This window comes from Photorhabdus sp. RM322S (genome assembly GCF_042879395.1).
GTDB lineage: Bacteria > Pseudomonadota > Gammaproteobacteria > Enterobacterales > Enterobacteriaceae > Photorhabdus > Photorhabdus khanii.
In genome coordinates, this window is the sequence record NZ_JBHFKW010000006.1 from 1 (window position 1) to 115,343 (window position 115,343).

Annotated in this window: 82 protein-coding genes, 1 tRNA gene and 7 pseudogenes (1 of these 90 running past the window's edge); 54 read left to right on the top strand and 36 right to left on the bottom strand. The window is 44.6% G+C overall.

The features are described 5' to 3' along the window. The 3 genes from ACGF63_RS05460 to ACGF63_RS05470 form a co-directional block, all read left to right on the top strand. Nucleotides 1-1,349, top strand: a 1,349-nt coding sequence (locus tag ACGF63_RS05460; RefSeq protein ID WP_387629348.1) for a transposase, incomplete at its 5' end; no start/stop codon positions are given. 86 nt (nt 1,350-1,435) lie between these two features. Further along, the gene (locus ACGF63_RS05465; RefSeq protein WP_036846579.1) at nt 1,436-1,726 is read left to right on the top strand and encodes a type II toxin-antitoxin system RelE/ParE family toxin; all 291 of its coding nucleotides are present in this window, start codon (nt 1,436-1,438) and stop codon (nt 1,724-1,726) included. An 11-nt stretch (nt 1,727-1,737) separates the two neighbouring features. Further along, a complete protein-coding gene (locus tag ACGF63_RS05470) occupies nt 1,738-2,055 on the top strand; it encodes a HigA family addiction module antitoxin (RefSeq protein WP_036846231.1) in 318 nt (105 codons plus the stop codon). Nucleotides 2,056-2,358: 303 nt separating this feature from the next. On the opposite strand, the gene gltS is transcribed toward ACGF63_RS05470, so the two are convergent. After that, entirely contained in the window at nt 2,359-3,567 is a 1,209-nt protein-coding gene (gltS, locus tag ACGF63_RS05475; RefSeq protein ID WP_387629353.1) for a sodium/glutamate symporter, read from the bottom strand. Nucleotides 3,568-3,813: 246 nt separating this feature from the next. Here gltS and ACGF63_RS05480 point away from each other — a divergent pair. After that, nucleotides 3,814-3,946: pseudogene (locus ACGF63_RS05480) on the top strand (solute carrier family 23 protein); the annotation flags it as partial. A 46-nt stretch (nt 3,947-3,992) separates the two neighbouring features. Here ACGF63_RS05480 and ACGF63_RS05485 read toward each other — a convergent pair. After that, complete coding sequence (locus tag ACGF63_RS05485) at nt 3,993-5,534, bottom strand: 4-hydroxyphenylacetate 3-hydroxylase family protein (RefSeq protein ID WP_239002497.1); 1,542 nt, start codon at nt 5,532-5,534, stop codon at nt 3,993-3,995. Nucleotides 5,535-6,108: 574 nt separating this feature from the next. On the opposite strand from ACGF63_RS05485, the gene ACGF63_RS05490 reads away from it, so the two are divergent. Beyond that, nucleotides 6,109-7,815 (top strand): AsmA family protein, encoded by a 1,707-nt coding sequence (locus ACGF63_RS05490; protein WP_239002476.1) that lies wholly within the window; start codon nt 6,109-6,111, stop codon nt 7,813-7,815. 205 nt (nt 7,816-8,020) lie between these two features. Here ACGF63_RS05490 and ACGF63_RS05495 read toward each other — a convergent pair whose 3' ends face one another. The 4 genes from ACGF63_RS05495 to yihX form a co-directional block, all read right to left on the bottom strand. Beyond that, nucleotides 8,021-8,257 (bottom strand): type II toxin-antitoxin system RelB/DinJ family antitoxin, encoded by a 237-nt coding sequence (locus tag ACGF63_RS05495; protein WP_012776380.1) that lies wholly within the window; start codon nt 8,255-8,257, stop codon nt 8,021-8,023. Nucleotides 8,258-8,343: 86 nt separating this feature from the next. Further along, nucleotides 8,344-9,261: a fatty acid biosynthesis protein FabY gene (gene fabY, locus ACGF63_RS05500; protein WP_036846238.1), complete on the bottom strand. Its 918-nt coding sequence runs from the start codon at nt 9,259-9,261 to the stop codon at nt 8,344-8,346. A gap of 72 nt (nt 9,262-9,333) precedes the next feature. After that, nucleotides 9,334-9,771, bottom strand: coding sequence for a D-aminoacyl-tRNA deacylase (gene dtd, locus ACGF63_RS05505; RefSeq protein WP_387629357.1), 438 nt, complete (start codon nt 9,769-9,771; stop codon nt 9,334-9,336). Nucleotides 9,772-9,818: 47 nt separating this feature from the next. Beyond that, nucleotides 9,819-10,436, bottom strand: coding sequence for a glucose-1-phosphatase (gene yihX, locus ACGF63_RS05510; protein WP_387629360.1), 618 nt, complete (start codon nt 10,434-10,436; stop codon nt 9,819-9,821). 155 nt (nt 10,437-10,591) lie between these two features. Between yihX and ACGF63_RS05515 the strand changes: the two genes are divergently transcribed. Continuing rightward, on the top strand, nt 10,592-12,046 hold the full coding sequence (locus tag ACGF63_RS05515; protein WP_152963271.1) for a carbon starvation protein A: 1,455 nt from the start codon (nt 10,592-10,594) through the stop codon (nt 12,044-12,046). Nucleotides 12,047-12,514: 468 nt separating this feature from the next. Here the strand turns inward: ACGF63_RS05515 and ACGF63_RS05520 are convergent, their stop codons facing one another. Further along, a complete protein-coding gene (locus tag ACGF63_RS05520; RefSeq protein WP_269149774.1) occupies nt 12,515-12,640 on the bottom strand; it encodes a hypothetical protein in 126 nt (41 codons plus the stop codon). Nucleotides 12,641-12,814: 174 nt separating this feature from the next. On the opposite strand from ACGF63_RS05520, the gene ACGF63_RS05525 reads away from it, so the two are divergent. Next, entirely contained in the window at nt 12,815-12,967 is a 153-nt protein-coding gene (locus ACGF63_RS05525; protein ID WP_387629549.1) for a DUF5993 family protein, read from the top strand. A gap of 14 nt (nt 12,968-12,981) precedes the next feature. Beyond that, complete coding sequence (locus ACGF63_RS05530) at nt 12,982-13,551, top strand: disulfide bond formation protein B (protein WP_132355491.1); 570 nt, start codon at nt 12,982-12,984, stop codon at nt 13,549-13,551. A 55-nt stretch (nt 13,552-13,606) separates the two neighbouring features. Here the strand turns inward: ACGF63_RS05530 and typA are convergent, their stop codons facing one another. After that, entirely contained in the window at nt 13,607-15,445 is a 1,839-nt protein-coding gene (typA, locus tag ACGF63_RS05535) for a ribosome-dependent GTPase TypA (RefSeq protein ID WP_036846254.1), read from the bottom strand. 426 nt (nt 15,446-15,871) lie between these two features. Here typA and glnA point away from each other — a divergent pair, with 426 nt between their 5' ends. The 3 genes from glnA to glnG all read left to right on the top strand — a co-directional run bounded on the left by glnA (nt 15,872) and on the right by glnG (nt 19,900). Further along, on the top strand, nt 15,872-17,281 hold the full coding sequence (gene glnA, locus ACGF63_RS05540) for a glutamate--ammonia ligase (protein WP_387629364.1): 1,410 nt from the start codon (nt 15,872-15,874) through the stop codon (nt 17,279-17,281). 135 nt (nt 17,282-17,416) lie between these two features. Further along, entirely contained in the window at nt 17,417-18,466 is a 1,050-nt protein-coding gene (gene glnL, locus ACGF63_RS05545) for a nitrogen regulation protein NR(II) (protein ID WP_036846259.1), read from the top strand. A 9-nt stretch (nt 18,467-18,475) separates the two neighbouring features. Then, nucleotides 18,476-19,900 (top strand): nitrogen regulation protein NR(I), encoded by a 1,425-nt coding sequence (gene glnG / locus ACGF63_RS05550; RefSeq protein WP_387629367.1) that lies wholly within the window; start codon nt 18,476-18,478, stop codon nt 19,898-19,900. A gap of 227 nt (nt 19,901-20,127) precedes the next feature. Here the strand turns inward: glnG and ACGF63_RS05555 are convergent, their stop codons facing one another. From ACGF63_RS05555 to ada, 3 genes are read right to left on the bottom strand one after another with little or no spacing between them, the layout of a single operon-like run. Further along, on the bottom strand, nt 20,128-21,372 hold the full coding sequence (locus ACGF63_RS05555) for a cytochrome P450 (protein WP_387629370.1): 1,245 nt from the start codon (nt 21,370-21,372) through the stop codon (nt 20,128-20,130). Nucleotides 21,373-21,417: 45 nt separating this feature from the next. Continuing rightward, nucleotides 21,418-22,320: a DNA-3-methyladenine glycosylase family protein gene (locus ACGF63_RS05560; protein WP_387629372.1), complete on the bottom strand. Its 903-nt coding sequence runs from the start codon at nt 22,318-22,320 to the stop codon at nt 21,418-21,420. A 17-nt stretch (nt 22,321-22,337) separates the two neighbouring features. Further along, nucleotides 22,338-23,420 (bottom strand): bifunctional DNA-binding transcriptional regulator/O6-methylguanine-DNA methyltransferase Ada, encoded by a 1,083-nt coding sequence (ada, locus tag ACGF63_RS05565; protein ID WP_387629375.1) that lies wholly within the window; start codon nt 23,418-23,420, stop codon nt 22,338-22,340. A gap of 152 nt (nt 23,421-23,572) precedes the next feature. Between ada and ACGF63_RS05570 the strand changes: the two genes are divergently transcribed. The 9 genes from ACGF63_RS05570 (at nt 23,573) to ACGF63_RS05610 (ending at nt 34,850) form a co-directional block, all read left to right on the top strand. Next, a complete protein-coding gene (locus tag ACGF63_RS05570) occupies nt 23,573-24,505 on the top strand; it encodes an alpha/beta hydrolase family protein (protein ID WP_387629377.1) in 933 nt (310 codons plus the stop codon). A 664-nt stretch (nt 24,506-25,169) separates the two neighbouring features. Continuing rightward, nucleotides 25,170-25,475: a hypothetical protein gene (locus tag ACGF63_RS05575; protein WP_036846393.1), complete on the top strand. Its 306-nt coding sequence runs from the start codon at nt 25,170-25,172 to the stop codon at nt 25,473-25,475. A 696-nt stretch (nt 25,476-26,171) separates the two neighbouring features. Beyond that, nucleotides 26,172-26,462, top strand: a complete 291-nt coding sequence (locus ACGF63_RS05580) for a hypothetical protein (protein ID WP_387629380.1) — start codon at nt 26,172-26,174, stop codon at nt 26,460-26,462. A 583-nt stretch (nt 26,463-27,045) separates the two neighbouring features. Further along, complete coding sequence (locus ACGF63_RS05585; protein WP_132353624.1) at nt 27,046-28,146, top strand: amidinotransferase; 1,101 nt, start codon at nt 27,046-27,048, stop codon at nt 28,144-28,146. Nucleotides 28,147-28,153: 7 nt separating this feature from the next. Further along, entirely contained in the window at nt 28,154-29,113 is a 960-nt protein-coding gene (locus ACGF63_RS05590; protein WP_387629383.1) for a fatty acid desaturase family protein, read from the top strand. A 62-nt stretch (nt 29,114-29,175) separates the two neighbouring features. Next, the gene (locus ACGF63_RS05595) at nt 29,176-30,042 is read left to right on the top strand and encodes a hypothetical protein (RefSeq protein ID WP_387629386.1); all 867 of its coding nucleotides are present in this window, start codon (nt 29,176-29,178) and stop codon (nt 30,040-30,042) included. 332 nt (nt 30,043-30,374) lie between these two features. Next, nucleotides 30,375-31,256 (top strand): DMT family transporter, encoded by an 882-nt coding sequence (locus ACGF63_RS05600; protein WP_132353626.1) that lies wholly within the window; start codon nt 30,375-30,377, stop codon nt 31,254-31,256. Nucleotides 31,257-31,513: 257 nt separating this feature from the next. Continuing rightward, nucleotides 31,514-33,109 (top strand): serine hydrolase domain-containing protein, encoded by a 1,596-nt coding sequence (locus tag ACGF63_RS05605; RefSeq protein WP_387629389.1) that lies wholly within the window; start codon nt 31,514-31,516, stop codon nt 33,107-33,109. Between the two features lie 142 nt (nt 33,110-33,251). Further along, entirely contained in the window at nt 33,252-34,850 is a 1,599-nt protein-coding gene (locus tag ACGF63_RS05610) for a serine hydrolase domain-containing protein (RefSeq protein ID WP_387629392.1), read from the top strand. Nucleotides 34,851-35,001: 151 nt separating this feature from the next. On the opposite strand, the gene ACGF63_RS05615 is transcribed toward ACGF63_RS05610, so the two are convergent. The 4 genes from ACGF63_RS05615 to ACGF63_RS05630 form a co-directional block, all read right to left on the bottom strand. Continuing rightward, nucleotides 35,002-36,018: a hypothetical protein gene (locus ACGF63_RS05615; RefSeq protein WP_387629394.1), complete on the bottom strand. Its 1,017-nt coding sequence runs from the start codon at nt 36,016-36,018 to the stop codon at nt 35,002-35,004. A gap of 630 nt (nt 36,019-36,648) precedes the next feature. Further along, nucleotides 36,649-37,839, bottom strand: coding sequence for a mannonate dehydratase (gene uxuA, locus ACGF63_RS05620; protein WP_036846380.1), 1,191 nt, complete (start codon nt 37,837-37,839; stop codon nt 36,649-36,651). An 88-nt stretch (nt 37,840-37,927) separates the two neighbouring features. Then, nucleotides 37,928-38,686, bottom strand: coding sequence for an FCD domain-containing protein (locus ACGF63_RS05625; RefSeq protein ID WP_387629552.1), 759 nt, complete (start codon nt 38,684-38,686; stop codon nt 37,928-37,930). A 119-nt stretch (nt 38,687-38,805) separates the two neighbouring features. Beyond that, nucleotides 38,806-39,786 (bottom strand): TRAP transporter substrate-binding protein, encoded by a 981-nt coding sequence (locus tag ACGF63_RS05630; RefSeq protein WP_387629396.1) that lies wholly within the window; start codon nt 39,784-39,786, stop codon nt 38,806-38,808. Nucleotides 39,787-40,085: 299 nt separating this feature from the next. Between ACGF63_RS05630 and ACGF63_RS05635 the strand changes: the two genes are divergently transcribed. Genes ACGF63_RS05635 through ACGF63_RS05670 form a run of 8 tightly spaced genes read left to right on the top strand, consistent with a single transcriptional unit; the run spans nt 40,086 to nt 48,465 of the window. Next, nucleotides 40,086-40,592, top strand: a complete 507-nt coding sequence (locus ACGF63_RS05635; protein WP_132353642.1) for a TRAP transporter small permease — start codon at nt 40,086-40,088, stop codon at nt 40,590-40,592. A gap of 27 nt (nt 40,593-40,619) precedes the next feature. Continuing rightward, complete coding sequence (locus ACGF63_RS05640; RefSeq protein WP_387629400.1) at nt 40,620-41,921, top strand: TRAP transporter large permease; 1,302 nt, start codon at nt 40,620-40,622, stop codon at nt 41,919-41,921. Between the two features lie 37 nt (nt 41,922-41,958). Next, entirely contained in the window at nt 41,959-43,416 is a 1,458-nt protein-coding gene (locus tag ACGF63_RS05645; protein WP_387629402.1) for a fructuronate reductase, read from the top strand. Between the two features lie 20 nt (nt 43,417-43,436). Then, complete coding sequence (uxaC, locus tag ACGF63_RS05650) at nt 43,437-44,861, top strand: glucuronate isomerase (RefSeq protein ID WP_387629405.1); 1,425 nt, start codon at nt 43,437-43,439, stop codon at nt 44,859-44,861. Then, the gene (locus ACGF63_RS05655) at nt 44,858-45,802 is read left to right on the top strand and encodes a sugar kinase (protein WP_152963237.1); all 945 of its coding nucleotides are present in this window, start codon (nt 44,858-44,860) and stop codon (nt 45,800-45,802) included. Before uxaC ends, ACGF63_RS05655 begins: the two co-directional genes overlap by 4 nt. 17 nt (nt 45,803-45,819) lie before the next feature. After that, nucleotides 45,820-46,449 (top strand): bifunctional 4-hydroxy-2-oxoglutarate aldolase/2-dehydro-3-deoxy-phosphogluconate aldolase, encoded by a 630-nt coding sequence (locus tag ACGF63_RS05660; RefSeq protein WP_387629408.1) that lies wholly within the window; start codon nt 45,820-45,822, stop codon nt 46,447-46,449. Nucleotides 46,450-46,500: 51 nt separating this feature from the next. Then, a complete protein-coding gene (locus ACGF63_RS05665) occupies nt 46,501-46,986 on the top strand; it encodes a helix-turn-helix domain-containing protein (protein ID WP_387629411.1) in 486 nt (161 codons plus the stop codon). 27 nt (nt 46,987-47,013) lie between these two features. Beyond that, nucleotides 47,014-48,465, top strand: a complete 1,452-nt coding sequence (locus ACGF63_RS05670; RefSeq protein WP_387629412.1) for an AAA family ATPase — start codon at nt 47,014-47,016, stop codon at nt 48,463-48,465. A 428-nt stretch (nt 48,466-48,893) separates the two neighbouring features. On the opposite strand, the gene glpD is transcribed toward ACGF63_RS05670, so the two are convergent. The 6 genes from glpD to gntX all read right to left on the bottom strand — a co-directional run bounded on the left by glpD (nt 48,894) and on the right by gntX (nt 54,031). After that, nucleotides 48,894-50,387, bottom strand: a complete 1,494-nt coding sequence (gene glpD / locus ACGF63_RS05675; RefSeq protein ID WP_152963241.1) for a glycerol-3-phosphate dehydrogenase — start codon at nt 50,385-50,387, stop codon at nt 48,894-48,896. 247 nt (nt 50,388-50,634) lie between these two features. Then, on the bottom strand, nt 50,635-51,393 hold the full coding sequence (locus tag ACGF63_RS05680) for a DeoR/GlpR family transcriptional regulator (RefSeq protein ID WP_162524188.1): 759 nt from the start codon (nt 51,391-51,393) through the stop codon (nt 50,635-50,637). 18 nt (nt 51,394-51,411) lie between these two features. Further along, complete coding sequence (gene glpG, locus ACGF63_RS05685; RefSeq protein WP_387629416.1) at nt 51,412-52,266, bottom strand: rhomboid family intramembrane serine protease GlpG; 855 nt, start codon at nt 52,264-52,266, stop codon at nt 51,412-51,414. Nucleotides 52,267-52,275: 9 nt separating this feature from the next. Next, nucleotides 52,276-52,614 carry a thiosulfate sulfurtransferase GlpE gene (gene glpE, locus ACGF63_RS05690; RefSeq protein ID WP_036846345.1) on the bottom strand — a complete coding sequence of 113 codons (339 nt, stop codon included), beginning with the start codon at nt 52,612-52,614 and terminating at the stop codon, nt 52,276-52,278. A gap of 98 nt (nt 52,615-52,712) precedes the next feature. Next, nucleotides 52,713-53,288 carry a Fe-S biogenesis protein NfuA gene (gene nfuA / locus ACGF63_RS05695; protein ID WP_023044402.1) on the bottom strand — a complete coding sequence of 192 codons (576 nt, stop codon included), beginning with the start codon at nt 53,286-53,288 and terminating at the stop codon, nt 52,713-52,715. A gap of 59 nt (nt 53,289-53,347) precedes the next feature. Further along, a complete protein-coding gene (gntX, locus tag ACGF63_RS05700) occupies nt 53,348-54,031 on the bottom strand; it encodes a DNA utilization protein GntX (protein ID WP_036846342.1) in 684 nt (227 codons plus the stop codon). 39 nt (nt 54,032-54,070) lie between these two features. Here gntX and bioH point away from each other — a divergent pair, with 39 nt between their 5' ends. The 3 genes and pseudogenes from bioH to ACGF63_RS05715 all read left to right on the top strand — a co-directional run bounded on the left by bioH (nt 54,071) and on the right by ACGF63_RS05715 (nt 55,605). After that, nucleotides 54,071-54,847: a pimeloyl-ACP methyl ester esterase BioH gene (gene bioH / locus ACGF63_RS05705; RefSeq protein WP_387629422.1), complete on the top strand. Its 777-nt coding sequence runs from the start codon at nt 54,071-54,073 to the stop codon at nt 54,845-54,847. A gap of 131 nt (nt 54,848-54,978) precedes the next feature. Beyond that, a pseudogene (locus ACGF63_RS05710) lies at nt 54,979-55,310 on the top strand (type II toxin-antitoxin system RelE/ParE family toxin). Beyond that, a complete protein-coding gene (locus ACGF63_RS05715; RefSeq protein ID WP_387629425.1) occupies nt 55,303-55,605 on the top strand; it encodes a helix-turn-helix domain-containing protein in 303 nt (100 codons plus the stop codon). The pseudogene ACGF63_RS05710 and the gene ACGF63_RS05715 overlap by 8 nt, the downstream one beginning before the upstream one ends. 166 nt (nt 55,606-55,771) lie before the next feature. Here ACGF63_RS05715 and ACGF63_RS05720 read toward each other — a convergent pair whose 3' ends face one another. The 5 genes from ACGF63_RS05720 to greB all read right to left on the bottom strand — a co-directional run bounded on the left by ACGF63_RS05720 (nt 55,772) and on the right by greB (nt 61,941). Then, nucleotides 55,772-56,011: a FeoC-like transcriptional regulator gene (locus ACGF63_RS05720; RefSeq protein ID WP_036846329.1), complete on the bottom strand. Its 240-nt coding sequence runs from the start codon at nt 56,009-56,011 to the stop codon at nt 55,772-55,774. Between the two features lie 9 nt (nt 56,012-56,020). Beyond that, on the bottom strand, nt 56,021-58,333 hold the full coding sequence (gene feoB / locus ACGF63_RS05725; protein WP_036846326.1) for a Fe(2+) transporter permease subunit FeoB: 2,313 nt from the start codon (nt 58,331-58,333) through the stop codon (nt 56,021-56,023). Nucleotides 58,334-58,380: 47 nt separating this feature from the next. After that, nucleotides 58,381-58,614 carry a ferrous iron transporter A gene (feoA, locus tag ACGF63_RS05730; RefSeq protein WP_036846324.1) on the bottom strand — a complete coding sequence of 78 codons (234 nt, stop codon included), beginning with the start codon at nt 58,612-58,614 and terminating at the stop codon, nt 58,381-58,383. 269 nt (nt 58,615-58,883) lie between these two features. Further along, nucleotides 58,884-61,208 carry a Tex family protein gene (locus ACGF63_RS05735; RefSeq protein ID WP_387629430.1) on the bottom strand — a complete coding sequence of 775 codons (2,325 nt, stop codon included), beginning with the start codon at nt 61,206-61,208 and terminating at the stop codon, nt 58,884-58,886. A 259-nt stretch (nt 61,209-61,467) separates the two neighbouring features. After that, a complete protein-coding gene (greB, locus tag ACGF63_RS05740) occupies nt 61,468-61,941 on the bottom strand; it encodes a transcription elongation factor GreB (RefSeq protein WP_021323370.1) in 474 nt (157 codons plus the stop codon). 281 nt (nt 61,942-62,222) lie between these two features. Here greB and ACGF63_RS05745 point away from each other — a divergent pair, with 281 nt between their 5' ends. After that, on the top strand, nt 62,223-62,483 hold the full coding sequence (locus tag ACGF63_RS05745; protein WP_036846318.1) for a type II toxin-antitoxin system ParD family antitoxin: 261 nt from the start codon (nt 62,223-62,225) through the stop codon (nt 62,481-62,483). Beyond that, nucleotides 62,483-62,767, top strand: a pseudogene (locus tag ACGF63_RS05750) (type II toxin-antitoxin system RelE/ParE family toxin). Before ACGF63_RS05745 ends, ACGF63_RS05750 begins: the two are co-directional and overlap by 1 nt. Before the next feature lie 175 nt (nt 62,768-62,942). On the opposite strand, the gene ACGF63_RS05755 reads toward ACGF63_RS05750, so the two are convergent. Continuing rightward, entirely contained in the window at nt 62,943-64,178 is a 1,236-nt protein-coding gene (locus ACGF63_RS05755) for an FAD-dependent monooxygenase (RefSeq protein WP_387629434.1), read from the bottom strand. Continuing rightward, nucleotides 64,175-71,395, bottom strand: coding sequence for an amino acid adenylation domain-containing protein (locus tag ACGF63_RS05760; RefSeq protein ID WP_387629437.1), 7,221 nt, complete (start codon nt 71,393-71,395; stop codon nt 64,175-64,177). The genes ACGF63_RS05755 and ACGF63_RS05760 overlap by 4 nt, the downstream gene beginning before the upstream one ends. Before the next feature lie 683 nt (nt 71,396-72,078). On the opposite strand from ACGF63_RS05760, the pseudogene ACGF63_RS05765 reads away from it, so the two are divergent. The 16 genes and pseudogenes from ACGF63_RS05765 to pttC all read left to right on the top strand — a co-directional run. Further along, nucleotides 72,079-72,222: pseudogene (locus ACGF63_RS05765) on the top strand (transcription elongation factor GreB); the annotation flags it as partial. A 145-nt stretch (nt 72,223-72,367) separates the two neighbouring features. Beyond that, nucleotides 72,368-73,087 (top strand): two-component system response regulator OmpR, encoded by a 720-nt coding sequence (ompR, locus tag ACGF63_RS05770; protein ID WP_036846312.1) that lies wholly within the window; start codon nt 72,368-72,370, stop codon nt 73,085-73,087. After that, nucleotides 73,084-74,415, top strand: a complete 1,332-nt coding sequence (gene envZ, locus ACGF63_RS05775) for a two-component system sensor histidine kinase EnvZ (protein ID WP_152963247.1) — start codon at nt 73,084-73,086, stop codon at nt 74,413-74,415. The genes ompR and envZ overlap by 4 nt, the downstream gene beginning before the upstream one ends. A 214-nt stretch (nt 74,416-74,629) precedes the next feature. Further along, nucleotides 74,630-75,670, top strand: coding sequence for a phosphate ABC transporter substrate-binding protein PstS (gene pstS / locus ACGF63_RS05780; RefSeq protein WP_387629441.1), 1,041 nt, complete (start codon nt 74,630-74,632; stop codon nt 75,668-75,670). A 98-nt stretch (nt 75,671-75,768) separates the two neighbouring features. Continuing rightward, nucleotides 75,769-76,725, top strand: a complete 957-nt coding sequence (gene pstC / locus ACGF63_RS05785) for a phosphate ABC transporter permease PstC (RefSeq protein WP_036846305.1) — start codon at nt 75,769-75,771, stop codon at nt 76,723-76,725. A 1-nt stretch (nt 76,726) separates the two neighbouring features. Continuing rightward, the gene (gene pstA / locus ACGF63_RS05790) at nt 76,727-77,611 is read left to right on the top strand and encodes a phosphate ABC transporter permease PstA (RefSeq protein ID WP_152963249.1); all 885 of its coding nucleotides are present in this window, start codon (nt 76,727-76,729) and stop codon (nt 77,609-77,611) included. 32 nt (nt 77,612-77,643) lie between these two features. Then, nucleotides 77,644-78,414 (top strand): phosphate ABC transporter ATP-binding protein PstB, encoded by a 771-nt coding sequence (gene pstB, locus ACGF63_RS05795; protein ID WP_387464088.1) that lies wholly within the window; start codon nt 77,644-77,646, stop codon nt 78,412-78,414. Nucleotides 78,415-78,428: 14 nt separating this feature from the next. Continuing rightward, a complete protein-coding gene (gene phoU / locus ACGF63_RS05800; protein ID WP_152963251.1) occupies nt 78,429-79,148 on the top strand; it encodes a phosphate signaling complex protein PhoU in 720 nt (239 codons plus the stop codon). Nucleotides 79,149-79,300: 152 nt separating this feature from the next. Next, on the top strand, nt 79,301-80,137 hold the full coding sequence (locus tag ACGF63_RS05805; RefSeq protein ID WP_152963252.1) for an ABC transporter substrate-binding protein: 837 nt from the start codon (nt 79,301-79,303) through the stop codon (nt 80,135-80,137). 80 nt (nt 80,138-80,217) lie between these two features. Beyond that, nucleotides 80,218-80,955 (top strand): amino acid ABC transporter permease, encoded by a 738-nt coding sequence (locus ACGF63_RS05810; RefSeq protein WP_152963253.1) that lies wholly within the window; start codon nt 80,218-80,220, stop codon nt 80,953-80,955. 1 nt (nt 80,956) lies between these two features. Next, the gene (locus ACGF63_RS05815; RefSeq protein ID WP_036837563.1) at nt 80,957-81,700 is read left to right on the top strand and encodes an amino acid ABC transporter permease; all 744 of its coding nucleotides are present in this window, start codon (nt 80,957-80,959) and stop codon (nt 81,698-81,700) included. 428 nt (nt 81,701-82,128) lie between these two features. Next, nucleotides 82,129-82,281 (top strand): annotated as a pseudogene (locus tag ACGF63_RS05820) (ISKra4 family transposase); the annotation flags it as partial. 253 nt (nt 82,282-82,534) lie between these two features. Further along, complete coding sequence (gene pttA, locus ACGF63_RS05825) at nt 82,535-82,738, top strand: phototemtide A NRPS accessory protein PttA (RefSeq protein WP_231398182.1); 204 nt, start codon at nt 82,535-82,537, stop codon at nt 82,736-82,738. Between the two features lie 99 nt (nt 82,739-82,837). Further along, nucleotides 82,838-83,622, top strand: a pseudogene (locus tag ACGF63_RS05830) (IS30 family transposase). 78 nt (nt 83,623-83,700) lie between these two features. Beyond that, nucleotides 83,701-94,578, top strand: a complete 10,878-nt coding sequence (gene pttB, locus ACGF63_RS05835) for a phototemtide A non-ribosomal peptide synthetase PttB (protein WP_387629447.1) — start codon at nt 83,701-83,703, stop codon at nt 94,576-94,578. Further along, nucleotides 94,560-101,714, top strand: a complete 7,155-nt coding sequence (gene pttC, locus ACGF63_RS05840; RefSeq protein ID WP_387629450.1) for a phototemtide A non-ribosomal peptide synthetase PttC — start codon at nt 94,560-94,562, stop codon at nt 101,712-101,714. Before pttB ends, pttC begins: the two co-directional genes overlap by 19 nt. A 105-nt stretch (nt 101,715-101,819) precedes the next feature. Here the strand turns inward: pttC and ACGF63_RS05845 are convergent, their stop codons facing one another. After that, a complete protein-coding gene (locus ACGF63_RS05845) occupies nt 101,820-103,283 on the bottom strand; it encodes an ArnT family glycosyltransferase (protein ID WP_387629453.1) in 1,464 nt (487 codons plus the stop codon). 190 nt (nt 103,284-103,473) lie between these two features. On the opposite strand from ACGF63_RS05845, the gene yihI reads away from it, so the two are divergent. The 3 genes from yihI (at nt 103,474) to ltaE (ending at nt 107,034) form a co-directional block, all read left to right on the top strand. Continuing rightward, nucleotides 103,474-103,986: a Der GTPase-activating protein YihI gene (gene yihI, locus ACGF63_RS05850; protein WP_387629456.1), complete on the top strand. Its 513-nt coding sequence runs from the start codon at nt 103,474-103,476 to the stop codon at nt 103,984-103,986. Nucleotides 103,987-104,179: 193 nt separating this feature from the next. Continuing rightward, nucleotides 104,180-105,553 (top strand): oxygen-independent coproporphyrinogen III oxidase, encoded by a 1,374-nt coding sequence (gene hemN, locus ACGF63_RS05855; RefSeq protein WP_152963258.1) that lies wholly within the window; start codon nt 104,180-104,182, stop codon nt 105,551-105,553. 422 nt (nt 105,554-105,975) lie between these two features. After that, nucleotides 105,976-107,034 carry a low-specificity L-threonine aldolase gene (gene ltaE / locus ACGF63_RS05860; protein ID WP_152963259.1) on the top strand — a complete coding sequence of 353 codons (1,059 nt, stop codon included), beginning with the start codon at nt 105,976-105,978 and terminating at the stop codon, nt 107,032-107,034. A 256-nt stretch (nt 107,035-107,290) separates the two neighbouring features. Here ltaE and ACGF63_RS05865 read toward each other — a convergent pair. The 6 genes and pseudogenes from ACGF63_RS05865 to ACGF63_RS05890 form a co-directional block, all read right to left on the bottom strand. Beyond that, nucleotides 107,291-108,057, bottom strand: a protein-coding gene (locus ACGF63_RS05865; protein WP_387629461.1) for an IS5 family transposase whose coding sequence is annotated in 2 segments (ribosomal slippage) — nt 107,291-107,682 and nt 107,682-108,057 — 768 coding nt in all. Because the reading frame shifts where the segments join, the coding sequence is not laid out codon by codon here. A 33-nt stretch (nt 108,058-108,090) separates the two neighbouring features. After that, nucleotides 108,091-108,573 (bottom strand): DEAD/DEAH box helicase, encoded by a 483-nt coding sequence (locus tag ACGF63_RS05870; protein ID WP_387629464.1) that lies wholly within the window; start codon nt 108,571-108,573, stop codon nt 108,091-108,093. Between the two features lie 87 nt (nt 108,574-108,660). Beyond that, entirely contained in the window at nt 108,661-108,846 is a 186-nt protein-coding gene (locus ACGF63_RS05875; protein WP_387629466.1) for a DEAD/DEAH box helicase family protein, read from the bottom strand. A gap of 1,005 nt (nt 108,847-109,851) precedes the next feature. After that, nucleotides 109,852-110,445 (bottom strand): hypothetical protein, encoded by a 594-nt coding sequence (locus tag ACGF63_RS05880; RefSeq protein ID WP_132353610.1) that lies wholly within the window; start codon nt 110,443-110,445, stop codon nt 109,852-109,854. A gap of 411 nt (nt 110,446-110,856) precedes the next feature. After that, a pseudogene (locus ACGF63_RS05885) lies at nt 110,857-110,946 on the bottom strand (hypothetical protein); the annotation flags it as partial. Beyond that, a tRNA-Sec gene (locus ACGF63_RS05890) sits at nt 110,940-111,034 on the bottom strand. The gene ACGF63_RS05890 and the pseudogene ACGF63_RS05885, both read right to left, overlap by 7 nt. A 232-nt stretch (nt 111,035-111,266) precedes the next feature. Here ACGF63_RS05890 and prlC point away from each other — a divergent pair. Continuing rightward, nucleotides 111,267-113,309, top strand: a complete 2,043-nt coding sequence (gene prlC, locus ACGF63_RS05895) for an oligopeptidase A (protein ID WP_387629468.1) — start codon at nt 111,267-111,269, stop codon at nt 113,307-113,309. A 5-nt stretch (nt 113,310-113,314) separates the two neighbouring features. Beyond that, the gene (gene rsmJ, locus ACGF63_RS05900; RefSeq protein WP_162524186.1) at nt 113,315-114,058 is read left to right on the top strand and encodes a 16S rRNA (guanine(1516)-N(2))-methyltransferase RsmJ; all 744 of its coding nucleotides are present in this window, start codon (nt 113,315-113,317) and stop codon (nt 114,056-114,058) included. Nucleotides 114,059-114,093: 35 nt separating this feature from the next. Here rsmJ and gdhA read toward each other — a convergent pair whose 3' ends face one another. Continuing rightward, nucleotides 114,094-115,343 carry the 3' portion of an NADP-specific glutamate dehydrogenase gene (gene gdhA, locus ACGF63_RS05905; RefSeq protein ID WP_036846411.1) on the bottom strand. It continues 94 nt past the right edge of the window, so 1,250 of the gene's 1,344 nt are visible here — the last part of the coding sequence; its start codon lies off the right edge, out of view; the stop codon is at nt 114,094-114,096.

The window sequence follows — 115,343 nt, forward strand, 5'->3', positions numbered from 1 at the left end:
TTCTCGTCAGAAATGGTATTAATATTCAGTATGCTTTCAACTTTTCTATCACCGGGCTCGATGCCCGGCTCAACCGTCGATATCAATCTTTGGTTAAACAACATATGACTCCTGCCGCTTCCCTTGCGCCGGCGATTAAAGATATCGCCAGTGCCCAGAAGACGACCTTTGCCACCACTCAGGCCGTCTGGCGTTTTCTCAACAATGACCGTATTTCATTTAGCCAGCTTAATCAGCCGATGATTGAACTGGCCCGACAGGGCATCGCTCAGAGTTCCCATGCTTATGCGTTGGTGGTTCATGACTGGTCTCGCTTACAGTTTGCCTCACATCTGCATAAAACCCAGCGTCTTCAGATGACCCATGCCCGGGATATCGGTTATGAGCTGCAAACCAGCCTGCTGGTTGATGCCGCTTCCGGTCTGCCAATCGCCCCGGTGGCACAGTCACTGACGGACAATACCGGATGTCACTCGACGCTGGATGAGAACCGGCTTCCCCAGGAAACGCATCTGGATGCGTTGACAGCCAGTATCAACCAGATTGAAGCCCTGGAACTGGGCAAAACATTGATTCATGTGATTGACCGGGAAGGTGATTCGGTGGGCCATCTGCGTCAGCTCAGTGCGCAGGGATTTCGGTGGTTAATCCGGGGAAAAGAGGGCCATCGTGTTGAATACCAGGGCGAAACCCAAAAACTCGGTCAGGTGGCAGAAAACCTGTCTTTTCACGTCACCGGACAGGTGGATTACAAAGGCAGGAAAGCGGGCCTGGCGGTGAGTGAAGCGGGAATAACGATAACGCGAGCGGCCAAACCGAAGCGTATCAATGAAGAAACCGGAAAAAGGCTAAAAGTACAGTCAGGTCCGCCGCTCCCGGTCAGGCTGATAGTTGTCCGGCTGATGGATGAGGAAGGGCAGCGGCTGGGGCAGTGGACCCTGCTGACGAACGTGGGAGAGGAAATGGGTCCTGATGAGGTGGCGCAATGGTATTACTGGCGGTGGAACATCGAATCGTTTTTTAAGCTGATAAAGGGGGCGGGTCATGATGTGGAGTCCTGGTTGCAACGCAGTGCGGGAGCGGTGTTACGGCGGCTTTTAATTGCGAGTATGGCTTGTGTACTGGCGTGGCGCTTACAGCGAGGAAATGATGAAGAGAACATCAGGGCAAGACGATTATTGTGTCGTTTATCGGGACGTCAACAGAAACGGGGGCGACGAGAAAGCGCGCCGGCTATTCTGGCGGGTTTATCACTGCTGCTAAACACGTTACAGTTGTTGTCGGAATACTCGGCAGAGGAACTGACCCGGTTAGCCGCAAGTGTGTTAGGTCAGTTCGACGATGTGTAGATACCTATGCCGCACTGGGCGAGGGTTTACGGCAGGTCTTGCTAAAAATCAATTGTAACATGTATCGATACAGGATACCATTAACCATGATTAAGATGTTCAGGGATCAGTGGTTGGATGATTATTACTTTCGCGGTGAAAAGTCACCCAACATACCCAGCACAATTGAAAGTGCTTTAAAGCGTAAGCTCGATATTATCCATGTCGCTAAAGGCGAGAAGGATTTAAGGGTGCCACCGGGTAACAGATTTGAGCATCTGGAAGGCAATCTAAAAGACTGGTGTTCGATCCGCGTTAACAAGCAATATCGCCTGATATTCCAATGGGATGCAGGCGAGGCTAACGGGATCTATCTGGACCCCCATACATACAGGTAAGAGGTGAAACTATGATTGAAGCACTAAGAATTCCCGCTCATCAACCTACCAGTGTGGGCACTATGCTCAAAGAAGAATTTCTAGAACCCTTGGGTATCACCCAGGGCGAACTGGCAAAAGCTATGGGCGTAGGCCGGAAGACCGTCAATGAGCTGTGCGGTGGTCGGCGTGGAGTGACTGCGGAAACTGCCTTTTTGCTGGCAAAGGTTTTGGGAACCACACCGGAGTTTTGGCTTAACCTCCAGTTCATCAATGACATGTGGCTGGCTCAGCATAATGAGGTTTTGGCTGACAAACTGGAACGCGCGCGGCCCTTGGTGGCCACCTAGTTGCGAATATATTACGTTGTATTGTCGTTTTGACGGTGAAACTATGACGATGCTTGTCTAAGAATAAATAATGATAAATGACGGTTAATGAAAAATTTCTGACGCAGCGGTAACGTTACCAACCGGTGACCTTACCGCAGGATTTCTCCGATGAGGAAAGGGCCAGGGACTGGATCTTATCGAAGGCTGACAAGAAGTAACAAAATTGAATGGTATAGAAGATTTGAATGATGAATTACAGCAGAACACAACGACAATACTGCACCAACTGAATAGCCAGTGCAGTATCTCTCTAATTTGCCCCTACACTGCTGGGAATATTGGCAACAGCAGATAGAGCTTAATCACAATCGCGTTAACGATATCGATAAAGAACGCACCTACCATCGGCACCACCAGAAACGCCACATGAGAGGGTCCGAAACGGTCGGTAATCGCCTGCATGTTTGCAATGGCTGTCGGTGTCGCCCCCAAGCCAAAACCACAATGGCCCGCAGCAAGAACCGCTGCATCGTAGTTTTTCCCCATCACACGATAGGTAACAAAAATTGCGTACAACGCCATGACAACAGCCTGTATCGCAAGAATTGTCAGCATTGGTAATGCCAGAGATGCCATCTGCCACAATTTCAGGCTCATCAACGCCATTGCCAGAAACAACGAAAGACTCACGTTACCCAAGACAGAAACCGCCCGGTCAAATACCCGGTAAAAACCTAACGCCGACAGGCTGTTACTGAGGATAACCCCAATAAATAACACACAAACGAATGTCGGTAATTCAAACCATGTACCTTGCATAAGCTCAGAAACAAAATTACCTGCCATCAGGCAGATAGAGATCAATGCGATAGTTTCCAGCATGACCAATGGTGTAATCATCCGACCGGTATAAGGTTTTTCAAACGCCGTTGGCACTTCGGTATCATCTGCCTTCAGCCCGGGGGTTTTTGTATTCTTCACCAGAAAACGAGCAACTGGACCACCAATCAGACCACCTAGCACCAAACCGAAAGTCGCACAGGCCATTGCCACTTCTGACGCATTTTCAAACCCATAACGTTCAACAAACAGTTTCCCCCAAGCAGCACCGGTCCCATGACCACCAGACAGCGTTATAGAACCTGCCAGTAAACCCATTAATGGATCCAGCCCCAGCAGTTCAGCCAATGCGATACCCACGGTGTTCTGAACCAACAACAGGCCAACAACGACAAAGACAAAAGTGAAAAGTACCTTACCACCCGCTCGCAAACTGGAAAGATTCGCATTCAGGCCAATAGTGGCAAAGAAAGTTAACATCAAAGGGTCTTTAAGGGACAAATCAAAGCTGATTTCCCAACCCGTCGTTTGCTTAAGCATTAAAAGTATAAAAGCAACTAACAGGCCACCCGCAACAGGTTCAGGAATGGTGTATTTTTCAAGAAATGGAACTGATTGTACGAGTTTTCGCCCAATTAATAGTACTAATGCGGACGCAACAAGCGTGCCATAAACATCAAGATGATACATCTATGTACCCCAGCTATATTGTTAAAATTATGTAAATTCTTACGACGTTAGACTCATCCTTTAGAAAACGCCAAAAGCAGGCAACGCTGGATTAGAAAAAAAATCAGCAACAAACACAAGTTAAAACATATAAAAATGTGACCAGATTAAATCACACCTGGTTACAGAATTTTTTCGCAAACGATTGCTTTTGTGTAGTGGATCATTAAAATGCGTTTTTTGTCGGCCCGGAATTTCACATCATGCCCACCACTGCCATAAACTCTGTTTGCTGCCTGTCAGCATTTATTGGCAATGTTTGTCGCGGATCACGCCGGCAATTTTAATCTGCCAAGCGCTGGAGCTGCCTGCTCACGATACACAGCAGATAATCAACTTAATAATCACGCACATAAAATCACAGTTGTGCGTGATTATGGTTTAGCCTAGCGGCTGGAAGGCCAAATAAAATCGTTACCGATCCAACCATCAAGACCGTATTCACTCATACACTGTTCAGCAAATCCCTTACATTGATCCACTAAACCCGACGATTGGGCAGCCAATAACACGTCTATTCTGACAGTTTCATGGTTGCCAGAGTAATTGCGCTCATATAATTCATGCCTGCCAGCGAATTCGGTACCAATTGAGTCCCAAATCAGTTTCATCAGTTTAACCCGTTCAACTGCGCTGTAACCATTGGAGCCTCGCACGTATTTATCAAGATAGGGAGACAGCTCTGGGTTAGAAAAATCGCTGGCATGAGAGTTAACATAAATCAAGGCACTCCCTAAATCCTGTTCAATAATTTCTTTTACCCGCGGATAACCCAGCGTCATAAACCAACGATAAGCCATTCCATATTCATATCGAGGTAATAAGGCATCCTTACCCCAGGACTCCGGAGATTTAATCATTGCATCACTGAGCGCCCAAAACATATTACGCCATGCCAATACTTCACCAACCCGTGTTTGTACGCCACGAAAATCCTTCGTACCCGTGGCTTCAACCCCCTTAATAATTAATCCACAAAGAAAATCAAGTTTAACAGCCAACCGGGTCACACCATGCAGCATAGCCCGATGAAAATAACCAGATTCAGCAAAAAATAACGAGACTTTATCTACATCGCCATAGATAAATACGTTCTCCCAAGGAACCTTCACTTTATCCATAATAATAATCGTATCGTTCTCATCAAATCGGGAAGAGAGCGGATAATCAAAAGGACTGCCTATTTTATCAGCCGCCAGTGCGTAAGAGGGACGACAGATTAATTTCAGTCCTGGCGCATTCATCGGTAAGGTACAGACCAACGCAAATTCCCGCTTCTTTATCGGTAAACCATAATGACCAATAAAGTTGTAGTGGCTAATCGCCGACCCCGTGGCAACAACTTTTGCGCCGCTGACAATTAATCCATCATCGCACTCTTTTTCAACATGAATACAAACATCACCAATTTCATCAGGAGGTAAATGGCGATCTACCGGTGGGTTAATAATTGAGTGATTCCAGTAAAACACGTTTTCCTGTGAGCGGGCGTACCAGTTTTTTGCATTATCAGCAAACTCACCATAAAATTCTGGGTTTACGCCTAGTGAGGTAAGAAACGCCGCCTTATAGTCAGGACTTCTACCCAACCAACCATAATTTATACGAGCCCACGCGGCGATAGCATCACGATCCGCAATTAAATCCTGCTGTGAACGCGGCACACGGAAAAAGGGATGGGTTACACCACAACTCCCCGTATCTGTAGCCGTGGTCAGTACGTCACGATAAACGGGATCATGCAAAGCGTCGTAGAGTTTCGCAACAGCGCGGGCTGGATTTTGAAAAGCAGGATGGCGGGCAACATCGTGGATACGTTCACCATAAGCCCAGACTTCCCGACCATCGTCTAGCCCATCCAGAAATTCCTTTCCAGTCAGTGGGCTGGTCATGCGGATACTGCTTTCATGCGACGATTTTTGTTTCATGCTTTCTGACATAATAGATTCCTTACGTTATTTATTTGCTGGAAGATGGATGAAAGTAAACGATGAAGTCTTATTTCAATCATCAGTAAAACTGAGAAAGGAATAGAAGTGATTACGAAAAAAATCATTATTCCACTTATAACCATCCATTAATACATTAATTCATTCGGATGTTATTAGCTATATTACCATGAGATAAAATATAGACTTAATAATTGCATTAATTACACAAGATAATTATTAACAAATTCATGCAAGAATCGTAACACCTTAATATGAAATAACTTATCATGAAAGACACAAATAAAATCAAGCAAAAATCAATATCTAAAAGTTATTTTAAAACAATAAAACAACACTAATAACTCCTTATTTTTTTATTATCTCATCACATGAAACTATTAGAATTTATAATTAATATAGTTATTTATTGGTATTTTGGTTTTATCGTTCAATTATGCAAGCATTACAAATAATAATTTCTCCTCGCTCATAACTTTTATTCACCATCTCTTGAGTGAACACAAAAATTACGGCATAAAAGGAAGTTATAAGCTGATTAAATTGGAGTCTGATGATGAGATGGTTAGGAAAATTGCTGGTTACTCTGTCATTACTGCTAATACTGACAGTAGTCACTCTTTATGTCGTTATTCAGACAAGCTGGGGCGCTCGCCAATTGAGTCAATGGCTCAGTAATAACAGTGATTATCAGGTTCAGATTGGCAATATCGAACATTACTGGTCACAACCCGGCACCCTGACGTTCACCAATATCGCCCTTAGTAATAAACAACACTCTTTTACCTTAGAGGCTCAAGTTGCGGCATTCGATTTCAACTGGCAGCAACTCACTTCTCCGCATCATTTTCACCGTCTGTTATTGCAACAGGGCCAATTAACAATAAAAGGCGAGCGGCAATCCTTACCTTTTAGCGCCAATATCCTGCAACTCAATCAAATGTCTATTCAGTCAGAAAATGCAGACTGGCAGGTCCAAGGGGAAAATATTACCGGTGGCATCACTCCCTGGAACCCTCAATCAGGTGAATTGGCAGGGAATGGAAAATTTCAGTTCAGTGCCGATCAGCTGAACTTAAATAATATTTCTCTTGAAAAGGTGGTTATGCAAGGGAATAACCAACAGAATACACTGATTATCCGCTCATTTGGTGCAACATTGGCACGCGGTTCGGTATCCGGTAATGGGCAACGTCTACCCGATGGGAGCTGGCAGTGGGATAATTTACTTATCAGTGATATTCGCTGGCAGACTGCAATGACGCTTGAAGAGTTATGGCTGAAAACCAGTAAATTACCCGCAGTGAGCATTAAAGATCTGAGCCTCACTAATGCCAAGCTGGAAGGTAAAGGCTGGTCTGCTAACTATCTGGATGCCTCAGTAAAAAATATCGGTTTGGTTAACGGGAACTGGCAAGGGAAAGAAGGAATTATTGATTTCAACGTAATGGATACTACGCTGAATGATCTTCATGTCACCGACGCTATTGGTCACCTTATTCTTGCCGGAAATGAGCTTAATATTTCCAATCTTACTGCCCGTTGGGAAAAGGGATTATTCCACATCAAAGCTCAATGGAACCACCAAACAAAGCAGTTTAAAATCGCAAATGCAACGGTTGCGGGTTTAACTTATACTTTGCCGCAAAACTGGCATCAGTTACTGAAAGAATCACTGCCTAAATGGATATCCGGCTTTTCCATTAACGGGATGACGATTAATAACAGCCTATTGGTTGATATCAATCCCGATTTTCCATTCCAGCTTACCGCTCTTAATGGTTATGTCGATAACATGGAATTACTGAAAGATGGAAGATGGGGGATTTGGAGCGGATCTTCAAATCTGAGCGCCACCAGCGCAACATTCAACAAAGTTGAATTAAACCGCCCTTACCTTAAATTACACACAGAGGGAAATAAACTCATCCTCGACCAATTAGATGCCTCTGTTGATGATGGGTTACTGAAAGCTAAGGGCACAGTGGATCAACAGACACAGAAGCCATTCACTTTAAATTTTCAGGGAATGGATGCAGATTTAGCTATTTTGCACCAATGGGGCTGGGTGCCATTGAAATTACAGGGCAAAGGCAATTTCACTCTGCGGATACAAGGAGATCTTTCTGCTGACGACGTGAAAAGTTCCATCAGTGGCATACTTGAAGCTATCGATAAACAATCAGGCAAAGAAACTCAGGTAATCGATAAGGGGCAAATATCCATACAAAATTGTGAAACCTGCTCAGTTATCTTATAAATCAATTGGGTATCTGGCTTTCCATGACATTCCAGATACCCAATATAATCCCCTTCAATGAGTGCTCTTTGTATTCACGGGGAAGTGGTTTTCCCGTGACAAGCCGTTCTAATACGATATTAATAACAGAAATAGCTGATTTATCATGCTAAAAGGGTTTTAAATCCTTTTTAAATGCAGATGAATATCGAATTTTTAGCATACTTTATTTAAAAATTTCATCCCAAAATTCATCTACGGTATCTACACTTGTACCACCACCACTTTCCAGCTCACGGATCGCCGCTTGCGTTGTGGCATTAGGAATGTGGCGTTCCTTTGTCGCTCGGGTTAATACCAGGCGGACAAAACTAGACATATCCAAACTGTTATCCTGAGCAGCTCTCGCTACCGCATTTTTTAGTTCTTCAGGAACACGAACTTTTAATATGGCCGTATTCATAGTATCCCCTCTTCTGACTGTTTGCTCCCTTATCGTGGGACTCATGAAAAATACCACCAGTGGCATATTTGATGCCACTGTGAAACCTAAGCTATCGCCGTGTAAGCATTTGGCAGCACCATATAAATGCCAGTAAATACCGCACCTACACCGTGCTCACCACGGACCGTCACCTCCAACTTCACTCTCGCTTTGTAGCCTTGCGCAAGGCGAGCCAAATCGCCGCTCATATTTTTGAGATCCGCAACAGAACTTGGCCTGCCAACGATAGGCTTTTTGTAACGGATATTGGCATCAGCCAGAATAATATCACCCCCCAGTTGGCGTTCTTGCAACAACAGCCAAATCAACCCCCAACCGGTCAACGTTGCCAGTGAGAACAGACTACCTGCAAAGAGAGATTGATGAGGATTTTGATTCCCTGCTTCCGGCATCGTGGTAATAAAACTCTGGCCGGTATATTGAGAGATCCGCACCCCCATTTTCTCACTGAGGGGAATATGCTTGTACCAGGCTTTTTGCAGTTCATTGCACCAATCCGGCCGGTGAAGAATATCATCAAGCGTCGCAACAGGTTTGATCATCAGAAAATGGCGAATGGGTGTTGTTTGCGGGCTGGTAATTGGCCCACGATTTTCGAACCCCAGTTTACTGAAAAAATCTACCGCATGTTCACGGGCGCTGCATACTACCCGTTTCACACCTTCTTGACGGGCAACAGATTCCAGGGCCATTGCGATCAGTTTCCCCAACCCTTTGCCTTGCACATGGGGATGTACTGCCAGAAAGCGGATGGCCCCTTCGCTATCCGCGTTGATATATAAACGCCCTACCGCCACCGGGTTACCTTTCTCATCCACAACCATCTGGTGATGAGCCATGGTGTCATAACCATCTTTCTCAGAGCCTACAGGCTGATGCAATGGCTTACGCAACATTTCCCAACGAAATCGATAATATGCTTCCAGTTCTTGTTCTGTTTCAGGTACTCGCAGATGATACATAGAAACTGCCCCTTTCTTTTAATCATGATGTGTAATCGGGGGTAATTGCGCTTTACTGGCTGCTTTTCGTGGCTACACCTGCAACCAGAAAGTGACTGGTCCATCGTTTGTCAGACTGACTTTCATATCGGCAGCAAACCGCCCGATTTCTGTTTTTACACCACTTTGGCGGCATCGTTCAACAAAATAGCGATATAATTCATCAGCCTTATCCGGATTTGCGCCGCTAGAAAAACCAGGGCGCATTCCCTTTTGAGTATCAGCAGCCAGGGTAAACTGGGAAACAACCAGTAAACTGCCGCCAACTTGTTGGACATTCAGATTCATTTTGCCCTGCTCATCACTGAATATCCGATACCCTATCACTTTCTCACATAATCGTTTTGCCTTTTGTTGATCATCTTCTTTTTCAACGCCCAGCAATACCAGCAGACCGTGACCAATTGCCCCGATCATTTCGTTCTCAACAACAACATTTGCCTGTGTTACTCGCTGGATTAACGCAATCATACTTTTCCTTAGATATGAGCATCCGTGCACTATCCCCCATTATCAGTTCAATTACTCTTCTGTTCAGAAAAACCGATTGTTTTGAAATAGCCTGGGACTGTCTGCCGGTCAATAACATGGACACTATTTATGCCTAACGCACCGGCCGCCTCTACATTTTCCAGCACATCATCAAAAAATACCGCCTGATCCGGTGAGAAACCTTCTGCCTCAAGAACATATTTGAAAATATCAGGTTCAGGTTTGCGCATTGCCAAATCCTGGGACAGATAGAGGTAATCAGCCGATACCGCAATTTCCGGGTAATTATGCGGCCAATAATCCAAGTGCAAACGGTTTGTGTTGGATAACACCACAACCCGATGCCCTGCTTCACGTAATTTATTCATTATTTGAATAACTTCAGGACGAATATTAATAAAAATAGCATGCCATCCGGCAGCAAACTGCTCAAAACTGAGTGAAATATTCATTTCCTGACATAAAGTATCAGCGAACTCCAGATCAGTAATTTGACCACGCTCATGTTTTTCAAACGTTTCTCCCATTGAGAAACTTTTCGTCAACGTCGCAAGAGGTGTGCCGCTCAAATTACTCCAGACAGCTAAAACTCTTTTAAAATCAATATCAATAATCACATTACCCATATCGAAGATATATAGCATGACCACCTCCTGGTTAATTAATAACTTTTTACTTTAATCGTATTTATAATTAGAAAACAGTACGGAAAAGTAAAAAGCGAATTACTTCACGGTATTTTTCTTATGAAACGATAAAGTAGCCTCCAGATCAAAAAAGTAGAGTAAGGTGTTATTTTATGTTGTGGTTCCTCCTTTGTATTGGGCTTCTTCTGGCAGGATATTTCATATACGGCAAGATTGTCGAAAAAATATTCACCATTCGACCAGAAAGAAAAACCCCCGCGCTTTCTATGGCAGATGGTGTCGATTATGTTGCAATGTCCACCCCAAAAGTTTGGCTAATTCAGTTACTTAATATTGCCGGTGTCGGCCCTATTTTCGGCCCGATTCTTGGTGCCCTCTATGGTCCACTGGCCATGCTGTGGATTGTCTTCGGCTGTATCTTTGCCGGCGCAGTACATGATTATTTCTCTGGTATGCTCAGTGTTCGTGCACGGGGAGCATCAGTACCCGTCATCGTCGGTAATGAACTGGGCAAAGCCATGAAACATTTCATGAATATCTTTGCTGTCATTCTGCTGATGCTGGTTGGTGTAGTATTTGTTCTGAGTCCGGCAGGCTTACTGAACAACTTACTAAAAGAGGCTATCGGCTGGGATAGCATTGCTATCTGGGTTGGCGTTATCTTTGCTTACTATATTCTCGCGACACTGGTCCCTATTGATAAAATCATCGGTCGCCTTTACCCACTATTTGGTGCGTTATTGCTGTTTATGTCTGTCGCGCTTATGGTTGGTTTGGCTATGAGCGATAAACCTTTCTACTCACAAGGATTGGATTTCACCACTAACTTTAACCCGAAAGACCTTCCTGTTTGGCCGTTGTTGTTTGTCACGATTGCCTGTGGCGCTATCTCCGGCTTTCACGCTACTCAGTCCCCGCTGATGGCACGTTGTATGCAGAATGAGAAAAATGGCCGCTTTGTTTTCTATGGTGCAATGATTGGTGAAGGTATTATCGCGCTGATCTGGTGTACACTGGGTCTGAGTTTCTATGAAGACACTAACGCATTGCAGGCAGTGATTGATCAGGGTACTGCCTCTCTGGTTGTGCATGAAGTTTCCACTTCTCTGCTAGGTACTGTCGGCGGTATTCTGGCCATCCTTGGTGTGGTGATTCTGCCAATTACTTCCGGCGATACAGCGTTCCGTTCTGCCCGCTTGATTATTGCTGAATTCCTGAATATTCCTCAGCAAGAAATGACCAAACGCCTGTTATTAAGTGTGCCCATGTTTATTGTCGGTTATCTGATCACCAAAACCGATTTCAATATCATCTGGCGTTACTTCGGCTGGGCAAACCAAACTACAGCAATGGTTATGTTGTGGGCTGCCTCTGCCTGGCTGCTGCGCCGCGATAAATTCCACTGGATCACCACCCTGCCGGCCATGTTCATGACAGCGGTGTGCTTCACCTATCTGGCATTCGCTCCTGAAGGTTTTGCCCTGGATTGGAATATCTCTGTCGTTATCGGCCTGGCGGCAATGGTGATTGTAACGATTATCTTCTTTGCAAAAGTCCGCTCTAAATCAGCTTCTGATAATATAGAAGCCGAAGCACTAAATGAGTAAAAACCAAAGAAAACATTAAATATTAATAACAGCCCCTTAGGTAAAATGTCGAGGGGTTTTAATTTCCACTGAGGTTAGGTTCCTTGATAATGTTAAAAACACCACAGTCAGAGCAATTGGTTAAAGAAAGGGGAATTTCCCCAGTCGTAAATAGCTGGGAGAGCTTCTTTATAAGTGATGAACGCCCAACCAATGATTTCTTATCTAAAAGGGCATCCCAACACCAACCAGAACGCGAAACGTTTTAAAGACAAACCTATCAGTAATGATAATAAATGGGAGAATCTTCAAGCAAGGATGCAATTCACCTCCCATAATCATTGCCTGTTTAACGGTTAAATAAAAACAGCTCATTAAAGCAGAAACAGCCCCTTCAAATGAAATTACACTCATTATTCTGGGTGATGGCAAATACAATAAAAATTGACTACAATTATTATTTGCAACACAGTACGAATAGTGGTTGAACTATACACCATTCGAATACCAGAACTTCGCTTTAGCCGCATCCATGTCGGAAAAAGCGATAAATGCAGGTTTACGCATTTTCAAATACAGGTTGTTACAGATATACCAACAGATAGTTGACTTCATTAATGGCACCAATAGTTTTTCTTTATGGTCAACCGGTCTTTGGATGATTGCTCGCTTATTATCGAAGCAAGCAATATCAAGCTTGGTATTATGAATTCCTCCCCTGAAGAAGGCTATCTGCTCAGGTGAAGGTTTTGAATGTTTTTAGCATTAATAGGAGAATGAACCATGTACATGTTTTTACCATTTTTACTCGCATTCTTTGCGGTCATAACCACCCTGGTTGGAAAGAATAAAATTAGCTATACCCTATGGAGCCTTCTTCTGGTGACAACCATAGCTTGGTTTATTCATCATGCGACTGATTCGCTAAATCTATCTTTTTAACAGGAGACAATTTGATGAATCAGGTATTAACAACAAAACAGACGATCAGCTACGGCATGATATTCAACATCATTGGGTTATTTGGTATTAGTGCCGCACTTACCGTTGCCTTCTATTATCAACTAGTCCTTTCTGAATTGCCTTGCCCATTATGTCTGCTACAGCGGACAGGCATGATTATGATAGGATTTGGTTTCCTGTTTAATCTCCGTTTTGGTATAAAAAGCGCACACTATGGCATCGCGCTTATCGGTAGTCTTGTGACCGGAATTATTGCAATCCGACAAGTGTTTTTACATATCACACCTGGCGATATCGGTTATGGCTCTGCACTTTTTGGTATACATTTTTATACTTGGGCTCTCATCTCCTCAGTTATCGCTATCATCGCCATATCAGTCATGCTGATATTGAAAAGTCTGGTAAAAACGACCGAAGAAAAGGAAAGCAAGTCTGTTTTCGGTCAGATTATTATTGGAATATTTGTCGTATTAATTACAGCAAATTTGATCTCTACCATTTTGGAATGTGGCGGCGGGCAATGTGATGACAACCCAACGTTTTATCAATTGCTGGGTAAATAAATCCAAAAAAACTCAGGGCACCATCGGTGCCCTAAGCATTTGCATGGCAGAAAGATTACGCCTCTTTGCTGCGATGCGCACGACGACGGTCGTTTTCTGTCAGATGGCGTTTACGCAGGCGAATTGACACAGGAGTCACTTCTACCAGTTCGTCATCATCAATAAACTCCAGAGCCTGCTCCAGGGTTTTCTTAATATACGGAGACAAGGTTGTCGCTTCGTCAGTACCAGACGCACGGACGTTTGTCAGTTTCTTACCTGTCAGGCAGTTAACTGTCAAGTCATTGGAGCGGGAATGAATGCCGATCACTTGGCCTTCATACACTTCCGCACCATGCCCCAGGAACAACTTACCACGATCCTGCAAGCTATAAAGCGCATAAGCAACCGCTTTACCCTGACCATTGGAAATCATGACACCGTTCTGACGGCGACCGATTTCACCCGCACGAATATCATCATAGTGGCTAAATGTTGCATACAACAGGCCAGTACCAGAGGTCATGGTCAGGAATTCAGTCCGGAAACCAATCAAACCACGGCTTGGAATGATGTAATCAAGGCGCACACGGCCTTTACCGTCGGGCAACATATCGCGCAGATCAGCTTTACGCTCACCCAGTGCCTGCATCACATCACCCTGATGTTGCTCTTCAATATCCAGAGTTACCTGCTCGAATGGCTCTTGTTTGCGGCCATCGATCTCACGGAAGATAACTTTCGGACGAGATACCGCCAACTCAAAACCTTCACGGCGCATGTTCTCAATCAGAACAGATAAGTGCAATTCGCCACGGCCAGAAACACGGAACGCATCTGGATCTTCGGTTTCTTCAACACGCAGCGCGACATTGTGAACCAGCTCTTTCTTCAAACGCTCAAGGATCTGGCGTGAAGTAACATATTTACCTTCACGACCACAGAAAGGAGAAGTGTTAACACAGAAAAACATACTTACCGTCGGCTCATCAACAGCCAATGGCGGCAACGCTTCAACTGAATTGGTATCACACAGGGTATCAGAGATATTCAGCTCGCCTAAACCGGTAATCGCAACGATGTCACCCGCTTCCGCTTGCTCACTCTCAATACGCTCCAGGCCCAAGTGGCCCAGAACTTTACCAATTTTGCCGTTCCGGGTTTTACCTTCGCTATCAACAATCGTCACGTTCTGGTTTGGTTTAACCGTACCGCGCTTGATACGACCAATACCGATAACACCAACATAGTTGTTGTAGTCCAGCTGAGAAATCTGCATCTGGAATGAACCATTAAGGTCAACTTTCGGTGGCTCTACATGATCGACAATCGCCTGATACAACGGAGTCATATCTTCGGCCATATCAGTATGCTCAATACCGGCAATTCCCATCAGTGCAGATGCATAGATAATTGGGAAGTCCAGTTGCTCGTCAGTCGCACCCAGGTTTACAAACAGGTCAAACACCTGATCGACAACCCAATCAGGACGTGCGCCAGGACGGTCAACTTTGTTGATAACCACAATAGGTTTCAAACCATGAGCGAACGCTTTTTGAGTTACAAAACGGGTCTGAGGCATTGGCCCATCCATGGCATCGACCAGCAACAATACGCTGTCAACCATAGACATAACACGTTCTACTTCACCGCCGAAATCAGCATGTCCCGGAGTGTCTACGATATTAATACGGTAGTCATTCCATTTAATGGCGGTATTTTTTGCGAGGATAGTAATTCCACGCTCTTTCTCCAGATCATTGGAGTCCATCACACGTTCTGTCGCTGTCGCACGGTCACCGAAAGTACCGGATTGTTGCAGCAGCTTGTCAACCAGGGTAGTTTTACCATGGTCAACATGCGCGATAATGGCGATATTACGCAATTTTTCGATCACAAACTTTGCCTCAGGCATTTAGAAATAGCGCGCTATTGTACACACATTGGTCGAGGGACTAAACAGGATCACAAGAATCTGTTCTTAACAACTTGATACCAATGGAATTGTGATCCCTTTCACGCCTATAAAAGATGCACTATTGATAAAAATGCACCGACAGGGTGCAGGATAGTAACATAATCGCACTAATACAGTGCAATTTTCCTGAATATTAAAGTATTCCCCTATGGGGATACCCATAACACAGTATATTGCAAGGTGTCAGAAAGTTGGCACGCTTTTCGCAATTGTTTTCCTCATCTAATAAGATTGTTTTTTACAACAACAAGTTTGCAAACGCGTAAATAGCCTTGTTAAGGTAAAACAATGTAACTGTGTTTTCTTTACGTCTTAATCTAAAACCATTTTACCAAGACCGACACAAACCAGGAGAAACCGAGTATGTCCGCTGAACATGTTTTAACCATGATTGAAGAGCATCAGGTGAAGTTTATTGATTTGCGTTTCACTGATACCAAAGGCAAAGAACAACATATGACCATTCCTGCTCATCAGGTTAATGCGGACTTCTTTGAAGATGGCAAAATGTTCGATGGCTCTTCAATTCACGGTTGGAAAGGTATTAACGAATCCGACATGGTGCTGATGCCAGATCCAAGTACAGCGATGCTTGATCCGTTCTTTGATGATGCCACTCTGATACTGCGTTGTGACATTCTGGAACCCGGCACGATGCAAGGCTATGAACGTGATCCACGCTCCATCTGCAAACGCGCTGAAGATTTTTTGCGCTCAAGCGGCATTGCAGATACCGTCCTGTGTGGGCCTGAACCTGAGTTTTTCCTGTTTGACGACATACGCTTCGGCAGTTCTATGTCGGGTTCCTATTACCATATTGATGATATTGAAGCAGCATGGAACTCCGGAACTCGATACGAAGGCGGTAACAAAGGCCACCGACCTGCGGTAAAAGGCGGTTACGCCCCGCTGCCTCCGGTTGATTCTTCTCAGGATTTACGTTCAGCCATGTGCCTGACAATGGAAGCGATGGGACTGGTTGTGGAAGCTCACCATCATGAAGTTGGCACTGCCGGTCAAAATGAAATTGCTACTCGTTTCAACACGATGACCAAAAAGGCTGACGAAACCCAGATTTACAAATACGTCGTACATAATGTGGCGCACAATTTTGGCAAAACCGCCACCTTCATGCCAAAACCACTGGTTGGTGATAATGGCTCCGGCATGCACTGCCATATGTCCCTGTCTAAAAACGGCGCCAACCTGTTTGCCGGTGACAAATACGGTGGTTTGTCCGAACTGGCGTTGTTCTACATCGGCGGTATTATCAAACATGCCCGTGCACTGAACGCATTTACCAACCCGACAACCAACTCTTATAAACGTCTGGTTCCGGGCTACGAAGCACCGGTTATGCTGGCCTACTCTGCCCGTAACCGTTCTGCATCCATCCGTATTCCGGTTGTCGCCAGCACCAAGGCCCGCCGTATTGAAGTACGTTTCCCTGACCCGGCAGCTAACCCTTATTTGGCATTTGCCGCTCAGTTGATGGCTGGCCTTGACGGTATTATCAATAAAATCCATCCGGGTGATGCGATGGATAAAAACCTGTATGACCTACCACCGGAAGAAGCCAAAGAGATCCCAACCGTCGCTTCTTCTCTGGATGAAGCACTGTCAACATTGGATACTGACCGCGAGTTCCTGACCCGTGGTGGCGTATTCACCGATGACGCCATTGATGCTTATATTGAATTGAAAAACAGTGAAATGGAGCGTGTCCGCCTGACACCACATCCACTGGAGTTTGAACTGTATTACAGTGTGTAATTACCAGCGCCGTTCCCGCTGATCATTTTTTGTTGCCGTGAAACCTTTAGCCCATCTTCGGATGGGCCTTTTTCCTATTCCCTGGGTTTTACGCTCGAATATGATACAGTGCACCAAAAAGGTGCGGGAGTGTAAATGAAAACGGAAAACCTACCCGATACCGGGCAAATATTAAACTCACTGATTAACAGCGTACTGGTGCTGGATACCGATCTCGTGATCCGCTATGCCAACCATGCAGCGCTGCAACTATTCGCTCAGAGCGCCCGTAAACTATTAGGTACACCTCTTCCGGTGCTGTTCAGTTACTTTTCACTGGATACAGAGCTGATGCACGCCAGTTTAGTCAGCGGTCAGAGTTTTACTGACAACGAAGTGACGTTAGTGGTTAATAACCGCTCTCATATTATGTCGCTCAGTGCCCAACCCATTTCCGGGCAGTTTATTTTGCTGGAACTGGCACCTATGGATAGTCAACGCCGGTTAAGTCAAGAGCAGGTACAACAAGCCCAGCAGATAGCAGCACGGGAATTGATTCGGGGGCTGGCACATGAAATTAAAAATCCTCTCGGCGGGCTGAGGGGAGCTGCGCAATTACTTTCAAGAGCGCTGCCTGATCCTGCTTTGCAGGAATACACCCAGGTGATTATTGAACAGGCGGACCGGTTGCGTCACCTGGTAGACAGATTACTTGGCCCACAACATCCGGGCGAACAAATTAAACAAAGCATTCATTATGTTGCTGAACGGGTCTATCAATTAGTCTCGCTGGAAATGCCGGATAATGTCACACTGATAAAAGATTACGATCCAAGTCTGCCGGAACTGGCTCACTACCCGGATCAGATTGAGCAGGTGCTGCTGAACATCACCCGTAATGCCTTGCAAGCTCTGGGCACACAGGGTGGCACCATTACCCTGCGTACCCGGACCGCTTTCCAAATCACCCTGCATGGTCAGCGCTATCGTCTGGCTGCCAGAATAGATGTGGAAGACAATGGACCAGGTATCCCGCCACAGATTCAGGACACACTGTTTTACCCGATGGTTAGTGCTCATGAAGGCGGAACGGGTCTTGGCCTATCCATTGCCCGCAATTTGATAGATCAGCACTCTGGTAAAATAGAATTTACCAGTTGGCCGGGGCACACAGAATTTTCTATCTACTTACCGATCAAGAAATAGAGGATAACTATGCAACGAGGAAAAATCTGGATCGTTGATGATGACAGCTCAATCCGCTGGGTACTTGAACGGGCACTGAGTAGCGCGGGGATGGAATGCATCAGTTTCGCAGACGCTGACAGTGTACTGACTGCACTGGTCCAAAACACACCTGATGTCCTGATTTCTGATATCCGCATGCCGGGAATGAACGGATTGAACCTGCTGAATAACATCAAGCAGAATCACCCGTTACTGCCGGTCATTATTATGACGGCCCATTCTGATCTGGATGCCGCAGTTAACGCCTATCAACAAGGTGCTTTTGATTACTTACCAAAACCCTTTGATATTGATGAAGCCGTCGCACTGCTGGAACGGGCGCTTGGTCACTCCCGCGAACAAAATCAACCCACGAAAAACCCACAAGCAGTGACACCGGTTTCCGACATGATCGGCGAAGCGCCTGCTATGCAGGATGTTTACCGCATTATCGGCCGCCTTTCCCGCTCCTCGATCAGTGTGCTGATTAATGGCGAATCCGGTACAGGGAAAGAGCTGGTGGCCCATGCCCTGCACCGCCATAGCCCAAGAGCCAATGAGCCATTTATTGCACTTAATATGGCAGCGATCCCTAAAGATTTGATTGAATCAGAGCTGTTTGGTCATGAGAAAGGGGCTTTTACCGGTGCCAACCAAGTACGTCATGGACGATTTGAGCAGGCCAATCGCGGTTCGCTATTCCTTGATGAAATTGGCGATATGCCATTGGACATTCAGACCCGCCTGTTACGGGTATTAGCTGAAGGCCAGTTTTACCGGGTTGGCGGCTATGCCCCCGTGAAAGTGGATGTGCGGATTATTGCTGCAACTCATCAGGATCTAGAACGTTTGGTAGAAAAAGGCAAATTCCGAGAAGACCTGTATCACCGCCTGAATGTTATTCGTATGCAGTTACCTCCCCTGCGTGACAGAGTGGAAGATATCCCTCGCCTGACCCGCCATTTCCTGCAACAAACTGCCAAAGAGCTGGGCGTAGAAGCAAAAATGCTCCATCCTGACGCAGAAATTGCCTTAATGCGTTTACCCTGGCCGGGCAATGTTCGCCAGTTAGAAAACATCTGTCGTTGGCTGACTGTCATGGCGGCAAGTCAGGAAGTATTGGTACAAGATTTGCCGTCTGAATTATTTGAAACTCATCACCCTGAAACCAGCATGGCAACATTGGCAACAACAATGCCGGAAAACTGGCCGCAGCTACTCGCTCACTGGGCAACAAATGCGTTGGAAAATGGTCAGAAGGATCTGCTATCTGAAGCCTTACCATTGCTGGAACGTACTTTACTTAACTGTGCACTTAAACATACCCAAGGACATAAGCAGGATGCTGCACGGCTGTTGGGTTGGGGACGAAATACTATTACACGGAAGTTAAAAGAGTTAGGGTTGGAGTAAGGAGAAAGTATCTCTTGATGGGCATCCGGATTTTATGGTTAAGACAGGGCTATAATCACCCTGCCTCCATCTTTCTTACCAGTGTTGATATATCCACACCGTCGTTCATTAACGCTTCCAGCTCTGCCACACAGCAATAAGCCGTTCATTCATATCCCTGATCAGGGATCCGTTGACATTAGTCCGGCGATAGAAAAATTGGAGAACTATATCTCAGATAGTAATATCTATCCTTTCAAATAGCCGAAAGACGTTGTCAGTGGCAACACATCCAATGCTCGCAACATCCGGTTATTTTGTTGCCACTGCCCTGGTGCGGCCATGACAAATGGCGGCAAAATACGGAGCATAGCTTCACATGTACTTTCTGCTTGAAATTGAGCCAGTAATTGCCCAATACACTGGTGTATACCAACACCAAATCCCAAATGTCGCTGACCGTCTTTTCTTCCCATAATAAAACGTCCTGCGTCATTGAATTGTTGCTCATCACGATTTGCTGCCCCGAGACAAAGTAATACGCTATCCCCCTCTTTCAGTGTTCTACCGTGGAACGATATAGGCTTAAGAACAGTACGGCGCGCCATTTGTAGAGGTGACTCATAGCGCATGGTTTCCTGAACGGCGAGTCGTATCAATGCCGGATCCTCACGGAGACGTTGTTGAAGGGTTGCATCCATTGCGACCTCCTGAATCAGGTTACCAATAAGCGCCTCGCCCGTTTCACTTCCGCCTATTATGAGCGTGATGCAATCTGTACTGAAGAAGTGCCTCAATGCATCGTGGTCTTGGTGATACCCTAATGAGAGGGCTGTAAAAAACAGCGATTCTCGGCCTGCAAAATGCATGTTCAACAACTGGTTGAAGAGATCATCTAATGTTTTCATTGCTTTCATCATCGATTGCAGGCTTGCAAATGTAATCTCACTGGGGTCCAACAATAGGCGGATACTTTGCTTTTCTTGAGCGATGACTTCCTGCTGTTCACTTGTCAGGTTAAGCCAAAGAGCAAAAGTGCGGGGCCAAATCAGATTGGCTAACTGCGTGATACCGTCAAATTGGTTGTTCCCCTTTAGCGCTTGAACAACCCGTATTATTTCCTCTTGAATCAGTTGCTTTAGTGATTGGTAGCATGTGCCGCTGAACAGTGACTGTAATGCCTTCCTATGCACATGGTGGGCATTTCCCTCCTTGAACAGTAAAGACCTCTGTAATAAGTCTTGTAGTGGTTGGTTTAGCATGATTTGTTGGCGCTGAAGCTCAGTCAGCACATGCTGTAGAATATCAGCGTTACCTAAGCGAGGTTCTTTCATCGCATAGCTGACATCCTGATAACGAGTGAGCACCCAAGTATGTCCAAGCCGCAAGATAGGCTGATGTTGTTGCATATGCTGATAGATTTGATACAAATTCTGAGAAAATGTTGGAGAAGCAGGGTTAAATCGTATCTTGTTTGCAGTTGCAATATTCATAAAAGTGCCTCTCTCTTCTGAGTTGAATGGTTATATCTATCATTATCAATACCCTGCACTTGACTCTTGCCGCCATAAATGTGCGGCTAACAGGGCTTTCCAGGGAGCGAAATTTGCCAGCCATTTTTCTGCTTGTTCCGCGGAAACTTTTTCATTTTGGTTGATTAGCCTCTGGATATTACGTCTTATTGCGACATCACCATGTAATGAACCGTTCAGGTAATTAAATCCCCGCAATAGGGCATAATTAATGGTCCACATACCAATGCCTTTTATCGCCAGCAGATTGTGTGTTAATTGTTGAATATTCTGTTCACTATCAGAGATTTCTAATGTTAATTCGCCAGATTCAATTAATTGACTTAAAAGGAGTAGCGCTTTGGCTTTGCTGACAGAAAACCCACATTGGCGTAATTCATCTTCTGAACGGTTGATTATTTGTCTGGGGGTTGGAAAGCACCATAACCCGGAAGAATGCGGGACCCCTATTGCCTGAATAAATTGCCTGCGAATGGATATAGCAGCACTGACGCTGATCTGCTGACCAATAATAGCCCAGCTTAATGCTTCAAATGGTGTTGCTGACTGATAAATTCTTAAACCTGATTGTCTGGAAATAAGTGAACCAATAATCGGATGTTCTTTATATAAAAGCTCAAATAGATGAACAGGTTGTAAAAGCCCTAACATATGAGAGGCTAAAGCCGGCAGGCGATCATCCGCATTTGCTATTGTGTCACCATCAATATTGAGTTGTATCTGTGCGATTGCCGAATCAATAGCTATGATTAATTCAGCCGGTTTTCCATCCCAGCAGATCCCTTTTCTGACCTGATTCTGTTCGACAATTTCAGCGATATTTTGTTTATCCCTTTGGTGAAAAGCGAAAAAATCGTGGGTATGATAATTATCGGGTAATGTGATTTTTGTTGATAAAATAGTTTTCATTTTAAAAATCTCAAATGTCACAGCAATTGTTTTTTCTCATATGCCAGCAGTACTTTTTTACGTTCAATCCCCCAACGATATCCCGATATTGAACCATCAGTACGTACTACCCTGTGGCATGGAATCGCCACAGCAAGTTTGTTGGCGGCACAAGCATTTGCTACCGCCCGAACAGCTTTAGGATTACCAAGGTAATCAGCTAATTCCTGATAACTTATTGTTTGACCCATTGGGATTTTCTCTAGTGCCAGCCAGACTTGTTTTTGGAATGTACTGCCTTGAATATCCAGGGGCAGGTTAAATCTCGATTTAGGCTGTGCAATAAAGCCGACGACGTAAGCCATCGTTTTTTCAAAATGACTGTCTCCACCAATCAGTTCCGCTGCGGGAAACATATCCTGTAGTTTATGGATAAGCTGTTCCGCATCATCACCCAAGGATATAGCACATATTCCTTTATCGGTCTGCGCAACAAGAATTTCCCCAAGGTGACAGGTGCCGATAGCAAAACGGATAGTATAGCCTTTGCCCCCTTTTTTATATTGAGAAGCGCGCATGCCTAATATATTTTCAGCCTTTTCATAAAAGCGGCTATTAGAGCCATATCCGGCATTGTAGATAGCATGAGTAACAGAATCTTTTGTTGCGATGAGGTTATGGCGCAGCCGTTTTTCTTGGTGTAAGTCGGCATATTGTTTGGGTGTCAGGCCCGTTTGTTTTTTAAAAAGCCGGTGAAAATGAAATTCACTGAGTTCAACCTGAGCAGCCAAGACTTTTAAACTGATAGGTCTATCTGATTCTTCAATTAATCGGCAGGCTTGAGCAACTTTTTGAATATTCTGCTCGTCAAGCGATTCTGAGTTTGGATGACAGCGTTGGCAGGCTCTGAAACCAGCTTGTTCTGCTGCCTGCCATGTGTCCTTGAATAGAATATTTTCAGGTTTGGGAAAACGGGCAGGGCAGGATGGGCGGCAATAGATACCTGTCGTCAATACGCAATAAACAAACGGAATATCGGGTTCAGGGCTTTTATTGAGAATGTCTTGCCAACGGGGATCATCTAATGTTTTCTTTGCCTGAGGGCATTTATCGCTTTTCATTACGTATCTCCAGGAAGTTGGCGTTGTAGTCATTATAGTTAGGAATTAAGGTAAGAAAACTCTGAACCTTGCTTTCAAATTTTAAAAATTTTCCTGACAGGAACAATATCGCCAGTTTGTGGTCTTTAATATGTCAGCTAAAGGAGAGATTAATGAAAGCATATGGTTTTAATTTACGACAGCGAATTCTGGCGTCTGTTCTGGTTTTTTTATGTTGCATAAGTTCTGTTTACTCAGATACGCATAAACAGTTTTTCCGTCATGATGGTAGTGAAATAACTTACTATCTCAAGCAAAGAGGTGGAAAAAACTTATTGGTACTGATACAAGGTTCTGATTGTAACAGTATCGCTAATAATAAATTTGTGAATGAGACATTCAGTGATATTTATCCGGATACTGATGTCTTAACTGTAGAGAAATATGGCATTAATGCCTCTCTCCCCTGGTCTGATGCGGTGGAACGTTCGGATTGTCCTAAGGCTTACATAAGATCAGATACGCCAGAACAGCGGGTAAAAGATTATATTCAGATTATTGGTTATCTAAAGAATCAAGATAAGTATAAGAAGATCATTGTTTTAGGGGGAAGTGAAGGGGCTATAGTCGCCAATTTAATGACATCACAAGTTAATTATATTGATAGAACGATTGCGCTGAATGGGGGTGGTCAGTATTTCGCTGATGATGTTATTCATAGTATGAAGAGTGAGGTCCCACCAGAGCATATCAATGAGGCTATTAAGGGATTTAGAGCGTTTCAGAAAGAAATACGTACCGATCATCATGTTGGTGAGTTGGAAATGAGTAATCATGGCGTTAATTGGTGGAAAGTCTCGCTCGGTATTAATCAATATAAAGTATTAAGTCAGACGAAAAGACCTATTTTGATTATTCAAACACTGAATGATAATTCCGTCAGTGTGAGTGCAGCTATAGAAATGGAAGCGCAATTAAAGAAAAATAATATTACCTTCTATCAATACCCGGGGCTAAGCCATAGATTTAAAGATAGAGAGGATGTTTTGCAAGTTACTCCTATCGTTGAAGACATCAGAAATTGGTTATCCAGGGCTTCTGGATAAGCGTTTGTGATTTAAAGGGTATTAGTCAGGCCGTTTTGTAATAAAGCGTGGTATAATTAATATTGATACCACGTTCTGATAGTATTATCTTGGGATTGTATTCGTTATTAATTCTATATTTATTTTGAGTCCAAAAAACTTATCTTACGACAGATAATTGTATTTAATGCAAAAATTAAATTAGATATAAATAACAAAATGGTCATTGATAGGCTGTAATCAATTTAATAATATAACAATTGCATGATCTTTATTTTATCTTCTTGTTATAATCACAGAGTGAGATGTGATATATAATATTGCCAATAAAACACTATATTATTAATTGCCCGCTTGTAATTCCCATGAAATATAATATTGAAATGTTATGAGCTATTTGTTGTTTGTTAATAAAATATTGATTTTAAATAATTAAATTTATTTTTGTATTTTATTGACAATACATTAATGGCATCTATAGTTATATGTATTAGATAAAGCGTTAATATGGCATCAAAAATGCTGTGTATATTATCTAAATGCTGGATAAATTCCTGATGGGCACTTATTTTCTAGTGGAAATGGTCACAATCTTATATTGCAAAAATGAATAGCTTATTGTCTGTATCCTGAAGTCATATAAGTTATTTATCAATTAGTTACATTAAATTTTGGAGTTTATATCATGATAATTAAGAAAGATATTTTGTTACATGAAGAGCTGCTTGTAGATGATGAACTGAAAGTGGGTAAAGTAGAGAAGGTCTTAGTTGATATTCTGTCACCCAGTTCAGTTATCGTTAGTCTGAATATTTTAGGCGTGGTTGAAGATTTTCATCTATTACTGGTTGATGGTGACAAAGATAAAGAGAAGATTGTGCTGCTCTATCTGTCTCTTTTACGTGTTCTTCATGAAAAATTAGATATAAAAGTAAAAGTCGCAAAAAGTAAGCTGGCGAAGCTGAAATATATAGTAGGTGTAGAGATTTAATAAGTATTTATTAAACCTCTGAATGAGTGCGTGAAATCACAGATTCTGTAGAATAATTTAGTTTGAAATATATAATCAGATAGAGCTGGTTTTATTCAAATTATAAATATGTTTTCTATTAGATGCACTTAGTCAAAGGCAGAATGGTGATATTATCGTTCTGCCTTTTTCTATTGGGATTTATCATTAGGGAATAATATAATAATATTTGGTGGATTCATATAGTCAGTGCAACATAATTCCACGATCAATACACCGATTATAATTTCTATGATTTATTTTTTAACTCTGTGATTGTACCAATAATTTTACCTTTTTAAGGAGGATAATAAATATCCAGGTAGATTATTATAATTTATACATGTAACTGTTAGATGTGGAAAAAGTTAATGATATATCAAGGTTATTGTGTGAAAGATCTGCATTTCTATTTTTTGTGACAATGTAGACGTATTTTTAAATTAAGCTATCACCTTTATTTGACAACGTATGAATGGCATCTATAGTTATATGTGTTAGATAAAGTATTAATGTAGTATTAAAAATGCTAACTACTATATCTGATGCGTAGGTGACCTATTAATGCATACTGATCTTATAGTAGAAGTGTCCTTTATCTTATATTCCACAAGTAAACAGTTTGTTGTTCTGTATCTTGGGTAATATAAATTTATTTATTACATTATGGAGTTTGAAATGAGCGAAATAAGTCTAGTGTTGAGTCAAGTATCATCTGTCGAATTTAATAATCAAAGCAAGCCAAGAGTTGTTGTAACTGTAACCCCACCGGGCCAAACGATGCCCGAGACAAAGTATGGTATATATTGGGAAGACGATAACGATCCTAAAGCCAATGATCATTCGTTAGTAGTTTATAACATATTGTTAGCGGCTATGTCTAATCGGAATCTTAATATATCAGGAAAATATGAGACCTCTACTACTTCAGGACTTGCCGGTATGATAAAAACTTTAACTATAAAATAAGCAATAATTAACTAAAAGCAGGCCAATAATATTATTGGCCTGCCTTCCTCTATTGGAATTGATCATTAGAAAATAAAACAACAATATCTCATAAATAAATTCAACTTTATTTATCCATGGTAATGTTTTATAAGTAAATAATAATGTGACAAACAATAACATGTGCTCTATTTCACAGTGCTTAAATCTAATGCCTTTACAAATTTAAATGTCTATATATTATTGTTGGCAGGTAAATTTATAGCGTCATTTTAGGTTTGTAAAAGCACGGTGGAATTATAATGTTGTTATCGTATATTATTACAGTGATTTAATGTTTCATGATGAAAAAATAAAATTTTTAACTGTGTATTACCGTTTTTAATAAAAACATTATAATTTATTTCTGGGTTTATTAAGCCTGACAAAATCATAGTCATTTAATTTTTCAAACTGTAGGGATGCGTAGAGCCATCATATTAGTCATTACTTCATATTTAAACTGAATTCTTTCTGAGAAGTCACCATTGATGGCGATAGGGTCGCAATTAATACAGTTGTTACAGTTTTAAGGCGACATAGTATTCAAATATCAGGAGACGACATGCTTGATTCAAATTTAATAGATAGTAACAATAAAATTTCTTCCCCAGTTAATTCTTTTAACGAATGGGATCCTCTTGAAGAGGTGATCGTCGGTGTTGTTGATGGTGCCAGATTCCCTTCCTGGCATATGTCTCTGGAGTCTGTACTACCAGAAAATCAAGTTGCTACTTTTCAACGGCATGCTGGCCGGTCATTTCCACAAGAGCAAATTGAAGCGGCTTCCCGGGAATTAGAAGAGTTTGTTCATATTCTTGAAAGCGAAGGGGTAACAGTACGTCGGCCAGAACCTCAGGATCAATCTCTGGTATTTGGTGCACCGGGCTGGAGCAGCACCGGGCTATATTGTGCAATGCCCCGTGATGTACTGTTAGTTATTGGTGATGATATTATTGAATGCCCGCTGGCGTGGCGCTCCCGCTATTTTGAAACGGCGGCCTATAAGACTTTACTTAAAGATTATTTTAAACAGGGCGCGAAATGGAGCTCTGGGCCAAAGCCACAGTTGATCGATGAACAATATAATTTCGAATGGGATCAACCTAATGGCAAGGATCGTGTTCCTCTTGCTGTGACCGAGTTTGAACCGACATTTGATGCTGCGGATTTTATCCGGTGTGGGCGCGATATTATTGCGCAAAAAAGCCATGTCACGAATGAATTTGGTATCGAGTGGCTTCGCCGTCATTTAGGTGATGATTATCGTATTCATGTTTTTGAATTTAATGATGATAGTCCTATGCACATTGATGCCACATTTGTTCCTATGGCGCCAGGGAAACTATTAATTAACCCGAAAAAGGTGTTAAAAGTTCCTGAGCTGTTTAAAGGATGGGATGTGCTGCATGCGCCTGAACCGGTTATTCCTGACAACCATCCTCTGTATATGACCAGTAAATGGATCAACATGAATATTCTGATGCTGGATGAGAAGCGGGTAATTGTTGAAAAGCAGGATGAACCCATGATCGCGGCGATGAAACGTTGGGGCTTTACGCCGATTCCATGTAATTTCAGGAATTTTAACTCCTTCGGTGGCTCCTTCCATTGTGCAACAGTGGATGTAAGGCGACGCGGAAGTTTACAGTCTTATCTTGGCTAGGAGAGTAATGATGGCTATCTGGAAATATTCCTCTTGGGATGCAGTCATGTTTATATTAAGCATTTCGCATACGGTAGCCACGGTTACACTCGTCATGTATTGGGATCATTTCACTATTATGGGGTGGTTAGTCAACATTGTGCTTCTTACCCTGATGACAACTTACAACATAATAGTGATATCGCATTTTTTCACCCATACTCCCTGGTTCGTTTCTCGTGTAATGAATGGGTTTGTGTCGATACTGAATTCAATGAATATTGGGCAGTCTGTACAGTCTTATCACTTGTCCCATGTTCGTAATCACCACAAATATAATAACGATCGGGGAGTAGGTGAAGGCGGACCTTTGGATACCTCTTCTACCTTTATAAATGGCAAAGAAATTGGGGAGCATAGTACTCTTTGGAACTATTCTGTCCTTGGCGCAGCATCTACCTTTTATAGTAGTTTTGTGCGTATGTGCTGGTCTCTATTTATCTGGCACAAACCACTTAGTAAAGCTGATAAAGGGTATGAAAAACTTCTTTCTAATGCCAGAACCAGTAAAATTAAAGAGTTATGGCAATTGAGGTTAGATAGATTGTTTCAGGCGGTGTGGATTATTATCTTATTCACTTTGTCCTGGAAGTGGGCTTTGTTTTGTTATTTACCTTCTCTCTATTTTGCCTTTGTCCTGGTTAATATTCAAAACTACTACGAACATTATGGTGCACAGCCGGAGAACAGATTTGCAAACTCAGTGAGCTATTATGGACGTGTTTATAATTTATTCATGTTTAATGATGGCTATCATCAAGAGCATCATATCTCAGGTGGCACCCATTGGAAGCTGTTACCTGATTTACGCAGGAAATATTCAACCCAACTCTCTGCGCAGAAGAGGATTATTAGTCCCGTACCTGCGATATTAGGTTTTTTACATAGGCGTAGATCTCTGCTGCACAGATTTATAAGGCAAAAATAATCCTGGTTAATCAGGACAGGTTTGATGGATAGCCCGACGAATTTACTATTGGGGAGTCTGTTATGATGCAAGAAAGATCCGGCATTAGAGGAACAAAGCTGGCAGAATCAGAATTTACTGTACACGAAACGTTGAACGATATATCAATGGATGCGGTTGCTGATCTTTTGAATGGTCACCTTGCGGCTTGTCGAGTTCGTCATTTTCTTCCACCAGAACAAAGAAAGAAAATAGTTGAAAATTTTTGGCGTTCTCCAGCTCGCACTCCCCGTTACGGCAAAGGTATTGATGGTGTTGAAGGGTATTTTATTGGGGCATCTCATATTGAAAAAGATACCCGTCAATATATAGAAGAAGCAGAAAATTTCCGTCCGGCAATTGATGAGATGTTTCAGGATACGATCAATCCAATGGATCATTTCATTGAGCAAGTAACTCATTTTAGTGGTAATAACTCACAGGTAATGCGTCCTGCTATGTATCATGGTGTTGCTGCGGGAAATGCAAAAATTGTGTATTGGAATAACTTCGGTGAATTCCTTTTATTACCTCATGATGATCTTGCGCAGTTGAGTGATCCACGCCAGAGTGATTTTGAGATCCAACAAATTAATCGTGTCATGGCGGTAAATTTTTACGCTGACGTTCCTCAAAAGGGCGGGCAATTAAAAGTATGGAACATTCAACCCGATGACCAATCACGTCGTGCCCTTGGTTTAACTTACAGTGGTTTTCCATATCCATCTGAATTATTGGAAGATCATGCAAGTATGGTGATTAATATCGAGGCGGGAGATTTGGTATTGTTGAATGGGAATTTAGTCCATGCGGTATTGAATGGTAATGCTACTTCTTCACCGGAACGACGTTTGCTGGTGACCTGTTTTATGGGATTACAGCAAAATGGTGATCTTATTTGGTGGACATAGGTGTGTTCATGACGTTGAAAATTTTTCATGTCTATTTGACCATAGTGGAATATTCGTCTACATTTAGAAACGACTAATGTAAGTGTTAGAAGATGAAGACAATGCTATTACCCGCATGCACACTGATTTCACCTGCCAGGTTAGTATTAGCCGAAGCATATGTGTGCATGCGTTTTGTTTTCATTTCTCCTCCTGCTCCACCCCCACCCCCGTTATTATCCATAACTGTGTAATATGCCCATCTTTGAGAGAGGGTTTATATTCAAGTGTTGCCAGATTTGGCTGGCTGCGTTGGTTTGAGTACGTTAAATGTCAGACAGGTGTAAATTCCTATGATTTCTAAAGCTCAATGGATCTCTTATAGCTCGACTTTGCTGTTTGTCTTATTGTGGAGCAGTGGTGCGATTTTTTCTCGATGGGGACTTGATCACAGTACCGCATTTGCCATTCTCACGATGCGCTTTGCTATTGCGCTTATTTTTTTGATATTTCTGGGATTATTATTCAAGCGTAATAGCCATTGTTTGCCTGTTCACGGCACACGCAAGCAGATAGCCGGTACCGGTGTTTTATTAATTGGCGGCTATTCTATTTGTTATTTTTTTGCTTTGGATAACGGGATCACGCCTGGGGTTTTGGCGACAGTGATGGGAATTCAACCAATTATCACACTGCTGGTGATCGAACGCCGTTTTTCGATTGTACGTTTAGCGGGTTTATTATTAGCGTTACTGGGCTTGATATTAGTGGTGTATCAAAGCCTGGTGTTGTCTCGGTTTTCCTTTGCAGGTATTACTTTTGCCTTAGCAGCATTGGTTTGTATGAGCTTTGGTGCGATTTTACAGAAACGAATTCATCAAGCGCCTTCAGTGGTTTTACCTCTGCAATATAGTGTTAGCTTACTGCTTTGCTTACTGTTTGTTCCTTTCCAGCCTTTTGAATTTCAACTGGTGCCTGGTTTTATTATTTCATTATTATGGCTTGGGTTAGTGATTTCCGTTGTCGCTCAACTATTACTTTACCGGCTTATTCAGCGTGGTAATTTGGTGAATGTAACAAGTTTGTTTTATCTTGTTCCTGGTGTTACCGCCATAATGGATTATTTATTTTTGGGAAATTCGTTACCGGCTCTAAGTCTGCTGGGTATGGCTGCTATTTTGTCAGGACTTGTATTGGTCTTTCGTACCAAGAAAATATCTCTTTCCACTCAATAAAGCTATGTCGCCGGGTCGCAATTAGCCCGGCAATAGCCTTTTCCTTGATGCCATTATTAGTTCCAAAATAATTGCCAATATGATTTCGCTGATCTGGATGAGTGCCCGCAGTCACTTTGTATTGCTCCTTATATATTAAATGATAATGGCTATCACTTGGATATTGACTATTTCCGTCTTACAGTATTGCTCGCATGCGTAATCTAACAGACTGCATATATATGCTCTGTTTTTATAACCTTGAAATAAGGAAATTAATGATGGAATCGGCTATATCTACAGATAATATTAAATTATTTATCGATGAAATAAATAAATTGGTTGATATTGAAAATAAAAAAAAGGGTGGCGCCCTCGCGGTTGCTATCACCCACGGAAATGAAACAATTTATCAGCGCTATATTGGGCAAGCTAGTTTTGAACATGCAGTAGCTGCACATTCCGGAACTAAATTCTATTTAGCAAGTGCTTCAAAACAATTTACCGCTTTTTGCATTGCGTTGTTGGAAAAAGAAGGAAAGCTCTGTGTCAATGATAAGGTTAGACAATATTTGGATTATTTACCCACAGATTTCTCTGACATTACCATTGCACAGCTTATCCACCATATCAGTGGGTTACGGGATGAGCTTTTGCTTTATAATCTGGCGGGTAAAAATACAAATTTTGACCACAGGAATATTGATTTAGCGAGCAAGCTAATTCAACGGCAACAAGTGCTTAACTTTACTCCGGGGGAATACCATCTGTATTGCAACACGGGCTATAATCTGCTGGGGGAAATAGTCAAAGTGGTTTCAGGTAAATCACTGAGAGAATATGCAGAAGAAAATGTTTTTGCCCCATTAAAGATGAAAGATACCAGTATCTATGATGACGCCTCCGAGATTATCTTTGATCGGGCAATGGGTTATTCCTATAAAAATGAGTCGAATCAGTGGATAAGAGATGACCTCAACGATTCGGTGGCCGGTGCAGGAGCCGTTTATTCTACGGTGAATGATTTATGTCGCTGGATTAGAGCGTTTTATTCGCCATCTATTGTTCAGGATCTACTGCCTCAGTTATCCCGCACGCCACATTTAGCCAATGGCAATATTAGCAATTATGCTTACGGTCTTATTATTAACCAACGTGAAGGACAAAAGATAATACAACATAGTGGTCGCTACGTTGGCTTCAGAGTCAATGTTTACATGTTGCCTGATGCCAAATTGGGTATTGCTATTACTACCGCAACGGATATTGATGTTGTTAAACTGGTTGATCAATGTCTTGATGTATTGTTCAATCCTGACGGTACTAAACCAGAAAAACAGCCTTGCCGGACCAGTAATGTCGATATTACCGGTATTTTTAGAGGAGTGAAACCCTATCCTTATATTATTACCAAAGAAGATTCATATTTATTGGGTGATTTATTGAAAAAAGGTAACCCGATTATTTTTAACCATGATGGTACATTCCAAGAGGAGGGCGGTAAAGACCGATTCAGACCTATCATTAAAAATGATCGCGTGATAGCACTGGAGCAGACTGATGAAGATAGAAATACTTTTTATTTAGATAAGAAGATTGATGAAGGTAGTATCGATATTCGGCGGTTATCAGGGAGTTATTATAGCCATGAAGCAGAGGCGATTCTTACTATCGCAGCTTCTGGCGATGGAATTTATATTGATGGAATTATCTATCCTGAAAAAAAAGAAGTCTTACAGTGGATTTTCGGGAATGTTTATTTCTCTCCCAGCACTGAATTCGTTATTGATTTTGAATTAGACTCTAACACGAATAAACCTCACCTTTTTATCAGTAATTCACGTTGCTGGAAGATAGAATTTGTCCCGGTTTAATTGGCATTGTTGCCAATAAAATAAGAATTGAGAATAGTGTTTTTATGGCAGGATGGTGTGGATTTTATTGGGATCCTAAAGATATTATCTACCAGACTGCATCTGTATACCCTGTTTGTATAACCTTAAAGTAAGGAAATTAATGATGGAATCAAATATACCTACAAATAATATTAAGTTGTTGCTTGAAAAAATAAACGAACTGGTTGATATTGAAAATAAGAAAAATGGTGGGGCCCTTGCTGTTGCTGTCACTCATGGAAATAAAACCATTTATGAGCGCTATATTGGGAAATCCAGCATTGAATATGCAGTTGCTGTACATCCCAGAACTAAATTCTATCTGGCGAGTACTTCAAAACAATTCACAGCTTTTTGTATTGCCTTGTTGGAGAAGGAAGGAAAGCTTGGTGTCAATGATAAAGTAGGACAATATTTGGATTATTTCCCTGCTGGTTTTTCTGATATTACCATTGCGCATCTTATTCATCATACCAGCGGGTTACGGGATGAGTTTTTGCTTTATAGTTTGGCGGGTAAAAACGCAGATTTTGATCACCGTCGTATTGAGTTGGTGAGGAAACTGGCTCAACGGCAACAAGCGCTTAATTTTACTCCAGGGGAATATTTTCTGTATAGTAACACGGGCTATAATTTGCTGGCGGAAATAGTCAGAGTGGTTTCAGGTAAATCGCTGAGAGAATATGCCGAAGAAAATGTTTTCACCCCGTTAAAGATGAAAGATACCTTTTTCTATGATGATGTGACCAAGATTATCTTTGATCGGGCAATGGGCTACGCCTATGACGAGAATTTGAATCGGTGGAAAAGAGATGATCTTAACGATGCCGTGGTCGGGGGGTCAGGGCTTCATTCTACGGTGAATGATTTGTGCCGTTGGATGAGAGCGTTTTATTCGCCATCCATTGTTCAGGATCTATTACCTCAGTTATCCCGGACGCCAGATTTAACCAATGGTAATCGTAGCAACTATGCTTATGGTTTTATTATCAACCAACGTGAGGGGAAAAAGATAATACGACATGGTGGTAGTTATAGTGGCTTCAAATCAGAAGTTTTGATTTTGCCTGATGATAAATTAGGGATTGCTGTGACTTCTGCAACAAATACTGATGCCTTTCAATTTATTCAACAGTGTATTGATGTATTGTTTAATGTCGACGGTACTAAACCAGAAAAACAGACTTGTCGGACCAGTAATGTTGATATTACAGGTATGTTCAAAGGAATAGAACCTTATCCTTATATTATTACCAAAGAAGATTGCTATTTATTAGGTAATTTATTCGAAAAAGGCAACCCGATTATCTTTAATTCTGATGGTACATTCCAAGAAGAGGGAGGACAAATCCGGTTTAGACCTGTCATTGAAGATGACAGTGTTATTGCACTGGAACAGATTAATGAAGATGGCAATGTTTTTTATTTAGATAAGAAGATTGATAAAGGTGGTGTCGATATTAAGCAGTTATTAGGAAACTATTATAGCCATGAAACAGAAGCGACTCTGACTGTCGCAGCTTCTGGTGATGGGATTTATATTGATGGTGTTGTCTATCCTGGAAAAAAAGAAATTTTACGGTGTATTTACGCGAATAGTTATTTCTCACCAAGCACTAAATTTATTATTGATTTTATATTTGATCCTGAAACGAATAAGCCTGATCTCTATATCAGTGATTCACGTTGTTGGAAGGTGAAGTTCGTCTCAGTTTATTGATGTAGTTTCTGATAATGGTTGATGGACTTCAGTGCATTTTCCCTTGGAAAAGGAAAGAAGCAAGGTAATAGTAACTAACCGCCCTTCCTGAAAATGCACTTATTAGTTTAGCCGAATCCATTTGTTATTAATTATCCAAGGTGTTAAGAATTCATTTCTTCAATAAAGCAACTTCATCCGCATTTTTCTGGCACAACAGAGTAAGGTTAGTAATAGAACGGGTAAGATGATCTATAATACTCTCCAGCTTTTTAATATCCATTTCCAGTTGCTTATTTTTTATATCCAATGCACTTATTTTTGTCAATTTAGCATATAATTGCTGACCATTCACCGCCTCCGTACTGTTACTGGAAATATCCCCGGCAGCAACATTCACAATCTTACGTTGATTACCCGGTCTTCCTACAGAAACAACATTCGATTTGCTGGCAACAGAATTTGCACCTAATGCAATGCTCCCACTTGCTGTTACAGAGGTGTTTTGGCCAATCGCAATTCCCTGAGATGCACTAACATTAACTTTTTGCCCCACGATAATAGAAGACGAAGAGTTGGATCTAGAGTCTGATCCTAATACAATACTTCTACTTCCTGTTACAGAGGCGTTTTGACCAATCACAATTGCCTGAAGCCCACTGGCAGAAACCTTTTGCCCCAGAGCAATAGAAGACGAGCCGCTGGATACAGAGCCTTCCCCTAATGCCACACTCGCATTTCCTGTTGCAGAGGCGTTTTGGCTAATTGCTACTGCCTGACTCCCCCTGGCAATGGCTTTTTTCCCCAGAGCAATAGCAGCCGAACCGCTGGATATAGAATCTGATCCCAATGCCACACTCGCATTTCCTGTTGCAGTGGAGTTTTGACTAATTGCTACTGCCTGAACCGCACTAGCAACAACCTTTTGGCCCAGGGCAATAGACGCTGAACCACTGGATACAGAATCAGCGCCAATCGCAATTGGCCATATGATTTTGTCATCCTGATCCTCTTTTCTACCCGCCAGTTGATTTTGCCCAATAGCAATAGCGGCCTCACTAATTGATTTAGAAACTAGTGGTGAAGCACCAATTGCTATAGCGTGTATTGCTGGTGCTTCTGCATTCCCAACAACAACTGAATCTTTACCAACTGTTTGATCAGTTGTATTCATATTCTCTGTAGACATATATACCTCTTAATTTAGAAATTAAATTATTATAACTTATTGCTAGATTAATAATCTCAGTAATATAATTTAGTATTTTTCATTAAAAATAATCAAATAATACATAATAATTTTTTTTCAAATTTTTCATCATGAAATATTAAACAAACTTAACGATAAAATACCACTATATCCTCCCCTCTTTTTATGCGAGCCTAAATTAACACTGCAATCGTTAAGTTGAAACATTATACGAAAAATTAAATTTGTAAACAAATTAAAATTATGTGGCTATGAAATATATTTCGTGGGGTTTATTTAATGTATCAAACAGCTTAATTAACTATGATAACTTGTTGAGCCAGTTAAATGAAAACTAACCGACACTATGTTATTTGTATATATTCCATTACCCTCAAAACAACTATTTATATAATTTACCCAAGTAAATGCAGTTAGTATGGAAAACCGAAACTTATTCTTACTTATTAGAAAACAGAGAACTTGCCAAAATTTTTCTGCCGTTAGAAAATTAATTAAAATAATAAAGTAAAGTTTTATTTAAATATCCTGACAGGTAACATTAATGTGGATAAATATAAAAAGTAACCCTTTATAGGGTTACTCATAAATATATCCAGTAACTTTGGTTTATTGTTTTTTCTCAAAAAATGCGCGTTTTAAACCTAATTCCAGCCCACGAAATTCTGCCAAACCTTTTAATCGGCCAATACAGGAATAACCGGGGTTCGTCTGTTTTTTCAGATCATCAATTATTTGGTGACCGTGATCAGGACGCATTGGGATCAAGCGGTCATCTCCGGCTGCTTTGCGGCGATATTCTTCACGCAGGATTTCCATCACCACACTATACATATCTACATCACCTGCCAGATGAGCGGCTTCATGAAAAGTTTTACTGTTTTCTTCCCGTTGGGTGGAACGCAGGTGAGTAAAATAGATCCGGTTGCCGTAGCGCTGAATCATCTCAACGAGATCATTATCACCACGAACGCCGTAGGAACCGGTACACATCGTGATGCCATTAGCTGGGCTTGGTTCAATGGTTGTCAGCCATGCAATATCTTCAATAGTGGAAATGATACGTGGTAAGCCCAGAATAGGACGAGGTGGATCATCCGGGTGAATTGCCAGACGTAAACTCTGTTCTTCACACACAGGAATAATCTGGTGCAGGAAATAAGCCAGATGCTCACGCAGTTTATCGTGGCTAATATTTTTGTAGAGATCTAATTGTGCCTGAAATGCTTCCAACGTATAGCCTTCTTCGGCGCCCGGTAGACCGGCAATGATATTAGCAGTGAGTTTATCAATATCAGCATCAGACATATTGTCGTAATAGACTTTTGCCTGAGCTTGTTCTTCAATGGTGTAATCGGCTTCTGCGCCAGGGCGTTTGAGGATGTGGATCTCAAATGCGGCAAAGGCAATTTGATCAAAACGCAGGGCTTTAGAGCCATTAGGGAGTAGATACTCAAGGTCAGTACGTGTCCAGTCCAACACTGGCATGAAGTTATAACAAATGGTGTCTATGCCGCATTCAGCCAGATTTTTCAGCGAAGTTTTGTAGTTATCAATCCATTGCTGATAGTGACCTGTCTGAGTTTTAATTTCTTCATGAACAGGCACACTTTCAACAACCGACCAGATAAGCCCTTTATTTTCGATTAGGGTTTTACGGGCCAGGATTTCATCTTTGCTCCAAACTTGCCCGTTAGGAATATGGTGTAATGCGGTGACGATACCCGTTGCACCAGCCTGACAGATATCATCTAAGGAAACAGGGTCATTTGGGCCGAACCAACGCCAGGTTTGTTCCATTATTATTTACCTTTGCATAAATTCAGAATGAAAAACAGCCACCAGAATAACTGGATATAAAAACGTATTTATAAATTATCCTGCTGAATTAATTACGCTTCTTTGCTATTTCAAAGGGATATGAATTAAACAGATAACCATCGAAATAGGGATCATCAATATCAGACAATTCCAGCAAACGTAATTTCACATTCTCCAGGTGTTGCCACATTGCCTGTTTGGCTGCCGCCGGATCTTTCTTGATCATGGCGGCCAAAATGATCTGATGATCATGCAGCCATTCTTTACGGTAATCTTTGTCGGTGATTCGGCTATGGAGTTTTAGCCACATGGGATTATTTTCCCGCCATGCCCAGGATTGTTTAAGTAGTTCAACTAACATGCTGTTATGTGTCGCTTCCGCAATTGCCAAATGGAATTCTCTGTCGCCGGATTCATCTTCACCGGCAGCCAAATCTTCCGACTCTCTTTTCAGTGCCCGGCGCATATTAGCAATATCGTTGGGTGTGACTTGCATTGCGGCAAATTCAGCAATATTACTTTCCAGTAATTGACGAGCCTGTAATAGTTCAAAAGGTCCTGCCGCGTTGACTGAGCATGAAGACGACGACACGTGAGGGAGGTTAATAATATAAACCCCGGAACCTTTGCGAACTTCAATCAGGTTTTCCAGTTCGAGCATGATCAAGGCTTCACGGACAATGGTTCTGGAAACCCCTAATAAATCAGCAAGCTCTCGCTCTGGTGGTAAACGATCCCCGATACGATATTGCTGGTTGGCAATCATCTGCCTTAATGAAACGCCAACTTCTTGGTAAGGGCGTTTTGGCTCAAGTAAATGCTTCATCACATCGCTACCATTACGATAATTATTATTGTATTGCATAGATCATAGTCAAAAACAGGAATTGGTCAACCAAAAACGCCACTTAAGGGTGAAGGCCGTTTGATCTTCACCAGGGATGATTATCTTACTGCGCGAATGCGTTCTACCATACGGTAAAGCATTGGATCAGTTTTCTTGATGTTGTCGTACATAGGTTTGACGGCTTCTTCAAACGATTTTTTATCAACATCAACAAACTTGACCCCAATTTTTTCTGCGTTCTGGCGCTCCTTCGCTTCTGATTTTTCCCATAGCTTCGTCATGTATTCCGAAGAGTTGGCTGCCGCGTCCATGAGGATTTTTTGTTGTGCTGATGACAGTTTATTTAGCGATTTATTAGAAATCACCAAGACATCCGGCACCATAGTGTGCTTATCCAGTGAGAAATACCTTGCAACTTCACTGTGACGGCTCAGGTTGAAAGAGGGAATATTGTTCTCTGCGGCATCCACGACACCCTGTTGCAGAGCGGTATACAGTTCGCCGTAAGCCAGTGGTGTTGGGTTACCGCCCAGGTTTTTCACCATTGAAATGGCAGTTGGGCTAGGTTGTACCCGGATTTTCATGCCTTTTAAATCCGCAGGAGTGCGAATCGGCTTTTTGGCGTAAAAGCTGCGTGCACCGGCTTCATAATAGGTTATACCGACAAACCCGCTGTTTTTGCTGGAAGCGAGGATCTCTTTACCAATCTCACCGTTTTTGATTTTTTCGTAGTGTGCTTTATCACGGAACAGATAAGGTAAATTAAAAGCAGAATAGTCAGGCGTAAACGCTTCCAATTCCGCAGCATTAGATTTGACTAAATCCAGCGCCCCATTTTGCATCAGCTCCATCGATTCCCGCTGGTTGCCCAATTGTGCATCTGGGTAGATCCGAATACGAACATCACCATTTGTTTTTTGGCGAACTTCATCAGCAAACTGAGTCATTGCCTTGTGTACTGCGTGATCGCGGTTATGGTTATGACTGAGTTTTAATGTTGTCACGGCTATGACTTGTGATGCGCCTAAGGCGAACATCGCGCCGATGACAGTAGATAAAACACGCTTAGAATTGTTCATTGTTCGTTCTCCAATTGCTGTAAATAGGTTACGGGCACAACTGAACTGACGGTCAAACCATAAGCACTACTTTGGCTTTCGTCAAAAAGTAAAAACTATTTGGTTGACCAAGATCCCAAAATAACCCGGTTTTTTGGTCAACCAATCAGTTTGTGATCCCGCTCACTGGATGTTTTTTTGACCTGTATCTTATAATCCGGGTGACGTAAAGTTCCCTTTGCTTATTTTGGTCAGGCAGTTTTCTAACATCTGGTCAACCAAACATGGCATCCGGTAAAGGCCAATAAGGATAAAGCCCCATGAAAAACCTTGTGGATTGCATCAATAAAGGTTTGGCATTTTTTACCATCTGCCTTTCCACTTTTTTGGTGTTTTGTGTCACATGGCAGGTGGTTTCCCGCTATGTGCTTGGTACGCCGAGTACGGTAACGGATGAACTTGCCCGTTATCTGTTCATGTGGGTCGCCATGATTGGCGCGGCATATACCACAGGCCAACACCGTCACTTAGCTATCGACCTGTTAATGATGAAACTTAAGGGGACAGGTAAAAATATTGTGGGTTTGGTGATACAGGCGGCGATAGCGTTGTTTGCTGCGGTCGTATTGGTGTATGGCGGATCGGTACTGGCTATCTCAACGCTTGAAACCGGGCAAATCACACCGGCGTTAGGGTTACAAATGGGATATGTCTACTTATGTTTGCCAATCAGTGGAGTGTTGATGATTTTCTATGTGCTGGCAGACATCGTTTCTCTGATTCAGAATTTTTCAGGTAAAGACACTGCGGTTTCTGAAAGTCATTAACATCACCAGACAGAAGAGGATGAGCTTATGGACTGGCAAGTGGTTTTAGCTTTGTTTGGTAGCTTTGCTGTGTTGTTAGCGCTTGGTATACCGGTATCCTTTGCGATCAGTTTGTCGTCATTACTGGCAATTATGATGACGTTGCCAATGGAAGCGGCAATTACTGTTGTCGCTCAACGTATGGCGGTGGGTGTCGATAATTTCTCTTTACTGGCGATCCCGTTTTTTATTCTGGCGGGAAATATTATGAATCAGGGGGGGATCGCTGCCCGGCTGATTAATCTGGCAAAAGTCATTGGTGGCCGTTTGCCTGGCTCTCTGGTTCACGTCAATATTATGGCGAACATGTTTTTCGGGGCGATTTCAGGTTCAGCGGTGGCATCGGCTGCGGCAGTCGGTGGAACGATGGCGCCAATGCAGAAAAAAGAGGGCTATGAGCCGGAATATTCTGCCGCTGTCAACATTGCTTCCTGTCCTGCTGGTTTGTTAATCCCGCCCAGTAATACCTTGATTGTTTATTCACTGGTTTCTGGTGGTACATCGATTGCTGCCCTATTTCTGGCAGGTTATATTCCCGGCATTCTGATGGGGGTATCCCTGATGATGATGGCGGCGATTATTGCCGGACGCCGTAATTATCCGGTATCGCCAAAGCCGACATGGAACGAGTTTTTTACTACCCTGGTTCGCGCCTTGCCTTCCCTGATGCTGGTTGTGGTCATTATGGGCGGTATCATTGCCGGTATCTTTACCGCGACAGAGGCTTCGGCGATTGCGGTGTTGTACAGCTTTGTTTTAGCAATACTGATTTATCGTGAAGTCAGTATCACTAAACTGCCAAAAATCATTCTCGATTCTGCTGTGACCACCTCGATTGTTCTGCTGCTGATTGGTGCATCAATGGGCATGTCATGGGCAATGGCGAATGCTGATTTGCCCTATTTGATCGCTGATGCGCTGATGGAACTTTCTGAAAATCCGCTGGTTATTCTGCTGGTTATTAATCTCATTTTGTTGTTGGTCGGGACCTTCATGGATATGACTCCGGCGATTCTGATTTTTACTCCAATTTTCCTGCCGGTGGCACAGAATATGGGGGTTGACCCGGTACACTTCGGTATCATTATGACTTTCAACCTGGCGATTGGTATCTGCACGCCGCCGGTAGGGAGTGCGCTGTTTGTTGGCTGCTCTATCGGTGAGGTCAGCATTAATAAGGTACTGAAGCCTTTGGTGCCTATGTACTGTGCTTTGATTATCGCTCTGATGCTGGTGACCTTTATGCCACAACTGAGCTTGTGGTTGCCTCAGATGTTACTGAGTTACTGATTATTCAGATAATCTGCGTCGTTAAAGGAATTATTCCATGATCCGTAATATAGCCAACGGTGAAATCAGTTCTGTTGCTTCTTTTCCTGCCTATGATCGCCAGAAACTGGTTACTCGCATTGTTCATCTGGGATGTGGCGCTTTTCACCGGGCGCATCAGGCGGTTTTTACTCATCACATGCTGGAAAAAACCGGCAGTGACTGGGGCATTTGTGAAGTCAGTTTGTTCTCCGGTCAGACACTTATTCAGCAACTTAACGATCAAGATTGCTTGTGTACCATTGCGGAAAAAGGGGCAGAACAAACTGAGCTGAAAATTATCGGCTCGATGATTGATGCTTTACACCCTGAATTTGTTGGTCAGCAAGGTATTCTGGAAACTATGGCACAGCCGCAGGTGGCGATTATCTCGCTGACAATTACCGAGAAAGGCTATTGTACCGATGCCGCCAGTGGCAAATTGGATGTGAATAATGCGCTGACTCAACAGGATTTAGTTAATCCAACAGCGCCAAAATCGGCTATTGGATATATTGTTGAAGCGCTTCGCTTACGCTATGAACGTGGCTTATCGCCGTTGACGGTGATGTCCTGCGATAACGTCAGAGAGAATGGCAAAGTGACCCGTGAAGCGGTGATCGGTTTTGCCCGTTTACGAGATGAAAAACTGGCGCAGTGGATTGAGCGGAATGTAACGTTCCCATGCACTATGGTTGACCGCATTGTTCCAGCGGCTACGCCAGAATCGCTGGAGGAAATAGCTGAACAATTGGGTGTTTATGACCCATGCGCAATTGCCTGTGAGCCTTTCCGCCAGTGGGTGATTGAAGATAATTTTGTGAGTGGCCGCCCAAACTGGGATGTGGCGGGAGCACAATTTGTTGAAGATGTGGCGCCTTTTGAAACCATGAAATTGCGAATGCTTAACGGCAGCCACTCATTTTTGGCTTATCTAGGCTATTTGGCAGGATATGCGCATATTGCTGACGCAATGGTGAATCCCAATTACAGGCAAGCCGTTTTGGATCTGATGCTGAAAGAGCAGGCTCCAACTTTGACGATGCCGGCAGGAACGGATCTTTTCCAATATGCACACCTCCTTATTGAGCGTTTCAGTAACTCCAAACTTAAGCACCAGACCTGGCAGATAGCAATGGATGGCAGCCAGAAATTACCCCAACGTATGCTTGATTCTGTCACTTATCATCTGGCGAATGGCAGCGATTATTGGCATCTGGCCTTGGGCATTGCTGGCTGGATGCGTTATATCAGCGGTAAAGATGAGCAAGGCGAATGGATTGATGTACGTGATCCGTTGGTTGACCAATTTAAATCTATTTATCGGCAACATGGATTATCTGTTGATGCAGTTCCCGCATTGTTGGCTGTTTTTGGCAACCCATTGTTAGCCAACCCGCATTTTGTTCGGGTAGTGAGTAACGCTTACCAACAATTATTAGACTACGGCGCACGTCGCGTTGTGGCGATACGCTGATCTGGGTGCCGGAAAAAGACATGAAAAATTTTATGTGTGAAGATTTTCTGCTGAACAATGAAACAGCCCGTCAGCTATATCATGAACACGCCGCAGCTATGCCGATTTATGACTATCATTGCCATCTTAACCCGCGTGAAATTGCCGAAAATCGCCGGTTTGATAACCTCGGTCAGATTTGGCTGGAAGGGGATCACTATAAATGGCGGGCAATGCGTTCCGCAGGGGTTGATGAATCACTGATTACCGGCAAACAAACCAGTGATTATGAAAAATATCAGGCGTGGGTGAAAACAGTGCCACTGACGTTGGGAAATCCGCTTTATCACTGGACTCATCTGGAGTTACGCCGTCCGTTTGGTATCGCCGGGAAATTATTCGGGCCGGAAACTGCTGATGAAATCTGGTATCAATGCAATGAAAAGCTGGCGACACCGGAATTTTCAACTCGTGGCATTATGCGGCAAATGAATGTGTGTATGGTTGGAACGACGGATGATCCGGTGGATTCTCTGGAATATCACCGTCAAATCGCCGCAGATGACAATTTCGATATCGAAGTATTACCCAGTTGGCGTCCTGACCGTGTATTTAAAATCGAGCTGGCAGGTTTCACGGATTACATCAAACAGCTTGAGGCTGTGGCTGATGTGTCGATTTCTGCTTTTGCTGATGTGCTGGACGCGCTGGAGCGTCGTCTTGATCATTTTGCCGCACATGGCTGCCGGGCTGCTGATCACGGCATAGAGAATCTGCGCTATGCACCGGTTCCTGATGAAGTTGTATTGGATAGGATCCTGCAAAAACGGCTGATAGGCGATATTCTCTCTGAACTCGAAATTGCGCAGTACACAACGGCGGTTCTGGTATGGCTTGGTCGTCAATATGCAGCTCGTGGTTGGGTAATGCAGATGCATATCGGCGCTATTCGTAATAATAATACTCGTATGTTTCGTTTGCTTGGTGTGGATAGTGGCTTTGACTCCATTGGTGATAGCAATATCGCCTGGCCGTTATCCCGCTTGCTGGATAGTATGGATGTGACAGATGAATTGCCGAAAACAATTCTCTACTGCCTAAACCCTCGGGATAACGAAGTGATTGCCACGATGGCAGGCAACTTTCAGGGGGGCGGTATTGCCGGTAAAGTGCAGTTTGGTTCGGGCTGGTGGTTCAATGATCAGAAAGATGGCATGTTGCGCCAGCTTGAACAACTTTCCCAACTTGGGTTGTTGAGTCAGTTTGTTGGTATGTTGACCGATTCCCGTAGCTTTCTTTCATACACACGACATGAATATTTTCGTCGAATTCTGTGTAACTTGTTGGGGCAATGGGCAGAAAACGGAGAAATTCCTAATAACAGAGCAACGTTAGGGCAGATGGTTGAGAATATTTGCTTTAATAATGCCCGCCGTTATTTTGCCTTGCCGGGAGAAAACCAATGAAGCGGATTGCATTTCTTGGTGAATGTATGATTGAGCTTAATGGCGCGCCTTTCGGTACTCTACATCAGACTTTTGGTGGTGATGCGCTGAATAGTGCGGTTTACTTAGCACGGGCAAGCCAGCAAAAGATTGCTGTGAATTTTGTTACTGCGCTGGGAATGGACTCACTCAGCGAAGGTATGATCAAACGTTGGCAAGATGAGGGTATCCATACGCATCTGGTGTTGCGTGATCCGGCTCATCAACCAGGGTTGTATCTGATTCAACTTGATGAGCAGGGAGAACGCACTTTTCTGTACTGGCGTAATGATTCCGCCGCTCGTTATATGGTTCGCCATCCTGATTTCTTTTCTGTTATTCAATCGTTGCAGCAGATGGATGCTATTTATCTCAGTGGCATTAGCCTGGCTATCTTGCCTGCCGATGATCGTGAAATATTACTGAATCAATTGGCTGAACTGGCTGCGCAAGGAAAAACGGTGGTTTTTGACAGTAATTACCGTCCGGCATTATGGGAAAGTGTGGTAGAAACCCAAGCCTGTTATCAGAAATTACTCTCTTTTACCTCATTAGCACTGGTGACAGATGACGATGAAGGCAATTTGTGGGGTGATAAATCAGTGACAGAAATCATGACCCGCCTCAAATGGGCAGGGGTTAAAGAAGCTATTGTTAAAGTGGGTGCAGCCGGTTGTTATTATCAGAATTTGGTGCAGAGTACGCCGATTGAGCAGATCCCAACTGAGCCGGTTGGTAAAGTGGTCGATACCACAGCGGCGGGAGATGCTTTTAACGCCGGGTTTTTGGCCGGCTATTTGACAGATTGCTCAGTACAACAAGCGGTAAAAATGGGGCATGGTCTTGCGGGTATCGTTATTCAGCATAAAGGGGCGATTATTCCAATCAGTGCTACTAAAACGATGATTGACAGCTTCTTTTAAGGGCAGGAGAAAAAGTGATGAAACAAATGATTGAGCAGTTACGCCAATTAAAAATTGTTCCTGTGATTGCTGTTGATCGTGCGGAAGATATTATTCCGCTGGGTAACGCACTGGCTGACAATGGTTTGCCGGTAGCAGAAATTACTTTCCGTTCCGCAGCGGCGGCAGAAGCGATTCGTCTGCTAAAAGAATCTCGGCCGGATATGCTGATTGGCGCAGGAACTGTTCTGAATCGTGAACAAGTGGTTGCTGCCAAAGAGGCAGGGGCGACTTTTATCGTTTCTCCGGGGTTTAATCCAAATACGGTTAAAGCCTGTCAGGAACTGAATATTCCGATTATTCCAGGTGTGAATAACCCAAGTGCTACAGAAGGTGCAATGGAGTTGGGGCTGAAACTGCTGAAATTCTTCCCAGCAGAACCTTCCGGTGGTTTGCCGATGATTAAAGCGATATTAGCACCTTATACTGAACTCCAGATTATGCCTACCGGAGGTATTGGGCTGGAGAATATCCGTGATTATCTTGCAGTACCGCGTATTGTGGCGTGTGGCGGCTCATGGATGGTTAGTAAAGCGCTGGTGGATAGCCAGAATTGGCAAGAAATTGGTCGCTTGACTCGCGAGGCGGTGGATTGGGTTAATGCTTAAGGCATAATCGTCCCTGCGTTTTGAGAAAATATGTAGGCAGGAAATTATTTGATGAGTGTAACTTTACAGGAAATCCTTGATCTTCAAACGTTGGTCGAAACGAGTGAAGTTGAGTTCAAACTAGCCAACGGCAGAGATGGCAAAGGCGAATTGCCCCGTGATTTTTGGCCAAGTTATAGTGTTATGGCGAATAGCGGCGGAGGTTGGGTTATTCTTGGTGTGAAAGAAAAAAAAGGTAAATTCACTCCGGTTGGTGTTGAAAACGTAGAAAAAATAAAATCCGATTTATTTAATACTGTTAACAATCCATCTATGGTCAGTATTAATTTGCTAACCGATAACTGTGTTCAATCTGTAAAATTACAGGGAAAAAATGTTGTTGCTGTTCGTATCCCTGCTGCGCTACGTAAACAAAAACCTGTATTTATAAAAGGGGAGCCTTTAAAAGGCACCTATCAGAGAAGAAATGAGAGTGATCAGCTTTGCGATGCTGAGACAGTGAAACGTTGGTTGGCAGAGCAGGTTGAAGACGAGTGAGATGCTCGTGTTTTGACTGGCTTCGATATGTCTGACCTTAATATGGATAGCCTGAAGACTTTTCGACAACTACTTGCTAGTGCAAAACCTAACCATCCTTACTTGGAACATGAGCTTCCTGAATTTCTGCGTTTAATACGAGCATGGCGTAAAGATCGAGCAACTGGACAAGAAGGTTTAACACTTGCTGGTGTTTTGATGTTTGGCAACTGGGATGCCATTATGGAGGCTGCTCCACATTACTTTGTTGATTATCAGGAAAGACCAGAGGCTAAAACTGAATTACGTTGGATTGATCGTATTTATCCGGATGGTACGTGGTCTGGGAATTTGTTTGATTTCTATCGTAGAGTCTACCGGAAATTAATCACTGATCTTAAAGTTTCTTTCGGGATCAAACATGGTCAGCGTCAAGATGACACACTGGTCCATATTGCGTTACGTGAAGCATTGGTTAATACATTAGTGCATGCAGATTTTACAGGAAGGGTCTCCATACTCGTTGTAAAACGACCTGATATGTTTGGCTTTCGTAATCCTGGATTAATGAGAGTACCGATTGAATTTGCCATTAAAGGTGGAGATAGTGACTGCCGGAACAGAATCATGCATCAAATGTTTTTGCTAATTGGTTTAGGAGAACGGGCGGGGTCTGGGTTACCTAAAATATATAGCGGATGGTCTTCTGCTGATTGGCGTCGGCCTAATTTACATGAGCGTCAGATACCTGAGCAAACCTTGTTGGAGCTACCTACTGCTAGCTTGATCCCTGAAAATATCTTAATGCAGTTGAGACTCAGGTTTGGAAGCGAATTTGAACAATTAGAAAATCTTGATCGAGTGATTTTAGCTACAGTTGCTGTAGAAGGGTGGATTAATCATCAACGGGCTTGTGAGCTAACAACTCTACACTCCCGGGAAGTCACTTTGGCTTTCCCCCGGCTTGAATATAAAGGCTTTTTGGTTGCATCAGGTGAAAAACGTAATAAGTCCTACACATTACCCGGTATGTCGTTACCGAACCCAGAAGAAATTTTTTCATCTGTAATAATAAATAGTGTTAATAATGGATTGGGCTTGCTTCATATGGACTCTAGCTTGCCTCATACAGCTTCAGATGCTCAAATCACTCGGGATGAGTTAGGGCGGCTCACTTCTTCTTCGTTTAGCTTGCCATTTGTTGATCACTTAGAGTACATAAAGTTAGATTTAAGAAAAAAACTGCAAGAAATTGCTAAACCCGCTTATGAGAATCGACGATTAGAACCGGAGCAAATGCAACTGCTCATCACGAAACTTTGCTATTCTCACTATATCTGTATTGATGTGTTGAGTACGTTATTAAATCGTTCAGCGAAAAATCTTAGACAGCGTCATATAAAACCATTGATTGATAAACAATGCTTGATTATGGCATTTCCCCAAACACCGAATCATCCTAATCAGGGGTACACTGCCAGAATGTCATCACAGGGGTAACACCTTTTGCTAAATTAGGTGGCGATTCTTTAAGGTACAGTCCTACCTAAATAATATGGATGGAAATTATGGCAGAAAGGTACGGGAGGATATTTAGTTTCCTGTATGTGGAAAAATAGGTTTATATATGCAATATTTTATTATTATTTTATTTTCATAGGATGAGAAATATATACATCATAAGAAAGAGACTTAAAACCTCCATGATTGTTTGTCTGTAATTACTCTATTAACCACTCAGTTATTTTTTTGAGTGATTAATAAAGTAGATTGAATATTGGTATTTTAATGTTTCTGTTAAATAATAAATTTTTATTAATGACTGGCAGATTCGACTAATAAGTGCCATTTGATTGAGCATAAATAGAGAATAAAAACAGGCGTAGTATATATTTTGCGCCTGAAGTTTACGTCAATTTAATTTTTGTTCACAATGGCTTCGCATTCTCTGTTAGCCATACTGCAATGCGCTGTTTCTGCTCTTCATTCAGCCACATGCCCAATTTGGTACGGCGCCATATCGCATCATCCAGTTCAACAACCCATTCATTGTTAACCAGATAACAAAGTTCAGCTTCATACAGACCTTGGCCGAAGAATTCACCGAGATCCGCCAGATTGTTAGCACCTTGCAGAATCAGTTCGCTGTTACTGCCGTAGGTACGAGCATAACGCACAGCAACACCTTCCGGTAACCAGTTGTAGCGTTTACGCAGTAAGCGGGCGTAACCGTCGCGGTCGCAGCCTTCCAGATTACCACCCGGTAATTGACCATTTTTGCTCCAGGCTTCTCCGGCATTTGGATAGTATTGAATCATTTTCTCCATTGCGTGCTCCGCCAGCTTACGGTAAGTGGTCAATTTACCGCCGAATATAGACAGCAATGGTGCTTTGCCCTGCTCATCATGAATATCGAGTGTGTAGTCACGGGTAATTGCCTGAGGCGAATCAGATTCGTCATCACACAGTGGACGTACACCGGAATAGGTCCAGACGATATCTTCACGGCTAATTTGCTTCTTAAAGTGATTGTTATAGACTTCCAACAGATAGTTTATCTCTTGATCGTCAATCTTCACCTCTTTTGGATCGCCTTTATATTCGACATCGGTTGTACCAATAATGGAGAATTCATCCATCCAGGGAATAACAAATACGATACGATTATCTTCGTTTTGCAGAATATAAGCTTGCGGCTCATCATGCACTCTTGGTACCACAATATGGCTGCCTTTGATCAGACGAATACCATAAGGTGATTTCAGTTTCAGACCATCGTCAAAGAATTCTTTAACCCAAGGACCGGTGGCGTTAACCAGACCTTTTGCACGCCAGGTATGAGTTTTACCTGTCCGCAGATCTTCGGCTTCAACCATCCAGCCATCTTGTTCACGCCATGCACGGGTAACTTTTGTTCGGGTATGCACTTCTCCACCGTGTTTTTTGACTTCTTGAGCGTTAAGGACAACTAAACGGGCGTCATCAACCCAGCAGTCGGAATACTCAAAGCCGCGGACTAATTCTGGTTTCAGTACGGAATTAGCACCGAATTTCAGTCCTTTACTGCTCGGCAGGCTGACACGTTTGCCTAAATTGTCATAAAGGAACAAACCAATGCGGATCATCCATGCCGGGCGCAGGTGTGGCTGGTGCGGCAGACGAAAACGCATCGGGAAAGCGATGTGTGGTGCAAGATTTAATAAAACTTCACGTTCTGCCAGCGCTTCGCTGACCAAACGGAATTCATAATGTTCCAGATAGCGCAAGCCACCGTGGATCAGTTTTGAACTGGCGGATGAAGTGGCTTTGGCTAAGTCTTGTGCTTCCAGCAGCAGAACAGAAAGTCCCCGGCCAGCGGCATCTGCCGCGATACCGGCACCGTTGATCCCACCACCGATCACAATCAAGTCTTTGGTTTCCATGCATCCCCCTTAAAAATGTTCGAAACAGTTCTTTAATGTTCGTTTTCGCTCGTGATTGTAATCGGAAATCCATAAATAGCCAACTATATTACTAAGAAAAAACATATTCGCGTGATATAGATAACAAATATTGTCACACCCATATAATTCACATGGCATTAATAAGGAAGCTAAAAGATGGCATAACTGTGGAGTGGCAAGAAGAGAAGATAGGGGATAGTGCTATCCCCAAATATAGAAAAAACTATTAGCAAAGTTCGAGCTGCACGTTATGTTGCTCAATCACTTTATGGATGCTTGGAGGGGGAAGCTGGTCAGTAAATAGGTAATCAATGAGGTTCATATTACCCAAATTGACCATAGCATTGCGGCCAAATTTAGAATGGTCAGTGACTAACATAACGCAACGGGAGTTTTCGATAATGGCGCGTTTAATACGTACTTCATGGTAATCAAACTCCAGCAGTGAGCCATCCATATCGATACCACTGATGCCAAGAATGCCATAATCGAGCCGAAACTGGGAGATAAAATCCAGTGTGGCTTCACCGATAATCCCCCCATCACGGGTACGAATCTCCCCACCCGCCAGGATTAAACGGAAGTCTTCCTTTGTCATCAATAGGGTTGCTACGTTGAGGTTGTTAGTGACAATCCGCAGATTTTTATGATTTAGCAGTGCGTGAGCGACGGCTTCTGGTGTCGTGCCGATATCAATAAACAGTGTTGCGCCGTCCGGGATATGGCTGGCAACACGTTGGGCAATACGGGCTTTTTCTTCTGACCACATGCTTTTGCGGTCATTATAAGCGGTATTGACTGAACTTGATGGCAATGCGGCACCGCCGTGATGTCGCTGTATTTTGTTTTTGTCTGCCAGGTCGTTCAAATCACGGCGGATAGTCTGGGGGCTGACATTAAAGTGTTCAACCAACTCTTCAGTACTGACATAGCCCTGAAGACGTACCAGCTCAACTATTGCATCATGCCGTTGAGTTTGCTTCACGATAGTCCCCTATTGTTCTTAAGAATGCCGGTTGTGAGTGTTATTTTTGAAGGTATGACGGTTATCCCACAGCGCCATCAGTAAGCCGATAATTAAACCGGAAAAATGGGCCGCGTTGGCAATGGCGAGTCCAAATGTGTCGAAATAGCCAATAATCAGCCAGAGGATCGAAAAAGCCATCAAACCGCGGGGAACGCTAATGCCGCGCTCAGGTGCACGTTCGCCGGTTAACCAGACATAACCAATTAAGGCGTAAACAACACCGGAAAGACCGCCAAAATGAGAGCCACTGAATAATGATTGTCCCCAGCCACTGAAAACAGCGGAAACGATAGTGATAACAAACAGCTTTCCTGTACCAAGGCGCTTTTCTGTTTGTCCGCCAAGATACCACCACCACATGAGATTAAAGATGATATGCAGTAGTGAGAAATGCAGTAAACCGTGAGTAACACAACGCCATAGCTCCAGATGTTGACTGTTGTCTGGCCAGGCTAGCCAGGACATAACCTGATAATCCCCGGTGAATTGCATCCAGAGATAAACGGCGATATTCAGGATCAGAACGGTCATTGTTAACGGGCCAGCCTGACGACTCAAATATTGCCAATTCAGATTGTTATGATATTTCAATGAGTGATTCACATTGCCGGATTGCCAACTGGCCGCCTGATAACGTTCGTTCAGTGGGTCACGGGTAAATTGCTCCAGCTCTTGTTGAACGATGGCGAGTTTAGTGTCATCTTCCAGCCACAGTTCTACGTGCTGCCCATCGTGACTCGGACGCATGGTCAGATGTACTTGATGGGTTGCCATATAATCGATAAAAGCTTGTGCCAGGCGCGGGTTTGAAATAGCGATTACGTGGATCATGAGGTGTTGTTATGCCAGATTATGTAATAAGGAATCAACAGCTTGAGGATAGTCTCTTTGCCAGGCTTCAAAGCCACCATTAATGCTGTAAACCGCTTCAAAACCCATGTTCAGTAAGTACTGAGCGGCGCTCTGGCTGCTGTGACCGTGGTAACACATGACCATGACAGGTTGCTCGAAATGGGTCTGCAACATAAATTCATTTAATGTGTCATTGGTTAAATGAAAGGCCCCGGATGCATGGCCGCCCCGGAAACTTTGTGGATCGCGGATATCCACCATAATGGCGGATTTATCTTGCCAATGTTGATAAGCCTGCTCAGGGCTGATTGTTTGAAAATGTTCCATATATATTCTGACTTGCTCTTAGAATTTAGAGATTATCCCATTAGGTTATTATTGTAGTGACATTTTCCCGACGGTTATCCGAACGGGAAAGTCAGTTGTCAGTAATAAGAGTGTTCACCGCGTTGATGTTCAGTCAAGTCTCTTACACCTTTTAATTCAGGGAACATGTTCAGCAACTCTTTTTCAATCCCTTCTTTCAGGGTGACATCGACCATTGAACAACCATTGCAACCGCCGCCGAACTGAAGGATAGCGAAACCATCATCAGTGATTTCCATCAGGCTGACACGGCCACCGTGACCCGCTAATTGTGGGTTAATTTGTGACTGTAAGACATATTCCACCCGTTCGATCAGTGGAGAATCATCAGAAACTTTGCGCATTTTGGCGTTAGGGGCTTTTAGTGTTAGCTGAGAGCCTAACTGATCAGTGACAAAATCGATTTCTGCTTCTTCAAGGAACGGCGCGCTCAGCTCGTCAACGTAAGCTGACAGTTTCTCAAATTTCAGCTCAGTATCCGTTGCTTCAACAGCGTCAGGTGGGCAGTAAGACACACCGCATTCTGCGGTAGGTGTACCCGGATTGATGACAAATACGCGGATTTGAGTACCAGGTTCTTGGTTTGCCAGTAATTTGGCGAAATGGGCTTGCGCTGCTTCAGTAATATTAATCATATCATTTGCTCAATAGTTGACTGCTATAGTTGGTTATAATACGCCCATTCTCATCTTGACTACAAGGTTCGGCAAATCGCCCAGACCTGCACTGAGCGGGCGCCAGCACGAATTAACAAACGGGAAATTTCGGTCATCGTCGCACCGGTAGTAATCACATCATCAAGTATGGCGATGTGTTGTCCTATGACGGGGCCACAGAGCCGGAACGCTTTCCTGAGATTGGTTTTACGACGTACCGCTGATAAATTTCTTTGCGGTAGTGTAGCACGCGTCCGTTGCAGAATGCTTTGCTGATAATCGCATTGTAGCCATTCTGATAGTTGCTTTGCGATTAATACACCTTGATCAAATCCCCGTTTCCAGCGCCTGTGCCGATGCAGTGGCACACTGAGCAGAATGTTGGGTTTATACCATCGCCCAGCACGATAGCCTTGTTGCCAGTGCAGCAGAAACAGACGCGCCAGAACGGATGCGAGTTGTGGCGTGCTGTGATATTTATAGCGGCGAATCAGGCCGCTCAATGGTGGGCGATAATCGGTAATCGCGATCATATGTTCCCATAGCGGGGGGTTCTTGATACAGCGCCCACAAGGCAGTGAGGTTAATTCTGAGGGCAGTGCACAACGAGGGCACATATTTGTCAGACGTTTCAGCCGCTTGTTGCAAAAGCTGCATATTCCATGATGTGGAAACCACAGAGGCTGATGGCATAGCCAACAGTACCCAACCATTGTTAGCATAGGTTTCTTCCTTGATGGTAAATAAAGTTGAGAATAACAATGGCTGATCTGTTTTGGCAGACTTCTGCGGGGGATTCGCGTGATCTTGTGTTGCTGCACGGATGGGGGTTGAATGCGGAAGTTTGGCGTTCCATTGAAATGCGATGCGCTCCGCATTTTCGTTTACATCTGGTGGATTTACCGGGTTACGGCCGCAGTCAGAAATACGGCGCGATGAGCCTTGATGATATGGCGGATGAAGTCTGGCGGTATGCGCCTGAAAATGCGTTGTGGCTGGGTTGGTCGTTGGGTGGGCTGGTTGCCAGCCGGATTGCGCTTAACCATCAGGATAAGGTTGCCGGATTAATTACTGTGGCGTCTTCACCACATTTCAGTGCAGAAGGTGATTGGCCGGGGATCAAACCTGAGGTTTTGAGCGGTTTCGAACATCAGCTTAGTGAAGATTTCCAGCGCACAGTGGAGCGTTTCCTTGCTTTGCAGACATTGGGTACAGCCAGCGCCCGTCAGGACGCGCGGTTACTGAAATCCGTTGTATTGGCGCAGCCGATGCCTTCTGTTGAAGTGCTTAATGTTGGTTTGGAGATTTTGCGGACTGAAGATTTAAGAGAACCTTTGGCTGAACTTTCCATACCGTTTCTGCGTATTTATGGCTATCTGGATGGTTTGGTGCCAAGAAAAGTTATCAGTATTCTTGATGAGAAATGGCCGCGTTCAGTTTCAGCTATGATGCGTCATGCCGCCCATGCGCCTTTTATTTCTCATCCTGATGCATTTGTTGATTTATTGACTGATTTTGTTAGTAGAGAAGCGTTTTGAGGTTGATAATATAACGAACTTATTATTGGCGTGGTTTGGAATAGTCAAGCGTTCGCCGCATGAATGCGGCGGTTCGATGACTTTTGGTGTGCATGCTAAAATAATCTATATAGGTTAAATGGATTAGTTTTATGTTTTCAGCAAACATTATAAGAGCGGCATTCAAGAGCTTTCTAAGTTACCTGTTGGTCTCAAAGTTTCAATGATTGAAGCCATTGAAGAATTAGAAGCTGCTGGAACAGACTTAAAAGAGCCTAAAGTCAGAGATATTGGAAATGGGCTTAAAGAGTTAAGAGTGAATGCATCTGAGGGTATCGCGAGGGGGTTTTTCTTTTTTGCCGTTGGACAACAGTTTTATGTTGTTCATATACTGCAAAAGAAAACCCAAAAAACGCCGAAGAAATCGCTTGATCTGGCAAACCAACGAATGAAAGAGATTAAACGGAGTCTTAACAATGTCTGATAATGATTATGATATTATCCCATTTTCTGAAGCTAAAGCGCTTCTCTTAGAAGATACCGCGACTCTGGAAGCATATAACGATATTCAGATCCGCAAAACATTGATGAAACAGCTTAAGGATGCACGTAAAGCGTTGCGTCTTACTCAGCAAGATGTTGCTCAGAAAATTGGCACTCAAAAGCAAAACATCAGCCGTATGGAAAATGGCAAGAGTGTGCCAAATCTGGATACTTTAAGTCGCTATGCTGCCGCGCTTGGCGGAGCATTTGTTTTCCAAATGCCTGTAAATCAATAGAGTGTGTGTTTGAACTAAGAATTTTTATTTTTAAATGAGTAATGGTAGGGTCCACCTGTGATTTATAACCCTTTGGGCCAACAAGGTTGTTGATAAACCCCACTTTAAAAAAGTAGGGTTTATCTCAGACTCATCAATATATGATGAGCTGTTCTATAAGTATGATTCAGTATTTCCCTGTGATCCGATAAACCGCCGTATCACATTTCTGTGTTTCAGGGCATTGTTTGCAACTGCCACTCAGGCAGGCAGTTGCATCAACCTTTTCCAGTTTGCCCATCACTGTAAGTTGTTCAAGCATAGCGGCAATCATCTGTACGGACGCACGAAGCTGGCGGCTCAACAACCTGGCATCTGCCCGTCCATTCAGAGCGACTGTATCCCTTACTTTTAACAGGCTAATCATTCTTAACTCCTAGTGACAGCTTCCACTGGAGCAGTGGCAACTATTTCCAGTGTTGCTGCTCAGTTTCATCGTCACGCGGCTGCGTGTGCGCCGCAGGAAGGAAAACACCAGTGCGTTAAAGAGGGTTACTGCCAGAATGATGATCAGGCTGCTTTGTGGATGCTGTGAGAAAGTCACCATCTGATAGAACAAGGCTGAGATTGAGTAAGCCACATTCAGCCCCCATAGAATGGAGAATGTCATCCAACCGCGGCTTGTTTCACGGGCGATAGCGCCCATCACAGAAACACAGGGTACATACAACAGGACAAAGATTAGATAGCTGTAAGCTGAAATAGCGGAGCCAAATTTTGTACTCATTATTCCCATAGAACCGCTATCCATCTCTCCGTCGCCTTTACTGGCTTCGATTGGGTTGGAAAGCACACTCAAAGTGAAGGTGTCTTTCAGGCTCCCCCAGGTTTCACCAACAGCCTCTTTCAGTTCACCAAGCAGGTTGAACCCCTCTGCGTCAAATGGCTCATTTGTAATGCTTTCTGCGGTGTACAAGGTATTTAGTGTTCCGACAACCACTTCTTTTGCCATCGCTCCAGTTATCAGTCCCACGGCTGCCTGCCAGTTATCTGCGTGAACGCCAATTGGTTGTAACAGTGGTGTAATAACTTTGCTGACCGAAGCCAGTGCTGATTCGTTGATGCTATCCACGGCTTTACCGGAGAAGGAAAAGCTATTGAGCGCACCAATAAACATACTGGCGATAACGATAACTTTACCTGCACGGATAACAAAACCTTTCAGGCGTTGCCATGTTTGCAACAGCAGGGTTTTCAGATGTGGAATATGGTAAACCGGCAGCTCCATAACAAATGGCGAGGCTTCACCACGCATAATGGTGTATTTCAGCATCAGGCCAGTCAAAATCGCGACTACAATGCCCAATATATAAAGAGAGAAAACAACGGTTGCCCCGTTTTTGCCGAAGAATGCAGCGGCAAAAACGGCAAAGATTGCCAGCCGTGCACCACAAGACATAAATGGTGCCATCATAATCGTGATCAGACGCTCACGCGGTGCATCCAGCGTTCTCGCGCCCATAATTGAGGGTACGTTACAACCAAAGCCAACGATCAATGGGACAAAAGATTTACCTGGCAGACCCAGAACCTGCATCAGACGGTCCATGACAAACGCCGCCCGCGCCATATAACCGGAGTCCTCAAGGAAAGAGAGGAACAAATACATCATGCCGATTTGTGGTACCAGTGGCAGAACCGTGTTGATACCGCCGCCGATACCTTGCGCGAGGAAAATAGTCAGCCATTCAGGAAAATGTAACGTATGACCAAGCCATTGAACGCCATGAATGAAAATAGCGATAGAACCTGCGTCGAAAATAGGCTGTAATGCACCACCGATATTAATCGCCAGTACGAACATTAAATACATAACCGCCAGGAAAATGGGTACGCCCAACCAGCGGTTGAGGATGATGTTATCAATTGCCTGGGTGAGTTTGTTTGGCGTTGCTTTTTGGCTGTCGATCACTGCCATACATAAGGTGTTGATGCTTTGATAGCGTGCATCGGCAATAACCAGTTCAGGTTCTTCGTATTGCTGTTGTTGCAGGCGTTCTTTGGATTCAGCCAAGATTGAGGCCGCAAGGCCAGAACGTTCCAGGCTGTAAATGTCCCCTTCAAGTATCTGAAGTGCTAACCAACGGCGTTGTTGAGCATTAAAATCGTCTGAAATTGCACCAAATAGCTGATCAACTTCTTGCAACAGGTTGTCAGGGTAGCGAATCAATGACTGCCCAGAATTCTGTTTATGGCGGTCAATCGCTTGTTTCAGTTCATTGAGTCCGGTTGCTCGGGTTGAAACCATTGGAATGACCGGACAGCCAAGGCGTTTCTCCAACTCAGCAATATTGATTTGAATATGCTGGCTTTTAGCGATATCCAGCATATTCAGCGCAACAATGCATGGAATGCCTAATTCCAGCAGTTGTAATGTCAGATAGAGATTTCGCTCAAGGTTAGCAGCGTCTACGACGTTAATCAGCATGTCAGCATCACCGCTCAGGATGTAGTGACAGGCTATCTGCTCATCGAGTGATGTTTGTTCAGAAATCGTGGTCAGAGAGTAGGTTCCCGGCAGGTCAACCAGCTCAATTTTATGGTCTTCTGTGATAAAACGGCCAATTTTGCGTTCTACCGTGACGCCTGCCCAGTTGCCTACACGTTGACGGGCGCCGGTAAGTTGGTTAAATAATGTCGTTTTGCCGGCGTTGGGATTGCCGATTAAGCCAATGGTCAGTGCTTTCATGTTTTTGATGCCAAATTAGAAGTAACAGTTTTATTGCTTGCAATGGATTATGCGTTGCATTGGGCGTCGTCTAATGTGAGAAATTCCAGATCTTTTTTTCTCAGAATCAGGTTAACTCTGCGGGCCTCAATTTGTATCGGATCACCTAAAGGTGCTAAACGGACAACATGAAAAGAGGAACCGGGCAACATGCCTAATGACAGTAATTTCTGTCGGTAAGCAGGGCTGATCTTGGGAGAAAAGCCAATGATCTTGTAACTGTGGTCTGGAAGAAGTTGCATATAACCTTCCGGGATGTGTGATAAGTGAAAGAATCTTGAGAACTAAAGTTGTACTTATATTAGATAAAGTACGATTTTCATCCTATGCATGTTAATTGCAAATAAGAATAATAACCAACATTAATTTCAATATTAATCGCATTTTCAATAATTGGATGTTCAGTAAGTCACCCAAGTTGACAAGGATAAGTGGATTTGGATTTTGCCTGATGGTAGAGATGAGATATGCACTGCCAAAGCAGTGCATATTGTTTGCAATTATAAGACTATCAACGTTTTTTGCCGAATGCGGCGGCCAGCGCATCACTCATGGCACTGTTTCCGGCTGGAGTTGAAGCGCGTGGAGTAGCACGGTTTTTGTCATTGCGTTCAGGGCGGCGGTCAGTTTGAGGATTGTTACTGCGGCGTGAGTGGGTTTCTCCCGGTTGTTCATCAAGACGCATGGTCAGCGCGATACGCTTACGGCTCAGATCAACTTCCAGCACTTTGACTTTGACGATATCACCTGCTTTTACTACGGTGTGAGGATCTTCCACAAAGCGATCGGACAGCGAAGAGATGTGCACCAGGCCATCTTGATGAACGCCGATATCGACAAATGCGCCGAAGTTAGTCACGTTAGTGACCGCACCTTCCAGTACCATCCCCGGATGCAGGTCATTCATCGTTTCCACACCGTCAGCGAAGGTCGCGGTTTTAAACTCCGGGCGTGGGTCACGGCCTGGTTTTTCCAGCTCTTTCAGAATATCGGTAACGGTTGGAACACCAAATTGTTCTGTGGTGAAATCCTGAGGCTTCAATCCACGCAGTGAGGACGGATTGCCCATCAATTCCTGGAGTTTTTGTTCAGTGGCTGCCAGAATTTTCTCAACCACCGGATAGGCTTCCGGGTGAACAGTCGAGGCATCCAGCGGGTTATCACCGTGATTGATACGCAGGAAGCCGGCGCACTGTTCAAACGCTTTTGGCCCAAGGCGGCTGACTTTCAGTAATTGTGCTCGGTTATTGAAGCGGCCATTCTCATCGCGCCAGTTTATGATGTTCTGGGCAATCATACGGGTCAGCCCGGCAACTCGGGTCAATAGAAGAACAGACGCGGTATTCAGATCCACGCCGACGGCGTTTACACAATCCTCAACTACCGCGTCCAATTTTTTGGCAAGTTGGGTCTGGCTGACATCATGTTGATATTGACCGACACCGATAGATTTCGGATCGATTTTCACTAATTCAGCCAGTGGATCTTGCAGGCGGCGGGCGATAGAGACTGCACCGCGCAGTGAAACGTCCAGGTCAGGAAATTCCTGTGCTGCCAGTTCAGATGCAGAATAAACAGAGGCTCCTGCCTCACTGACAATCACTTTTTGGGCTTTTATCTCCGGGAACTGTTTTTGGACGTCCGCAAAGAAACGTTCTGTTTCGCGGGAAGCGGTTCCGTTACCGATAGCGACCAATTCCACCTGATGTTTGATACACAACGCGGCCGTGCTTGCGGCTGCTTTGGCGGTTTGCCCGGTGTGCGGATAGATAGTGTCTGCGGCAATCAATTTGCCGGTTGCATCAATGACGGCAACTTTAACACCGGTACGCAGACCTGGATCGAGCCCCATTGTTGCGCGCATACCTGCTGGTGCGGCCATCAACAGGTCTTGCAGGTTACGGGCGAATACCTTGATAGCTTCATCTTCTGCTTTTTCACGTAAAGTGCTCATCAACTCTGTTTCAAGATGCAGCAATACTTTGACACGCCAGGTCCAGTTTACGACGGCTTTGCGCCAGCTATCCGCCGGTGCATTGTTCAGGCGCAGATTAAGATGTTGGGTAATAATCTGTTCGCAGTAGCTCTCTTTGGGGGGTTCATCAAACTGGGGATCAGCATTCAGAGAAAGTTGCAGTATGCTCTCATTACGGCCACGGAACATGGCTAATGCGCGGTGAGAAGGGACCTGTGCGATAGGTTCATGGTAATCAAAATAGTCGCGGAATTTAGCACCTTCTTCTTCTTTTCCGGTGGCGACTTTGGCGACCAAATGGGCATTTTTCCATAAATAGTCACGAACTTTTGCCAATAATGTTGCATCTTCGGCGAAACGTTCCATCAGGATATAACGAGCGCCATCCAGAGCGGCTTTAGTATCGGCTACACCTTTATCGGTATCAACAAAAGTAGCGGCAACCAATTCCGGTTCTTGTTGTGGATCTTGCCACAGAGAGTTCGCCAAAGGTTCAAGACCTGCTTCAATCGCGATTTGCCCGCGGGTACGACGTTTCGGCTTGTATGGCAGATAAAGATCTTCCAGTTCGGTTTTGCTCAGGGTGCCATTAATGGCTTCGGCCAGTTCTGGTGTTAGCTTGCCTTGCTCGTCAATGGATTTAAGAATGGTTTGGCGGCGGTCTGACAGCTCGCGCAGGTAACCAAGGCGGCTCTCAAGTTGGCGAAGTTGGGTGTCATCCAGACCGCCGGTGGCTTCTTTACGATATCGTGCAATAAAAGGGACAGTATTCCCTTCATCAAGCAGGCTCATCGCTGAAAGGACTTGTTGTGGCTGGGCCTGTAGCTCACTGGCAATAATTCGGCTTAAAGATTCATTCATGTTGTGTTTTCTTCTGGTGGATAGGCTTCAAATATTCACAAAAACCCCTTTATACGTTCTGAGAGAAACAATTTCCAGTTCGCGTCTGATCTTATTCTGACGGGTTACAACATGATTCAACGAATTTATTGTCAGTGATGTTATAGCAACGGTTGCTAAATCAAGCCCTTTCATTAGATAGACAAAAGTGACCATATTCCCCACAAAGGCTGATCTACTCTGAATCACGGGATACAGCGATGTCGAAATAGTTGGTATGTTATTTCACATATTCGATCTCATTCACGTACCACAAAACTTCTCCTGTTGGTGTATAAACGATTGCACTGTCTCCGACCTCTTTCTTTAGTAGAGCACGGGCCATTGGAGAATCGATCGATATGTAGTCTTTGCGACCAAAAATCTCATCGTACCCAACAATACGGAAGCGTTTAATCTCCCCTTGATCATTTTCGATTTCTACCCATGCACCGAAGAACACACGTCCGTCTTGTTGAGGGGAGTAATCAACACACCGTAGTTCTTCCAGACTCTTGGTCAGGTATCTGACTCTTCGATCAATCTCCCGTAGTCTCTTCTTGTTATATTGATAATCTGCGTTTTCGCTCCTATCTCCGAGACTTGCCGCCCAAGTGACTTTTTTAGTGACTTCCGGGCGTTCTTCACGCCATAGATAATCCAATTCTTCCTTTAGTTTGTTGTAACCTTCGCGGGTTATAAGCTTAGTCTTCATTTTATGTTGTAGATACAGTGAGTTGCATTGATAAACATCATTATAATTAATTATGGCAATTCTTATATAGTCGGCTTTAAAAGTTTCAACTACCTACTCGTTTAGGTCATTTTCGACTATGAAAAGCTGGATATGATACAAATCTATACGAAATTGACCACCGATCGGTCAATTGCAGATAGTGCACGCGCAGATGCACTCGGCAGAACGGTGATAGATACAACACCTTGATGGTAGTAAGAAAAAGGAAAATACTAATAGATAATAGTGAAGAAAGTATCATGGCTACAAGTGTTGCTTTGAGTCCTCACTTCAAGGGGTTTATTCGTGAGCAAATCAACAGCGGACGTTACAACAATGTCAGTGAAGTGATCCGGGCTGGGTTACGCATGTTGGAAGAGCATGAACAGGCGCAGAAGCTCGCAGAGCTACGTGCTGCGGTGAGTGCCGGCATTGAAAGTGGAGAAGGTCTGGCAGCAAGTGAAGTGTTCGGAGAATTAAAAAATAAATATCAACGGATGAACGCAAACGGACAGGAATAATGAGGTTAAGCATATCGCCACTGGCGGCGCAGGATATCGAAGAGATAGGCGATTATATCGCGTAGGAGAACCCGGTTAGGTCAGTTAGCTTTATGGAGGAACTGTATCAGCAATGCTGCCAGATAAGTGAAGCGCCGCAGATTTACCGGCAACGCCGGGAGTTAGGCGAAAGCATAAGAAGCTGTACCTACGGGAAATACCTTATCCTGTTTTCAAGCTCAGGAAACCAGACCCGAATACAAAGAGTGTTACACGGTTCAAGAGATATAACTTTATTACTTTGACAGCCAGGAACATACAGGCTGGATGTCACAATGTTGCTGGGTAGGTAACAGGTGAATAAACTGTTACCTATTAAGGTCGCCGGGGTGAGGTGCAGGGCAAGTTTGTTACCAGCTTGCCCGCTTGCTATTAAAAGCATGATGACATCGGAATGTGTTCGATGATCCGATAAGCATCTCAATAGTGGTCTGAACCTGTATCAGTATGTACTGGATTCGTTGACGTGGATTGAATTGCCGTTTTGTCATGTCTCAACTGTCCAAGGGTAAATATCAGGGAGCTTTTGATATTCTGTTTCAATGCGGATTTAGGCGCCAGGCGCAGTGCCAGATCTCGTTTCAGTCGAGGGAAAAAACGATCCTCCTGCTCAATATCACTCATCGATCTTGAGGCATTGGCCATCATTTCTGCTCTTGGGATGCGTGTTTTTTCATAAAAACGCAATGCAGCTATAGGATCAGCTTTCTGCATGATAGCGTGAGCCAGAACAGCAGCATCTTCCATTGCCATTCCGGCTCCTTGCCCTAGGCTGGCTAGCATGGGATGCGCTGCATCGCCTAATAATGTGATGCGACCTGTCCCCCAATGTGGAGAAAAAGGACGATCCTGAGCGGGAACAGCGATAATGTCTGTCGAAGGCGTTTTTAAGATGATATCTGAGACAATATTCGGCCAGCCTTGGTAGAAATCTGCAACATCTTGGTTGGAGCCTTGCCAGGTTCGCGCCTGTTTGTCTTTCATATTGGCTGTTCCCCACCAATAGACTTCTCCCCCGCCAATGTCAATTAAACCAATCCGTTTACCGGCCCCCCAATAATGCACGATATAACCTGGCGTAATTTGCTGATGCTGGTAACGAGTGATAGCTAGCCAGCAAATATAATCAGCAGTGCGGATAGGTTCTGAACTCTGCATTAGAGACCGCACAGTAGAATAAATACCATCGGCACCGATGAGTATGTCTCCTTGGGCTTCACGGCCATCAGCAAACTTCACAGACACACCAGTGGCAGATTGATTAATTTCAACTGCCCTAGCGGATACTTTGACTTCAATATCAGGCAACTGTTGCAACAGTGCTTGCTGTAATGCTTGACGCGAAATACACACGCTGGCAGCGCCGTTTTCTGCGGAAACCTCTGCCAGAGGTAGTCGCCTTAACAAACGATCGCCAGCAGTACGTATTTCAAAGGTTTTGGCAGGAGCACCGAAGTGCTCCAAATTAAGATTGATACCCAGAGTACCAAGCGCAACTGAAGCATTAGACATCACGGATAACCCAGAACCACGGGTCCTTAGCTCCGGTGCTTGTTCGTAGATCTCAACGGTGCAACCGATGTGTTGCAGAGCGACGGCGGTCGTCAACCCACCAATTCCTGCACCTATGATAATGATTTTCAAAGGTTTGTTCATTTTGTGCTCTTAATTGATGTTGCGGTTAGAGAGGAGGAGATACGCATTTCATTCAAAATTACTTTTGCTACCTCGGCAACGTAGGGTTCTTCCATTATTTCCAGATGATCGCCAGGGACATCAATGACATTTAACTTACCTGTAGTCTTATTACCCCAGCCATTTTTGGGATCACGATATTCACTGCGGATCGTGTCATGCATCGAACGCAATACATCCGGTAAAGGTTGGGTTGCATGCAACAATGTCATATCAATATCAGCAATATGGTGAGTTGAATAATCCGCGGCAGCCTGCCAGTTAGTCTTATAGACTTCAAACAGTCGCTGTACCACAGCTCTTGAACTCCCCTGTGGAATGGCTCCGGTAGCAATGGCGTGCTCGGTAATATATTCAAAACGCTCCTGTAAGGTGGTGATGTATTCAGGAACAATTTGTTCAGGTAAATTCGCGCCTTGGTTAAGCCATAGCAGTTCCCAGAAGAACCAATTCAACAAGGCGTTATCATCTGTTTTGCCCCGTGATTGCTCATTCAGCGCCGTTGTATCCAATACAAAAAGGTCTGCTATTTTTTCGCCTGCTTCTTTCAGTTGCCGGGCCATTTCGAAAGCGACAAAGCCGCCATATGACCAGCCGCCCAGTGAATAAGGCCCTTGTGGCTGTATCTGCCGGATAGTTTGAATATAGTTAGCTGCCTGCTGTTGTATCGTGGCGAGAGGTGTTGATCCCGCTTCAACGCCATGAGCCTGCAATGCATAAAATGGCTGGTCAGCCGGGAAGTGTTTAACTAAACGCAGGTAAGACAGAACGTTACCGCCCATGGGATGGACAAAGAATAGTGGGCGGCGTTTACCGGTGGTACGCATCGGCACCAATGGGCTAAAGTGCGCTTGTGCATCACTGTGGCGCACCCGCAGCGCTAACTGAGCAATTGTTGGATCACTGACAAATACCGATAGCGGAATATTGACGGCAAAATGTTTTTCAACCAGTACCACCAAACGCATGGCTGTCAGAGAGGTTCCTCCCATATCGAACAGATTCTGATGTACAGAAATCGATGGGATCTTTAATAAATCGGCAGCCAGTTCGCATAATATACGCTCATAGCTATCGTCAGGTTTCCCATCATGACGGTCGATAGGTTGCCGGGTGATAACGGTTTGGCTTAATTGACTGTCATCCCTTTTGCCACTCGGTGTTTTAGGCAGGGAATCCAACCATTCGATATGGCTGGGGATCATATATTGCGGCAGAGTGGCAAGCAGATGCTCAGATACCTTATCAACTATATTGTCACTCTTTTCTCCCACTAGGAATGCCACCAGAAAACGGTCATTGGTGTTACGTTGTTGAACAACAACGGCGACGTCTTTGATGAATTTATCTGCACCTGGTGTATTGGCAATAGCGAGTTCCACTTCGGCCAGCTCGACCCGGTAACCGCGTACCTTAACTTGGGAGTCTTTACGTCCCAGGCACAATATCACACCATTATTCAATTTGATGCCCAGATCGCCGGTACGATACCATTTCCTTGGGGAGTTTGTGAGTGTAATAAAACGTTCAGCACTCAGTTCCGGTTGATTGTAATATCCCAGGGCTAATAAGGGGCCACTGACATAAATCTCACCACGCACTCCAGGTAAAACTTCCTGTAGCTTATCATTCAGGATCAATACGTTAGAATTGTCAATCGCGGTTCCGATAGGCGGCAGTGCCGGGAAAGTTTCAGGATTACCGCTCATGGTAAATGAGGTAATAACGTGTGTTTCCGTTGGTCCATACTGGTTTTCAAGGAGCCCATCTTCGAGTTTGCCAATGAACTTCCTGATTTCATCCGTAACGCGTAACTGCTCTCCTGATGAAATCACCACTTTTAGCTTTTCAGGGTAAATATTCAATGTATCCGCTGTTTCTGCCAATTGTTGCAGGGCAACATAAGGCAGATAAATGCGCTCGATTTGGTGCTGATGAAGCAATCGGAGCAGGTTAGCTGGATCTTTGCGCTGTTCATCGCTGACAAGATGTAATGTTCCGCCTGAGGCTAATGTGGAGAAAATTTCCTGGAACGAAACATCAAAACTCAGTGGTGCATATTGCAGTGTCGATGATGCCCGGATTCCACTGGTTGTTGTGTTTTGCCATTTCACTAAATTAGCCAGACTTCGATGCGGCATGGCAACGCCTTTTGGTATACCGGTAGAGCCGGAAGTGAAGAGTAAATAGGCTATCTGCTCAGGAGCAATAGTAACGGCAGTCGGTTGTATTAATGAATCTGGCCCTTGAAGCAACTCATTCACATCAATTAATGGCGTAGAGGAAAGTAGAGGGCTTGTTGGCTGCTGCTCTGTATTGGTAATAATGATCAATGGTTTTACCTGCTCAATCATTACTTCAATACGTTGGGCTGGATAACTTAAATCCAGCGGCAGACAGATCCCTCCTGCACGTAATACACCGATCAATGTTGCAATCAATTCCGGGGAACGCTTCAGAGCAATCCCTATTGGCATTTCTGCGTGAGCGCCCCGTTTTACTAAAGCATCAGCGATAAGTGCCGATTTATGCCAAAGTTCATCAAATCGCCATTTTTCATCACCATATTTCAGCGCGATTGCCGACTTATGCTGGCTGACAGCCCAACTGATCGCATCAATAACAGATGTGAAAGTCGAAGAAGCAGTAATAGCATGAGTGGGTATTTTGGGTATGGTGCTAAGTGAGGCTTCTTCGTCACTTTGGTTGACAATATTTCTGAGAATAGCTAAGTAGGCATCAATAAACATATCAGCCTGAACCGATGAGAATACCGTACCATCAAAGTCACAGCGTAATACGTTACGGCCAGTAGCAAAATCCGTCATAACGTTGACCAGGATTTCAAAGTTGGTTTCTTCCCAGGGCGTGAATGAAATCAAATGCAAATCAGGGGAATTAAAGACTTCTGCTAACGCATGGAAATAGACATAGTTAAAAGCAGTGCTGATTTTTGCTCCATCACCCGCAGCTTGCTGGATAGCATTCAGAGGGTATTTTCTATGTGGTGAATGACGTTGCTCTGTGATAAAGACGTCATTGACACATTCTATCCAGGTTTTACCTGTTGCTGAAAAACGAACCGGTAATGTATTAAGGAATAACCCCAATAAATATTCTGAGTTCTGTACCTCAGGTCGGCTATGAGTGATTAAGCCTGTTGCAATTTCATCCTGTTCAGCAAATAAGGCAATTGTGGCGCAATGCGCCGCGAAAAATACGGATTTAGTTGATACACATTTTTGTTGTACCCAGTCTTTTAGTCGTTCTTCTATATCATCAGGTATTGATACTGATTTCGATATCAAAACTTCATCAGATGGAACATCATAGAGTCTATAACCTGTGACCTGTGTTCGAGATAATCCGGAAAGTTCATTCTGCCAATAGATTTTGTCCTCTACGGATGTCAACGATAGTCGCTCATTCCGTACAGACAATGCGGGTGACGGCAGACGGATATCAGTAATACCATTTCCATCACTATCAATATAGTGATGCAGTAATTCGCGTATCAGATTAGCCACACTGCTGCCATCCAGGATTGCATGGTGAAAACTCAGAATGAGTTCAAGCGCTTCTGCTGTTTTAAATAATCTGATGTTAAATAGTGGTGCACGATCGAAGAGGTAATGATGGCGTGTCTGCTGATGCATATATTGGATAATTTGATATTCAGCGCGGACAATATCAATTTCACTGAGATCAGTAATTGCAACGACTGAATCAATATCAATAGATTCATTCACAATTTGCAGAGGTTCTTTAAAGTCAGCCAGATTAAAGTGTGAACGTAGGGCTGGGTGCCTTTGAATCAATACCACCGCACTTTTCCTGAAGTGATTGGGGTTCCACTTCGTTTGAAGGGTATAGCGGAAAACATCTTTGTATTTTGCTGAATCATTGGCCTGCTGGCTATGATAGATCAAACCCAGTTGTAGTTGTGTCGCCGGATAGGCATCTGCAAAACCAGATAATTTGGCCTTTTCAGCTTCATCAATCAGAGCAAATGGCAACAGATCCAACGTATCTGCGATAGGTTGTGAGAGTTCAACCTGATGGCTCAACTCAGCAATGGTCAGGTATTGTGTTAACTGCGACAGAGTGACTTTGATACCTGCTTTTTCAGCTTCGGAACGGATTTTCAGCATCAGGATTGAATCACCACCGATAGCGTAGAAACTATCCTTGATACCAACATTGCTGATGTTCAGAACGCTTTGCCATATTTTAACCAAGGTTTTTTCAAGTTCGGTCGAGGGTATATGTGCCGCCTCAAGAACTTTATCCTGCGTTAGCTGACTCAGCGCATTGCGATCCGCCTTACCATTCGGCGTCAGGGGAATAAAGGGTACAGCAATAAATTTTGCGGGTACCATAAATTCAGGTAAGGAATCTAACAGGCGGTCACGAAGCGTATCAGCGGTATAATTTTTACTGGCGACATAATAGGCGCAAAGATAGGTGCCACGTTGTTCATCATGCTCAGGCAGGACTTCTGCACTGGTAATGCCCGACATTCTCTCTAGCGTGTTCTGTATTTCGCCCAGTTCGATCCTGTTTCCGCGGATCTTCACCTGATTATCAATACGCCCAAGATATTCGATGCTGCCATCAGGCAACCATCTGGCTAGGTCCCCGGTGCGGTACCAACGCACTGTTGCTAAACTGGATATATCACGGATAAACTTCTCATCAGTTAATTCAGGCTTGTTTAGATATCCACGAGCCAGGCCCACGCCACCAATTTGTAATTCCCCTGCTACACCAATCGGCTGTCGGGTGTTGTGAAGCGACATAATACGCAACGCGGTATTATTGATAGGATAACCAATTGGCACCCGGGTAATTTCGTCTGTCGAACTGGTCGGGATCTCATAATAGGAGACATCGACCGTTGCTTCGGTTGGTCCGTACAGATTAACGAATAACGGCATGTCCTTGCCAAACTGCGTAAATATTCTTCTGAATTGATTTACCCGGGCGGGAGATAATGCTTCGCCACTGGTGAAAATTCTGCGCAGACTGCCGATCTGAGTGATCAGCTCAGGTTGCATTTCCAATGCATTAAGGAAAGGAAACAGCATTGAAGGAACAAAGTGCACTGTCGTGACATCATGTTCTTTAATCGCTTTAATGATCTCTAAAGGATCTTTTTGTGCTCCGGGTGGCAGCAAAGCGACAGAGGCGCCAGTCATTGACCACCAGAATAATTCCCATATGGAAACGTCAAACGAGATAGGTGTTTTTTGCAAAATAACATCGGTTTCATTTAACAGATATTTTTCCTGCATCCATTCCAGCCGGTTAACAACTGATTTGTGTTCAATCATCACACCTTTCGGCCGCCCGGTGGAACCTGAGGTATAAATGATATAAGCCAATGAATTGGGGGCAGAACGGTTAAGTAACGGTAATGTTGCGGTATCAGATGCATCCCGGCTGTTTAGCACTTGATAGTGTTCAGCAAATGTTTCATTTATTGGGCGTTCTGTCAGAATGACGGAAACGCCGCTGTCTTGCAGAATATACTCTATTCTTTCAGCAGGATAAGAAATATCAATGGGCAGGTAAGTTGCCCCCACTTTCAGAGTGGCAAAAATGCAAGCCAGCATTTCCTCGCTACGTTCCATCATAACGGCAACAACATCCCCGGATTGCACTCCATGCCTGACCAGCATGGATGCGATATTATCGGTATGAGCCTGTAATTGTTGATAGCTCCAGGATTGTGACGCGTGTTGTGCCGACTTAATGGCAATGGCCCCAGGATGTAAAGCAGCCTGTTTTTCAAATAAGGTAGACATGGTTTCGCGATCAGAGAAAGAGACATTCGGTCCCTGTTCAAAGGCTTGCAGTTGTTGTTGTTCCTCTGTCGGAGAGATATCAATATGTGAAACCCCACTGTCCGGTGCTGTGATGATTTGTAAAATGATCTGTGAGAGTGATGCGGTAAATTGTTCAAATGAATAGCCAGTATTGAAAACATCAGCGGCACCCCAGAAATTGATAGCGACATCATTGTTATCACCATGGGTAATCATATGAATGGCTAATACATCTGCTTCATGACCATTAGCGCAAGCATTTGAATAGTATTCAATTTTTTCAAACTCAGGAATTTTCTGTAACTGAATATAGGAAACGGTAACATCAAATAGCTGGCGGGAAATATTGCCGGCTCTATTGCGTGTTTTTATTAGTTGGCTCAGAGGAACATGTTCATATCGTTTCAGAAATTTGATTTTTTTCTTAATTTGCTGTGCTAATACCCGCAAGCTCATCTCGGAGTCAACGGTTACGGAAATTGGCAGCGTATTGGCCCATTCACCAATAATATTGATATTACTTTGCTGACGGTTAAATAGCGGGATGCCGATAGTGATATGAGAATTATTGTGTATCCGTGCTAATAAAATAGCAAGTGCCGTGGTCATAACAACAAGAGGGGACATTCCAGTTGCTAATGCACTTTCAACCTGAGAACAGGTTAATGTCATCTGTTGTTTTATAAATTGGGTATTTTCGGCTGGCTTCTTACGGGTAAATAAAACGGGTTCAATCCCCTCAATAGTTTTCGCCAGCTCAGAGACATCATTCACCATAGAATGATGTTTTAGCTGTTCTAACGAGCGGGTAATAGCTGCCAGATACTCTTTTTGAGTGTTAACATATTCTGGGACGGGTTCTGGACTTTGATATTGCTGGAGGATTTTTGTGCTGAGTAAATTCATCCCCCAACCATCGCAAACAATATGATGGGTACGTAACAAAAGGGCAACATAATTAGCCTGGTTCAGGGGGACAATGGCGACTTCTAACAAAGGAGCACCAGTTAAACTGAAAACTTTAGCCGGCCATGCCGAAATAAAGTCTTCACCAGTTTGAGATTGTGATTGTAAATATTCGTTATTGATTACCTTGACTCTAACCTTAGCCATATAATGATTGATACGCTGAGTTAGTAACTCATTCTCTTCCAAAATTTGTATTTTGCCGATGATTTCCTGATTAAGAACGTTATTTGTCGCCATAACGAGCTTATCAAGATTAATATCCCTAGAAAGGTACCGTATCTGTGCCAAAGTGTATTGAGCGCTTTGTGGGTTGCGCTGATTTTCAAAAAAGATATCTTGTTGATACGGAGTAAGAGATATTACATTTTGTAATTGTTTCATATCATAATCCTTGAAGACGAAAAGGAGCACTCTATGTCATTGCGATTATGTCGACTTTTTATCGCCAAGAAAAAAATGACATAAAAAGTTGATTTATAATAACAATAATCATGTTGTTGATTCTAGTTGGGGGATCCCTGTATTATTTTTCATGTTTATTGATAATAGCCATAATTTGTCATCAGCGATATAACGTGTAAATTATATTTATGTCTTTTAATCACTGAAGAGTAACGTTTTCGCTCCAGAAATTGGTGAGTCAACAAATCCTTCCCATTTTGCAAGGTCAGAACATTGACTACATTTGGGTGGTCAAGACATCGTCGTTCCTTCTGGCTATTGCCAGTGGAAAAGTAAGTAGCCATTCAGTTGGCTGGGTAAATTTATTTGTATCAGCGTTGAAGCATTGCATTGGTTGCATGACAGCAAATGTGACGCGCTTCCTGCTTTATTGATAATGAAAACAGGCTAGACGGTTCAATCGGAGAAAAAGCGAGCTAAATTGTTTATTATGGTAAGAAAAGATTAAGGGAAACCTATCCGGGTAATTTCTTGTCCAAATATTGGGATGTATTGAAAATGGTCGATCCAGATCCTCGTCAGGAAGGAAAAGTTTACGCAGGCGATCAGATGGGAAGATGATATGAAGCGGAAAGCATTATTCGTTTAGCCTACCTGATGAATTTGATTCAGTTAGCGGGTGGATTTCGGTTAATTCCCCGGTAGCCAGGATACTGATGAGTAAACCAACAGGTGACAAAATTATCGTAAAAAATCAATGCTTAACAGCCAGTTACTGGATTTTGACTGTCATGGTAAGTCATTGAATTAATCATTCAGATTAATAACGTACGAAAATAAGTCTCATAAGAAATTATCTTAAAATATATATATCTGGTTTCTATCTTTGGTTTAATCTTCTTCATAATGATAAATTTAGCAAAGCATGTAGTATTTATTTGGAGTTCAATAATGCAAGAAGGTAACAAAATCCTTGTGGTGGATGATGACATGCGTTTACGAACGTTGTTAGAGCGTTATCTGACAGAACAAGGTTTTCAGGTACGTAGTGCTGCTAATGCGGAGCAGATGGACCGCTTATTGACACGAGAATCCGTTAACTTAATTGTATTGGATTTAATGTTACCTGGGGAAGATGGGCTTTCTGTTTGCCAAAGACTGAGAAAACAAAATAATCCGGTGCCGATTATTATGGTGACGGCACGAGGGGAAGAAGTAGACCGTATTGTTGGGTTGGAGATCGGCGCTGATGATTATATTCCTAAGCCATTTAATCCTCGTGAGTTATTAGCACGCATCCGAGCGGTATTACGCCGTCAGGCGAATAAGTTACTGGGCATACCCGCTGAGGATGATGCAATTATTAATTTTGGTAAGTTCAATCTTAATCTGAGTACCCGAGAAATGTTTCAGGGAGATGAACATATAATGCTGACCAGTGGTGAATTTGCCGTACTGAAAGTGTTGGTTTCTTATCCTGGTGTGCCGCTGTCTCGTAATAAGCTGATGAGTTTGGCCCTCGGCCGGGAATACAGCACCATGAAGCGATCTATTGATGTTTTGGTTTCACGTCTGCGCCGTGTGATTGAAGAAGATCCTGCGCACCCTCGTTATATCCGGACCATCTGGGGACTGGGTTATGTCTTTGTGCCTGATGGAAGCCGTGTATGAAGCGATTGCGATTCTCCCCTCGCAGCACTTTTACCCGTACTTTATTCCTGGTCATGGCTATGCTGTTTATCAGTCTGGTAACCAGTTACCTGGTCGTTGTGAATTTTGTTATCATGCCAAGCTTGCAGCAGTTCAATAAAGTGTTAGCGTATGAAGTTCGTACTTTAATGGCTGAAAGATTGAAGCTGGAGGACGGATCTTTTCTGGTGATCTCACCAGTAGTACGCCGGGAGATTTATCAGGAGTTGGGTATTGCGCTGTATTCTGAGTCTGATGCGGAGATACAAGGTTTACGCTGGGCCAGGCATTATGATTTCCTGAGTGAGAAGATGAGTCAATACCTTGGTGGCAAAGCTGATCTGCGTCTGGAGATAAACAAAGAGAGCCCTATACTTTGGCTTAATTCTTATTTGGCTCCTGATATTTGGGTCAGGGTTCCTCTGACTGAGATCGAGCAAAATCAATTCTCACCCATTTTCCGTTATACATTGGCAATTTTATTACTGACGTTTGGTTGTATCTGGCTTTATATCCGTTTTCAGAACCGGCCTTTGCTGGAAATGGAGTATGCTGCCAGACAGACGGGTAAAGGTATTATGATGCCCACGGTGCGGGAAGCCGGTTCGTCGGAAGTTCGCGCTTCTATTCGTGCATTTAACCAAATGTCCGCAGGAATAAAGTTATTGGAAAGTGACCGGACGATATTAATTGCTGGGGTAAGCCATGATTTGCGTACTCCACTGACACGTATCCGGTTGGCAACAGAAATGATGAGCAAGGAAGATGCTTATTTGTCTGAATCTATCAATAAAGATATTGAAGAATGTAATGCCATTATTGCGCAATTTATTGATTATCTCCGTACCGGGCAGGAAATGCCAATGGAATTCTGTGAACTTAATTCTATTCTCAAAGAGGTTATTTCTGCAGAGAATGGCTATGAGCAGGATATTGAAAATAATCTGTCTCTGCCCCCAATAACCGTTAACGCGAATCCGATTTCTATTAAACGGGCATTGGCTAATATGCTGGTTAATGCCAATCGTTATGGTAATGGCTGGATTAAAGTCAGTAGTGGTCAGACTCATGAATTTGCTTGGTTTCAGGTAGAGGACGATGGAGCAGGAATTAAGCCGGAAGATTTGCCGCGGTTATTTCAGCCATTTGTTCGGGGTGAAAGGGCGCGTAGCAACAGTGGGACGGGGTTAGGTCTGGCTATTGTTCAGCGGATTATTGATGCTCATGATGGGAAAATTGAAATTGGCACCAGCCCCAGAGGGGGATTATCTATTCGTGCTTGTATTCCTGTTGTGGAAGATAATTTTTAATGGCCTGAGAAGATAATCTCCGGCTTTAATTTCATAGCCTGTGGAGATGACAGTTTTATGTCAGCATCAAGCTGAATTTGCATTGCGCTGTCATAAAAATGTCATAATTAAGACATTTTGCTGTAACCAAACTGACCTATTTTCCCTTCTGCACCTTTTTTAATCTGACGAACACATTTCTTTGTTGATTCTCAATATCCCATTAGGAGGGGTTATGAAACTGATGCGTATCACCGTAGCCGGCATAATGGCAGCGACATTTTCTTTGACAACCCTGTCTGTATTCGCTGCTTCCAGCTTGACGGGGGCAGGTGCGACATTTCCCGCCCCGGTGTATGCCAAGTGGGCAGATTCTTATCAAAAAGAGACCGGTAATAAAGTCAATTATCAAGGCATCGGTTCTTCCGGTGGCGTAAAACAAATTCTGGCGAATACCGTTGATTTCGGTGCTTCCGATGCGCCCTTATCCGATGAAAAATTAGCGGCTGATGGTTTGTTTCAATTCCCGACGGTCATCGGCGGGGTCGTACTGGCGGTTAATATCCCTGGTATTAAATCCGGCGAATTAACACTGGATGGTAAAACGTTGGGTGATATTTATTTAGGTAAAGTGAAAAAGTGGAATGATCCGGCGATGACTAAATTGAATCCGGGGATGAAACTGCCGGAGCAGGATATTGCGGTGGTACGTCGTGCGGATGGTTCCGGCACCTCTTTTGTGTTTACCAGTTATCTTTCTAAAGTGAATAGCGAGTGGAAAGAAAAAGTCGGTGCAGGTTCCACGGTAAGCTGGCCTGTTGGTTTAGGTGGTAAAGGCAATGATGGCATTGCCGCATTTGTTCAGCGCCTGACGGGTTCCATTGGTTATGTTGAATATGCCTACGCTAAACAGAATCATTTGGCTTATACCAAACTGGTCTCTGCTAATGGCAATGTTGTCAGCCCGACAGAAGAGAGTTTCAGTGCCGCAGCGAAGAAAGCGGAATGGCACAAAACGTTTGCTCAGGATTTGACACACCAGCAAGGTGAAAACGCGTGGCCGATTACTTCCACTACATTTATTCTGGTTCACAAACAGCAAAAAGATGCCGCCAAGGGGGCAGAAATACTGAAATTCTTTGACTGGGCTTACGAGAAAGGCAGTAAACAAGCGAATGATCTGGATTATGCAACCCTGCCAAAAGAAGTGGTTGAGCAAGTTCGGGCGGCCTGGAAAACCCATGTGAAGGATAGCAGCGGTAAAATTCTGTATTAAATCGTGTTGATGGCAACGGTTTGAAGTATCGATTAAATTTGTAGTTTTGATTTCTCCCCCCGTTAAAGGGGGAATTTACCCGGATGAGAATAAGCTCTATGGCCGAACAGAAAACGGCAATAAAAGCACCCAGTAAAAACGGCGATATTATTTTCAGCGCACTGGTTCGGCTAGCTGCGCTGATGACTTTGTTTTTGCTGGGAGGCATCATTATCTCGTTGATTATTGCCTCCTGGCCTAGTATCCAGCAGTTCGGTATCTCTTTCCTCTGGCATAAAGAGTGGGATGCCCCGGCAGAACAATTTGGTGCATTGGTGCCTATTTACGGTACGTTGGTCACTTCGTTGATTGCTTTGATCATTGCGGTGCCTGTCAGTTTCGGGATTGCACTGTTCCTAACGGAACTGGCGCCTAACTGGCTGAAACGCCCGCTTGGTGTAGCAATTGAGTTGCTGGCTGCAATTCCAAGTATTGTCTATGGCATGTGGGGGTTGTTTGTGTTTGCCCCTCTGTTTGCCACCTATTTTCAGCAGCCGGTCGGCAATGTCCTTTCCGGTATGCCAATTGTCGGTGAACTGTTCTCCGGTCCTGCCTTTGGTATCGGCATTCTGGCGGCGGGCGTCATTCTCGCTATCATGATTATTCCTTATATCGCCTCGGTTATGCGTGATGTGTTCGAACAAACACCGGTCATGATGAAAGAATCCGCTTATGGTATCGGTTGTACTACCTGGGAAGTTATCTGGCACATTGTGTTGCCTTACACCCGCAATGGCGTGATTGGTGGTGTCATGCTGGGCCTTGGCCGTGCGCTGGGGGAGACAATGGCAGTGACTTTTATCATCGGTAATACTTACCAGCTCGACAGTTTCTCACTATTTATGCCGGGCAACAGTATTACTTCTGCGCTGGCGAACGAATTCGCTGAAGCTGAATCTGGCTTACATACCTCAGCATTGATGGAGCTTGGTCTGGTTCTGTTTGTGATCACCTTTATTGTGCTGGCGTTGTCAAAATTAATGATCATGCGTCTGGTGAAGAATGAGGGGCGTTGATATGGCAGCAATGGATGGGAAAAAGCCTGTTGATGCAAATGCACGCAGCCGTAAACAGGCATGGCGCCGTCAGAAAAACCGGCTCGCTCTGCTGTTATCAATGGCAACCATGTTGTTTGGTCTGTTCTGGCTGGTGTGGATTCTGTTCTCCACAGTCACCAAAGGCCTCGATGGTATGTCGCTGGCGTTGTTCACGGAAATGACACCGCCACCGAATACCGAAGGTGGTGGCTTGGCAAATGCCATTGTTGGTAGTGGGTTATTGATTTTATGGGCGACGATTATCGGTACTCCGTTGGGGATCATGGCGGGTATCTATCTGGCCGAGTATGGCCGCCGTTCATGGTTGGCAGAGGTGATCCGCTTTATCAACGATATCTTGCTGTCAGCGCCTTCTATTGTCGTCGGCTTGTTTGTTTACACTGTCGTTGTAACGAAAATGCAGCACTTTTCCGGTTGGGCTGGGGTGATCGCCTTAGCGTTGTTGCAAGTGCCGATTGTCATCAGGACCACTGAGAACATGCTGAAATTGGTTCCTGATAGCTTACGTGAAGCAGCCTATGCCTTGGGAACACCTAAATGGAAGATGATTTCGGCCATCACACTGAAAGCCTCAGTATCCGGCATTATCACCGGTGTGTTGCTGGCAATTGCCCGAATTGCCGGGGAAACAGCGCCGTTGCTGTTCACCTCTCTTTCAAATCAGTTCTGGAGTACTGATTTGAGTCAGCCAATCGCCAACTTGCCGGTCACTATTTTTAAATTTGCGATGAGTCCATTTTCCGAATGGCAGCAACTGGCGTGGGCAGGCGTATTATTGATAACCCTGTGTGTATTGCTGATTAACATTGTAGCGCGTGTGCTGTTTGCCAAGAAAAAGCACTGACTGATATTTTCAACAGAGAGAAGTAAATGAACATGGCTAATGATATCGCTGGCAGTAAAATTCAGGTCCGTGATCTGAACTTTTATTACGGCAAATTTCACGCGCTGAAAAACATTACGTTGAATATTGCAAAGAATAAAGTAACGGCTTTTATCGGTCCGTCTGGCTGCGGTAAATCTACGTTGCTACGGACTTTCAATAAAATGTATGAATTGTATGGTGAGCAGCGGGCAGAGGGAGAAATTTTGCTGGATGGCAATAATATCCTGACGGATAAACAGGATGTGGCGTTGCTGCGTGCCAAAGTGGGTATGGTATTCCAGAAGCCGACCCCATTTCCGATGTCTATTTACGACAATATTGCTTTTGGTGTCCGCCTGTTTGAGAAACTCTCAAGAGCAGAAATGGATGAACGTGTTCAATGGGCTTTGACCAAAGCCGCATTGTGGAATGAAACCAGGGATAAACTGCATCAGAGCGGATACAGTCTGTCTGGTGGTCAGCAGCAGCGTTTATGTATTGCCCGCGGCATTGCGATCCGTCCGGATGTTCTATTATTGGATGAACCTTGTTCCGCACTTGACCCGATTTCTACCGGTCGTATTGAGGAGCTGATCAGCGAATTGAAATCTGAATATACCGTGGTGATTGTGACTCACAATATGCAGCAGGCTGCGCGTTGTTCAGATCATACTGCGTTTATGTACCTTGGTGAATTGATTGAATTCAGTGACACAGACACATTGTTTACCACACCAAAAATGAAACAAACTGAAGACTATATTACCGGTCGTTATGGTTGATTACGGGGCGTAACATGGACAATCTGAATCTCAATAAACATATTTCTGGTCAGTTTAATGCTGAACTGGAGCATATCCGTACTGAACTGATGGTGATGGGTGGGCTGGTGGAAGAACAGCTCTCTAAGGCGATTACCTCGATGCATAATCAGGATGCAGAGCTGGCTCGTGAAGTGATTGAGGACGATCATAAAGTCAATATGATGGAAGTCGCTATTGATGAAGCATGTGTTCGTATCATTGCCAAGCGCCAGCCGACGGCCAGTGATCTGCGGCTGATTATGTCAATCTCGAAAACCATTGCTGAACTGGAAAGAATCGGAGATGTGGCAAAGAAAATTTGCCAGACGGCACTTGAGAAATTTTCACATCAGCATCAGTCACTGTTGGTGAGTTTGGAATCGCTTGGCCACCATACCATCCAGATGCTGCATGATGTTTTAGATGCTTTTGCCCGCATGGATCTGGAAGAAGCTATTCGTATCTATCACGAGGATAAAAAGGTGGATAAAGAGTATGAAGGTATTGTCCGCCAACTGATGACTTATATGATGGAAGATCCCAGAACCATCCCAAGTGTGCTGACAGCCCTGCTTTGTGCGCGTTCTATTGAACGGATTGGCGATCGTTGCCAAAACATCTGTGAATTTATTTTCTACTATGTCAAAGGGCAGGATTTCCGGCATGTAGGTGGTGATGAGCTGGAAAGGTTGCTGACTAAAGATAACAAGTAACTCGCTGACAATGCTGGCATTTTTTGCCGGCATTGTTTTACCTTATAATTCTTAATAGTTATAAATATAGTTTTTTATATTATTTCCTGCTCTATAGTGAAATTGATAGCTTGTGGTGATTATAAACATTTAATTACCGTCAGGAGTTTTCAATGAAATCCCGCGTTCTTGTCACGGCGTTGCTGGCTGGGTTAGCACTGGTTACTGGTGTTGCGAAGGCCGATAAACTGGATGATATTAAAAAAGCCGGTACAGTGCGGATCGCTGTTTTTGACAGTAATCCCCCGTTTGGTTTTATTGACCCGCAAACTAAAAAACTGGCGGGTTATGATGTGGATATCGCAAACGCGATTGCTAATGATCTGGGTGTTAAACTGGAACTGCGTCCGACTAACCCGGCAAACCGTTTGCCACTGCTGGCATCAAAGAAAATTGATCTGATTGCTGCCAATTTTACGGTAACGGATGAGCGTGCTAAACAAGTCGATTTTTCAATCCCTTATTTTGCCACCGGGCAAAAATTTATTGCCCGTAAAGGGGTTCTGAAATCTCCGGATGACATTAAAAACTTACGTATCGGTGCTGATAAGGGAACGGTACAGGAAATCACTCTGCGTGAGCATTATCCGACAGCAAAAGTCATCTCTTATGACGATACGCCTCTGGCATTTGCTGCGCTGCGTAACGGCAATGTACAAGCAATCACTCAGGATGACGCTAAACTGGTCGGTCTGCTGGCTAACGTACCGGCAGCACAAAAAGCGGAGTTTGAGATCTCTCCTTTCAGCATCACCCGTGAATATCAGGCCGTGGCTGCGTCAAAAGGGGAAGAGCGCTTAGTTGAAGCGGTGAACCAAACGCTGCTGAAATTGGAAAAAGAGGGTGAAGCAGAGAAAATTTATAACCGCTGGTTTGGCCCGGAGACCAAGTCGTCTCAGCCGCGAGGTGACTTTAAGTTTGCTCCTTTGGAGCAGCAAGCTAAGTCCTGATGAGTTATAAACCTTGGTAATCAGCCCCGCGCCTTGTGTTGCGGGGTTTTATCATTGGTAATGTTTGGTAATCGTAAGATATGTTTGAGTTATTTGTTACAGAACACTTGCTTGCTCCCCAATATCTGGAGTGGCTTTGGCAGGGTTTCCTGATTACGTTATGGATATCCGCCTGTACCGTTGTGGCTTCCACGTTGCTGGGCTTTGTTCTGGCTGCTGCCCGTGACAGCCAACTAAAAATTCTCCGTTGGCCGGTGACGGCTTATACCACCCTGTTTCGCAATACGCCTTTGCTGGTGCAACTGTTTTTCTGGTACTTTGCATCAGGGCAAATACTGCCGCAAGAGGTGATGTTCTGGCTGAATACACCTCATGAAATCAATCTATTAGGTCTATCATTGGCATGGCCTTCGTTCGAATTTCTGGCTGGATTTATCGGTTTGACCCTCTATACAGCCCCCTTTGTCGCGGAAGAATTACGGGCAGGTATTCAGGGCGTAGGGCGTGGGCAAAAATATGCGGCTCATGCATTGGGACTGACTGGCTGGCAGGCAATGCGATATGTCGTACTGCCGCAGGCATTGAAGATAGCAATGCCGCCATTACTGGGACAGTATATGAATATTGTGAAAAACTCGTCGCTGACAATGGCGATTGGTGTGGCTGAACTGTCATATGCTTCGCGTCAGGTGGAAACTGAAACACTGAGAACATTTGAAGCATTCGGTGTTGCGACAGTGCTGTATATTGCCACGATTGCGGTCATGGAAGGTTGGGGACAATGGCGTCAACAACAAGCTATAGCAAGAGGACACTAAAATGGATTTTTCAGTCATTGCAGAAAACTGGCGCTACCTACTGTTAGGAACTTTCCCTGATGGCCCCCTTGAAGGGGCGGCATTGACATTGGTTATTAGCCTGATGGCTGGTGTGATTTCTATTGTATTGGGTACAGTTGCAGGTGTTGCTTTGGCAATGCTGAAAGGCTTTTGGGTTAACCTGTTAGCCGCAGTATTGGGTTTTTTCCGTGCAATTCCCGTCATTATGCTGATTTTCTGGACTTACTTTCTGTTGCCTGTGATGCTTGGCATGGAAATTCCTGAAATCACTACAGTGGTTTGTGCTCTGGCGTTGATCACCTCTGCTTATTTGGCTCATGGGGTGAAAGCGGGAATTATTGCGATTGGTGCGGGCCAGTGGCAGGCAGGGTTATCATTAGGTTTCAACCGTTGGCAGGTACTTTGGTACATTGTTTTGCCACAGGCATTACGCATGATGGTGCCTTCCTTTATTAATCAGTGGATCGCTCTGATAAAAGACACTTCTCTGGCCTATATTGTTGGCGTGGCAGAACTGTCATTCCTGGCAACTCAGGTGAATAACCGCAGTATGGTTTATCCGATAGAAGTCTTTTTATTTGTCGCGCTGATTTATTTTGTGATGTGCCTGACGCTGGAATTGACAGCAAACTATATTGTTCGCCGTTTTTCTCTGCAACGCAGGAAAATGTCTATTTTCCGTTTTTGGCGGAAGGAAAAATTAATTTTGTCTCCCCAATATTAATTTTTCCTTTATGTAATGATTTGTATTTTCGGCATAATCTCCCTATTTTATTTATAGGGGGATTTTTAATATTAGTTTATTGTGTCTGATTTTATATTATTGAAATATATTTTCACTCTGAAATATAAACAATAATAAAATTATTAAGTTAAATAAAGATTTTTGTGAAAATAAGAAAAATCTGTTGAAATAACAGAATAATAATCTTTTTAGATAATCTATGGGCAAGGATGCCGGCATCTCAACATAATGCATGCTGATGAGACTACGACAACCAGAGATATCCGTCCTTTCATAGACGCTCTTGACGCAGTTAGATTTAACCGACCAAAAGTTAACCGCTAAGGGAAGCATGCGTTATACCTACATCAGAGTCAGCTCAACTGACCAAAGTATAGAGAGACAAAAAGAGGCTTTATCAGCAATAAATGCAATGGAGTCAACAAGGCGCTCATTATTTATTGCAAACGCGCCCGGCCGTATTAAACGGTGAGCTAGAGGCACAATTTGAGCTCTGGTATCCGGAAGTAAAATTGGGAGAGGAAACAGAAAACCATTTAACCGCAGCGATTACAGCATAGAATAATGCCCACGCTTTTTTATGCTATCCTTAATCAAATTAATCACAAAAGAGAAAGCTAATCACTAGATTATATGATACGAATAATATGTTATTCAATATGTGTCTTTGCAGTGAGTTTGTTATTTCATTGTGTATTTCAACTTTTTTTAAAAAAAATAATCATAAATGTGGATTTTGTCACGAAACAAATATTTTTTATTGACTTGCCAAAGTTAACATATAAGATTTTTTAATCATGAACCAAACTGAGGATTTATGTTTTGAGCAATCCATTTGAAAATGAATCTCTTGATTTCTTTGTATTAATAAATGATGAAAATCAACACTCACTATGGCCTGTATTCATTGCAGTACCTGCTGGTTGGCAAGTTATCTACGGACCAGAAAAACGTGAGAATTGTTTGAGTCTTGTAGAGAGTAACTGGAAAGATATGAGGCTAAAAAGTTTGCAGTGAAATAAATTAGAAAAGGCGGATTCGACTAATAAGTACAATTTTTCAGAAGGGCGGTCAGTTACTATATTAGGCATCTTTCCCGCCATAAGAAAATGCACTATGGTCTATAAACAACTGACCGAAACAGAAAGATACCCGATTTCCAGTTTAAAAAGCGGGTTTTTCATAACGTTTCATTGTCAATCACTCAATCGAAACCCATCAACTATTAGCAGAGAGTTGAAAAGAAATCAGGAAGTAAAAGAATATTGTCCGAAATAGGCCCATCTTTAGGGGCTTTCTCGCCGTCATTTTGCTAAGAAAGCCACAAAAGTGACCAAAGGAATAAAAAATGGATAAAGCGGCTAATTTGGCAAGATTTAAGTCCTGAACAGGTGGTTAACTATATAAGGAAGTATGAATAGATATCCTTGCATCATGAAACCATTTGTAGATTGATTTATAAAAATAAAATGGATAGAGGTGATTTATGGCAATATCTCAGAATTGTCAGAAAACCGTATCGTAAACGGTATGGTTGTTATGAAAGAAGAGGAAAAATTAAAAACAAAGTCAGTATTAATGAACGCCCAGAAATCGTTGATAAAAAAGCACGAATTGGTGATTGGGAAGGTAATACGATAATAGGAAAAGATAAAAAAAGTGTATTATTAACACTGGTTGAACGTAAGGCACTCTATTTAATTATTATTAAACTGAATAAAAAACAAGCATCAGAAGTGGCCGAAGCCACAGTGAAGGCTTTATACCCGTTAAAACAAAAGGTTAAAACAATGACGTTTGATAACGGTTTAGAATTAAATAATCGTCCCCGAAAGATTCGTGGTGGCAAACCCTCAAATGGACTATTTAAAGGGATACGAACTTGTTTACTCGTAGCTTAATTATGTTGCACTTACTATGCGAAACCACCAGACAAAAACATTATCCCTATAACATTTGTAGCGAAGGAAGAACTATATATGAATAAGGATGGATATTATAATTTAACATCTGCGCAGTTTGGAATTTGGTCATTCAACGAAATTATAGAAAATAAGTCAATAAATAATATAAGCGAATATTTTATAATTGATGGTGATATAAATGTCGAATATTTTTCTGAGGCGGTTAGAAAAACAGTAGAAGAAGCTGAGGCTTTACACTCTCGTTTTTATAAATTTGATAATTGTATTAAACAGAAGTTTTTCTCTATAAATAACTATGAACCAAAAATTATTGATTACAGCGATTTTCGAGAGGAAATTGCACTCCAGAAAGCTAAAAATTTCTTACTGGTAACAACGGAGCAACCTTTTGATATTTGTGAGGAGCTTCCATTCGAAATATTACTAATAAAAATAGCAGAAAATAAATTTTTGTATTTCCACTGTTATCATCATATAGCCATGGATGGTTTGGGAGCATCACTCATTATTCAACGTGTCATAAGTTTATATAACGCTTATTTTATTGAGGGTTCTCCTCCTCCTTCCCCATTCGGTAAGTTTAAGGAACTTATTGATGGTGATATTGATTATCGTAATTCTTCCAGATTTATTTGTGACCGTGATTACTGGTTAAATCTATTTGCTGATATTCCTGCCCCTGCTAGCCTAGCGAATCGAATAGCTCCTCCTTTAAAAACTATAATACGTCATCGTGTGAGTTTGGGTTATGAATTAACTGACCTACTGCATAAAAAAGCAAAAGAAATGAATTGCACATTACCTAACTTGCTTATTGCTATAACTTGCGTTTATTTGCATCGCATGACGGGGCTTTCTGAAGTCATAGTCGGTTTACCAGTAACAGGAAGGCTTGGAAGGAAAGAACGTATTATACCAGGATTGATGGCAAATATACTTCCAATGCGATTGATACTATCGCCAGATTTGAACTTGAAGATGGTTTTAGCCAGAGTGGCGAAACAAGTCATGACGGTATTACGTCATCAAAAATATAGATATGAAGATCTGTGCCGTGATTTAAAAATAACTAATAGTGGTGAATCATTATATCGAATAAGTATAAACGTTGAAAGCTTTAATAATGGTGGGTATTTTCATCAAAGTAAAATACTACCTTGCAATATTGCAAATGGACCTGTTTCTGATCTCAACATTTTTTTCTTTGATTATAATAAAGAAGTTCCTCTGACCCTTGGATTTGATGCAAATAGTGAGTTGTATTCTCCAGAACAGTTGTCTGAACATGCCTCTCGGATGTTGAAAATTTTTTATGATTTGTTAACAAATCAAGATGCTATCATTGGTTCGTTGTTATTGCTAAATGATAATGAATATAGAAATTTAGAGATTATTAATAATAAAACTCTGGCATCAATCCCTTTCTTAACACTTACTGATTGTTTTGAAGATCAAGTAAGAAAATTCCCAAATAAATCAGCGTTATATTTTGGTGACATTTCTTTAACTTATGTTCAACTTAATGAAAAATCAAATAAGCTAGGTCATTATTTATTAAATCAACATTTTCTCCCTAATGACACCGTAGCGTTACTATTACCTCGGACCGTTGATTTAATTGTAGCATTGTTAGCTATATCGAAGATAGGTGCAACATATATACCGTTAGATCCTGATTATCCAGAAGAACGTTTGAAATATATTATTGAAACTGCAAAACCGAAACTGGTATTGACGTCAATTAATGTTAATTTTAACTTTTGTTTAGATGCTCTTCAGATACAGTTAGATGATATCAATACCTCCTTATTAGTCGATTCTCAATCAATTCACAACCCTATTAGAGTAGTCACTACGGCTAATCAAGCTGCGTATATCTTGTTTACATCAGGATCGACAGGGAATCCTAAGGGAGTAGTGATTACACACCATTCGCTTACTAATTTTCTGTACGCAATGCAAATGTCACTGCAAATAAAACCTGGCAACCGAATACTCGCTGTTACAACGATTGGTTTTGACATCGCAGGTTTGGAAATATTCTTACCATTAGTTAATGGAGCTTCAATAACGTTAGCGTCTCGTGACACTACACGAGATCCTAAACTACTGGCATCGGAAATCGTCCGAAATAAAATAACTCATTTGCAAGGTACGCCAGCTTTGTGGCAAGGATTGGTTGAGTATCAGCCGAACTCATTGAGTAACCTCACCGCAATCGTTGGTGGTGATTCGTTGCCTACAAACCTGGCTGAACGTATGGTGTCTCAAGCACATAGAGTTATTCAAGTTTATGGTCCTACTGAAACCACCATTTGGTCTACTTTACATGAACTGACGGCAAAGTCTGTGCAGCCAAATTCTATTGGTTTACCAATACTAAATACGCAGATCTATATCCTTGATACGGCTCTTCAGCCTGTGCCTGTAGGATATCCCGGAGAACTATATATAGCAGGTGATGGATTGGCTCTCGGCTATTTAGACCTCCCTACTATGACCAGCGAGCGATTTGTCGCAAATCCCTTTGGAACCGCAGGGCAGCGTATGTATCGTACCGGTGATCTGGCTTGCTGGGGAAGTGACATGAATGTCAATTTCTTGGGGCGTGTCGATAATCAAGTAAAAATTCGTGGTTATCGAATTGAGTTGGGAGAAATTGAAAATACCTTCCTGAAATCATCACTAATAAAGAATGCGCTAGTCATTGCGTACGGAAAAGAAAGTGTCAGCAACAAATATTTGGTAGCCTATGTTGTTTTGCACAAACCCAATTCTTGCTCGTCGGAAGAATTAAATAAATGGCTGAAAAAACATCTACCTGACTATATGCTGCCGGCAGTTATTATGATAGTGGATAGTTTTCCACTGATGCCGAATGGTAAAATAGATCGCCACGCCTTGCTAGCACCAATATTCAAGTCAGATGAGCAAGTTTTACCGGAATCATCCCAGGAAAAAATCTTATGCAAAATCTTTGAGGAGGTTTTGGGATTTGAGTCGATAGGTATTAATGATAGCTTCTTCAAGCTTGGTGGAAATTCTTTACTAGCAATCCAGTTACTTACTCATGTACGCACTCAGTTAGATATTGAATTACCGCTAAAAGCTATTTTTGAATCTCCAACGGTTAAAGAGCTTTCCAGGGTTATCGCTGACACAGACAAAAAATATTTTCTACGAGAAAAACTGACTCCCCAGCCGCGACCAAATATCTTGCCAATGTCATTTGCCCAGCAACGTCTGTGGTTACAGGAACAGATTAATGGGAGCAGTGCATATAATATGCCTATGGCATTACGCATCTACGGTGAATTGGATACCTTCGCACTTTCAGCAGCGCTGTCTGATGTAGTGAAACGACACGAGAGTTTGCGTACTTATCTGACCCTACAGGATGATATACCATGCCAATGTATTGTATCGACGGAAGAAATCTCGTTCTCATTGCATGTTCACGAGTTGGATGAGTCTCAAATTACAAAAGAGTTAACTCAGCAGGCTGGTTATATCTTCAGGCTTGATAAAGAATTTCCTATTAAAGCTTGGTTGTATCGGATAAAACCCGAGCAGCATATATTCTTGCTATTAATCCATCACACTGCGGGAGATGGTGGCTCTATCTCCCCCCTACTACATGATTTGGGTTATTACTATCAGGCTCACTTGAAAGGAGAAAATTCTTCACTGCCGCCTTTGCCAGTGCAATATGCAGATTACACATTATGGCAACATATATTACTATCTGATGAGCAAAAATTGGTAGGTTTGTATGCGAAACAAACACATTACTGGTGTAACCAGCTAGCGTTATTACCAGAAGAGGTAACAATAGCTAGTGTGCAACCTAGGCCCACGAAGCTAAGTAGCAAAGGTGATTGCTATAAATTCTCAGTTCCTCCGGATATATATCAGGGTCTAAAACGCTTGGCTTTACAAGAGGAAGCCAGTCTGTTCATGGTTCTAAAAACGGCTCTTGCTGTGCTGCTTCATCAAATGGGGGCCGGTGATGATATATCGGTAGGCACTCCCGTTTTAGGTCGTACAGATGAAGCTCAAATGCCATTAATTGGCCTTTTTTCCAATACATTGGTATTACGTACCAACCTTTCTGGTAATCCTGATTTTGTCTCCCTGATAGCACAGGTTCGTAAAACAGTACTTGATGCTTATATGCATCAGGATTTGCCTTTTGAGCAAGTTGTCGAGCTTTTAACCCCACATCGTTCCGCGTCCAAGCACCCATTATTTCAAGTCATGATGGTGCTGGAAGAGGAATTTTCATTGGGCAATATCTTTTTGCCGTTACGTATTGAGCAACAGGAGGTATTAACTAAAACGGCAAAGTTCGATCTCCTGTTTGTTTTCAAAGAGGATGTACAACAAGGTCTTTTAAGAGGACATATTGAATTTGCGACGGACCTTTACGATGCGCAAACCGTTGCGGGATTTGTAGACCGCTTATTCAGTGTATTGAACATTATGGCAAACAGGCCCACTGAAAAAATTAGTGAAATTTGCCTATTAAATACGTTTGAACGTCAACAACTGCTCAAAACTTGGAACAATACGCTCGTAGAATTGCCGAACTTGTCGTTGGGTGTGCTGTTTGAACAGCAGGCTGCCCGTTCACCAAACGCTATCGCTGTTAGCGAAGGCAGCAAAACGTTAACCTATGCCCAGTTGAACAGCGCGGCCAATCGCCTTGCACACCGGTTACGCGAACTCACCGGGGCGGAAGTGTTTTGCGCCGGGTTGCTCATGGCGCATTCGATCGATCAGGTCATTGCCACGTTGGCGGTGATCAAGGCTGGTGCGGCCTATCTGCCATTGCGCGCCAGTGATCCTCTGGAACGGCAGCAAATGATGCTGGATGACGCAGGTGCAGCGGTATTGATTACTGATGTCGATCACCACCTGCCAACGGCGCGCTTTGTGATACGCAACGTGGCCGATTCTGCTGGGAAACGCTGGTCAAAAATCAACCCGACAACCAACGTCGGACCCTCCAGCCTTGCTTACATTATGTATACCTCTGGGTCAACTGGTAAACCTAAAGGCATTGCGGTAAACCAGGAAAGCGTTATAGCACTCGCCTGCGATCGCCGCTGGTTGCCAGAAGATCATCAGCGTGTGCTGCTGCATTCCTCCGCTGCGTTTGATGCCTCGACCTACGAGTTTTGGGTGCCGCTATTGTGCGGTGGGCAATTAGTGGTGGCGCCAAAGGGTGAGCTGGATATTGATGTGCTGGCGCAGACCATCGCCAATGAAAAAATAACCGCCCTGTGGCTAACGGCTGGCCTGTTCCGGCTGATGGCGGAAGACCACGCCTCTTCCCTGGCCAGTGTGCGCCTGTTACTCGCCGGTGGCGATGTATTGCCAAAATCCGCTATCGAAACCGTTATGCGGCGCTGCCCTGGACTGGTAATGATGAACGGCTACGGGCCAACCGAAACCACTACCTTTGCAACAACCTATGCTATGTATAGCGTACCGGATAGCGCTTCGGTGCCTATTGGTACGCCGTTGGACAATATGCAAGTGTATGTGCTTGATACCTACTTGCAACCCGTGCCTGTCGGCGTTTCTGGCGAGTTGTATATCGCCGGTACTGGGCTTGCGCACGGCTACCTTAACCAGCCTGGCCTGACGGCATCACACTTTATCGCCAATCCTTTCGGCAGCAGTGGCGATCGCATGTACCGTTCTGGCGACTGGGTTCGTTGGCGGCAGGAAGGGGTTCTGGAGTACCTAAACCGCGGCGATCAGCAGGTCAAAATACGCGGTTTCCGCATTGAGCTGGCCGAGATAGAGGCGGCATTGCGGGAGCAGGAAGGTGTTGCTCAGGCGCTTGTGTGCATTTTCGAACCGCAAAAAGGAAATAAACAACTGGCCGCGTATGTCATTGCCGAAGAAATCGGACAGTGTGAACCCACATTGCTGCGACAAACGTTGAGCGCCCGGTTGCCTGACTTTATGGTACCGGCAGTCGTGAGCGTAGTAGAGAGATTCCCGCTGACTGCCAACGGGAAAGTCGATATGCGCGTGTTACCCGTTCCAGAATTCAACGTTGGCCACGGGCGAACCGCACGCAATGAGCAGGAAAGCAAACTGTGCCACTTGTTTGCCGAGGTCCTCGGTTTGTCCCAGGTTAGCATCGACGATAATTTCTTCGATCTGGGTGGTCATTCCCTGTTGGCATCTCGTCTTGTTAGCCGTATCCGCAAAGTGCTAAAGGCGAACCCCAGCATCCGAGATCTGTTTGAAGCACCAACGGTAGCGCAGTTTGTGCAGCGCCTGGGGCAAGGGAGCACACTGCGCCCAGCGTTACAGGTGAAACCAAGGCCAGAACGCTTGCCGTTGTCTGCGGCCCAGCGCCGGCTATGGATGGTTGACCGCATTGAAGGGGGTAAATCCCTCTACAACATGCCGTTGACGTTGGAGTTGCAGGGGGAATTGAGCGTTCCTGCCATGGCAGCAGCGTTGAATGATGTGGTGGCGCGCCATGAAAGCCTGCGTACACGCTTTCAGGAGCTGTCGGATGGTAACGTTTATCAGCAGATTGCCTGCGGGGAAGACGCACGGTGCGAACTGACGTTACACCGCGCCCTTGCTGAGAATTTAGATGAAGAGGTGCTGGCAGCATCAGAATATATCTTTGATTTAGCGAATGAAAACCCCTGCCGGGCTTTGCTGTTCCATGTTGAACCGAATTATCATGTGCTTTTATTCCTGATGCACCACATCGCCAGCGACGGGGCATCGCTTGCTCCTCTGCTGCGCGATCTGGCGCTGGCGTATCATGCTCGGTTGCAGGGGCAAGCGCCGAACTGGGCACCACTTCAGGTGCAGTATGCCGATTACACTCTGTGGCAACACGAACTGTTGGGCGATCCCCGTGATACGGGCAGCCTGCAAAGCCACCAATTGGCGTATTGGCGCGAAGTGCTGCATGGACTGCCGGAAGAGTTGCAGTTGCCAACCGACAGGCCACGGCCACAAAGCTCAAGCTATCAAGGTGGGCAATGGCGTTTTGACGTTGATCCAGAGGTCTATGCACGCTTGCTTGAGCTAGCAAGGCAGCAGAATGCGAGCCTGTTTATGGTGTTGCAGGCGACCTTGGCGGTGCTGCTGAGCCGGTTAGGCGCGGGCCATGACATTCCACTGGGCGTGGCTATTGCTGGCCGTACCGATGAAGCGCTGGAACCTCTAATCGGCTTTTTCACCAATACATTGGTGTTGCGCACCGATGTTTCTGGGAATCTGACCTTTGATCAATTGCTGGCGCGCGTGCGCGATAGTGCATTGCAGGCGTATGAACATCAGGATTTGCCGTTTGAAAACCTGGTGGAAGCGTTGAACCCAGAGCGTTCCTTGGCGCGCCATCCGCTGTTCCAGGTGATGTTGGTATTGCAAAACAACGCCCGTGGCGAGGTCCATTTTGATGGCCTGAGCACCCGCGTTGGTACACCGCTGCTGCCGGTGGCGAAGTTTGATTTGACATTCAACTTTGAAGAAACGGCAACTTCATTAAACGGCATCTTTGAATATGCTACCGACTTGTTTGATGGCGAAACTGTTGAGCGCCTGGCGGGCTATTTCGCTAATATGCTGGCGGCCATCAGTTGCAATACATGCTGCAATATCAATGAGCTGGAGCTATTTAGCGCGCGCGAACGCCAACAGATTGCCAACGAATGGAATAACACTGCCCGGCAATTGCCGGCCAAGACGTTTGCCGAACAATTCGAAGCCCTTGCCAAAGCAACACCGGATGCGCCTGCCCTGCTGGGGGAAAGCGAACGGCTGACTTATAGCCAGTTGGATCAACGGGCTAACCGGTTGGCGAATCTGATGATGGAAAGGGGCGTTGGCACAGAAAACATCATTGCCATCGTACTACCGCACTCGGTTGATCTGATTGTCGCGCTGATTGCTACGCTGAAAACCGGCGCTGCATATTTACCGCTTGATCCTGATTATCCTCAGGAACGCCTGAATTATATGTTGGAACACTCGCAGCCTGCGCTGGTCATCACGGATTCTGCGTTCGTGCAAAAACTGGGGGCGCAGTATTCCAGCTTGCAGATTGACCAACCGGCGCTACATACGCAATTGGCCCGGCAGCAAGCGGAAAGCATTACTTTGCCAAGGAAGTTGAGCATCGATAATGCGGCCTACATTATCTACACCTCTGGTTCTACCGGTTTGCCGAAAGGCGTTCTGGTGACGCACCGGGGTATCAGCAACCTGGTTGCCAGCATGGTCGAGCGATTACATGTCACGCCGCAAAGCCGCGTGTTGCAGTTTGCTTCACCGAGTTTCGATGCCTCGTTCTGGGATATCAGTATGGGGCTGTTAAGCGGTGCGGCGCTGGTCGTTGCAGGCCGTGATGCTCTGTCACCGGGGGAGCCGCTGTATGAACTGATGCTGGCCCAGGGCGTGACGCACGCCACGTTGCCACCGGTGGGATTGGCGGTTATGCCGCGTAAGCCATTGCCTGCGTTGGAAACGTTGGTGGTGGCGGGCGAAGCCTGCCAGCCGGAGCTGATCGACTATTGGGGCCAGGGGCGCCGGATGATCAATGCCTACGGGCCAAGTGAATCCACGGTCTGCGTCACCATGAGCCAACCGTTGGCGGCTGGAAAAGCGCCGCCTATCGGCACGCCGATCGTCAACATGCAGGTCTATGTTCTGGATGAGCGTTTGCAACCGGTCGCGCCAGGGGTAAAAGGCGAGTTGTATATCGCAGGTGAAAGCCTAGCCCGTGGCTACGTGCGGCGCCCGGATTTAACAGTGGAACGCTTTGTGGCGAACCCGTTTGGCGTGGCAGGTAGCCGAATGTATCGCACCGGCGATGTCGCCTATTGGCAAACCAACGGTGAGCTGATGTTTGCTGGGCGTGTGGATCATCAGGTCAAGATCAGGGGTTTCCGTATTGAATTGGGTGAAATTGAATCCCTGCTGCTGAGGCATCCTCAACTGAGCCAGGCCACGGTGATCGTGCGTGAAGATAAGCCGGGGCTTCGCCAACTGGTTGCTTACGCCGTGGTGAGTGAAGGGGACGTTAATACCGCAGAACTACGCGAATATCTGCGTAGCCACCTGCCGGAATATATGGTGCCTGTGGCCATCGTCATGCTGCCGGCAATTCCGGTTACGCCGAACGGTAAAGTCGATCGGCACGCATTGCCGCAGCCTGATTTCCATCAGCCCCATCACCGTGGCCCGCACAATACGCAAGAGCAACTGCTTTGCACGCTCTTTGCCGATTTATTGGGCGTGGAACAGGTTGATATTGACGGCAGCTTCTTCGAAATGGGGGGTGATAGTATCACCGCGATACAGCTGGTCGCGCGTGCGCGCCAGGCTGGTTGGATATTCACACCACGCCAGGTCTTTGAGCACAAAACCGTTGCTTCCTTGGCCAGAAAAATGCAGGCGAACATTACCACGGTTGCTGAAACGCGGGTTGGCGCGGTAGGTGAAGTACCCGTTACACCAATTATCCATTGGTTGATGGAAAACCCCGGTAACATCAACGGGTTCAGCCAGGCAACGTTGTTGCAAACGCCGGAGCATCTGGATGAGAAACAACTCAGGCAGATGCTGACGCTGCTGTTAGAGCAGCACGATGCCTTGCGCCTGGTGGCGAATCGCTCCACGAGCGGTGATGTCCTGCTGACCATTCCGCCAATGATGTCAGACATCGTGGATGGCGCATTGAGCATTGTGGATTGCCAAGCGTTCACGCTGGCGGAACTGCAACGCTGCATCAAGGCAGAAAGCCAACGTGCAAAACAGCGCCTCGATCCGGCGGCGGGCAAAATGCTACAGGCGGTTTGGTTCCGTGCATCAGCCGGGCAGCCTGGTCGGCTGATGCTGGTATTTCACCACTTGGTGGTGGACGGTGTCTCTTGGCGTATTTTAGCGCCGGATTTGCAAAACATCTGGGCAGCCATGAGTGCGGGGAAAACGCCAGATCTGTTGCCGGTGGGTACCTCTTTCCGTGCGTGGGCGTATCAATTGCAGCAAGAGGCCAATGCGCGGCGTAACGAACTGAATCACTGGCTAACGGTGCTGGAGAAGCCGGATACGCTGCTGACTTCCCGCCTGCTAGACGGGGCGCAAGACACCGTTGCGGGCAGCGATTCATTGCGGCTTGAGTTACCGGCGGCGTTTACCCAACCGTTGTTGGGGACGATACCGGCGCTCTTCCATGCCGGTATCAACGACGTGCTACTCTGCGCCTTTGCTCTGGCCGTTAATGACTGGCGGCAAACTTCACAGACGGATGTCCTGCTGGATCTTGAAGGGCACGGGCGTGAAGAACTTCCCGGCACGGAGCTGTCGCGCACTGTTGGCTGGTTCACCAACATGTATCCTGTGCGGCTCGAACCGGGCGCTACGCAGATGGCAGACCCTTATTCATTAGGTCATGCGCTAAAACGCATCAAAGAGCAGCTACGCCAAGTGCCTGCGAACGGCCTTGGATATGGGTTGCTACGCTATCTGAATTCGCAAACACGGCCAATCTTGTCACAGCAGCAGCAGGCCCAGATTGGCTTCAACTATCTGGGCCGCATGGCTGCGGGTGGCGATCGTGACTGGCAGGTGGCCGCAGAGGCGAATCTGCTGGATACAACGGCTGATGACAATTTTGCGCTCCCTCATGCGCTTTCACTCAATGCGTTGGTAGAAGAGCGATCGGAAGGGCCGGTTCTGGTTTCCAACTGGTCATGGGCCAGAGCGCTGCACACGGAAAAGAGTATTAGCGTGTTGGGTAACCATTGGTTCCGTTGGCTAAAAGCAATGTCGCAGCTTTCTACGGTGCCTGACGCGGGGGGATTCACACCATCGGACATCACGATGCTATCGCTTAAACAGAATAGCTTGGAAAAACTTCAAGCCAAGTGGAAGAAGAAGAAATAAATATGGAAATTAAAGAGATACTACCATTATCGCCATTACAGAAAGGTCTGTTGTTCCATATGTTGTACGATACCCAAGGCAGTGATGCGTATCAGGTGCAACAGGTTTTCCAGTTTGCTGGCGTTTTAGATAGCCAAAAGCTGAAACAGGCTGTCACAACCTTACTGCAACGTCACCCGCACTTGTGCGCGGGGTTTGAGTACGAAGACGTAGAAACGCCGGTGCAACTGATCTTGGTGGGGCTACCGTTGCCGTGGCGTGAGGTGGATTTGAGCCATCTATCACCAGAGCAGCAACAGCCAGCATTCGCCGCGCTGTTACAGACCGATTATGATGAGCGCTTTGATCCGCACGATCCGCCGTTGCTGCGATTCACCCTGGTCAAACTGGCGGTACAGCAGCATTATCTGGTCTTTACCAACCATCACCTGTTGTTGGATGGCTGGTCAATTCCTATCCTGCTGCAAGAGTTATGCACTCTGTATCTGGGTGATGCGCAAGGCAGCACCTTGCCGCCGATCACCCCCTATTGCAACTATCTGCAATGGATTGCGGAGCGTGATGTTGACGAAATGCGAGCCGTATGGCGCGAAACGCTAAGTGGCCTGGCGGCACCAACTTGCCTGGCAAAGGGGCGCACCACGGAAAATCTGCAACCGAATCTGTTGCATAAGCATCTGGATGTGGCATACACGCAGCGGCTGAACTTACGCGCCAAACAGCTTGGCGTGACGGTAAATACATTGATCCAGGCCGCATGGGGCGTGCTGCTGGGGGGAATGACGGGGCGCAGCGATGTAGTGTTCGGCGTCACGGTTTCCGGCCGGCCAGGTGAATTGCCCGGCGTGGAAAGCATCGTTGGGTTGCTAATCAATACCGTGCCATTACGCCTGACGTTCAGCCTGGCGGAGACGTTTACTACGCTTTTGCAACGCCTACAGGCAGAGCAAACCCGGTTGCTTGATTACCAATATCTTGACCTGACGACCATCCAGGCGGATGCCGGTTATGGCGAGCTGTTTGATACCTTGATGGTGTTCGAGAACTACCCGCTCATAGAAGGCAGCAGTGAGCAATCTGATACCGCGCTGAACATCTCGCTAACGGTGCACCATGGCGGGGATGCCTCGCATTACCCGCTTGGGTTGGTGGCGGTTCCGGGTGAAACGCTAGCCCTGCGCTTCAGCTCATTGCCAGACCTGTTTGACGATCAAACTGTGGCAAACCTGGCCGAGCGCTTCATGCTGATACTGCATGCCATCATTGACGATCCGCAGACGATTATTGGCAGCGTACCGCTGCTGCTGGCGCAAGAAGTTCAGGCCATGGTTCAACCTTACCCTGTGCTGGCATCATTGCCAGCCGATACGCTCCACGGAATGTTTGAAAAACGCGCGTGCGAAACGCCGGATGCCATTGCGCTGAGCTTGGGCAACGATCGCCTGAGCTATGGCGAACTTAATCAGCGGGCCAATCAGTTGGCTCGTTATTTGGTGAACCGCGGCATTGGCACTGAGGATGTCGTGGCATTGGCGTTGCCACGTTCGATGGAGACACTGATTGCGTTGTTAGCCGTATTAAAAGCTGGCGCTGCATATCTACCACTGGATCTCCATAACCCTGCCGAACGGCTTGGTTTTATCGTGTCAGATGCCAAACCGACGCTTATCATCACCAACGCAGAAAATGCCGGCACGTTAAGCGGCTCCACGTCTGATTTGGTGGTTGATATTCCTGAATATCAGCAGCGCCTGGCACCGTTCAGCAAACGGGATCTTCAACCCGATGAACTTTTACGCCCAGTTAGTACGGCAAACCTGGCCTATATCATTTACACCTCTGGTTCTACGGGGAACCCGAAAGGGGGGCTGATCCCGCACGAAAACGTGTTACGGCTCTTTACAGCAACGCAATCGTGGTTCGATTTTGGCCGTAATGACGTCTGGACCCTGTTCCATTCGTATGCTTTTGATTTTTCAGTGTGGGAAATCTGGGGGCCATTGTTATATGGCGGGCGGCTGGTCATCGTACCGTTTATGGTGAGCCGCGATCCTCAGGCATTCCTCAAGCTACTGAGCGAAGAGAAAGTCACGGTATTAAACCAGACGCCCTCTGCCTTCTATCAATTGATAGAAGCGGATCAAAGCGATCGCGAGAAGAAATATCCACTGACGCTGCGCAAAGTGGTATTCGGTGGGGAAGCGCTGGATCTCAGCCAGCTTGAACGTTGGTACCAACGCCACGATTCGACAGCGCCTGAATTAATCAACATGTATGGCATTACCGAAACAACCGTGCACGTCAGCTATCAGGCGCTGACTCCGGCAATGATGCGCAGCCAGTCGGGTAGCCCGATTGGTGTTGGGATCCCCGATCTGCGTATCTATGTGTTGGATGACGCTTTGCGCTATGTTCCTATAGGTGTTGAAGGGGAAATGTACATTGCTGGTGCCGGGCTAGCGCGCGGTTACTTGAACCGCGCGGGGTTAAGCGCCGAGCGCTTTGTCGCCGACCCGTATGGTGAACCGGGTTCCCGTATGTACCGTTCGGGCGATTTAGCTTTCAGATCACCAGAAGGCGGGCTGATCTATATAGGCCGAGCCGATCAGCAGGTGAAACTACGTGGTTTCCGCATTGAGCTGGGCGAAATTGAAGCGGCTCTGGCGGATGACCCGCAGGTCACCCAAGCCGTGGTGCTGATGCGTAAAGATCAGCCTGGCAATCCACAATTGGTGGGGTATATCACCAGCGACAGTGACGCTGCTATTGACACGGCGGCACTGCACCACCGCGTGGCGGCAAAACTCCCTGACTATATGGTGCCTGCGGCCATCCTTCAGATTGAGAGTTTCCCTTTGACGGTCAATGGGAAACTGGATAAACGTGCATTACCGGTGCCAGACTTCAACCATGGCGGCAGACGGTGCCAGCCGCGCACGGCGCAGGAAGAAATTCTGGCAGGGTTGTTTGCCGAGGTGCTGGGGCTGGAAACGGTAGGCATGGACGACAACTTTTTTGCGTTGGGCGGCCACTCGCTGTTAGTGATGCGCCTGATTAGCCGTGTATCCAGAGCATTAGCCATTGAGTTACCGATCCGCACACTGTTTGATTACCCAACCGTGGCGCAGTTTGCCGAGCAGTTGGCGATAAAGGGCACTCAACGCCGTGAAACGCTCACGCGCCAGGCCCGTGAGGAATATTTACCCCTTTCCTTTGCCCAGCAGCGAATGTGGCTGTTGGATAACATTGGCAACGATCATGCCGCGTATAATATGCCGCTTGCCCTGAAGCTGAATGGGCCGCTCAATGATGAAGCATTGCGCCAGGCATTGGGCGATCTGGTACAGCGCCATGAGGTTCTGCGCACGCTATATCCTCTGCATCTTGATCAGCCTTATCAGCATATTCTTGCGCTTGATAGCGTGGCACCGTCTTTGATCATCGGCAATGTGACGCCGGAGGAGCTGTCGGAAAGCATCGACAAGGCTGCCGCTTGGCAGTTCGATCTGGCAAATGATTTGCCGCTGCGTGGGTGGCTGTTCCACTTACCGGACCAGAACGAACATGTGCTGCTGCTGGTCATTCACCACATTGCCTGTGACGGCGGTTCGTTAGGGCCAATGCTGCACGATCTGTCTTTGGCCTATCAGGTGCGCTGCGAGGGCCAGGAAGCGAAGTGGGCACCACTAACCGTGCAATACGCCGACTACGCGCTATGGCAGCGTCAACTATTGGGGGATGTGCAGGATGCCTCCACACGCGGCGCACAGCAAATCGAATTCTGGCGTAGCGCGCTGGCAGGATCGCCCCAGGAAACTTATCTACCTACCGATCGCCCGCGTCCATCTGTACTGAGCCAACAAGGCGCCCGGGTCAGCTATGCGATTGACCAGGCGCTTTATGGCCGCCTGAAAAAACTGGCGCGTGATGAGGGCGTAACGCCATTTATGTTGCTGCAAACCGGGGTTGCCGTCATGCTTAGTCGGATGGGGGCTGGCGATGATATGACGTTGGGCACAGGCGTTGCTGGGCGAGCCGACGAGGCCATGACCAATTTGATTGGTTTCTTTGTCAATACGCTGGTGCTGAGAGTAAATTGCGCGGGTAACCCTGAATTTAATCAGTTGCTTGCCAGCGTGCGTGAGTTCATGCTTTCTGCCTATGCAAATCAGGATGTGCCTTTTGATTGGGTGGTAGAAGCGCTTAACCCTGAGCGTTCTGCCTCACGGCATCCTCTGTTCCAGGTAATGTTGGTATTGCAAAATAACGGAGACAACACCCAACAATTTGCCAATTTGCAGGCAAAGCCGCAGCCGGTTGGTTTTGCCCCTGCCAAATTCGATCTGACGTTCAATTTTGATGAAGTCTATAGCGATGATGGCGAGGTGTGTGCACTCAATGCCCAGATTGAGTATGCCGTCGATCTGTTTGATCGTGATACGGTGGTGGCGCTCGCGCAGTACCTTGTTCGATTGCTGTCGTTCATTGCAGAAGAACCAGACACACCAGTGGCGAACATTCCACTGTTAACTGCCGAGCAGCAATGCAAAATGATAACCGAGTGGAATGCCACGGAACAGAAAGTGCCGATGGTGTCGTTGGCCAGCCTGTTTGAAAAACAGGTGGCGGCGGCACCAGAGCACATTGCTCTGAGTTGTGGTGATGAGCAGCTTACCTATGCACAACTGAACGCGCGCGCAAATGATTTGGCACAACGCCTGCAACAGCTTGGCGTGAAAGCGGAACATGGCGTTGCATTGCTGATGGAGCGCTCGTTGTCGCTCGCGATCGCCATATTGGCGGTAATTAAGGCCGGAGGGTTCTATGTGCCGCTGCGTACCAGCGATCCCTTGGAACGCTGGCAGCATATAGTGGATGAAGTTGGGATACAGGTTGCGTTGGTGGATGATACACATAGCCACGTGGTTTTGCCGGCCAGTTTACAGGTGGAAACCGTAGTCAACGCCAGTACCCAGCACAATGTTGCGTGGGTCAGCGAGCCGGTAAGCGCCCAGAATCTGGCCTACGTGATGTTTACCTCAGGTTCCACTGGGCAGCCCAAAGGGATCGCCACCACGCAAGATAACGTCATTACCCTGACTCTCGATCGGCGCTGGCGCAGCGAGCATCACCAGCGTGTTCTGTTGCATTCCCCCTACGCATTTGATGCCTCAACCTATGAGCTGTGGGCCACTCTGCTTAACGGCCATCAGGCCGTTATCGTACCGGGCAACGATCTCGATCTGGATCTGTTGACATCGACCATCGTTGAACAACAAGTAACCGCCGCATTTCTGACATCAGGGTTATTCAGGCTGATTGCGGAAGAACATCCGCAATGCCTGGGTTCTTTGCAGAAGGTATTCACCGGTGGTGAAAAGATATCCGCCAGCGCGGTGCAGGCGGTGCGGGAACATTGGCCCAATCTTGAATTGATGAATATCTATGGCCCAACGGAAACCACCACCTACGCCACGGATTACCCCATCGCCAAAACAGATGCCCCTTATCTGGACGTCCCTATTGGTGCCGCGTTGGATAACACCAGCCTCTATGTATTAGATGAATTTTTACAGCCGGTGCCAGTTGGCGCGCCAGGGGAGCTATACATTGCCGGCCGCGGCCTGGCGCGTGGCTATTTTAAGCGTCCGGGGCAAAGTGCGGCACACTTTATCGCCGATCCCTTCGGGCCTGCGGGCAGCCGCATGTACCGCACCGGGGACGTGGTGAAATGGCGGCGTGATGGCGTGCTCAACTTTGTTGGCCGCAGCGATCAGCAGGTGAAAATTCGCGGTTTCCGGATTGAACCGGGGGAAATCGAAGTCGTGCTGAAGCAGCACTCCGCCGTGCAGCAAGCGGTGGTCATTCCGCGCGAGGATCATTCGGGCAATAAACAATTAGTTGCCTATGTGGTGCCCTTTGCAAGCCCCGAAGATCTACCGGTGTTACTGCAACAGCATGCGCGTGAGCATTTACCTGATTTTATGGTGCCTGCTGTGGTCATGCTGCTGACAGAACTGCCATTAAACGCCAATGGCAAGTTGGATGTTGTCGCGTTGCCACACCTAAACTTGGGTTCGCGGCAAGGACGCCAACCACAGACTGAAAGCGAGAAATGGCTTTACGCGCAGTTCTGCGAGCTATTGAGTGTTGGACAAATCAGTATTGATGACAGCTTCTTCGTACTGGGAGGGCATTCACTGCTGGCAGCACGGTTGATTGCGCGTATCGAAAAAGAATTGGATGAGAAGCTAACTATTCGTGACCTGTTTGAATCGCCCACCGTTGCACTGCTGGCGCGGCGTCTTGAAAGCAATCCGTGTGGCAATATTCTGGACGTCATGCTGCCATTGCAACCGGCTGGTGAAAAAACGCCGTTGTTCTGTTTACACCCCGGGGGAGGATTGAGTTGGTCTTATGCGGGGTTGATCCCGTATCTGGGCGAGCAGCAGCCTCTTTATGGCATTCAGGCACGCAGGTTGAGCACCGGCCTTGTACCAACATCGATTTATGACATGGCGAAAAATTATCTGGCAGATATTTATAAGATCCAGCCAGAGGGGCCTTATTCATTGTTGGGCTGGTCTTTCGGTTGCCATCTCGCTCATGAAATAGCCACCTTGCTGCAAAAGGATAATCAAGTGGTCAATGTCCTGATCTTTATGGATGGTTATCCATTGTGGAAGACTTACAGAGACATGGTACGCACCGATCGGGAAAGCCTGCGTGCAATGTTTGAGGCATTTACCGGTTCGGTACCTGAAAACGAGCGGCAGTTTAGCGTGGTTGGCTTGAAAAAACGGCTGTCTGAGATCGAGCATCCATTAGCAAGCCTCGATCAGAATATTTTCGAACGTATTCTTGCTGAGTTCCGAGATGCACCGCATTTGCTCAGCGAATTTTCACCCAGCCGGTTCCAAGGTGACCTCGTATTCTTTAGGGCACTACAAAGCCATAGCGAAGCCGATAATGTTAATTACGATCCGCACTTATGGGGGGAGTATATTGAAGGAAACATCGCCTTGTATGATATTAATTGTTCCCACGATAGTATGTTAAGCGAAGGCCCGCTTAAAGAGATTGGGCCAATACTTCAACAACGATTCGGTATTCTTACAGACAGCTGCGTTGAGTAAGGTTTTACATATAACTCTGTAGACAATACTGTATATTGCCATTATGTTAACGGCGTATGAAGAGTTGAAAGCCTGTTAAATCAGGCTTTCAAATTTCAGAGAAAACTACTGATATTTTTCCGGTGACACAAAACCTACGCAGATTGGTATTGGTTTCGTTTCAGGTTCAGGCTGGAAAAGAAACTCCTCAGTGCTGTTTATTTTCAGTTTGGGCCAGTCTTGTAAAACGCTGTGAAAATCTTCCTGTTCACAGGTTTTACCTTTTCCTCCGATCAAAATAGCGCCGTCGCGTACAATATCGCTTGCTTTAACATGGCGGTTATAGACATTTGGCGTTTGCCCTTCCAACGTCCAGGGTTGGATCGTTTCCGGTTGACTTGGTGCGTAGAACGTTAGCCACTGATGCAAGTATTCGCCCCCGACATAATGTAAAGGTGTTGGATAGAGCTGATGCCAGCGTTGATCCAGTTGCCAGGAAAAATCTTTGATACCTTCAAATTCATGGCCGGCACCGCGGACATTAGCGGCCATAACAAAAACATATCCCATCAAAACCAATACTGCGGTGACTGCCAACCCTCGCAGGGTACTGAGTAATGATTTTTGTGGAAAACGGGTAATGGAACCGACCAACAGCGCTGACGAAACAGACATAAAGGGTTGCAACCATTCAGTCATTCTTCCGCCCTCATTGAATGAGAACCAGCAATAGATAATCAGTAATGGCAACAGAATAACCATATTTGCCAGTCGGCCCGGTTGCTCTTTTGGCCAGCCAATACGGCCTCCAAGCGTGTAGATAATGATGCCAACAATCATCAGTGGATAAAACACGGATAATAACGATCGGGTGGTGTGCAGATTAAAACCGCTATCTATCTGTGAATCTACCCATTTGAAAGCAGCAAAATCATTGTTCCACAGCCACCAAACGTTAGGCAGTACCAGCATAAACCAGATAACCAGTGCGATATAAAGAGCCGGTTGGCGGTAACATTGACGAACTCTGGGTACAAACAGTGTCAGTAGAAAAACTGAGCCGACCAGCGCCAGGGAGGAGTATTTCCCCATCGTTGCCAGCCCGGAGCTGAGTGCAAATGCTATCCACCAGTATGGGTTGTCATACACTGCCCGCAGAAAGAACAGCATACTCCACGGCCATAGCATAATCAGTAGATAATTATCGTTGTAAGGAATAATATCAAAGTTAATAATACCGGATAGGTTCAATGTCAGCATGGCAAGCCATGCCAGCTCTTTTTTCTTTGTTAGCCGGAACGCCAGATGCCATACACCGAGCATACCAATAGCGATAGCGATAAAGTGTATGAAGTACCAGTAAAAACTTAATGAAATACCGCTTATATGGATAGCCGGCAGCATCATTGCGCCCACCAGCCACGGATTTTTAGGTGAGCCCCATTCTCCGTTTTTACCCCAGTTTAATGCTTCGACGGCATCATAGGGGACGGTTGGGTCAAATGAATAACCCACTATAATCCATAACAAAGCATAACCAATTACCCATAAATAGACGGGCTTGTAGGAAGAAGTATCAGAAAAAAGCATATCAATTCATCACTTATTGAAAGCCAAGATTAATAGAATATTCGCTGATGGTTAAACCAATCATGAATAATAAAGGACTTTGACTAGATTTTTAAAGAAAAAGAATTATCTGTGGCGCTTTTCTATACGTGTGGTTTCTGCTAGATTCCGCCGCAGCAATACCCTGATAAACCAAACTGAGTAACGGGCTATGAACCAGTTAAAGAAAAAAGCACCTGCGAAAGCATCTGCTGGTAAACAGAAAAGAAAAAGCCGCGAAGAATTGAATGCGGAAGGTCGTGAGCGTAAGCGCCAGAGAAAGCACAGTGGTAATCCGGCAGGTAGCCGTCATAAGGAGCAAGATAGCGACAAGCATCGGTCAGGCAGCAAGCAGCGTGATCCTCGTCTTGGCAGTAAAGTGCCTGTTCCACTGATTGTCGGAGAGAAACCGGTGAAACCCGTGGCGGCCAAAGCTAAAGCGGAGACAAAACCTCGTCTGTCGCCACAGGAAGAGCTGGCAATGTTGGAAAACGATGATCGTTTGGATGCATTGTTGGAGCGTCTGGAAAATGGCGAAAAACTGTCTGAAGAAGATAATGTCTATGTTGACACCACACTGGATCGCATTGATGTCTTGATGGAAGAGTTGGGGGTTGAGCTAGGTGAGGAAGAAGGCGAAGAAGAGAAGCCAGATGACATTATGCAACTGCTGAAAGGCAATTAATTTAATCTTCCATGATTAAAGGCGGGTTAACCCTAATAACCACACTATTAGTATGTTATTTGTTGTGGTTATTGGGTAAACTATGGCGATTGTCGCGGCGTAAAACCCGGCTGCGCAGAGTCACCACGGCGCAACACATCAAACATCTGCAAACATTGCGCTTTGGTAGACAGAAACATCGGAAGGAATAAGAATGTCTGAGCAAGCCATAGTTTGGGATCTGCCTTTGATCCAGAAATACAATTACTCCGGCCCCCGTTATACTTCATACCCTACGGCGCTGGAATTCAATCAACAGTATGATAATGCAGCATTTATGCAGGCTGCTGTCCGTTACCCTGAACGACCGCTTTCTCTTTACGTCCATATCCCGTTTTGCCATAAACTCTGTTATTTCTGTGGTTGCAATAAACAGGTGACTCGCCAGAAGCATAAAGCAGATGAATATCTGCAACTGCTTGAACGTGAAATCCGTGAGCGTTCGAAACTGTTTTCTGGCCGTAACGTTAGCCAGATGCATTGGGGTGGTGGTACGCCAACTTATCTTGATAAAAACCAAATCAGTAAATTGATGGGAATGTTGCGTAACCATTTTAATTTTTTGCCGGATGCTGAAATTTCCATTGAAATCGATCCGCGTGAAATTGAACTAGATGTGATTAATCACCTGCGCAGTGAAGGTTTTAACCGTTTGAGCATGGGTGTACAGGATTTTAATAAAGAAGTACAACGTTTGGTTAATCGTGAACAGGATGAAGATGTTATCTTTGCTCTGGTAGCACGTGCTCGTGAAACTGGTTTCAATTCTACCAGTATTGACCTGATTTATGGCTTGCCGAAACAGACACCTGAAAGTTTTGCTTTCACTTTGAAACGAGTATTAGCGTTATCACCGGACAGAATGAGTATTTTCAATTATGCTCATTTGCCGAATCTGTTTGCCGCCCAACGTAAAATCAAAGAGCATGATTTACCAAGCGCCGAACAAAAGTTAGATATTTTGCAGGAAACCATTGCAACACTGACGGGAAATGGTTACCAGTTTATTGGCATGGACCATTTTGCGCGCCCGGATGACGAGTTGGCGGTTGCTCAGCGGGAAGGAAGGTTGCACCGTAATTTTCAGGGTTATACCACTCAGGAAGAGTGTGATCTCCTGGGAATGGGTGTTTCTGCTATCAGCATGTTGGGCGATAGCTATTTTCAGAACCAGAAAGAGTTAAAAGCCTACTATGCACAGGTCGAAAAACAGGGGCATGCCCTGTGGCGTGGTTTAACCTTGTCTCAGGATGATTGTATCCGCCGTGATGTGATTAAGACGCTGATCTGTAATTTCCGGCTAAATTTTGCCGATATTGAGCGACAATATAATCTGAGTTTTACCAAGTATTTCGCGGAAGATTTGCAATTATTGACACCATTAGTCGCAGATGGTCTGGTGGAAATAGATGAAAAACAGATCCGGGTGACACCACGAGGCCGGTTGCTTATCCGTAATATCTGTATGTGTTTTGATATTTATCTGCGCCGGCAGGTTCACCAGCGACAGTTTTCGAGAGTGATTTGATTATTCAACTAATTATGGGGCCGGGTGATTGTCCCTGTCCCTATATCTTGAAAACATCAAGATCCTGAAACCCATATGGTGCTTACAGCAGCCCGTTGATAACGTCGTCACAAGCAATCAATTCTAGGCTCATTGCCACCCCTAACCCGGCCACCGCAGCTTCAACTATCAAGAAATGATGATCAGAATAGCGCTTTTATTTTGGCGGAGAAACGTGTGTTTTGACTTTGTTGATGTTTTATACTTTTCAGTAAATTATACCGGTGATATTTATGGCAGAAATTATATTATATTTACGGTTAATACAGACAATCTGACCAAAGCATAAGTAGATATAGTTATGGCATTGTCAGATATGAAAAAGATTATCCTCTGGCTATTTAAGCAAAATAATTTTTCAAAATAATATACAGGAGCCACCTATGATCGATTTACGTAGTGATACTGTTACCCAACCCAGCGAGGCTATGCGTAAGGTTATGGCATTAGCGGAAGTGGGTGATGATGTTTATGGCGACGATCCTAATGTTAACCAGCTTGAACACGAAGCTGCTGTATTGGCTGGCAAGGAAGCAGCGCTGTTTCTGCCTACTGGTACGCAAGCTAATTTGGTGGCGTTGCTCACCCATTGCCAGCGAGGTGATGAATATATTGTGGGTCAAAATGCGCATAACTACCTGTATGAAGCGGGTGGAGCTGCCGTGTTGGGAAGTATACAGCCGCAACCGATTGATATGGCGGCGGATGGCACATTGCCTCTGGATGTTGTCGCCAGTGTTATCAAGCCAGATGATGCTCACTTCGCCCGAACCCGTTTACTCAGTATAGAAAATACACACGGTGGTAAGGTGTTACCACTGGCATATTTGCAGCAGGCCAGAGTTTTTACGCAGGAGAAAGGCTTGGCATTGCACGTTGATGGGGCACGTATTCTCAATGCGGCTGTGGCGTTAGATGTGCCACTGAGTACTCTCTCTCAGTATTGCGACACTCTGACCCTCTGTCTGTCCAAGGGGTTGGGAGCGCCAGTGGGTTCTTTACTGTGTGGTGATGCAGAATACATCAAGCAGGCACGGCGTTGGCGCAAAATGACTGGGGGTGGAATGCGTCAGGCGGGAATATTAGCTGCCGCAGCGCGTTATGCATTGCAGCATAATGTTCAACGGTTACGTGAGGACCATGATAATGCCCAGTGGCTGGCTGAACAATTGAGTGCGCTGGGTGTGGAAGTTTTGGCGCCTGGGGCACAGACTAATATGGTATTTTTACGCATACCAGCGCATGAAGCCGCGCAGTTGGGACCTTGGATGAAAGAACGAGGTGTGATTTTGAGTGTAGATTCTGTCACTCGCTTAGTGACACATCTTAATGTTTCCCGTGCTGATCTTGAGCGACTGATTACGTTGTGGCGTGAGTTTCTTACTGTTGCTGAATCTGATAAGCGTGAGAATGTGACTGAAACTCGTGCTATTTATGGTTAAAATTCTGGTTATAAGTAGTGGTTTCATATTTGTTTAAACATAACCTGCTCTGAGGCACGCAGATTCAAATGGGTTTTTGGGGAAGGGATAGGTAATTAACCTTGTTGCTACGTTTAGCAAAAAGCCTACCGAACTGCGTGCTTTGAATGTCTCATAGTTCTGATTGAGCAGGTGCTTAATAAGCTTATCAACGAGGATGGGCGGGATTTCATCTTGTTTTCCCTGCTATGTTTAATTCATTTCTTAGATGGTATCGTCATAAGATATTTAACCAAAGAGCAAGACAGCGGATCTGAACAGCGGCAAGAAATGATGCACTATTTTTAGCATAACGGGTTGCTATCCCACGCCAGCGTTTAAGAGGGAGAAACGCATTTTCAACTAAATGCCTGAGTCGATAGAGGTCCCGGTCATATTCTCGTTTAACCTTGCGATTTTTACGGCTGGGAATTTGCGCTGCCATGCCTTGGTGTTCTGCTTGTTCAATCACTGTATTGCTGTCATAGCCCCGATCCGCCAATAAGTGTTCTGCATCTATTCCTTCAATCAAGGCCTCAGCTTGTGAGCAATCCGCTGTGGTACCGCTTGTAATAAGCGCTCTGACCGGCATACCATGCGCATCCACGGCCAAATGTATCTTGGTATTGAGCCCCCTTTTGTACGCCCCATATCCTGATTGCCGCCTTCTGCGCCTGCGGCATGGGGATGAACCTTAATGTGACTGGCATCAATCATCAACCATTCGAAATCCGGTTCAGAGATGAGCTGCTCAAGCAATCCTTCCCATATTCCTTTGTCACGCCACCGACAAAAACGGCGATGCGTATTTTTCCAGTCACCATAATCGGGCGGTAAATCTCGCCAGGGTGCACCTGCCCGTAAAATCCAGAACACGGCATTAATAAATAACCGATTATCATAAGCGATGCGTCCCCAGGCACCTTTACGTCCTGGCAGGTGAGGCTCAAGTAAACACCAAACATGATCAGAAATATCGTGACGGCGGTGTGCTGGTATGTTCATGCTTAAGTAATCCATTCATGTAATATGGAGTTATTATGACATGAATTTATTTATGACGACACTATCTAACACTTCTTCCTTTGATAATTTAACTTTCTCATCTTCTTTTATAGAAAAATACAGCTCATGAGCATTAACCGTTTCTTTTCTTAGCCATTTCACATACTTATTTTTCATAACCTCTGAAAGAGGAGTTTCATGTATTTTTTCTCCAGGAATTTTTTGGTTATCACCTCGATATGGCGTTCCTGTAACATGAAGTATTTTAGCTTCGCAGAAATATTCTAAAACCTCACGCCAACTCTGTGCAGGAGCATGGTGAGCTTCATCAATAATAATAAAATCAAAAAAATCCGGCGGAACTCTGCTTATTAAACTTGTCTCACGATTACTTGATACTCGATGTATATTAGAGTAAACAATATGACTGACAAACAAATGCTCATCACTGATATCTTGAAGATATTCATTCACCACAGGAATATCTTTACTATTAAATATAACATCACAATTCACCCAAAAATTGTCCTCTAAAACCTCTTGCGTTTTTCGTATACTATCTTTAGTAACAAGCCCAGGGGTTATAATGAGAACTCCTTTATTTTATACTCCATATGGTGCAATAGAAATCAAACCACTCTTCCCTGTACCTGTAGGCAGTACTACTAATGCCTCTTTATTATCTGGTTGACTAAAATAGTCTCTAATTTTGATGTATGCTTCAATTTGAGGCGTTCTTAATTTCTTATTTCCTTCAATATTAACTGCTGTATCAAAAAAATAAGACATACACATTTTCTTTATTCAAATAATTATCGCCATAAATATTAAAATGATTTATTTGCATATCACTGAAATATCTCTCTGCATTCATAAAGAGAATAGTCATCTATTCCATGAATCACATACTAATTATATCTCAACATAATCAACATTAAACTCATATTCATATAAAATAGTCGACATATCATGGTCAAAATCGTGACCAATAGCACGTATTTTAGATCAATAAATTGATTTACACTTTCATTGCTAATTATTTTATTAATAATTTTACCAAGTAAAGAAATGACTATGATGACGCTATATCTTCATACATTTTATAAGATTTACCCATAATTAAAAATGGCTTTTCTAATTTCAACACTCTTTCGAGCCGAGTAGCCATAAAGATAATGCAAAATAAATCATTGATTTTTAATCATTTTATTATATGTATCAATAGGCTTTATACACATTCCCATACACAGGATCTCTGGAATAGGCCAGTGTTAACTCTGGAGAAGAGTTTTAATCTTTTCTGCTAGTTTCTGTGGATTGTCTTTATAAATCATATAAAGCTTATCTTGAAGTGATGGTAACTTCACAGAAACAACTTCTTTATATTCCTCTTCCATTAAGGTAAGTAACTTTGCTTTTCCTTTTATTAGCGATACTATTACAATCAGAACTTTGTATCAGCACCAACAAATTCTTACCACCTCTTTGTTTAAGATAGTAAGTTATTTCACTACCATCATAGCGGAAAAACTGTTTATGCGTATTTGTATTTCAGTAAGCGAAACCTATACAACATGAAAAAAGCAGAACAGAAAGATTATTGCCACTTTGTCCGCCTCAGCTTTTATAGATAGAAGGGTATCTTTGACTTCGTTTAGCGATAAGTCCGTATTTACAAGGTTGATCAAAGCTGAAAATAAAATAAGGATATTATTATGACTATTGCTGCCGGGATTGATATCGCTAAATATAAAACGGACTCGCCTTTAGGTAAGTCCGTATGAAATTGTTGAATCAATTACTGGCACCTATCTGTTTCATAAGCACGCCCTCGTCCCAGAACAGATACTCTTCATCCATAACGACTCCTTCAAATCCTTTAGCTTTGACTTTGCTCCAGTGCCCAAGTGTTGCCATAGGGAGGTGATACGACTTACCTGTAGGTTTGATAACCTTACCATCACCCAGAACCATAGGTTTCGTAAATGTTCCATCAGTAAATCCCGTTACAGCAGTCCATTCCCCATCATTTGTACCAAACCGCACCGGGTGCTCTGTGATTCGGTTGTCAGGGGCAAATGTCCACATATACTTCAGATCCTCAATGTGCTGTTGAATCCCCTTGGTAGTATGACCATCAGGATAGTGAACAAGAATGTCCATGGCATGGCTCTTATGTAGCTCCCACCATTTTTGGTTTGTATAAACTTTGAAATCAAGGTCGTCAAAGTTAGCCAGATTCTTTGCCAGAACTGCGGACATACCTTTGACTTTAGGTGCGGGTTGGTTTACTTTCGTGCCGGGCCAATTGTTCTGCACCGCAAACGCTATTGGGCTGGCAGTAAATAGTAAAAGTGTGAATAACGATAACCTCTTGAGACTTTTCATGGTCTTTCCTCTTTGTTAGTGCTAAAAGAACTAAAAGATTGTTCTATAGCGAATTAAGTACTGTTGGGCCCCCTTACATTGGATAGATTAAAAATGATAGTTCATCAGTTTGCTTGACCTTGATTAGATGGAGAAGAACCCTCCAAAACAACACGGTTTCATAAAGAGCAAATGACTCAACTGACTCACACACCGGATAACTATCGTATAGAAAGTCATCAAGTCCTCCGGATACTACGCCTAATAGAAAAGCATGTAAATAGTCACAACAAGTAATTATAACGATAAAAAACAAACCAATGTCGATTGGCCGTTTCGACATCAAAATCGATTTCCATCAGTTTCAGGCAGGTATCACACAAAGGAGCGGTGAGATCATTCTATCTTCATGACTTCAACAGGCGCTTTCTAAAGGTATTTTTCAAAATCAATATTTTCCCACCGCGCAAATCGAAGTTCTTGGGTACAAACACCCGTTAGCAGGATGATTTGAATGGCGGAAGATCACAGGAGTCGAACCTGCCAGAGACCGCTGGCGGCCTCATCTGGATTTGAAGTCCAGCCGCCCCACCGGGGACGATGATCTTCCCTATCAATACGAAATAATTATGAAAATATGCCGATTATAGCGCGTGCTGTAAGGCTTCTGAATCGATCTGTGGAAACAATTCATCAATTTCCTAAAAAGCATTAAATTTTGTTGTTAAAAAACTCGATATTCGCGTTGAGTTTGCCGAATTTTACCTACATCTTATTAGCCGATACCCATTACGATACACTGCTCATTCAGCAATGTATCCCAAACACAAACAGGACCCTATATGACTAATCCGTTACTCGTTCCATCAGGTTTACCAAAGTTTTCTTCTATTAAACCAGAACATGTTGTTCCTGCTGTAAAAGAAGTCATTGCAAATTACCGCCAAACCGTCGAAAAAATCCTGGCCGAGAATACCATTTTTACCTGGGACAATCTGTGTCAGCCACTGGCTGAAGCAAATGATAAACAGTCCCGTGCATGGTCACCAGTCAATCATTTGAATTCGGTTAAAAACAGTCCGGAGCTGCGTGCAGTCTACGAAGAAAGTTTACCATTGCTGTCTGAATTCAGTACCTGGTTAGGTCAACACAAGGGCCTATATCAAGCGTATAAGTCATTACGTGAGAGTGCTGAGTTTGAGAAACTCTCTCAACCTCAACGCAAAGCTGTCGAAAATTCACTGCGCGATTTTAAACTGTCAGGTATCGGTCTGCCTGAGGCGAAACAGAAACGTTATGGCGAGATTAGTGCACGTTTGTCAGATTTAAGTTCTCAATTCAGCAATAATGTGCTTGATGCCACTATGGGCTGGACCAAGTTAATTACTGATGTAGAAGATCTGTCTGGTCTGCCTGAAAGTGCGATTGCCGCAGCTAAAGCTCAGGCAGAAGCGAGAGGAAAAAAAGGCTGGCTGCTGACTTTGGAAGCGCCAAGTTATCAGCCAGTTATCACTTATGCAGAAGACCGTGAATTGCGTCGGGAAATTTATCACGCTTATCAAACTCGTGCTTCTGATCAAGGCCCAAATGCCGGTAAATGGGATAACAGTGAAGTGATGGCTGAACTCCTTGCACTACGTCATGAGCAAGCCCAATTGCTTGGTTTCAAAAATTATGCTGAACAATCTCTTGCAACCAAAATGGCAAAAACCCCTAAGGAAGTTTTGGATTTTCTGAATGATTTGACAAAACGCGCTCATCCACAAGGTGAAGAAGAAGTAGATGAGTTAAAATGTTTTGCGAAATGGCATCATTGCGCCTACGAGCTGGAAGCTTGGGATATGGCTTATTATGCCGAAAAACAAAAACAGCATAAGTTTTCTATTAATGACGAACAGTTACGTCCTTATTTCCCTGAGCAACGGGCTGTTGAAGGGCTATTTGAAGTTATTCGCCGTATCTATGGCATTACAGCCAAAGAGCGCCATGATGTAGAAACCTGGCACCCGGATGTCCGTTTCTTCGATCTATATGATGATAAAAATGAGCTGCACGGCAGTTTCTATATGGATCTTTATGCGCGCGAACATAAACGAGGCGGTGCCTGGATGGATGAATGTATCAGCAAGATGCGCCATTCCAATGGCGAACTGCAAAAGCCTGTCGCTTATCTGAACTGTAACTTCAACAAACCTGTTGGCGGTAAACCAGCGCTGTTCACCCACAATGAAGTAAACACACTGTTCCATGAGTTCGGCCACTGTCTGCACCTGATGCTAACTCAGATTGAAACTGCTGCTGTTTCCGGTACTAATGGTGTGCCATGGGATGCGGTTGAGATGCCAAGCCAGTTCATGGAAAATTGGTGCTGGAAACCAGAAGCACTGGCATTTATTTCTGGTCACTATGAAACTAAAGAGCCTCTGCCACAATCTATGCTGGATAATCTTTTAGCCGCGAAAAACTATCAAGCTGCAATGGCTATGCTGCGTCAGCTTGAGTTTGGTCAGTTCGATTTCCGCCTGCATGTTGAGTATGATCCGGCGAAAGGTGCTCAGATTATGCAAACCCTGAAGAAAGTGAAAAAATTGGTTTCCGTAGTACCTTCACCTAAATGGGCCCGTTTCCCTCACTCATTCAGTCATATTTTCTCCGGTGGTTATGCCGCAGGTTACTACAGCTATCTGTGGGCTGAAGTGCTGGCAGCTGATGCCTTTTCACGCTTCGAAGAAGAAGGGATTTTCAACCGCGAAACCGGCCAATCTTTCCTTGATAACCTTCTGTCCCGTGGTGGTTCCGAAGATCCAATGGAACTGTTCAAACGTTTCCGTGGCCGTGAACCCAAACTGGATGCCATGCTGCGTAGTTCTGGTATCAAGGGATAATCAGGGTGGGTATCTGTTTAATCTGTGAACAAGGCGCTGATAGCAGCGCCTTATCTCAACTGGCAAAGCGCTGGCAACTGGTACATGACGAAAGCGCTGTCATGGCATTGGTTCTTACACCTCAACACCTCGAACTCCGCAAAAGGGATGAGCCCAAACTGGGCGGCATCTATGTGGATTTTGTATCAGGCACAATGGCACATCGCCGCCGCTTTGGTGGCGGACGAGGTGAAGCGGTTGCTAAAGCCGTAGGGATCAAAAAAGATTATCTGCCAACCGTCGTAGATGCTACCGCTGGTCTGGGACGCGATGCCTTTGTACTGGCATCACTGGGTTGTCATGTCAGAATGCTGGAACGCCATCCTGTGGTCGCGGCATTACTAGATGATGGGCTTCAACGTGGTTACCAGGATGAAGAAATCGGCAGCTGGCTGAAAGAACGCATGACATTGCTCCATGCCTCCAGCATCACAGCGCTGACCGATATTACACCACAGCCCGATGTGGTTTATCTTGATCCTATGTATCCACATAAGCAGAAAAGTGCATTAGTGAAGAAAGAGATGCGGGTGTTTCAGTCTCTGGTTGGTGCTGATGAAGATGCTGATAATTTGCTATCCCCTGCACAAGCTCTGGCAAAACGCCGTGTCGTGGTAAAGCGACCTGATTATGCAGAACCCTTAGCTGGAGTAGCTGCATCAGCAGCTATTACCACAAAAAACCACCGTTTTGATATCTATCCTTGTTAAAACATCAGCCGCAATATGCGGCTGATCACGTTAATTTACAAGATACCCTGAGAGAGCATAGCGTCAGCAACTTTTACAAATCCGGCAATATTCGCACCCTGAACATAATTGGTCTGTTTGCTCTCGCCACCATATTCAACACAGGCGTGATGAATATCCAGCATGATGTGATGCAAACGTGCATCCACTTTCTCAGCCTTCCAGCCTAAACGTGCTGCGTTTTGCGCCATTTCCAAACCAGACGTTGCCACGCCACCCGCGTTGGCTGCTTTACCCGGTGCGAATAGCACACCTGCTTCAATAAAGGCTTCAGTCGCTGAAATGGTTGCTGGCATATTCGCGCCTTCAGCTACAGCTTTAACGCCATTCTGGATAAGGACCTTAGCCGCATCTAAATCCAACTCGTTCTGGGTAGCGCATGGCAAAGCGATATCAACTGGCACAGACCAGGGTTGTAACCCTTTCAGGAAAGTCAGCCCCCGCTCTTTGGCATATTCTTCCACCCGGCCATAGTGCTGGTTTTTAATCTCTTCAAGGTGAGCCAGTTTCTCCAGCGTGAAACCTTCTTCATCAACCACTGTGCCACCGGAATCAGAAGCGGTAACCACTTTCGCCCCCAGCGCCATACATTTCTCAATAGTATACTGTGCGACGTTACCAGCACCAGAAACCGACACCCGCATACCATCAAAACTCATACCATGACGTTTCAGCATGGCATTGGTGAAGTAAACCAGACCATAACCGGTTGCTTCCGGGCGAATCAAACTGCCACCGAAAGAGAGACCTTTACCAGTAAATACACAAGCGGTGTTATTAGAGAGTTTTTTCATCATCCCTGACATAAAAGCCACTTCACGGCCACCCACACCAATATCCCCCGCAGGAACATCGGTATCGGGTCCCAGATGGCGGTACAATTCTGTCATTAATGCCTGACAAAAACGCATCACTTCGCCCTGACTTTTTCCTTTGGGATCAAAATCTGAGCCCCCTTTACCACCCCCCATCGGTAAGGTTGTCAGCGCATTTTTCAAGGTCTGTTCAAAGCCAAGGAATTTCAGAATAGAGAGATTCACCGATGGATGAAAACGCATACCACCTTTATACGGACCAATGGCTGAGTTGAACTGCACCCGCCATGCACGGTTTACCTGAACCTTACCTTGATCATCTACCCAGCAAACTCGAAACTGAATAACCCTTTCCGGCTCTACCATACGCTCCAGCAAGCTTTGTTCACGGTATTTCGGGTTTTGTTCAAGGAACGGCCAAAGAGAGGTGA

Coding starts and splice junctions, on each gene's coding strand:
- ACGF63_RS05465 (WP_036846579.1), top strand. CDS start 1,436: ATGATTAAGATGTTCAGGGATCAGTGGTTGGATGATTATTACTTTCGC.
- ACGF63_RS05470 (WP_036846231.1), top strand. CDS start 1,738: ATGATTGAAGCACTAAGAATTCCCGCTCATCAACCTACCAGTGTGGGC.
- gltS (WP_387629353.1), bottom strand. CDS start 3,567: ATGTATCATCTTGATGTTTATGGCACGCTTGTTGCGTCCGCATTAGTA.
- ACGF63_RS05485 (WP_239002497.1), bottom strand. CDS start 5,534: ATGAAACAAAAATCGTCGCATGAAAGCAGTATCCGCATGACCAGCCCA.
- ACGF63_RS05490 (WP_239002476.1), top strand. CDS start 6,109: ATGATGAGATGGTTAGGAAAATTGCTGGTTACTCTGTCATTACTGCTA.
- ACGF63_RS05495 (WP_012776380.1), bottom strand. CDS start 8,257: ATGAATACGGCCATATTAAAAGTTCGTGTTCCTGAAGAACTAAAAAAT.
- fabY (WP_036846238.1), bottom strand. CDS start 9,261: ATGTATCATCTGCGAGTACCTGAAACAGAACAAGAACTGGAAGCATAT.
- dtd (WP_387629357.1), bottom strand. CDS start 9,771: ATGATTGCGTTAATCCAGCGAGTAACACAGGCAAATGTTGTTGTTGAG.
- yihX (WP_387629360.1), bottom strand. CDS start 10,436: ATGCTATATATCTTCGATATGGGTAATGTGATTATTGATATTGATTTT.
- ACGF63_RS05515 (WP_152963271.1), top strand. CDS start 10,592: ATGTTGTGGTTCCTCCTTTGTATTGGGCTTCTTCTGGCAGGATATTTC.
- ACGF63_RS05520 (WP_269149774.1), bottom strand. CDS start 12,640: ATGAAGTCAACTATCTGTTGGTATATCTGTAACAACCTGTATTTGAAA.
- ACGF63_RS05525 (WP_387629549.1), top strand. CDS start 12,815: ATGTTTTTACCATTTTTACTCGCATTCTTTGCGGTCATAACCACCCTG.
- ACGF63_RS05530 (WP_132355491.1), top strand. CDS start 12,982: ATGAATCAGGTATTAACAACAAAACAGACGATCAGCTACGGCATGATA.
- typA (WP_036846254.1), bottom strand. CDS start 15,445: ATGCCTGAGGCAAAGTTTGTGATCGAAAAATTGCGTAATATCGCCATT.
- glnA (WP_387629364.1), top strand. CDS start 15,872: ATGTCCGCTGAACATGTTTTAACCATGATTGAAGAGCATCAGGTGAAG.
- glnL (WP_036846259.1), top strand. CDS start 17,417: ATGAAAACGGAAAACCTACCCGATACCGGGCAAATATTAAACTCACTG.
- glnG (WP_387629367.1), top strand. CDS start 18,476: ATGCAACGAGGAAAAATCTGGATCGTTGATGATGACAGCTCAATCCGC.
- ACGF63_RS05555 (WP_387629370.1), bottom strand. CDS start 21,372: ATGAATATTGCAACTGCAAACAAGATACGATTTAACCCTGCTTCTCCA.
- ACGF63_RS05560 (WP_387629372.1), bottom strand. CDS start 22,320: ATGAAAACTATTTTATCAACAAAAATCACATTACCCGATAATTATCAT.
- ada (WP_387629375.1), bottom strand. CDS start 23,420: ATGAAAAGCGATAAATGCCCTCAGGCAAAGAAAACATTAGATGATCCC.
- ACGF63_RS05570 (WP_387629377.1), top strand. CDS start 23,573: ATGAAAGCATATGGTTTTAATTTACGACAGCGAATTCTGGCGTCTGTT.
- ACGF63_RS05575 (WP_036846393.1), top strand. CDS start 25,170: ATGATAATTAAGAAAGATATTTTGTTACATGAAGAGCTGCTTGTAGAT.
- ACGF63_RS05580 (WP_387629380.1), top strand. CDS start 26,172: ATGAGCGAAATAAGTCTAGTGTTGAGTCAAGTATCATCTGTCGAATTT.
- ACGF63_RS05585 (WP_132353624.1), top strand. CDS start 27,046: ATGCTTGATTCAAATTTAATAGATAGTAACAATAAAATTTCTTCCCCA.
- ACGF63_RS05590 (WP_387629383.1), top strand. CDS start 28,154: ATGATGGCTATCTGGAAATATTCCTCTTGGGATGCAGTCATGTTTATA.
- ACGF63_RS05595 (WP_387629386.1), top strand. CDS start 29,176: ATGATGCAAGAAAGATCCGGCATTAGAGGAACAAAGCTGGCAGAATCA.
- ACGF63_RS05600 (WP_132353626.1), top strand. CDS start 30,375: ATGATTTCTAAAGCTCAATGGATCTCTTATAGCTCGACTTTGCTGTTT.
- ACGF63_RS05605 (WP_387629389.1), top strand. CDS start 31,514: ATGATGGAATCGGCTATATCTACAGATAATATTAAATTATTTATCGAT.
- ACGF63_RS05610 (WP_387629392.1), top strand. CDS start 33,252: ATGATGGAATCAAATATACCTACAAATAATATTAAGTTGTTGCTTGAA.
- ACGF63_RS05615 (WP_387629394.1), bottom strand. CDS start 36,018: ATGTCTACAGAGAATATGAATACAACTGATCAAACAGTTGGTAAAGAT.
- uxuA (WP_036846380.1), bottom strand. CDS start 37,839: ATGGAACAAACCTGGCGTTGGTTCGGCCCAAATGACCCTGTTTCCTTA.
- ACGF63_RS05625 (WP_387629552.1), bottom strand. CDS start 38,686: ATGAAGCATTTACTTGAGCCAAAACGCCCTTACCAAGAAGTTGGCGTT.
- ACGF63_RS05630 (WP_387629396.1), bottom strand. CDS start 39,786: ATGAACAATTCTAAGCGTGTTTTATCTACTGTCATCGGCGCGATGTTC.
- ACGF63_RS05635 (WP_132353642.1), top strand. CDS start 40,086: ATGAAAAACCTTGTGGATTGCATCAATAAAGGTTTGGCATTTTTTACC.
- ACGF63_RS05640 (WP_387629400.1), top strand. CDS start 40,620: ATGGACTGGCAAGTGGTTTTAGCTTTGTTTGGTAGCTTTGCTGTGTTG.
- ACGF63_RS05645 (WP_387629402.1), top strand. CDS start 41,959: ATGATCCGTAATATAGCCAACGGTGAAATCAGTTCTGTTGCTTCTTTT.
- uxaC (WP_387629405.1), top strand. CDS start 43,437: ATGAAAAATTTTATGTGTGAAGATTTTCTGCTGAACAATGAAACAGCC.
- ACGF63_RS05655 (WP_152963237.1), top strand. CDS start 44,858: ATGAAGCGGATTGCATTTCTTGGTGAATGTATGATTGAGCTTAATGGC.
- ACGF63_RS05660 (WP_387629408.1), top strand. CDS start 45,820: ATGAAACAAATGATTGAGCAGTTACGCCAATTAAAAATTGTTCCTGTG.
- ACGF63_RS05665 (WP_387629411.1), top strand. CDS start 46,501: ATGAGTGTAACTTTACAGGAAATCCTTGATCTTCAAACGTTGGTCGAA.
- ACGF63_RS05670 (WP_387629412.1), top strand. CDS start 47,014: ATGTCTGACCTTAATATGGATAGCCTGAAGACTTTTCGACAACTACTT.
- glpD (WP_152963241.1), bottom strand. CDS start 50,387: ATGGAAACCAAAGACTTGATTGTGATCGGTGGTGGGATCAACGGTGCC.
- glpG (WP_387629416.1), bottom strand. CDS start 52,266: ATGATCCACGTAATCGCTATTTCAAACCCGCGCCTGGCACAAGCTTTT.
- glpE (WP_036846345.1), bottom strand. CDS start 52,614: ATGGAACATTTTCAAACAATCAGCCCTGAGCAGGCTTATCAACATTGG.
- nfuA (WP_023044402.1), bottom strand. CDS start 53,288: ATGATTAATATTACTGAAGCAGCGCAAGCCCATTTCGCCAAATTACTG.
- gntX (WP_036846342.1), bottom strand. CDS start 54,031: ATGCTAACAATGGTTGGGTACTGTTGGCTATGCCATCAGCCTCTGTGG.
- bioH (WP_387629422.1), top strand. CDS start 54,071: ATGGCTGATCTGTTTTGGCAGACTTCTGCGGGGGATTCGCGTGATCTT.
- ACGF63_RS05715 (WP_387629425.1), top strand. CDS start 55,303: ATGTCTGATAATGATTATGATATTATCCCATTTTCTGAAGCTAAAGCG.
- ACGF63_RS05720 (WP_036846329.1), bottom strand. CDS start 56,011: ATGATTAGCCTGTTAAAAGTAAGGGATACAGTCGCTCTGAATGGACGG.
- feoB (WP_036846326.1), bottom strand. CDS start 58,333: ATGAAAGCACTGACCATTGGCTTAATCGGCAATCCCAACGCCGGCAAA.
- feoA (WP_036846324.1), bottom strand. CDS start 58,614: ATGCAACTTCTTCCAGACCACAGTTACAAGATCATTGGCTTTTCTCCC.
- ACGF63_RS05735 (WP_387629430.1), bottom strand. CDS start 61,208: ATGAATGAATCTTTAAGCCGAATTATTGCCAGTGAGCTACAGGCCCAG.
- greB (WP_021323370.1), bottom strand. CDS start 61,941: ATGAAGACTAAGCTTATAACCCGCGAAGGTTACAACAAACTAAAGGAA.
- ACGF63_RS05745 (WP_036846318.1), top strand. CDS start 62,223: ATGGCTACAAGTGTTGCTTTGAGTCCTCACTTCAAGGGGTTTATTCGT.
- ACGF63_RS05755 (WP_387629434.1), bottom strand. CDS start 64,178: ATGAACAAACCTTTGAAAATCATTATCATAGGTGCAGGAATTGGTGGG.
- ACGF63_RS05760 (WP_387629437.1), bottom strand. CDS start 71,395: ATGAAACAATTACAAAATGTAATATCTCTTACTCCGTATCAACAAGAT.
- ompR (WP_036846312.1), top strand. CDS start 72,368: ATGCAAGAAGGTAACAAAATCCTTGTGGTGGATGATGACATGCGTTTA.
- envZ (WP_152963247.1), top strand. CDS start 73,084: ATGAAGCGATTGCGATTCTCCCCTCGCAGCACTTTTACCCGTACTTTA.
- pstS (WP_387629441.1), top strand. CDS start 74,630: ATGAAACTGATGCGTATCACCGTAGCCGGCATAATGGCAGCGACATTT.
- pstC (WP_036846305.1), top strand. CDS start 75,769: ATGGCCGAACAGAAAACGGCAATAAAAGCACCCAGTAAAAACGGCGAT.
- pstA (WP_152963249.1), top strand. CDS start 76,727: ATGGCAGCAATGGATGGGAAAAAGCCTGTTGATGCAAATGCACGCAGC.
- pstB (WP_387464088.1), top strand. CDS start 77,644: ATGGCTAATGATATCGCTGGCAGTAAAATTCAGGTCCGTGATCTGAAC.
- phoU (WP_152963251.1), top strand. CDS start 78,429: ATGGACAATCTGAATCTCAATAAACATATTTCTGGTCAGTTTAATGCT.
- ACGF63_RS05805 (WP_152963252.1), top strand. CDS start 79,301: ATGAAATCCCGCGTTCTTGTCACGGCGTTGCTGGCTGGGTTAGCACTG.
- ACGF63_RS05810 (WP_152963253.1), top strand. CDS start 80,218: ATGTTTGAGTTATTTGTTACAGAACACTTGCTTGCTCCCCAATATCTG.
- ACGF63_RS05815 (WP_036837563.1), top strand. CDS start 80,957: ATGGATTTTTCAGTCATTGCAGAAAACTGGCGCTACCTACTGTTAGGA.
- pttB (WP_387629447.1), top strand. CDS start 83,701: ATGAATAAGGATGGATATTATAATTTAACATCTGCGCAGTTTGGAATT.
- ACGF63_RS05845 (WP_387629453.1), bottom strand. CDS start 103,283: ATGCTTTTTTCTGATACTTCTTCCTACAAGCCCGTCTATTTATGGGTA.
- yihI (WP_387629456.1), top strand. CDS start 103,474: ATGAACCAGTTAAAGAAAAAAGCACCTGCGAAAGCATCTGCTGGTAAA.
- hemN (WP_152963258.1), top strand. CDS start 104,180: ATGTCTGAGCAAGCCATAGTTTGGGATCTGCCTTTGATCCAGAAATAC.
- ltaE (WP_152963259.1), top strand. CDS start 105,976: ATGATCGATTTACGTAGTGATACTGTTACCCAACCCAGCGAGGCTATG.
- ACGF63_RS05875 (WP_387629466.1), bottom strand. CDS start 108,846: ATGTCTTATTTTTTTGATACAGCAGTTAATATTGAAGGAAATAAGAAA.
- ACGF63_RS05880 (WP_132353610.1), bottom strand. CDS start 110,445: ATGAAAAGTCTCAAGAGGTTATCGTTATTCACACTTTTACTATTTACT.
- prlC (WP_387629468.1), top strand. CDS start 111,267: ATGACTAATCCGTTACTCGTTCCATCAGGTTTACCAAAGTTTTCTTCT.